This window comes from uncultured Pluralibacter sp. (genome assembly GCF_913775985.1).
In the GTDB taxonomy this organism is placed as follows: domain Bacteria; phylum Pseudomonadota; class Gammaproteobacteria; order Enterobacterales; family Enterobacteriaceae; genus Pluralibacter.
This window is the reverse complement of record NZ_CAJYMB010000087.1, coordinates 1-82,258: the sequence shown is the minus strand read 5'-3', so window position 1 is coordinate 82,258 and position 82,258 is coordinate 1. Positions and strand designations below refer to the sequence as shown.

General features: G+C 58.0%; 75 protein-coding genes and 6 tRNA genes. 21 read left to right on the top strand and 60 right to left on the bottom strand.

Annotation, left to right across the window (positions count from 1 at the left end; genetic code table 11):
- Positions 1-268: 268 nt before the first annotated feature.
- The 4 genes from hemG to pepQ are packed head-to-tail and all read right to left on the bottom strand — an operon-like array spanning position 269 to position 4,268.
- Entirely contained in the window at positions 269-820 is a 552-nt protein-coding gene (gene hemG, locus QZ766_RS09500; protein ID WP_297200708.1) for a menaquinone-dependent protoporphyrinogen IX dehydrogenase, read from the bottom strand.
- A gap of 11 nt (positions 821-831) precedes the next feature.
- Positions 832-2,283, bottom strand: coding sequence for a Trk system potassium transporter TrkH (trkH, locus tag QZ766_RS09495; protein ID WP_297200705.1), 1,452 nt, complete (start codon positions 2,281-2,283; stop codon positions 832-834).
- Between the two features lie 39 nt (positions 2,284-2,322).
- Positions 2,323-2,937, bottom strand: a complete 615-nt coding sequence (locus tag QZ766_RS09490) for an IMPACT family protein (RefSeq protein WP_297200700.1) — start codon at positions 2,935-2,937, stop codon at positions 2,323-2,325.
- Positions 2,937-4,268, bottom strand: a complete 1,332-nt coding sequence (gene pepQ, locus QZ766_RS09485) for a Xaa-Pro dipeptidase (RefSeq protein ID WP_297200697.1) — start codon at positions 4,266-4,268, stop codon at positions 2,937-2,939. Before pepQ ends, QZ766_RS09490 begins: the two co-directional genes overlap by 1 nt.
- A 189-nt stretch (positions 4,269-4,457) precedes the next feature.
- Here pepQ and fadB point away from each other — a divergent pair, with 189 nt between their 5' ends.
- Positions 4,458-6,647, top strand: a complete 2,190-nt coding sequence (fadB, locus tag QZ766_RS09480; protein ID WP_297200694.1) for a fatty acid oxidation complex subunit alpha FadB — start codon at positions 4,458-4,460, stop codon at positions 6,645-6,647.
- 9 nt (positions 6,648-6,656) lie between these two features.
- Positions 6,657-7,820 carry an acetyl-CoA C-acyltransferase FadA gene (gene fadA, locus QZ766_RS09475; RefSeq protein ID WP_297200691.1) on the top strand — a complete coding sequence of 388 codons (1,164 nt, stop codon included), beginning with the start codon at positions 6,657-6,659 and terminating at the stop codon, positions 7,818-7,820.
- A gap of 158 nt (positions 7,821-7,978) precedes the next feature.
- Here the strand turns inward: fadA and fre are convergent, their stop codons facing one another.
- Together fre and ubiD are read right to left on the bottom strand one after the other, a co-directional pair.
- The gene (gene fre / locus QZ766_RS09470) at positions 7,979-8,680 is read right to left on the bottom strand and encodes an NAD(P)H-flavin reductase (protein WP_297200689.1); all 702 of its coding nucleotides are present in this window, start codon (positions 8,678-8,680) and stop codon (positions 7,979-7,981) included.
- 42 nt (positions 8,681-8,722) lie between these two features.
- On the bottom strand, positions 8,723-10,207 hold the full coding sequence (gene ubiD / locus QZ766_RS09465) for a 4-hydroxy-3-polyprenylbenzoate decarboxylase (RefSeq protein ID WP_297200687.1): 1,485 nt from the start codon (positions 10,205-10,207) through the stop codon (positions 8,723-8,725).
- Between the two features lie 168 nt (positions 10,208-10,375).
- Between ubiD and rfaH the strand changes: the two genes are divergently transcribed.
- Complete coding sequence (rfaH, locus tag QZ766_RS09460; protein ID WP_297200683.1) at positions 10,376-10,864, top strand: transcription/translation regulatory transformer protein RfaH; 489 nt, start codon at positions 10,376-10,378, stop codon at positions 10,862-10,864.
- A 2-nt stretch (positions 10,865-10,866) separates the two neighbouring features.
- Here the strand turns inward: rfaH and tatD are convergent, their stop codons facing one another.
- From tatD to udp, 9 genes are all read right to left on the bottom strand, one after another.
- Entirely contained in the window at positions 10,867-11,649 is a 783-nt protein-coding gene (gene tatD, locus QZ766_RS09455; protein WP_297200681.1) for a 3'-5' ssDNA/RNA exonuclease TatD, read from the bottom strand.
- 51 nt (positions 11,650-11,700) lie between these two features.
- Entirely contained in the window at positions 11,701-12,468 is a 768-nt protein-coding gene (gene tatC, locus QZ766_RS09450; protein WP_297200678.1) for a Sec-independent protein translocase subunit TatC, read from the bottom strand.
- Positions 12,465-13,013, bottom strand: a complete 549-nt coding sequence (gene tatB / locus QZ766_RS09445) for a Sec-independent protein translocase protein TatB (RefSeq protein WP_297200675.1) — start codon at positions 13,011-13,013, stop codon at positions 12,465-12,467. Before tatB ends, tatC begins: the two co-directional genes overlap by 4 nt.
- A 3-nt stretch (positions 13,014-13,016) precedes the next feature.
- Positions 13,017-13,277 carry a Sec-independent protein translocase subunit TatA gene (gene tatA, locus QZ766_RS09440; protein WP_297200672.1) on the bottom strand — a complete coding sequence of 87 codons (261 nt, stop codon included), beginning with the start codon at positions 13,275-13,277 and terminating at the stop codon, positions 13,017-13,019.
- A gap of 76 nt (positions 13,278-13,353) precedes the next feature.
- Positions 13,354-14,994 (bottom strand): ubiquinone biosynthesis regulatory protein kinase UbiB, encoded by a 1,641-nt coding sequence (gene ubiB, locus QZ766_RS09435; protein WP_297200670.1) that lies wholly within the window; start codon positions 14,992-14,994, stop codon positions 13,354-13,356.
- Positions 14,991-15,596, bottom strand: coding sequence for an SCP2 domain-containing protein (locus QZ766_RS09430; RefSeq protein ID WP_297200667.1), 606 nt, complete (start codon positions 15,594-15,596; stop codon positions 14,991-14,993). Before QZ766_RS09430 ends, ubiB begins: the two co-directional genes overlap by 4 nt.
- A gap of 12 nt (positions 15,597-15,608) precedes the next feature.
- Positions 15,609-16,364 (bottom strand): bifunctional demethylmenaquinone methyltransferase/2-methoxy-6-polyprenyl-1,4-benzoquinol methylase UbiE, encoded by a 756-nt coding sequence (ubiE, locus tag QZ766_RS09425; protein WP_297200665.1) that lies wholly within the window; start codon positions 16,362-16,364, stop codon positions 15,609-15,611.
- Between the two features lie 74 nt (positions 16,365-16,438).
- The gene (gene rmuC / locus QZ766_RS09420) at positions 16,439-17,869 is read right to left on the bottom strand and encodes a DNA recombination protein RmuC (RefSeq protein ID WP_297200662.1); all 1,431 of its coding nucleotides are present in this window, start codon (positions 17,867-17,869) and stop codon (positions 16,439-16,441) included.
- A gap of 136 nt (positions 17,870-18,005) precedes the next feature.
- Positions 18,006-18,767, bottom strand: a complete 762-nt coding sequence (gene udp, locus QZ766_RS09415) for a uridine phosphorylase (protein ID WP_297200660.1) — start codon at positions 18,765-18,767, stop codon at positions 18,006-18,008.
- Positions 18,768-19,020: 253 nt separating this feature from the next.
- On the opposite strand from udp, the gene QZ766_RS09410 reads away from it, so the two are divergent.
- Positions 19,021-19,845 carry a dienelactone hydrolase family protein gene (locus QZ766_RS09410; RefSeq protein WP_297200657.1) on the top strand — a complete coding sequence of 275 codons (825 nt, stop codon included), beginning with the start codon at positions 19,021-19,023 and terminating at the stop codon, positions 19,843-19,845.
- Positions 19,846-19,913: 68 nt separating this feature from the next.
- Here QZ766_RS09410 and metE read toward each other — a convergent pair whose 3' ends face one another.
- On the bottom strand, positions 19,914-22,175 hold the full coding sequence (gene metE, locus QZ766_RS09405; RefSeq protein ID WP_297200654.1) for a 5-methyltetrahydropteroyltriglutamate--homocysteine S-methyltransferase: 2,262 nt from the start codon (positions 22,173-22,175) through the stop codon (positions 19,914-19,916).
- Positions 22,176-22,375: 200 nt separating this feature from the next.
- On the opposite strand from metE, the gene metR reads away from it, so the two are divergent.
- Complete coding sequence (gene metR / locus QZ766_RS09400) at positions 22,376-23,314, top strand: HTH-type transcriptional regulator MetR (RefSeq protein ID WP_297200651.1); 939 nt, start codon at positions 22,376-22,378, stop codon at positions 23,312-23,314.
- On the opposite strand, the gene QZ766_RS09395 is transcribed toward metR, so the two are convergent.
- The 3 genes from QZ766_RS09395 to pldB form a co-directional block, all read right to left on the bottom strand.
- Entirely contained in the window at positions 23,217-24,116 is a 900-nt protein-coding gene (locus QZ766_RS09395) for a carboxylate/amino acid/amine transporter (protein ID WP_297200648.1), read from the bottom strand. The two genes, metR and QZ766_RS09395, sit on opposite strands and share 98 nt — an antisense overlap.
- Positions 24,117-24,335: 219 nt before the next feature.
- Positions 24,336-25,142, bottom strand: a complete 807-nt coding sequence (gene yigL / locus QZ766_RS09390) for a sugar/pyridoxal phosphate phosphatase YigL (protein ID WP_297200646.1) — start codon at positions 25,140-25,142, stop codon at positions 24,336-24,338.
- A 36-nt stretch (positions 25,143-25,178) separates the two neighbouring features.
- Positions 25,179-26,171, bottom strand: coding sequence for a lysophospholipase L2 (gene pldB, locus QZ766_RS09385; RefSeq protein WP_297200643.1), 993 nt, complete (start codon positions 26,169-26,171; stop codon positions 25,179-25,181).
- Positions 26,172-26,281: 110 nt separating this feature from the next.
- Here pldB and rhtB point away from each other — a divergent pair, with 110 nt between their 5' ends.
- Positions 26,282-26,902, top strand: coding sequence for a homoserine/homoserine lactone efflux protein (gene rhtB, locus QZ766_RS09380; RefSeq protein WP_297200640.1), 621 nt, complete (start codon positions 26,282-26,284; stop codon positions 26,900-26,902).
- Here the strand turns inward: rhtB and rhtC are convergent, their stop codons facing one another.
- The 3 genes from rhtC to pldA all read right to left on the bottom strand — a co-directional run bounded on the left by rhtC (position 26,903) and on the right by pldA (position 30,397).
- Positions 26,903-27,523 (bottom strand): threonine export protein RhtC, encoded by a 621-nt coding sequence (rhtC, locus tag QZ766_RS09375; RefSeq protein ID WP_297200637.1) that lies wholly within the window; start codon positions 27,521-27,523, stop codon positions 26,903-26,905. It abuts the gene before it with no gap.
- Positions 27,524-27,584: 61 nt separating this feature from the next.
- On the bottom strand, positions 27,585-29,414 hold the full coding sequence (gene recQ / locus QZ766_RS09370) for an ATP-dependent DNA helicase RecQ (RefSeq protein ID WP_297200634.1): 1,830 nt from the start codon (positions 29,412-29,414) through the stop codon (positions 27,585-27,587).
- Positions 29,415-29,527: 113 nt separating this feature from the next.
- Entirely contained in the window at positions 29,528-30,397 is an 870-nt protein-coding gene (gene pldA / locus QZ766_RS09365) for a phospholipase A (protein ID WP_297200631.1), read from the bottom strand.
- Between the two features lie 160 nt (positions 30,398-30,557).
- Between pldA and yigI the strand changes: the two genes are divergently transcribed.
- The 4 genes from yigI to QZ766_RS09345 all read left to right on the top strand — a co-directional run bounded on the left by yigI (position 30,558) and on the right by QZ766_RS09345 (position 33,783).
- On the top strand, positions 30,558-31,025 hold the full coding sequence (gene yigI, locus QZ766_RS09360) for an acyl-CoA thioesterase YigI (protein WP_297200628.1): 468 nt from the start codon (positions 30,558-30,560) through the stop codon (positions 31,023-31,025).
- Between the two features lie 52 nt (positions 31,026-31,077).
- A complete protein-coding gene (rarD, locus tag QZ766_RS09355) occupies positions 31,078-31,971 on the top strand; it encodes an EamA family transporter RarD (RefSeq protein ID WP_297200625.1) in 894 nt (297 codons plus the stop codon).
- A gap of 107 nt (positions 31,972-32,078) precedes the next feature.
- Positions 32,079-33,065, top strand: a complete 987-nt coding sequence (locus QZ766_RS09350; RefSeq protein WP_297200622.1) for a fatty acid desaturase — start codon at positions 32,079-32,081, stop codon at positions 33,063-33,065.
- Positions 33,052-33,783, top strand: a complete 732-nt coding sequence (locus QZ766_RS09345; RefSeq protein ID WP_297200618.1) for a PhnD/SsuA/transferrin family substrate-binding protein — start codon at positions 33,052-33,054, stop codon at positions 33,781-33,783. Before QZ766_RS09350 ends, QZ766_RS09345 begins: the two co-directional genes overlap by 14 nt.
- 35 nt (positions 33,784-33,818) lie before the next feature.
- Here QZ766_RS09345 and QZ766_RS09340 read toward each other — a convergent pair whose 3' ends face one another.
- The 9 genes from QZ766_RS09340 to QZ766_RS09305 all read right to left on the bottom strand — a co-directional run bounded on the left by QZ766_RS09340 (position 33,819) and on the right by QZ766_RS09305 (position 41,225).
- Positions 33,819-34,118: a hypothetical protein gene (locus QZ766_RS09340; RefSeq protein WP_297200616.1), complete on the bottom strand. Its 300-nt coding sequence runs from the start codon at positions 34,116-34,118 to the stop codon at positions 33,819-33,821.
- Between the two features lie 155 nt (positions 34,119-34,273).
- Positions 34,274-35,224 carry a magnesium/cobalt transporter CorA gene (gene corA, locus QZ766_RS09335; protein WP_297200613.1) on the bottom strand — a complete coding sequence of 317 codons (951 nt, stop codon included), beginning with the start codon at positions 35,222-35,224 and terminating at the stop codon, positions 34,274-34,276.
- A gap of 149 nt (positions 35,225-35,373) precedes the next feature.
- On the bottom strand, positions 35,374-35,430 hold the full coding sequence (ysgD, locus tag QZ766_RS23070) for a YsgD/CorL family protein (protein ID WP_366509402.1): 57 nt from the start codon (positions 35,428-35,430) through the stop codon (positions 35,374-35,376).
- A gap of 148 nt (positions 35,431-35,578) precedes the next feature.
- Entirely contained in the window at positions 35,579-37,741 is a 2,163-nt protein-coding gene (gene uvrD, locus QZ766_RS09330) for a DNA helicase II (protein ID WP_297200610.1), read from the bottom strand.
- A gap of 100 nt (positions 37,742-37,841) precedes the next feature.
- A complete protein-coding gene (yigB, locus tag QZ766_RS09325; protein ID WP_297200607.1) occupies positions 37,842-38,558 on the bottom strand; it encodes a 5-amino-6-(5-phospho-D-ribitylamino)uracil phosphatase YigB in 717 nt (238 codons plus the stop codon).
- Complete coding sequence (gene xerC / locus QZ766_RS09320) at positions 38,558-39,460, bottom strand: tyrosine recombinase XerC (RefSeq protein ID WP_297200604.1); 903 nt, start codon at positions 39,458-39,460, stop codon at positions 38,558-38,560. The genes yigB and xerC overlap by 1 nt, the downstream gene beginning before the upstream one ends.
- Complete coding sequence (locus tag QZ766_RS09315) at positions 39,457-40,164, bottom strand: DUF484 domain-containing protein (RefSeq protein WP_297200601.1); 708 nt, start codon at positions 40,162-40,164, stop codon at positions 39,457-39,459. The genes xerC and QZ766_RS09315 overlap by 4 nt, the downstream gene beginning before the upstream one ends.
- Complete coding sequence (gene dapF / locus QZ766_RS09310) at positions 40,161-40,985, bottom strand: diaminopimelate epimerase (RefSeq protein ID WP_297200599.1); 825 nt, start codon at positions 40,983-40,985, stop codon at positions 40,161-40,163. Before dapF ends, QZ766_RS09315 begins: the two co-directional genes overlap by 4 nt.
- Positions 40,986-41,021: 36 nt before the next feature.
- Positions 41,022-41,225, bottom strand: coding sequence for a lipoprotein (locus QZ766_RS09305; protein WP_297200596.1), 204 nt, complete (start codon positions 41,223-41,225; stop codon positions 41,022-41,024).
- A gap of 110 nt (positions 41,226-41,335) precedes the next feature.
- Between QZ766_RS09305 and cyaY the strand changes: the two genes are divergently transcribed.
- Positions 41,336-41,656, top strand: coding sequence for an iron donor protein CyaY (gene cyaY / locus QZ766_RS09300; protein WP_297200594.1), 321 nt, complete (start codon positions 41,336-41,338; stop codon positions 41,654-41,656).
- On the opposite strand, the gene cyaA is transcribed toward cyaY, so the two are convergent.
- Entirely contained in the window at positions 41,657-44,203 is a 2,547-nt protein-coding gene (cyaA, locus tag QZ766_RS09295) for a class I adenylate cyclase (RefSeq protein ID WP_297200592.1), read from the bottom strand.
- 340 nt (positions 44,204-44,543) lie between these two features.
- On the opposite strand from cyaA, the gene hemC reads away from it, so the two are divergent.
- From hemC to hemY, 4 genes are read left to right on the top strand one after another with little or no spacing between them, the layout of a single operon-like run.
- Complete coding sequence (hemC, locus tag QZ766_RS09290; RefSeq protein ID WP_297200588.1) at positions 44,544-45,485, top strand: hydroxymethylbilane synthase; 942 nt, start codon at positions 44,544-44,546, stop codon at positions 45,483-45,485.
- Positions 45,482-46,222: a uroporphyrinogen-III synthase gene (gene hemD / locus QZ766_RS09285; RefSeq protein WP_297200585.1), complete on the top strand. Its 741-nt coding sequence runs from the start codon at positions 45,482-45,484 to the stop codon at positions 46,220-46,222. The genes hemC and hemD overlap by 4 nt, the downstream gene beginning before the upstream one ends.
- A 21-nt stretch (positions 46,223-46,243) precedes the next feature.
- On the top strand, positions 46,244-47,410 hold the full coding sequence (gene hemX, locus QZ766_RS09280) for a uroporphyrinogen-III C-methyltransferase (RefSeq protein WP_297200582.1): 1,167 nt from the start codon (positions 46,244-46,246) through the stop codon (positions 47,408-47,410).
- Positions 47,411-47,413: 3 nt separating this feature from the next.
- Complete coding sequence (gene hemY / locus QZ766_RS09275) at positions 47,414-48,610, top strand: protoheme IX biogenesis protein HemY (RefSeq protein ID WP_297200580.1); 1,197 nt, start codon at positions 47,414-47,416, stop codon at positions 48,608-48,610.
- 414 nt (positions 48,611-49,024) lie between these two features.
- On the opposite strand, the gene QZ766_RS09270 is transcribed toward hemY, so the two are convergent.
- From QZ766_RS09270 to trxA, 17 genes are all read right to left on the bottom strand, one after another.
- Positions 49,025-49,101 (bottom strand) — tRNA-Pro (locus QZ766_RS09270).
- 43 nt (positions 49,102-49,144) lie between these two features.
- A tRNA-Leu gene (locus QZ766_RS09265) sits at positions 49,145-49,231 on the bottom strand.
- A gap of 21 nt (positions 49,232-49,252) precedes the next feature.
- Positions 49,253-49,328: transfer RNA gene (locus QZ766_RS09260), tRNA-His, on the bottom strand.
- A 65-nt stretch (positions 49,329-49,393) separates the two neighbouring features.
- A tRNA-Arg gene (locus QZ766_RS09255) sits at positions 49,394-49,470 on the bottom strand.
- Positions 49,471-49,572: 102 nt separating this feature from the next.
- Positions 49,573-50,958, bottom strand: a complete 1,386-nt coding sequence (locus QZ766_RS09250) for an amino acid permease (protein WP_297200575.1) — start codon at positions 50,956-50,958, stop codon at positions 49,573-49,575.
- Between the two features lie 203 nt (positions 50,959-51,161).
- Positions 51,162-51,902 (bottom strand): lipopolysaccharide N-acetylmannosaminouronosyltransferase, encoded by a 741-nt coding sequence (wecG, locus tag QZ766_RS09245; RefSeq protein WP_297200573.1) that lies wholly within the window; start codon positions 51,900-51,902, stop codon positions 51,162-51,164.
- A gap of 11 nt (positions 51,903-51,913) precedes the next feature.
- Positions 51,914-53,260 carry an ECA oligosaccharide polymerase gene (wzyE, locus tag QZ766_RS09240; RefSeq protein WP_297200570.1) on the bottom strand — a complete coding sequence of 449 codons (1,347 nt, stop codon included), beginning with the start codon at positions 53,258-53,260 and terminating at the stop codon, positions 51,914-51,916.
- Positions 53,257-54,336, bottom strand: a complete 1,080-nt coding sequence (locus tag QZ766_RS09235) for a TDP-N-acetylfucosamine:lipid II N-acetylfucosaminyltransferase (protein WP_297200567.1) — start codon at positions 54,334-54,336, stop codon at positions 53,257-53,259. Before QZ766_RS09235 ends, wzyE begins: the two co-directional genes overlap by 4 nt.
- Entirely contained in the window at positions 54,333-55,583 is a 1,251-nt protein-coding gene (wzxE, locus tag QZ766_RS09230; RefSeq protein ID WP_297200564.1) for a lipid III flippase WzxE, read from the bottom strand. The genes QZ766_RS09235 and wzxE overlap by 4 nt, the downstream gene beginning before the upstream one ends.
- Before the next feature lies 1 nt (position 55,584).
- Positions 55,585-56,715, bottom strand: coding sequence for a dTDP-4-amino-4,6-dideoxygalactose transaminase (gene rffA, locus QZ766_RS09225; RefSeq protein ID WP_297200561.1), 1,131 nt, complete (start codon positions 56,713-56,715; stop codon positions 55,585-55,587).
- A 4-nt stretch (positions 56,716-56,719) separates the two neighbouring features.
- Positions 56,720-57,397 (bottom strand): dTDP-4-amino-4,6-dideoxy-D-galactose acyltransferase, encoded by a 678-nt coding sequence (rffC, locus tag QZ766_RS09220; protein WP_297200558.1) that lies wholly within the window; start codon positions 57,395-57,397, stop codon positions 56,720-56,722.
- 33 nt (positions 57,398-57,430) lie between these two features.
- A complete protein-coding gene (gene wecC, locus QZ766_RS09215; RefSeq protein ID WP_297200555.1) occupies positions 57,431-58,693 on the bottom strand; it encodes a UDP-N-acetyl-D-mannosamine dehydrogenase in 1,263 nt (420 codons plus the stop codon).
- Positions 58,690-59,820, bottom strand: a complete 1,131-nt coding sequence (gene wecB / locus QZ766_RS09210) for a UDP-N-acetylglucosamine 2-epimerase (non-hydrolyzing) (protein ID WP_297200552.1) — start codon at positions 59,818-59,820, stop codon at positions 58,690-58,692. Before wecB ends, wecC begins: the two co-directional genes overlap by 4 nt.
- Positions 59,821-59,875: 55 nt before the next feature.
- Entirely contained in the window at positions 59,876-60,922 is a 1,047-nt protein-coding gene (wzzE, locus tag QZ766_RS09205) for an ECA polysaccharide chain length modulation protein (RefSeq protein WP_297200549.1), read from the bottom strand.
- Between the two features lie 21 nt (positions 60,923-60,943).
- A complete protein-coding gene (gene wecA, locus QZ766_RS09200) occupies positions 60,944-62,038 on the bottom strand; it encodes a UDP-N-acetylglucosamine--undecaprenyl-phosphate N-acetylglucosaminephosphotransferase (protein ID WP_297200547.1) in 1,095 nt (364 codons plus the stop codon).
- 225 nt (positions 62,039-62,263) lie between these two features.
- Entirely contained in the window at positions 62,264-63,523 is a 1,260-nt protein-coding gene (rho, locus tag QZ766_RS09195; RefSeq protein WP_297200544.1) for a transcription termination factor Rho, read from the bottom strand.
- Between the two features lie 324 nt (positions 63,524-63,847).
- Positions 63,848-64,177, bottom strand: a complete 330-nt coding sequence (gene trxA / locus QZ766_RS09190; RefSeq protein WP_297200541.1) for a thioredoxin TrxA — start codon at positions 64,175-64,177, stop codon at positions 63,848-63,850.
- A 334-nt stretch (positions 64,178-64,511) separates the two neighbouring features.
- Here trxA and rhlB point away from each other — a divergent pair, with 334 nt between their 5' ends.
- Entirely contained in the window at positions 64,512-65,780 is a 1,269-nt protein-coding gene (gene rhlB / locus QZ766_RS09185; protein WP_297200539.1) for an ATP-dependent RNA helicase RhlB, read from the top strand.
- Positions 65,781-65,787: 7 nt separating this feature from the next.
- Positions 65,788-67,275 (top strand): guanosine-5'-triphosphate,3'-diphosphate diphosphatase, encoded by a 1,488-nt coding sequence (gppA, locus tag QZ766_RS09180; protein WP_297200536.1) that lies wholly within the window; start codon positions 65,788-65,790, stop codon positions 67,273-67,275.
- A 25-nt stretch (positions 67,276-67,300) separates the two neighbouring features.
- Here the strand turns inward: gppA and rep are convergent, their stop codons facing one another.
- The gene (gene rep, locus QZ766_RS09175; protein ID WP_297200534.1) at positions 67,301-69,325 is read right to left on the bottom strand and encodes a DNA helicase Rep; all 2,025 of its coding nucleotides are present in this window, start codon (positions 69,323-69,325) and stop codon (positions 67,301-67,303) included.
- An 83-nt stretch (positions 69,326-69,408) separates the two neighbouring features.
- Here rep and ppiC point away from each other — a divergent pair, with 83 nt between their 5' ends.
- Complete coding sequence (ppiC, locus tag QZ766_RS09170; protein ID WP_297200531.1) at positions 69,409-69,690, top strand: peptidylprolyl isomerase PpiC; 282 nt, start codon at positions 69,409-69,411, stop codon at positions 69,688-69,690.
- A gap of 51 nt (positions 69,691-69,741) precedes the next feature.
- Here the strand turns inward: ppiC and ilvC are convergent, their stop codons facing one another.
- Positions 69,742-71,217 carry a ketol-acid reductoisomerase gene (gene ilvC, locus QZ766_RS09165; protein WP_297200529.1) on the bottom strand — a complete coding sequence of 492 codons (1,476 nt, stop codon included), beginning with the start codon at positions 71,215-71,217 and terminating at the stop codon, positions 69,742-69,744.
- Between the two features lie 151 nt (positions 71,218-71,368).
- Here ilvC and ilvY point away from each other — a divergent pair, with 151 nt between their 5' ends.
- Positions 71,369-72,259 (top strand): HTH-type transcriptional activator IlvY, encoded by an 891-nt coding sequence (gene ilvY, locus QZ766_RS09160; protein WP_297200526.1) that lies wholly within the window; start codon positions 71,369-71,371, stop codon positions 72,257-72,259.
- 14 nt (positions 72,260-72,273) lie between these two features.
- Here the strand turns inward: ilvY and ilvA are convergent, their stop codons facing one another.
- The 6 genes from ilvA to ilvL all read right to left on the bottom strand — a co-directional run bounded on the left by ilvA (position 72,274) and on the right by ilvL (position 78,821).
- Complete coding sequence (gene ilvA / locus QZ766_RS09155) at positions 72,274-73,818, bottom strand: threonine ammonia-lyase, biosynthetic (protein ID WP_297200523.1); 1,545 nt, start codon at positions 73,816-73,818, stop codon at positions 72,274-72,276.
- A 2-nt stretch (positions 73,819-73,820) separates the two neighbouring features.
- The gene (gene ilvD, locus QZ766_RS09150; RefSeq protein ID WP_297200520.1) at positions 73,821-75,671 is read right to left on the bottom strand and encodes a dihydroxy-acid dehydratase; all 1,851 of its coding nucleotides are present in this window, start codon (positions 75,669-75,671) and stop codon (positions 73,821-73,823) included.
- A gap of 61 nt (positions 75,672-75,732) precedes the next feature.
- Entirely contained in the window at positions 75,733-76,659 is a 927-nt protein-coding gene (locus tag QZ766_RS09145) for a branched-chain amino acid transaminase (protein WP_297200516.1), read from the bottom strand.
- Positions 76,660-76,676: 17 nt separating this feature from the next.
- Entirely contained in the window at positions 76,677-76,940 is a 264-nt protein-coding gene (ilvM, locus tag QZ766_RS09140) for an acetolactate synthase 2 small subunit (RefSeq protein ID WP_297200513.1), read from the bottom strand.
- Entirely contained in the window at positions 76,937-78,583 is a 1,647-nt protein-coding gene (gene ilvG / locus QZ766_RS09135) for an acetolactate synthase 2 catalytic subunit (RefSeq protein WP_297200510.1), read from the bottom strand. Before ilvG ends, ilvM begins: the two co-directional genes overlap by 4 nt.
- Positions 78,584-78,722: 139 nt before the next feature.
- On the bottom strand, positions 78,723-78,821 hold the full coding sequence (gene ilvL / locus QZ766_RS09130; RefSeq protein WP_015966468.1) for an ilv operon leader peptide: 99 nt from the start codon (positions 78,819-78,821) through the stop codon (positions 78,723-78,725).
- Positions 78,822-79,135: 314 nt separating this feature from the next.
- On the opposite strand from ilvL, the gene QZ766_RS09125 reads away from it, so the two are divergent.
- Complete coding sequence (locus QZ766_RS09125) at positions 79,136-80,659, top strand: YifB family Mg chelatase-like AAA ATPase (RefSeq protein WP_297200503.1); 1,524 nt, start codon at positions 79,136-79,138, stop codon at positions 80,657-80,659.
- A 24-nt stretch (positions 80,660-80,683) separates the two neighbouring features.
- Here QZ766_RS09125 and QZ766_RS09120 read toward each other — a convergent pair whose 3' ends face one another.
- Complete coding sequence (locus QZ766_RS09120) at positions 80,684-81,022, bottom strand: DUF413 domain-containing protein (RefSeq protein WP_297200499.1); 339 nt, start codon at positions 81,020-81,022, stop codon at positions 80,684-80,686.
- Between the two features lie 106 nt (positions 81,023-81,128).
- Here QZ766_RS09120 and hdfR point away from each other — a divergent pair, with 106 nt between their 5' ends.
- The gene (gene hdfR, locus QZ766_RS09115) at positions 81,129-81,962 is read left to right on the top strand and encodes an HTH-type transcriptional regulator HdfR (RefSeq protein ID WP_297200496.1); all 834 of its coding nucleotides are present in this window, start codon (positions 81,129-81,131) and stop codon (positions 81,960-81,962) included.
- Between the two features lie 86 nt (positions 81,963-82,048).
- On the opposite strand, the gene QZ766_RS09110 is transcribed toward hdfR, so the two are convergent.
- Positions 82,049-82,124 (bottom strand) — tRNA-Trp (locus tag QZ766_RS09110).
- Positions 82,125-82,132: 8 nt separating this feature from the next.
- Positions 82,133-82,209 (bottom strand) — tRNA-Asp (locus QZ766_RS09105).
- Positions 82,210-82,258 lie beyond the last annotated feature (49 nt).

Sequence of the window (82,258 nt, the reverse complement as noted above, 5' to 3'; positions counted from 1 at the left end):
AGTGCCCACACAGATTGTCTGATAAATTGTTAAAGAGCAGTGCGACGCGCTTTAGCGCTCTGTCGCGAGGTGGCGTATATTACGCTTTCCTCTTTCAGAGTCAAGCGTTTATTTTCGCTTTTCTCTGTCGGCGTTTCCGGAGAAACCCCCGCTAACCCGGCGGCCTGTAAGCCGTTGTTCCGTGTCAGTGGTGGCGCATTATAGGGAGTTCTCCGGAAGTGACAAGCATAAATTTGAATTATTTTACTGTTCGATTAAATTACCGGCATCACGCCTGTTTTTCCGGCTTTTTGCGCACAAGTTGCGCGATTTCATGGGCAAATTGAGTGACCTGCTTCCAGTCGGTATACACCACTTCTTTACTGATATCCGTTTCACCCCCCGTCATCTTCATTATCAGGCGGATCATCATCCGATCGTACCAGCGATAATGAGGGTAACGCAGAGCACCGGCAAAGACGCCGCTGAGATCCGGCTGCCACGGCGAGCTCAGCAGGAACTTACGGGTGTAATTATTAGTCTGCGGGGTGCATTTCTCTGGCTTGCGCGCAACCAGATTCACTGAATAGAACGCTCCCGGCAGCTGCTTTAAAGCCTGCAGGTGTTTTTTAATAAAGCGGTCCACTGCCGGATGAAAGTGCCCGTAACGAATGGATGCGCCAATAACAACGCCGTCATAGTTCTGCCAGCGGATCTCCTCCGCCCGGTGCAGGTTAACCGCATCGGCATCGAGCCCCAGTTCTTTAAGCTCGCTCGCCATTGCGGCCGCAATTTCTCGCGTCTGCCCATCCCTGGTAGAGAAAAGAATTAATACTTTCACACAGACTCCCGTTATTCGCGCCAGAAGGTGGGGGTAAACAGCACCAGCAGCGTAAAGACCTCAAGACGACCAAACAGCATATTAACAATCAGGATCCATTTTGCGACCGGATTCATGCTGGCAAAGTTATCCGCGACAACCCCCAGTCCCGGACCGAGGTTATTCAGCGTAGCCACAACTGAGGCAAAAGCAGAGAAATCATCGACGCCGGTAGCAATAATCGCCAGCATGCTAATGATGAACACCAGTGCATAGGCGGAGAAGAATCCCCATACCGCTTCCAGAATTCGCTCCGGCAGCGCGCGATTACCCAGTTTAATGCTGTACACCGCATTCGGATGAACCAGACGCTTTAGCTCGCGGTTACCCTGCTTAAACAGCAGCAGGATACGGATAACCTTTAAGCCACCGCCGGTTGAACCCGCGCAGCCGCCGATAAAGGCGGAGAAAAGCAGCAGCACCGGCAGAAACAGCGGCCAGCGTGCAATACTGTCCGTGGTGAAACCCGCTGTCGTTGCCATTGAAACGACCTGGAAGAACGCCTGGTTAAGGGTGGTTAACGCCGAGCTGTAAACATCGTGGAACCACAGCACCAGCGTGCAAATGATAACCAGCGTCAGCTGTACCCCGATGAACATGCGGAATTCCGGATCGCGCCAGTACACCTTCAAACTACGCCCGCTCAGCAGCGAGAAATGCAGACCGTAGTTACAGCCGGAAATCAGCAAGAAAATGGCGATAATCGAATTAATGGTCGGGCTGTTGAAGTAGCCGACGCTGGCATCGTGGGTTGAAAATCCGCCGACAGAGATAGTCGCAAAGCTGTGTCCGATGGCATCAAACGCCGGCATTCCGGCAAACCACAGCGCCAGCGCGCACGCCACCGTCAGCAAAACGTAGATAAGCCACAGCGTTTTCGCCGTTTCGGCAATGCGCGGCCGCATTTTGTTATCTTTAAGCGGGCCCGGCATTTCGGCGCGGTAAAGCTGCATCCCGCCGACGCCGAGTATGGGCAGAATGGCCACCGCCAGCACGATGATCCCCATCCCGCCGAACCACTGCAGCATCTGCCGGTAAAAGAGAATCGCGTGCGGCAGCGAGTCCAGGCCCACCAGCGTGGTTGCCCCGGTGGTTGTCAGGCCAGAAAAGGATTCAAAGAAAGCATCGGTAATAGTGAGATGCGGCTGCTCGGAGAAGATAAACGGCAGCGCCGCCACGCTCCCCAGCACGGTCCAGAACAGGACCACAATCAGGAAGCCCTCCCGGGCCTTCAGCTCGCCTTTCTCCTTACGGTTAGGCCACCACAGCAGGGAACCAATCGCCAGCGCGACAAAAAACGTTTGGGTGAAAGCGCGCCCGGCGCCGTCGCGATAAATAAGGGCCACCAGTCCGGGCACAATCATGGTTCCGGAAAACAGGATCACCAGCAGTCCGACAATGCGGGTTATGGCACGAAAATGCATCTCTGCCGCTTCCTTTGATAAGCAAAAACAAACCGGGGATTATTCGTCAATCCTGCGTAATTGCAATGAACCACGGCTAAAATCGGCCAGCTTTGTGGAAAAATCCGCCAGTGCGGCGCGGGGCAGCGCCACTTTAAGGTCAACCGCGGCCTGATAATCACTGCTAATAATTTTCCCGCCAAACTGGGTGAGAAGACTTTCAAGGCCCGCCAGCTGGCCGTATTCACACTGCACAGTATATTCGGTCAGCGGCGTCTTGCGCTGGGTGGTCAGCGCCGCCAGCGCCTGGTGCACGCCGCCGCCGTAGGCTTTCACCAGCCCGCCGGTGCCCAGCAGCACGCCGCCGTAGTAGCGTACAACGACGGCGGTTATTTCACCGACGCCGCTGCCCATCAGCTGGGCCAGCATCGGTTTACCGGCAGTACCTGCCGGTTCGCCGTCGTCGGAAAAGCCCAGCTGCTGAGAATCGTCAGGGCTGCCGGCAACCCAGGCCACGCAGTGATGGCGTGCATCGGGATGTGCCGCCCTGACGGATGCCACAAACGCTTTCGCCGCCTCGACCCCGTCAGTATGCGCCAACAGGGTAATAAAGCGGCTTTTCTTTATTTCTTCCTCCGCGCTTGCCGGCGCGGCGGGTATGAGCCAGCTCTCCATCAGGCCAGCTTGAGATCCCGGGTCATGTTTTCGATGCCGCTTTCATGAATCACCACGTTATCTTCAATGCGGATACCGCCAAACGGTTTCAGGGCTTCAATTTTCTGCCAGTTGAAGTGCTTGCTGAATTCGCCTTCGCGCCACGGCGCCAGCAGTGACTCAATGAAATAGATCCCCGGCTCGATGGTCAGCACCATGCCCGGCTGCAGCACGCGGGTGCAGCGCAGATAAGGATACTTCGCTGGCGCGGCGAGATGGGTGCCGGTGTCGTCCTGCATAAAACCGGCGACATCGTGCACCTGCAATCCCAGAGGATGTCCCAGCCCGTGCGGCATAAACGGCCCGGTGAGGTTGTTCTCTACCAGCGCCTCTTCGCTCATGTCGGTCAGGATCTCATGCTTGCGCAGCAGCCTGGCAATACGCTGATGGAACTGAATATGGTAATCAACGTAGCTTACGCCTGCTTTCAGCGTATCAATCAGCGCCAGCTGCTCGGTATTGACCGCTTTGACCAGCTGACCGTATTCGCTATCGGCGTTTGCCGCCCATGTCCGGGTCAGGTCTGCAGCGTAACCATTGTATTCGGCACCAGCGTCCAGCAGGAAGCTGCGCATTTCTGCCGGCGCGCTGTGATCCAGCTTAGTGTAGTGCAGCACGGCCGCGTGCTCGTTGAGGGCCACGATGTTGCTGTAAGGCACATCGGTATCGCGGTGTCCCGTAGCCGTCAGGTAAGCAAGATTGATGTCAAACTCGCTCATGCCGGACATAAACGCTTCTTCTGCTGCCCGGTGGCCATTGACTGCCATCTTCTGCGCTTCGCGCATGCAGGCCAGCTCATAGTCTGTTTTATAAGAGCGGTAATAGTGCAGGTAATCGATCACCCCTTTCGGGTTGATGTTGCCGGCGGCAATCTCCAGGCTTCGCGCCCTTTCCGCTACCGGGCCAATGTAGGCGATGTTGCCGCGCCCGGCAGGCAGCTGGCTGCCGATATCATCCGCTTTAGGCAGGGCAATAAGCTCAATCTCTTCGGTCCAGAAGGAGGTCGGCAGCGGCTCGACATTGTGCCAGTAGTCTACCGGCAGATAGAACCACAGCTTCGGCTTGCTGACGCCGTCCACCAGCAGCCAGCAGTTTGGCACCTGCGTGACCGGCACCCAGGCTTTGAACTGCGGGTTAACTTTGAACGGATAGGGATGATCGTCGAGAAAAACGTTAATCAGCTCGCCGGAGTGGATCAGCAGCGCATCCAGCTTAAAGCGTTCAAGGACGCCTTTAGCGCGTTCCTGCAGCGTAGCAACATGATTTTTATAGAGTGCGGCCAGAGATTCCATCTTTTACCCTTCTGTATTTTTTGACCATGAACCCCGCATCTTAGCACATCGTTAAATCGCCGACTTCTTTCCCCGGACGTGATCCAGGCGGCATTTCTTTAAAGAGTAATTTGCATTCCATTAACATAAAATACACACTTCGCTTCATCTGGTACGACCAGATCACTTTGCTGGATTCAGGAGACTGACATGCTCTACAAAGGCGATACCCTGTACCTCGACTGGCTGGAAGACGGCATTGCCGAACTGGTTTTCGATGCCCCCGGTTCAGTTAACAAGCTTGATACCGCAACCGTCGCCAGCCTCGGCGAGGCGCTGGACGTTATTGAAAAAGAAGACGCGCTTAAAGGCCTGCTGCTGCGCTCCGAAAAAGCCGCCTTTATTGTGGGCGCCGATATCACCGAATTTCTCGGGCTGTTCCAGGTTCCCCAGGAGCAGCTGAGCCAGTGGCTCGCATTTGCCAACAGCGTTTTTAATCGCCTCGAAGATCTGCCGGTTCCCACCATCGCCGCCGTGAATGGCTACGCGCTGGGCGGCGGCTGCGAATGCGTGCTGGCCGTAGATTATCGTCTGGCAACGCCGGATCTGCGGATCGGCCTGCCGGAAACTAAATTGGGCATTATGCCGGGATTTGGCGGCTCGGTGCGGATGCCGCGCCTGCTGGGTGCCGACAGCGCGCTGGAGATCATTGCCGCCGGCAAAGACGTTGGCGCCGAGCAGGCGCTGAAAGTCGGCCTGGTTGACGGCGTGGTGAAGCCTGAGAAGCTGCGCGACGGCGCCATCGCCGTGCTGCGCCAGGCCATCGCCGGCGATCTGGACTGGAAAGCAAAACGCCAGCCGAAGCTGGAGCCGCTGAAGCTCAGCAAGATTGAAGCTGCCATGAGCTTTACGATCGCCAAAGGCATGGTGATGCAGACCGCAGGTAAACACTATCCGGCGCCCATCACCGCAGTGAAAACTATTGAGGCGGCAGCTGGCCTGGGCCGGGATGCGGCGCTCGAGCTGGAAAATAAGAGCTTTGTGCCGCTGGCCCGCTCAAAAGAGGCCCGCGCACTGGTCGGCATCTTTCTCAACGATCAGTTTGTGAAGGGCCAGGCGAAGAAGCTCACCAAAAATGTTGAGACGCCGAAGCAGGCTGCGGTACTGGGCGCCGGGATCATGGGCGGCGGCATCGCCTACCAGTCCGCCTGGAAAGGCGTGCCGGTCATCATGAAAGACATCAACGATAAATCCCTGACGCTGGGCATGAACGAAGCCGCCAAGCTGCTTAATAAGCAGCTGGAGCGCGGAAAAATCGACGGACTGAAACTTGCAGGCGTTATCGCTACCATTCAGCCAACCCTGGAGTACAGCGGTTTTGACCGTGTCGATGTGGTTGTCGAAGCGGTCGTTGAAAACCCGAAGGTGAAAAAAGCCGTGCTGGCAGAGACGGAAGATAAAGTGCGTCCAGATACCGTGCTGGCGTCGAATACCTCGACCATTCCCATTGGTGAACTGGCCAGCGTGCTGAAGCGCCCGGAAAACTTCTGCGGTATGCACTTCTTCAACCCGGTGCACAGGATGCCGCTGGTCGAGGTTATTCGCGGGGAGAAAACCAGCGAGCAGACCATCGCCAAAGTGGTCGCCTGGGCCAGCAAAATGGGCAAAACGCCGATCGTGGTTAACGACTGCCCCGGCTTCTTCGTTAACCGCGTACTGTTCCCCTATTTTGCCGGCTTTAGCCAGCTGCTGCGCGACGGCGCAGACTTCCGCAAAGTCGATAAAGTGATGGAAAAAGTCTTCGGCTGGCCGATGGGCCCGGCCTATTTACTGGATGTGGTCGGCATTGATACCGCCCACCACGCCCAGGCGGTGATGGCCGCCGGCTTCCCGCAGCGGATGCAGAAAGATTATCGCGACGCGATTGATGCCCTGTTCGACGCAGGACGTTTCGGACAGAAGAACGGCCTCGGCTTCTGGCGCTATAAAGAAGACAGTAAAGGGAAACCAAAGAAAGAAGAAGATCCGGCAATTGATGCGCTGCTGGCCGAGGTCAGTCAGGCAAAACGCGACTTCAGCGAAGAAGAGATTATCGCCCGCATGATGATCCCGATGGTCAACGAAGTCGCACGCTGCCTGGAAGAGGGCATTATCGCAAGCCCCGCCGAGGCGGATATGGCGCTGGTTTACGGCCTCGGCTTCCCGCCGTTCCACGGCGGTGCCTTCCGCTGGCTGGATACTCTCGGCAGTGCCAGATACCTCGACATGGCGCAGCAGTATCAGCAGCTCGGCCCGCTGTATGAAGTGCCGGCAGGCCTGAGCAGCAAAGCGCGCGCTAACGAAGCATATTATCCCCCGGTTGAACCTGCCCGTCCGGTGGGCGAGCTGAAAACGGCTTAAGGAGTCACAATGGAACAGGTTGTCATTGTCGATGCAGTTCGTACCCCAATGGGCCGTTCAAAAGGCGGCGCCTTTCGCAACGTGCGCGCGGAAGATCTTTCCGCCCACCTGATGCGCAGCCTGCTGTCGCGCAATCCGGCGCTGGAAGCCTCTGCGATTGACGATATTTACTGGGGCTGCGTGCAGCAAACGCTGGAGCAGGGCTTCAACATCGCCCGCAACGCCGCGCTGCTGGCAGAAATCCCGCACTCCGTTCCCGCCAATACAGTCAATCGCCTGTGCGGTTCGTCGATGCAGGCCCTGCACGATGCGGCCCGCATGATCATGACCGGCGATGCGCAGGTTTGCCTGGTCGGCGGCGTAGAGCATATGGGCCACGTGCCGATGAGCCACGGCGTCGATTTTCATCCCGGCCTGAGCCGTAACGTGGCGAAAGCCGCCGGCATGATGGGCCTGACGGCAGAAATGCTCTCCCGCATGCACGGTATCAGCCGCGAGATGCAGGATACATTTGCTGCCCGCTCCCACGCCCGCGCCTGGGCCGCGACCCAGTCTGGCGCGTTTAAGCAGGAAATTATTCCTACCGGCGGTCACGACGCCGACGGCGTGCTGAAGCAGTTTAACTATGACGAAGTGATCCGCCCGGAAACTACCGTTGAAGCGCTCTCCTCTCTGCGCCCGGCCTTCGATCCGGTCAGCGGCACGGTCACAGCAGGTACTTCTTCTGCCCTGTCCGACGGCGCCTCGGCCATGCTGGTGATGAGCGAAAGCCGCGCCCGCGAGCTGGGCCTTACGCCGCGGGCGCGCATTCGCTCGATGGCGGTTGTCGGCTGCGATCCGTCGATTATGGGCTACGGCCCGGTTCCGGCATCAAAGCTGGCATTGAAGAAAGCCGGCCTTGCCGTCAGCGACATCGATCTGTTTGAGATGAACGAAGCCTTCGCCGCGCAGATCCTGCCGTGCATCAAAGATCTGGGCCTGATGGAGCAGATCGACGAGAAGATCAATCTCAACGGCGGCGCCATCGCGCTGGGCCATCCGCTCGGCTGCTCCGGGACGCGCATCAGCACCACGCTGCTGAAACTGATGGAACGTAAGGACGCACAGTTTGGCCTGGCGACCATGTGTATCGGTCTTGGTCAGGGGATTGCGACAGTATTTGAGAGGGTTTGAGGCGTGAAGGCGGGTAATCTGCCGTGTAGAAAAGTATGACCTCAATGCCGCCGTTGCCACACTCCGCGTAGTTAACGCAGTAATGGCCGCGGCGGCAAAGAGAGAGTTTAGTTGCCGTGCTTCCCGCCTGTCAGGGGCGGGTTTTTTATGTCTGTCGTTTAGATAAACGCGAACGCATCGCCAAACAGGCGATCTTCACGAGCCTGACGCTCGTTGCAGAACAGGTCCCGCGCGATTTTTGCCATCTCAAAGCGGCCGGCGATATAGATGTCGTGCTCCGCCAGTGTGCCGTAATCCTGCAGTACTGCGGTCAGCACGGTACCGTTACGGCCCCGCCAGCCCTCTTCCGGCTGCTCAACCACCGGTTCAATACGCAGATTCGGATGGGTTACAGAGAGCGCTTCAAGCTCGGACAGATCGTACAGATGCTTCTCTTCGCGGCCGCCCCAGTAGATAGTAATGTCGCGATTCGGATCCTGCGCCAGCGCGGTCAGCAGAATGGAGCGCACGTAGGAGAAGCCGGTTCCGCCAGCGATAAGCACTATCGGGCGGGAAGAATCTTCACGCAGCCACGCTTCACCGTGTGGCATATCCACTTCGATCTCCTGCTCCTTCAGAATGCGGTCCATGACAGCCATCGCATACAGGTTCAGCTCAGAGGCACCGATATGCAGCTCAATAAACTTCTGCTCATCCGGCGTAGACGCCATAGAAAACGGGCGCTTGTCCCGCTCATCCATTACCACCATCAGGTACTGGCCCGCGCGGAAGGAAAACGGCGCTTTAGGCTCTAAACGAACGCGATATACCGTATCGGTGATAGCATCTACCGAGGTGACTTTACAGCTTAAGGTTGTCATGCGCTCCCTCTATTGGGTCTAAAAGGCAAACACGGCAGCGCGTCAGGCGCTTTTACCGTCGCTAAAGATGGCCAGCTCATCCCAGATAGCGTCGATTCTCGCCGTTACCTCAGGATCTTTTTTAATGGGTCGACCCCACTCGCGCTGAGTTTCGCCCGGCCATTTATTGGTAGCATCAAGCCCCATTTTCGAACCCAGGCCGGAAACCGGCGAAGCGAAATCCAGATAATCAATTGGCGTATTCTCCACCAGTACCGTATCACGAGCCGGGTCCATCCTGGTAGTGATCGCCCAGATAACGTCATTCCAGTCGCGGGCGTTGACGTCATCGTCGCAGACGATAACGAACTTGGTATACATAAACTGGCGCAGGAAAGACCATACGCCCATCATCACGCGCTTGGCGTGCCCGGCGTACTGTTTCTTCATCGTCACCACCGCCAGCCGGTACGAGCAGCCTTCCGGCGGCAGGTAGAAATCGACAATTTCCGGGAACTGCTTTTGCAGAATCGGTACAAACACTTCGTTGAGCGCAACGCCCAGCACCGCCGGCTCGTCCGGTGGACGACCGGTGTAGGTTGAGTGATAGATTGCATCTTCGCGGCGGGTAATGTGGGTGACGGTGAACACCGGGAAGTTATCCACTTCATTATAGTAGCCGGTATGGTCGCCGTAAGGGCCTTCCGGCGCCATTTCGCCGGGCTCAATATAGCCTTCGAGCACGATTTCTGCGCTGGCGGGCACTTCGAGATCGTTAGAAATGCATTTGACCACCTCGGTTTTAGTGCCGCGCAGCAGTCCGGCAAACGCGTATTCCGACAGCGTATCCGGCACCGGCGTAACGGCGCCCAGGATAGTCGCCGGATCGGCCCCCAGCGCAACCGAAACCGGAAAACGCTCGCCGGGATGCGCGGCGCACCACTCCTGAAAATCAAGCGCGCCGCCGCGGTGCGACAGCCAGCGCATAATCAGCTTGTTCTTGCCGATCAGCTGCTGGCGATAGATCCCGAGGTTCTGCCGCTCTTTGTGCGGCCCGCGGGTTACCGTTAAGCCCCAGGTGATCAGCGGCGCGGCATCTTCCGGCCAGCAGGTCATAATTGGGATGCGAGTCAGATCGACGCTGTCGCCAGAGGTAACCACCTGCTGGCAGGGCGCGCTGCGCTGCCGCTTAGTGGGCATATTCAGCACCTGCTTAAACTGCGGCAGCTTGTCGAACAGATCGCGAAAACCTTTCGGCGGCTCCGGCTCTTTCAGAAACGCCAGCAGTTTTCCCACTTCACGCAGGGCGCTGACGTCCTCCTGGCCCATACCCAGCGCCACGCGTTTGGGCGTTCCAAACAAGTTGCACAGCACCGGCATATCGTAGCCTTTGGGATTCTCAAAAAGCAGGGCCGGACCGCCCGCCCGCAGGGTACGGTCGGCAATCTCGGTAATTTCAAGATGGGGATCGATGGGAAGGGTAATGCGTTTAAGCTCGCCCCGCTGCTCCAGCTGCGTCAGGAAATCGCGTAGATCTTGGTATTTCATTGGGTCAGTCATGGCCTCTGTGTAAGCGTTTCATTATACGGTTTTCAACAGGCAGATGCTGTAATTTTGTTAAATTCGCGTAAACCAAAAGCAGTAGTTCGCATAATCCTTTTCGCTATCGTTCCGCGTTTTGCTATGATCCTCCGGGATTCACAGAAAAGAGCGACTATGCAAGCCTGGTACTTACTTTACTGCAAACGCGGGCAACTCCAGCGGGCCCAGGAACATCTTGAACGCCAGGAGGTTAATTGCCTGGCGCCCACGATCGCCCTGGAAAAAATTGTGCGCGGAAAGCGTACTACCGTCAGCGAGCCGCTTTTCCCTAACTATATGTTCGTCGAATTCGACCCGGAAGTGATACACACTACCACCATTAGCGCCACCCGCGGCGTCAGCAGCTTTGTGCGCTTTGGCGGACTGCCGGCTACGGTGCCCTCAAAGGTGATTCACCAGCTCTCAATTTACAAGCCCGACGACGTAACCGACCCGGAAACGCCCTACTCTGGCGATAGCGTAGTGATAACCGATGGCGCCTTTGAAGGCCTCAAAGCCATCTTCAGCGAGCCGGACGGCGAAGCCCGCTCTATGCTGCTGCTTAACCTGCTCAACAAGCAGGTCCTGCAGAGCGTTAAAAATACCGACTTCCGCAAAGTTTGACGCTAGAAATCGATGCCAAACAGCCGTTTGGCATTCTCATCCGTTATCTGTTCCAGTTCATCGCTCACTTCCCCCCGCCAGTAGGCAATCCGCTCAAGGATATGCGGCAGATGCGCCGGCACGTTACGGCGCGACGCTGGCTTAGGTGAAAGATCTCGCGGCAGAAGATAAGGCGCATCGGTTTCAATCAGCAGCCGTTCTGCCGGGATCAGCGGCAGCAGCTCGCGCAGCCCCAGCCCGCGGCGTTCGTCGCACACCCAGCCGGTGATGCCAATATACAGCCCGCGCGCCAGGCAGGCTTCAAGCTCAGCGCGCGTGCCGGTAAAACAGTGCACCACCGCGCCGGGCAGCTTATCGAGCCACGGTGAGAGCAGCGCCATAAAGCGTTCGTGAGCGTCCCGGCAGTGCAAAAAAACAGGTTTGTTAAGCGAGGCAGCCAGCGCCAGCTGAGCGCTGAAGGCTGACTCCTGCTCGGCAGGCGTGGAGAAATTACGATTAAAGTCGAGACCGCACTCGCCGACGGCGACCACCTGCGGCCGCGCGGCCATCTCGCGAATAGCCTGCTCAACTTCCGGCGTCCAGCTGCTGCTGTCGTGGGGATGCACGCCCGCGGTTGACCAGCAGTTCTTATAGCGCAGCGCCAGCCCGCAGGCCTCCTCGCTTTCATGGCGATTGGTGCCGGTGATAAGCATCCCGCTCAGCCCGGCGGCGAAAGCCTCAGAAACAACCTCATCGCGGTCGCGGGCAAACTGCGCGCTGGTCAGGTTAACGCCAATATCAAACATGCTTTCTCCCATACAACAACCGCCCTTTCGGGCGGTTGTTAACTTAGCTAATCAGTGCTCTTCGGTCTCTTCCGCCGCGGCGTCTTCGTCGCGGGATAAGCGCTTACCGCTGTAAAAGCGGGCGAAGAAGATCCCCACCTCAAACAGGCAGTACATCGGGATTGCCAGCAGCGTCTGCGAGAACACATCCGGCGGGGTCAGCAGCATACCGACCACAAAAGCCCCGACCAGCACGTAGGGACGCTTCTTGCGCAGATCTTCCGGCGTGGTTACACCAACCCAGCACAGCAGCACAATAGCCACCGGCACCTCGAAGCAGACGCCAAACGCCATAAACAGGCCCATGACGAAATCGAGGTAGCTGCGGATATCGGTTGATACCTGCACCCCAATCGGTGCGGTGTGGGTCAGGAAACCAAACGCCAGCGGGAAAACCACAAAGTAGGCGAAGGCCATGCCGATGTAAAATAGCAGCGTGCTGGAAAACAGTAGCGGCACCACCAGCCGGCGTTCGTGCTTGTACAGCGCGGGCGCAACAAAGGCCCAGACCTGATACAGAATCACCGGGGCGGACAGAATCACCGACACCATAAAGGTCAGTTTGATCGGGGTGAAAAACGGCGACGCAACATCGGTCGCAATCATCGTGGCCCCGGTCGGCATCTTGTTGATCAGCGGTGCAGCCACCAGCTGATAAATATCATTGGCGAAGTAGACCAGCGCCAAAAAAATGAGAAAGACCGCGATAATGCAGTTGATGAGGCGCTTGCGCAGCTCTATCAGGTGCGAGATCAGCGGTTGAGTATCTTCTACGCTCATGACCGTGGAGTATCGCTGGTTGCAGGTGATGATTCAGAAACCGGCGCCGCAGCGGCTGGCTTCACGTTTTCCGGCGCTTTAACCGGTGACTCGGGCGCATCGTGTTCCGCCGCAGAGGCTGGTGCCTGGGGTTCGGCGCTGGCCTGGTTCTCTGCAGAAACGGGCGTCACGCCTTCCCGGGCGGCTTCACTGCCTTTCACCACCGGATTATGAATGGTGTTCGCCTCGTCGCTCGCATGCTCGGTATCTGACTGTACATATGAACGCTTCATCGACTCTGCGGCTTCCCGCAGTTCATCCATCGACTCTTTCAGCTCCGGCGTCAGATTGTTCAGGCTCGCCTTCTCAACTTTTTTCAGGCTGTCCTGAAACTCCTGCAGCTTCAGTTCCTGAGCCAGCTCGTTCTGCACCGTGGTCGCCATCGAGCGGATCGCGCGGATCCACCCCACAACGGTTTTGACAGCTACTGGCAGGCGTTTGGGACCGAGGACCACCAGCCCAATGATGAATACCAGCAGCAGTTCACTGAAACCAATATCAAACACAAGTTATACCTGCTCTTTGTCGTGGCGCTTCGCCTCATCTTTGCCGGCCTCGGCCTGCTTTTCAGAGAGCGATTTCTGTGTAAAGTCTGCATCCTCTACCGAGGATTCTTTTTTACTCTTGTCGTCGTCGTCGCCCATCGCTTTTTTGAAGCCTTTAATTGAGGCGCCAAGATCGGAACCCAGCGAGCCCAGTTTTTTAGTACCGAAAACCAGTACAACGAGGAGCACAACAATCAACAACTGCCAAATACTGATACCACCCATACATATTCCTCTGTGTTAGATGATAGTTAAATTCAGGAGTGCGCAACGACGCGCACCAGTAATAACGCATTTAAAATCAGCGACCTTTCCGCCATCCTGGCAGCCAGACGATGACACCTGCAACCATAAGCCACGCCGGGTCATATCCCCAGTCTGGCCTGTTAATCAGCAGCAGCGTCCCGCTCAGCATCAGCACCGCGCCTACGCCAAATAAGTAGCGAGATTGCGCCTGCCGGACATGGTGAGTTTCTAATTCGCGGGCGATTTTATCAATACTGCTCTGCAGGCTTTTGCCCTGGCGCAAACTGTTGTAAATCAGCTCCGGGATCTCGGGCATTTTTTCAACCCAGAACGGCCCTTTCTCTTTTACCGCTCGCACCAGCGCCGGAAACCCAACCTGATCTTTGATCCACGACTCCAGAAAAGGCTTTGCCGTTTTCCACAGATCTAATTGAGGATAGAGCTGACGGCCGACACCTTCCACGTAAAGCAGCGTTTTCTGCAGCAGCACCAGCTGCGGCTGCACTTCCATATTAAAGCGCCGGGCGGTATTAAACAGGTTTAACAGCACGTGGCCAAAAGAGATCTCCGCCAGCGGCTTTTCAAAAATGGGCTCGCATACCGTGCGGATCGCAAACTCAAACTCTTCCACATTGGTGTCAGACGGCACCCAGCCGGAATCCACGTGCAGCTCGGCCACTTTGCGGTAATCGCGATTAAAGAAGGCGATAAAGTTCTCGGCCAGATAGCGCTTATCTTCTTTGTTCAGCGAACCGACGATACCGCAGTCGATGCCAATATACTTAGGATTTTCAGGATGTTCACGGCTGACAAAGATATTACCGGGGTGCATATCGGCGTGAAAGAAACTGTCGCGAAACACCTGAGTGAAGAACACCTGCACGCCGCGCTCGGCCAGCAGCTTCATGTTGGTGTTTTGCGCCTCCAGCGCCGGCACGTCAGAGACCGGGATACCGTAAATGCGCTCCATTACCAGCATATTCTGGCTGCAGTAGTCCGAGTACACCTCCGGGACATACAGCATCGGGCTGTCTTCAAAGTTGCGCCGCAGCTGGATACCGTTGGCGGCTTCACGCAGCAGGTTCAGCTCATCCAGCAGGGTTTTCTCATACTCGCGGACAACCTCGCGCGGGCGCAGGCGGCGGCCGTCCGGCAGCAGCCTTGGCACCCAGCGCGCGAGGCGGTAGATAAGTTTCATATCCGCTTTGATGATCGGAAGAATGTCCGGACGGATAACTTTAATGACGATCTCTTTACCGTTCTCTTTAAGCCTGGCGGTATGCACCTGCGCAATGGAGGCAGAGGCCAGCGGGTTGATATCGAAATCATCAAACCAGGTCTCTACCGGGATGTTACCCATCGCCTGCTCGATCTGCTTTTTCGCCAGCCTGCCATCAAAGGGGGCCACCCGGTCCTGCAGCATCGCCAGCTGATCGGCAATGAGCGGAGGGAACAGGTCGCGCCGGGTAGAGAGCATTTGCCCAAACTTGATCCATACCGGGCCCAGCTCCTGCAGCGCCAGCCGCAGGCGTTCGCCTAAGGGCTGGTCTTTATGCCGGTTAGGCATCCAGAAGAGCATGCGCCGCCAGATGCGCAGCGGCAGCGTAATGCGCATTTTGGGGATCAGCTCATCCAGCCCGTAGCTTAAAAAGGTGTGGACGATAAAGTAGAGGCGCCGAATTTCTCCTGGCGTCATTTGCCCTCCAGTTTTTCCAGACGTCGGGCTAATGCATCGACATCGCGGGCGGTGGCCGCAGCCTCTTCGGCAAACCAGGCCACTTCGAGGGAACCCGGCGCCACGCGCCACTCTTCGGTGAGCGCATCGGCAACGTAGCGCTGCTGGCGCTGAAAACCGCGAATCAGCAGGCTTGCACCACCGCGCAGAGTTTTACTGATCCCTTCGGCGACGATATCGCCTGTGTAGGGCGCGAGCAGCTCGGCGGGATCCAGTTCGGCAATATCAACCAGCGCCACCAGATTCTGAACCACCTGCAGATCGCCCTGCACTTCGAGATCGCCACTGCGGATCAGCGCGGTAAGCTGCTGGCGGTTGCGCAGCTGGGGAAGTACACCCGCGCGGGTAATCACCGTGCAGTCGGCGTCGCCTTCCCACGCGCCCAGCACGTCAATCTGCTGTTCGCTAAAGGAGAGCACCAGCGGTGAGGAAAACTCTTTTAGCTCAACGCGCAGCACTTTACCCAACAGGCGCTGGCGGGCGGACTTCAGCGCGTCGTTGCGCCACAGGAAGGTATTAAGCACCCGCTCAATGCCGGCTGACAGAAGAGGTTGAAAAGGCATGACGTACTCCTGTCAGAACTTGTAGCCGCGGTGCAGGGCCACAATGCCGGCCGTCAGATTGTAGTAATCGACATTGTCGAAGCCCGCTTCCTGCATCATGCCCTTCAGCACGTCCTGGGTCGGATGCATGCGAATGGACTCTGCCAGATAGCGATAGCTTTCTGCATCCTGCGCCACCAGCTCGCCGATGCGCGGCAGTACATGGAACGAATAAGCATCGTAGGCTTTGCTCAGCGGCTCGATAATCGGTTTGGAAAACTCCAGCACCAGCAGGCGTCCGCCGGGCTTCAGTACGCGATACATAGAGCGCAGGGCTTTATCTTTGTCGGTCACGTTACGCAGGCCGAACGAGATGGTGATGCAGTCAAAGGTATTGTCCGGGAACGGCAGCGCTTCGGCATTCGCCTGCACGTACTCAACGTTACCCACTATGCCGATATTGCGCAGCTTTTCGCGGCCCATCTTCAGCATTGAGTCGTTGATATCCGCCAGCACAACCTGCCCGGTTTCGCCAACAAGGCGCGAAAACTTCGCCGTCAGGTCGCCGGTGCCTCCCGCCAAATCCAGCACCTTCTGACCGCGACGTACGCCGCTACAGTCGATGGTGAAACGCTTCCATAAACGATGGATGCCGAACGACATCAGGTCGTTCATCACGTCATATTTTGCGGCGACAGAATGGAATACATGCGCCACCATGTCGGCCTTCTGCGACTTGGCTACCGTCTGAAAACCAAAATCCGTTGTTTCCTGTGAATCTGCAGTCATCTCATGCCCGCCTGTGAAAAATTGTTCCCCGAATGTTCCCCGAGTGTAACAGACCGCTGGCGTTTCCCCTATGCTCAAGCATGCTGTGAATCGCGCCGCGCGTCCGTTACGTCATGTCCGCCGCCATCAGCGTCAGACGCTTTATTGCCGATAACATCCACCTCGTCTGAGGTGGCCTGCTCAACGAGATCCGGATTAATCTCGCGCTTAACCTCAACGCCGAGCTCGCGAAACGATTCGGCCTGGGCCAGCAGATTTCCCCGCCCGGAGGCCAGCTTTTTCATCGCCTGGCGATAGTTATCCTGTGCTTTATCCAGACCGCTGCCAACGGCGCTCATATCATCAACGAAGAGACGCATTTTGTCATACAGGCGGCTCGCTCGATCGGCTATCTGCTGGGCATTGCGGCTTTGATGTTCGTAGCGCCAGAGATTGGAAATGGTGCGCAGGGCCACCAGCAACGTGGTGGGACTCACCAGCATAATATTGTTTTTCAGCGCTTCGGTAATCAGCTCGGGCTGCCGGTCGATAGCCAGCAAAAATGCCGGTTCGACGGGAATAAACATCAGTACGTAGTCCAGCGAGCGCAGGCCGGGAAGCTGCTGATAATCCTTGCGCCCCAGCAGGCGAATATGGTTACGCACTGAAGCAATGTGCTCCTGCAGGGCACTTTCACGCACGTACTCTTCGTCGGCGTTAAAGTATCGCTCGTAGGCCACCAGCGTCATTTTGGCGTCAATCACCACGTCTTTACCCTGCGGCAACCGCACAATAACGTCCGGCTGCATGCGCGAGCGCGCGTCGGTTTCAATGCTAACCTGGGTTTGGTATTCATAGCCTTCCCGCAGGCCAGAGGCTTCCAGCACGCGGGTCAGCACAACTTCGCCCCAGTTACCCTGGGTTTTGTTATCGCCTTTCAGAGCTTTCGTCAGGTTAACGGCTTCCTGCGCCATCTGGGCATTAAGCTGCTGCAGGTTGCGGATTTCGTGGGCCAGGGTATGCCGCTCCCGCGCCTCCTGGCCGAAGCTGTCCTGCACCTGGCGGCGAAAGCCGTCCAGCTGCTCGCGCAGCGGCGTCAGCAGGCCGTGCAGGCTCTGACGATTCTGCTCGTCAACCCGGCGGTTACTGTGTTCAAAGATGCGGTTAGCGAGGTTTTCGAACTGTTCGGTGAGGCGCTGCTCGCTGTTGACCATCTGGCGGATTTTGTCTTCCGCGTGCAGCTGGGTGGATTCAAGCCGCGTGGTGACTTCGCGCAGATCGGCTTCCAGAGAGGTGTTGATATCCCGCAGGCTGCGCAGCTCGTTGTTGAGCAGCTCGCACTCGTCGCGCCAGTGCCCGTTCTGCGCCAGCTGCTGCTCGGCGGTGTTAAGGGCTATCTCAAGCTCGTGACGCTCTTCGGTAAAGTCAGCCCGCAGCTTATCCGCGTGGGATTTTGTTGCCAGCCAGCCAAACGCCGCGCCGATAACCAGCGCAGCCGCCGCGTATACGATCGCTGAAATATCCATCCCACCTCCTGCGTCAACGTCCTACCGGCACAGGATAGAGTTTGCTGTATAAATGTCCAGCCTGAAAGCAATTATTCCGAAGCGCAGCGCAAAAAAAGAGGCCGGATGCACCGGCCCCACTCTCTTTTTGCGGCCACTACAGCAGGCGGCGCGCCGCCTCGACCACAATGCTCACCGCGTGGCCTTCCGTCTGCTTCATGGTTTCAGCGTTCGGGATCTCCTGCTGGGTGCGGTTGACGATAACGCCCGCCACCATACCGGCACGCAGCCCCTGGCTGGCGCACATGGTCAGCAGCGTCGCCGACTCCATTTCGTAGTTCATCACGCCCATCGCCTGCCACTCCGCCATTGAGCCTTTAAACTGGCGCACTACGCGCCCGGAGAACGTGTCGTAGCGCTCCTGTCCCGGATAGAAGGTGTCAGAAGAGGCGGTCACGCCGATATGGGTGGTGGCGCCCGCGGCTTTCGCGGCTTCCACCAGCGCGGTGGTGCAGGCAAAATCCGCAACCGCCGGAAACTCCATCGGGGCAAAGTGCAGGCTGGCGCCGTCAAGACGCACGGACGCCGTGGTCACCAACACGTCGCCAACATTAATATTCGGCTGAATCGCTCCGGTGGTGCCAACCCGCAGGAAGGTGCGAATACCCAGCTGCGCCAGCTCTTCGACGGCGATGGAGGTTGACGGGCCGCCGATGCCTGTAGAGCAGACGATCACGGCCTTACCATCCAGTTCGGCGCGCCATGAAGTAAATTCCCGGTGGGAGGCGAGCTTAACGGGGTTATCCATTAGCGCCGCAATTTTCTCCACGCGCTGCGGATCGCCGGGGACGATTGCCAGGGTTGCGCCATGTAAATCGTTTTTGGTCAGGCCGAGATGAAAAACGTCAGACGTAGGCATACACATTCCTTTCTGGGTCAAATTATCAGCAGAGGTAAAAGGCCACTTTACCGGACATGGATGCGCCGTTTAGTGACAAGCATCACTTCGATGGAAAATGATTGCATTCATTATCAGTAATAAGGTGATACACATCACATCAGAAGGCAACGCTTGCCCCATTGCTTATAAAATAGCCTTTTTCTGCCTCTCCGCAGGCCCGGCCTGGGGTCTATATTTACCTTTGCGCTAAATAACGGGTACGGAGAACACCATGACTGAGAAGAAAGACGGATTTGCCCCTGCAGCCGCACCCCACGCGTCTACCGCAGTTCACACCGCGGAAGCCGACATTGTTGCAGGCGAGACATCAATTCCCACGCGGGGTGAAAGCATGCCCGCCTGGCAGGCCCGCCCGAAAAATGCCGAAGGTCCACTTCCGGTGGTCATCGTGATCCAGGAGATCTTCGGCGTACACGAACACATCCGCGATCTCTGCCGCCGGCTGGCAAATGAGGGCTATCTGGCGGTAGCGCCTGAACTGTACTTCCGCCAGGGCGATCCTAACGACTACGCTGACATTCCTTCGCTGATTGAGGGGCTGGTGGCTAAGGTGCCCGATTCCCAGGTGCTGGCCGATCTGGATCACGTGGCCAGCTGGGCCGCACGCAACGGCGGCGACGCAAGCCGCCTGCTGGTAACTGGATTCTGCTGGGGAGGCCGCATCGCCTGGCTGTACGCGGCACATAATCCGCAGCTTAAGGCGGCAGTGGCGTGGTACGGCAGGCTGACGGGCGATAAAACCCTGAACTCGCCGCGCCATCCGGTGGATATCGCGGTTGACCTTACTGCGCCGGTGCTGGGGCTGTATGGCGCAAAGGATGACGGGATACCGCTGGAGAGCGTAGAGACGATGCGCCACGCGCTGCGGGCGGCAAACGCCGCGGCGGAAATCGTGGTCTATCCGGAGGCCGGACACGCATTCAATGCCGACTACCGGGCCAGCTATCACGAAGCTTCAGCTCAGGACGGCTGGCAGCGGATGCTGGCGTGGTTCCAGCAGTACGCAGGTAAAAAGAGCGATAAAAAAGCGCCGTAACGGCGCTTGTCTGAACCGTGCGCCCGGCCATCTGCCGGGCGTTTTTGCCACCACCGCCCGCGGGTATATCAGGCGTTACGCAGATTCTGCGCGGCCTGCACCATATTCGCCAGCGCGGCGCGGGTTTCTGGCCAGCCGCGGGTTTTAAGCCCGCAGTCCGGATTGACCCACAGCCGCTCTGCCGGGATCCGGCTGGCCGCTTTACGTAGCAGGTCCTCAATCCACGCCACCGTCGGCACGTTCGGTGAGTGAATGTCGTACACGCCGGGCCCGATTTCATTCGGATAGTCAAAGGATTCAAAGGACGCCAGCAGTTCCATGTCAGAACGCGACGTCTCAATGGTAATCACGTCGGCATCCAGCGCGGCGATGGAGTCCATAATGTCGTTGAATTCGCAGTAGCACATGTGGGTGTGAATTTGGGTATCGTCCCGCGCCACCCCGGCGGTGATGCGAAATACCTCCACGCCCCAGGCCAGATAAGCGTCCCGATCGCGCTCCCTCAGCGGCAGCCCTTCGCGCAGCGCCGGCTCGTCAATCTGAATAATACCGATACCGGCAGCCTCCAGGTCGGCCACCTCGTCCCGCAGGGCCAGCGCAATCTGTCTGGCAATGGTTTCGCGCGACACGTCCTCGCGAGGGAACGACCAGCAAAGAATAGTGACCGGGCCGGTCAGCATCCCTTTTACCGGCTTATCAGTGAGGGACTGGGCGTATTTTGCCCACTCGACGGTAATCGGATGCGGGCGGCTGATATCGCCAATCACCACCGGCGGCTTCACGCAGCGGGAGCCGTAGCTCTGCACCCAGCCGTTCTGGGTAAACGCAAAGCCGTCCAGCCGCTCGCCGAAATACTCCACCATGTCGTTACGCTCCGCTTCACCGTGCACCAGCACGTCGAGCCCCAGCCGCTCCTGCTCCTGAATGGCCTGCCGGATATGCTCGGCAATCCCGGTGCGGTAGCTGCCGGCATCGAGCTGGCCCTTTTTAAACTCCAGGCGCAGGCCGCGAATTTCGCTGGTCTGCGGGAAGGAGCCGATAGTGGTGGTCGGCCACGCGGGGAGATGAAAGCGCGCGCGCTGGCGTTCGGCCCGCGCCTGATAGCCGCTCTGGCGCTGGCTGTCCGCGGGCGTAATGCCCGCCAGTCGTTTTTCCACCGCCGGATTGTGTACCCGCGCGGAGTGTTGGCGCGCTTTTATTGGGGCGCTCCATGCCTCAATTGCCGCGGTTTCGCCGCTGTTCAGCGCGTCGCGCAGCAGTGCCAGCTCTTCGCATTTTTGCAGGGCGAAAGCGAACCAGCTCTTTACCTCCGGGTCGAGACGGGTTTCAACACTCAGGTCGATGGGGCTGTGCAGCAGGGAGCAGGATGACGCTATCCACAGCGGACGCCTGCCGACAATCTCTTTGACTGCGGCATATTTTCCCGTCAGATCGGCGCGCCAGACGTTGCGGCCGTTAATCAGTCCCGCCGACAGCAGCCAGTCCGCGGGCAGTCGGCGGTGCAGCTCGGCAACGTCATCACCGCCGTGCACCAGATCCACGTGCAGTCCCTGCACCGGAAGCGCGATAATACTCTCCAGATTCGGCGTCACCCCTTCGAAGTAGGTGGTCAGCAGCAGCTTAACCGGCCCCTGCAGCGCCTCGTAAGCCGGTTTAAAAGCGGCCAGCCACTCCGGCGGCAGGTCCAGCACCAGCGCGGGTTCATCAATTTGCACCCATTCAATGCCGCGCTTCGCCAGCGCGTCCAGCACCTGCCTGTAAACGGGCAGAATAGCGTCGAGCAGACTCAGTCTGTCGAATGCGTCGCCCTTCACCTTGCCCAGCCACAGGTAGGTCAGCGGGCCGAGCAGCACCGGCTTCACCGCGTGCCCCAGCGCCAGCGCCTCATCCACCTCGTCGAGCAACTGAGTCCAGCTCAGGGTAAATGTCTGGCCCCGGATAAATTCCGGCACCATGTAGTGATAGTTAGTATTAAACCACTTGGTCATTTCCGCCGCCGCCGCGGGCTCGCCGCTGGGGGCCCGGCCGCGCCCGATGCGGAACAGCGTATCAATATCTATCGTCCCGTCGCCGTTTTGATGGCGCGCGGGCACGTTGCCGAGCATCAGGCTGGTGGTCAGCACGTGATCGTACCAGGCAAAATCCCCCACCGGCAGCAGATCGATCCCCGCCTGCTTTTGCGCCGCCCAGTGGCGCGCGCGCAGCGCCTGGCCAACAGCCAGCAGCTCTTCACGCGAAGCCTTTCCGGCCCAGTAGCTTTCCTGCGCTTTTTTCAGCTCGCGGCGCAGGCCGACCCGGGGGAATCCGAGAGTGTGATTGATGATTGTCATGATTAACCCTTCCTGTTGATTTGCATTTTGCAGGTTTCGGGCAGCAGCAGGGCAGCGCGGGGAAAACAGTGCGTTGTCGGCTGGCCTGAGCGTGCGGCACGAAAAACACTTTTAGACGTCCAGATGTTTACACATCCATAATTGGCGGTTAGTGTATATTCCTCAAGCGCAATTTATTCATGCCGGAATGAAGGACTTTCATGATCGAGATTAAACACCTGAAAACGCTGCAGGCGCTGCACAGCAGCGGCTCTCTGGCAGCGGCGGCGGCCGTTCTGCACCAGACGCAGTCCGCCCTGTCGCACCAGTTCAGCGATCTGGAACAGCGTCTTGGCTTTCGGCTGTTTGTGCGCAAGAGCCAGCCGCTGCGCTTTACGCCGCAGGGCGAGATCCTGCTGCAGCTGGCAAACCAGGTTTTACCGCAGATCAGCAGCGCGCTGCAGGCCTGCAACGAACCGCAGCAGGCCACGCTGCGTATCGCCATTGAGTGCCACAGCTGTATTCAGTGGCTGACCCCGGCGCTGGAGAATTTCCGCAGTCAGTGGCCGCAGGTTGAAATGGATTTTAAATCCGGCGTGACCTTCGATCCGCAGCCGGCCCTGCAGCAGGGCGAACTGGATATCGTACTGACTTCCGATATTCTGCCGCGCAGCGGCCTGCACTATTCACCAATGTTTGATTATGAAGTGCGCCTGGTGCTGGCCCCAGATCATCCGCTGGCAATAAAAACGCGCATTTTGCCGGAAGATCTGGCCGGTGAAACCCAGCTTATCTATCCGGTTCAACGCCAGCGGCTCGATATCTGGCGCCATTTCCTGCAGCCTGCGGGGGTAAGTCCGGCGTTTAAAAGCGTCGATAACACCTTGCTGCTGATCCAGATGGTGGCCGCGCGGATGGGCATTGCGGCGCTGCCGCACTGGGTAGTCGAAAACGTGGAGCGCCAGGGTCTGGTGGTCACCAAAACCCTGGGAGAAGGTCTGTGGAGCCGGCTGTACGCCGCCGTGCGCGACGGCGATCAGCGCCAGCCGGTCATTGAAGCCTTTACTCGCTCAGCGCGGAATCACGCCTGCGATCATTTGCCTTTTGTACGGAATGCGGAGCAACCCAGCGGCGGTGCACCCACAGCGAGGCCAGAATAATCAGCGCGCCAAGGATAAAGCTCGGCCAGTGCGGCGGCTGGTGCCAGATGGCGAAATTCACCAGCAAACCTGCCGGCACGTGCATATTGTTCATGATCCCCAGCGTACCGGCATCCACCTGGGTGGCGCCGTAGTTCCACATGAAGTAGCCCAGCCCCGAGGCCGCCACGCCGAGGAAGACCAGAATGCTCCACTGCAGCGTCGTTTCCGGCAGTTTGTGGGCATTACCCAGCGCGGCGTAACCGACAATCGCCACCAGCAACGCGCCAATATAAAACCACGCAAACGCATTGTGCTGGGGCATCGGCCTCGTCTCCATCAGCCGCTTGTAGCCGACCATGCCAATGGCGAAGCTGATATTCGAGAGTTGCACCAGTATTAGCCCGGTCCAGAAATGATCGGTAACCTGGTCATAGCGAATAATGCCCGCACCAACCACCGCCAGCAGCGCGCTGAAAGCGTAGCCCCAGCGCAGGCGACGCCGGCTCATCAGGTCATAAATCAGGGTGATATATAGCGGCGTTAGCACAGTAAACAACAGCAGTTCGGACACCGTCAGGTAGAGATAGGCGCGGAAGCTGAGCATGTACATCACCCCGAGCTGCATCGCCCCCACCAGCATATACAGACAGACGGTTTTAAAACTGTGCCCGCGAGTGCGCAAAAACGGCAGAAACACCAGCGCGGCAAGGCCCACCCGCGCCAGCACGGCGAAGTAGCTGTCGACGTGGCCGGCAAGGTATTCGCCAAACAGGCTAAAAGAGAAGGCCCATAAAACGGTGGTGACGATCAGCAGCGGCATAGGAAGCGTTCCAGGAGTTAGCAGGTCGCCATTGTAGCGGAGACAGCGGTTGACAACTGAGCATATTCCAGGCAAATGAGTACGGCAGTTTAAGCGAAGGATGCCCTGCGGCGGGTGGGCTCCCGGCGAGACATCGCTGCCGCCGATTATTGCGCCAGCGTGTAAGTCTCTTCAAAAAAGAGTATGGCGAGGCCCTGGCGGGCAGGGCCTTTGTTTGCGCTATGCCTGATTCAAATAGAGGCGGCGCAGGTAGTGCGGCACGGCGTCATCGGCATTAGAACCAATCACTTCCAGCTCGGGATGCTGGTCCTTCAGCCGCTGGTGGGCGCCCTGCATGATGCAGCCTTTCCCGGCCATGGAGAGCATTTCTGCGTCATTCATGCCGTCGCCGAACGCGATGCAGTCTTTCAGTTCATAGCCCATCATTTTGGCAACCGCCTCAAGCGCGTGGCCTTTCGATACGCCGCCGGCCATAACTTCGAGGCAGGTCAGCGTCGAAAAGCTGACGTTAACCCGATCGCCCCAGCGGGCGTTGATCGCCTGCTCCAGCGGCAGCAGCGCGTCGTGCGTCTCGGCGATAAAAAATACCTTACTGATCCCTTCCGGTTCCAGCAGGCCCGGCTCGTACAGCGCGTAGTTAAATACTGCCTCTTTGAAAAAGCACATCTCTTCCGGGCGGTGGCGGTTCATAAACCAGTCGTCGTTGCGGTAAACGTTGGTCACAATCGCCGGATTATCGTGCACCACGCCGAACAGGTCGGCGGCAATATCGCTGTCGATATTATGGGTAAACACCAGGTTACCGTCGAGATCGTGCACCCGCGCACCGTTGGAGGTGATCATATACGCCTGGATGCCCAGGCCGTCGCGGATCTGCCCGACGTCAATGTGATGCCGGCCGGTGGCGAAAACAAAATTAACGCCTTTGCCGGTCAGCAGCTTTAACGTCTCTTTGGCGTAGGGGGAAAGCGTGTGGTCGGGACTGAGGAGCGTGCCGTCGAGATCGGACGCAACAACCTGGTACATAGTTCAACCTTTCAGTAAAAGCGGCGTAGAGCCGGATTAATCGTGCCGATTGAAAAAATCGACGATGGCGTGCAGCGCGACTGAGCGCAGGGTGTCCTTTTCAAAAAGGATCTCATGGTAGGCGCCTTCAATCACCAGCGGGTGGCCCGTTTCACAGGGATGCCCGGCGGCGGCGCGCAGTTCACAATAGCGGTCGTGGCTAAGATTATCCACAACCCGTTCATCTTCGGCCTGAACCAGCAGCGTTGGCGTTTTTTCATCTGCGGCACCGGCCAGCACCTGCTCGCCGGCCAGCACGCTTTCGCGCACCCAGTGCCAGGTGGGGCCGCCGAGGCGCAGCTGTGGGTTATCGGCATAAAAACCGAGATTGCGCCGGTAGCGCGTGCGGCTGTGGGTCAACACATTGAGGCCAAAGGGCAGCGGATGCCAGCGCCCGGTGCCCATCGCGTAACTTTCGCGAATGCGGTTGTGGCCTTCTGACCAGTCGAGCAGCTGGCGCACCATCCAGTCCGGCAGGCGGATGATAATGCCGAACATCGGCGCGCAGAGCGCGGTGGCGTCGCAGGCGCCCGGATGGCGCTGTAAAAACAGGGTTGAGATAGCGCCGCCCATCGAGTGCGCCAGGATGTAGCGCTTGCGCCACGGGCCCGGAGCCACTTCCTGCTGCCAGAAGGTGCTGAAGTCGTCAACGTAGTCGCTAAAGCGCTCGACGTGGCCGCGGTGGGTATCCTCCAGCATGCGCCCGGAAAGCCCCTGCCCGCGGTGATCGATCATCAGCACGTCAAACCCGCTGTTGAACAGATCGTAGGCCAGCTCGGCATATTTCACGTAGGTTTCGATGCGCCCGGTGGAGACAACAATGACGCGATCGTGCTGCGGGGAGCGAAAGCGGACGAAGCGCACCGGCACATTATCCACGCCCGTAAACTGACCCTCTTCGCGCCGGCGCCAGAAGTCGTTCAGCGGGCCCGTGGTAAAAGCAGCGAACGCTTTTTCTCTTGTATTCCAGTCCATTTGCTGCCGAAACATCGGGTACAGACCCCAGTTAACCGCTGAAAATCGTCATTTTTAACGGGCGACTTACATCATCCGCACAATAGCGTATTGTGGCATAAAAACAGACATTCAGGGAGTTTCTCATGACCGTAGAGTGGTGGTTCGCCTATCTGCTGACGTCGCTTATTCTCAGCCTTTCCCCGGGTTCCGGCGCGATCAATACCATGACCACGTCCATCGGCTACGGCTATCGCGGTGCGGCGGCGTCGATTGCCGGGCTGCAAACCGGGCTGGCGATTCACATCGTGCTGGTGGGCGTCGGTTTAGGCACTCTCTTTTCCCGGTCGCTGCTGGCCTTTGAGATCCTCAAGTGGGCCGGCGCCGCCTATTTAATCTGGCTCGGCATTCAGCAGTGGCGCACCGCCGGGGCTATCGATCTGAATACCGCGGCGGCAACTCAGCACCGCGGGCATCTGTTTAAGCGGGCGGTATTTGTTAACCTCACGAATCCGAAAAGCATTGTGTTTTTGGCGGCGCTGTTTCCGCAGTTTATCGTCCCGCACGCGCCGCAGGTGATGCAGTACGCGGTGCTCGGTACCACCACCATCGTGGTCGATATTATTGTGATGATAGGTTACGCCACGCTGGCGCAGCGGATTGCGCGCTGGATTAAGGGGCCGCGCCAGATGAAGGCGCTGAACAAAACGTTCGGATCGCTGTTTATGCTGGTGGGCGCGCTGCTGGCCTCAGCGCGCCACGCGTAATTAGCGGGAGATGATCAGGTGAATGCCGAATCCGGCAAATAGCGTCCCCGCCACGCCGTCGATCCACTTCGCCATGCGCTGGTAGCCGCTGCGCATGGCGGGCATGGCAAACAGGCTTGCCACCACGGTAAACCAAGCCAGGGTTTCAACAATAATCAGCAGGAAAATCCCCCAGCGCTCGCCGCTGCCGACGTTGTCGCCTACGAACAGCGAAAACACCGAGCCGAAGTAAATAATCGCTTTCGGGTTGGCCAGGTTAGTCAGCAGCCCTTTGAAAAAGCTTTTTCCGCCGCGGGCCAGCTCCACCTCCGGCGGCTTCTGCGCCGGATCGCGTTTTTTCAGCGCCCCGCGCAGCATCTGATATCCCATCCAGCACAGGTACAGGCCGCCGCCGACGGTAATAATGTTGTGCAGCCAGGCCATCTTCTCGATGATCAGATGCAGGCCCAGCAGGGCAATGCCCGCCCAGAACATAACACCGCCGGTGATCCCCAGCACGCCCATCATCGCTTCTTTGCGGGAGCGACTAACGGCGGTTTGTGAAACGAAGAAGAAATCCGGCCCCGGGCTTATCAGGGCAATCAGGTGCACGGCGGCAACGGTGAGAAAAAGCGTCAGCATAGATGACTCGCAGGGAAATAGTTCAGGAAGCAATCATCCTGACACTTTTTTACCCTGCTGGCTACTCATCGTCGTCGCCGTCAACGTGGGAGCGGATCAGGCCGAGAAACTCCATGCCGAAGCGCTCAAGTTTACGGGTGCCGACGCCGTTAACGCTGAGCATTTCGCCGGGGCTGGTGGGCATCTGCTCCGCCATCTCAATCAGCGTCGCGTCGTTGAATACCACGTACGGCGGCACGTTCGCCTCGTCGGCAATGGCTTTACGCAGCTTGCGCAATTTGGAAAACAGTTTGCGGTCATAGTTGCCAGCGTAGGATTTCTGCGCCACCCGCGGCTTGAGCACCTGCACGCGCGGTACGGCCAGCTGAAGCGGAACCTCCCCGCGCAGCACCGGGCGCGCGGCTTCGGTAAGCTGCAGCGCGGAGTGGCGGGCAATATTTTGGGTGGCGAAGCCCAGGTGGATCAGCTGGCGGATGACGCTGACCCAGTGTTCATTCGTCTGGTCGCGACCAATACCGTAGACCGGCAGCTTGTCGTGGCCGAGCTCGCGAATACGCTGGCTGTTGGCACCGCGCAGCACTTCCACCACATAGCCCATACCGAAGCGCTGGTCGACGCGATAAATCGTGGAGAGCGCCTTGCGCGCCTCTTCAAGCCCGTCGTACTGGCGGGGCGGATCGAGGCAGATATCGCAGTTGCCGCAGGGCTCGTGCCGCCCTTCGCCGAAGTAGTTAAGCAGCACCAGCCGCCGGCAGGTTTGCGCTTCGGCAAAGGCCCCCATCGCGTTGAGCTTGTGGCGTTCAATATCCTGCAGCTGTCCCGGCGGCTTCTCCTCAAGGCAGCGGCGCAGCCACGCCATGTCCGCCGGATCGTAAAACAGCATCGCTTCCGCAGGCAGGCCGTCGCGGCCCGCGCGGCCGGTTTCCTGATAGTAGGATTCGATAGTACGCGGGATGTCGAAGTGGACCACGAAGCGCACGTTGGGCTTGTTGATCCCCATGCCGAAGGCCACCGTTGCTACCACGATTTGCAGATCGTCGCGCTGAAATTTCTCCTGTACCTCGGCGCGCAACGCATTATCGAGCCCGGCATGGTACGCTCCGGCACTGATGCCGCGGCTTTGCAGGCGGGCGGCGGTGTCTTCGACCTTGGCGCGGCTGTTGCAGTAAATAATGCCGGATTTACCGCGCTGGTCCTGAACGTAGCGCATCAGCTGATCGAGTGGCTTAAACTTCTCCATCAGCATGTAGCGAATGTTGGGGCGGTCAAAGCTGCTGATTTGAATCAGCGGATCGTGAAGCCCGAGCAGGCGCACGATGTCGCTGCGGGTGGCGTCATCCGCGGTGGCGGTCAGAGCCATAAAAGGCACCGCCGGGAAGCGCTGGCGCAGCTGGCCGAGCGCGGCATATTCCGGGCGGAAGTCGTGGCCCCACTGCGAAATACAGTGTGCTTCATCGACGGCGACCATCGCCGGATTCCAGTGGCCGAGGTTGTCGAGGAAGTTGTCGAGCATCAGCCGCTCGGGAGCGATATAGAGCAGGCGCACTTTGCCGGTGCGGCAGCCCGCCATGACTTCCTGCTGCTGCTCCCGACTCTGGCTGGAGTTGAGGCAGGCCGCCGACACGCCGTTGGCAAGCAGCTGGTCGACCTGGTCTTTCATCAGCGAGATAAGCGGCGACACGACGATTGTCAGGCCGTCCAGCACCAGCGCGGGAATTTGATAGCAGAGCGATTTACCGCCGCCGGTGGGCATTACCACCAGGCAGTCCCGGCCTTCCAGCACGGTCTCGATAATGGTTTGCTGTCCGGGGCGGAACTGCTGGTAGCCGAAGGTCTCCTGCAAAACCTGTTTTGCCAGCGATATCTGATTCATTACTTCCGCCTGCGCCACAATCACCCCTGCTGTAAATAAAAACAGGCGCTATTTTCAGCGCCTGAGAGCAAGAGTGCAATGTTTTAGACAAATTCATTTGTCAGCGGTCGAGCGTAATTCCAGAACAGCTGTCAGAACAGGTCGTTAAGCATCACGCCGACACCAACGCGGGTCTGTCTGTAATTGTAGTCAATCAGCGATTCGCCGTAGCCGCTGTACACCTGGGTGTAGAAACGGACGTGGCGGGTTATCGGATAGCTCACGCCCATCTCCGCGCCGCCGTAGCCGGTATTCCAGTTGTACTGCCCTTTCGCGCTCAGCACCGCTTCACCCAGCTGATAGCCAATTTTTAACTGGTAGTAGCCCATGTACTTGGTGATGTTCGGGTTATCGCTGGTGCCACCAATGACGTACCACGGTTTGACTTCTACCAGCCAGTTGCCATTCTGCGCCATCAGGCGCGTATAGAGGCGGTTCCAGCTGCGGGAGGTCGGATCGGAGCGGCCGTTAGACTGGTGGTTGTAGCCAAACTCGGCGTCGCGCAGCGTCCAGTCGCCGAGCCGGTAGTCGGTAGCAAAGCCGAGAAACAGCTGCGGTTCGTAGTTGGTTTCGCGAAACGGCGCTGATTCACCGGTGTTCGACAGCTGCCACCAGGATTTCTGGGTATAGGAAGCGCCCAGCAGCGAGTTGTCGCCGAGAATGCCGCGCCACAGCGGGAAAGCGAGGCTCAGCTGAAACTTAACTTCGTCTTTATTCGCGTTATCAGACCAGTTATAGCTCTCAATGGCCTTGGTGTTCATGTTACTGGTGTAGGTATAAAGCAGATAGTTGCTTTCATACGGATAAAGCGTAAAGGGATTGTCGTGCTCCTGCAGCATATTCGCGATAATGCTGCCGCGAACGGCCGGTGTATCGTGCACATCCTTAATCGTTGCTTCCTGCGCGCAGGCAAAAAAAGGCAGCGCGGCAGCCGCCAGTAACCAACCCGAACCGGTTCGCATCAATGGTGTTCTCCTGGACAAAAAAGTTTCAAATGGTGAATTTTCTCGACATGCATTTTACATAATCGACGAAGTATTACCCGGTTATCCTTTCTGAAAAGTAGAAATGAACACTTCGGAAGCATAAAATCAACATTTTATTAACCAATGGATGTCCGCAATGTCTAAAGAACTGACCGCCGAAGCCACGCTGAAGCTGGTGGGCGAGATTTTTGTTTACCACATGCCTTTTAACCGCGCGCTGGGGCTGGAGCTGGAGCGCTACGAAAAAGACTTCGCGCAGCTCAGCTTTAATAACCAGCCAATGATGGTCGGCAACTGGGCCCAGAGCATTCTACACGGTGGGGTGATCGCCTCGGCGCTGGACGTGGCCGCCGGGCTGGTGTGCGTCGGCAGTACGCTAACCCGCCACGACACCATTAATGAAGATGAGATGCGCCAGCGGCTCTCGCGGATGGGCACCATCGACCTGCGGGTGGATTACCTGCGTCCGGGACGCGGCAACCGCTTTACCTGCACCAGCAGCCTGCTGCGGGCGGGAAACAAGGTCGCCGTCGCGCGGGTCGAGCTGCATAACGAAGAGCAGGTCTATATTGCCAGCGCAACCGCCACTTACATGGTGGGATGAGCCCGTTAAATCGGTTAACATTGGCCCACTTTTTATACGATGGATTTTAGCGATGGAAGCAAAACAGACGCGGCAGGGCGTGTTACTCGCCCTTGCCGCTTATTTTATTTGGGGGATTGCTCCCGCCTATTTCAAATTTATCGACTACGTGCCGGCTGACGAAATTATTACTCACCGTATTATCTGGTCATTCTTTTTTATGATTGTGCTGATTTCAGCCAGCCGCCAGTGGAGCGGGCTGAAGCGTCTGTGGCAAACCCCGAAAAAAATCCTGCTGCTGGCGCTTTCGGCGGTGCTGATCGGCGGCAACTGGCTGCTGTTTATCTGGGCAGTCAATAATCACCACATGCTGGAAGCGAGTCTCGGCTACTTTATCAATCCGCTGGTGAATATCGTGCTGGGCATGATTTTTCTCGGGGAGCGCTTTCGCCGCATGCAGTGGCTGGCGGTGGCGCTTGCGGCCTGCGGGGTGCTGGTGCAGCTCTGGACCTTCGGCTCGCTGCCGATCATCGGCCTCGGGCTGGCCTTCAGTTTTGCTTTTTACGGGCTGATCCGTAAGAAAATCGCCGTTGACGCCCAGACCGGCATGCTGATTGAAACCCTCTGGCTGCTGCCGGTGGCGGCGATTTATCTGTTCGGCATCGCCGACAGCGCCACCAGCCATATGGGATACAATCCGTGGTCGCTCAATCTGCTGCTGATTGCCGCAGGCGTGGTCACTACGGTGCCGCTGCTGTGCTTTACCGGCGCGGCCACCAAGCTGCGCCTGTCAACGCTCGGCTTTTTCCAGTACATCGGCCCGACGCTGATGTTTCTGCTGGCGGTGCTGTTTTACGGCGAAACCCCGGGCGCGGATAAAATGGTGACCTTCGCCTTTATCTGGGTTGCGCTGGCGGTTTTTGTGATGGATGCGGTGTATACCCTGCGCCGCACGCCGAGGCTTTAAAGCACCGCATTCGCGGATTTCGGCAAAGCACATGCAGTTAAATTCGTTGTGATTTCAACGGGCCTCTCTCATCGTCTGTGGATAAAAAGAGACGACAGAGAGGCCAAATGTCCCCGCCAACCCCCGCCAGGCGCAGCGCCTGGTTATCAGAACAGCAGCGTGAAAATGTGCAGCGCCTCGCCCGCGGCTGGCTGTGGCGCAGCGAGTTGCCCACCTGGCTGCTGATGGCCGTCATTTACGGCGGCTGGTTCACGACGCTCCATTTCTGGCCGCTACTCGGCCTGCTGCCCGCAACGCTGCTGCTGATCCTGTTTACCGCCTGGTATATGTCGCTGCAGCACGAGCTGATTCACGGCCATCCAACCCGCTGGCCGCGCGTCAACCAGCTCTTCGGGATGCTGCCGCTGGCCGTGTGGTATCCCTATGGCCTGTACCGCGACTCGCATCTGGCGCACCACCGCAGCCACGCCCTGACCCTGCCGGACGACGATCCCGAGACTTACTACTTTTCCGACCAGCGCTGGCAGCAGTTTCCCCGATGGCAAAAGCGCCTGATCCGCCTGCGCAATACCTTCCCGGGCCGATTGCTGCTGGCGCCGCTGCTGGATATCGCCGCCGTGCTGGCGGGGATCGTTAACGCCGTACGCCGCGGTGAAGCAAACACTCTCGCCATGTGGTTTATCCATGCCGTATTGCTGGTGCTGCTGTTCCTCTGGCTGCGGCACAACCAGTTTTCCATCGCGTGGTATCTTGCGGCAGTGAGCTACCCGGCGCTCGCCCTGACCAAAGTACGATCCTTTCTGGAGCATCGCGCGGCGGACGATCCACTGGATCGCTCGGCAATTACCGAAACGTCCCTGCCCTGGCGGCTGCTGTTCCTCAATCTGAACTATCATTCAGTACATCACGACTTGCCCGGTATTCCCTGGTACGGACTGCGAAAAATCTATTTGCAGGATCGCGATCTGTACCAGCAGCGCAACCACGGCTTCGTGGTAAAAGGCTACCGCGAGTGGTGGCGCAAATACCGGTTTCGCCCGGTAGACGTCACCGCACATCCCGGCGTAAAGCAGGAACATCATGATCCCCAATGAAATCGCACTGCCGATGTACGACCTCGTACCGCACGCCACCGACGCGCTGGCGGCGGCGCTGCTGCGCTATTTCCCGCACGCGCACTTCAGCCGACCCGCCGACCTGCTCGCCCACTGGCAGCACGACAGCGTGCTGCTGAGTCAGGCCTGCGGCTACCCGCTGGCGACAAAGCTGCACGACGTGCAGGTGGTGGGATGCTTCCACTACGCCGCGCCGGGCTGCGAGGGGCCAAACTACCGCAGCCTGCTGGTCACCCGGGCGGAAAACAGCAGCCGGACGCTGGCGGATTTTCGCGGTCTGACCGCAGCGTGCAACGCACAGGATTCTCAGTCGGGCTACCGGGCCCTGCTCGTCGCAACAGGCGGCGATGCGGCCTTTTTTAGCCATATTGTCTGGAGCGGCAGCCACCGGCAGTCGCTGGCGGCACTCCAGCAGAAAGAAGCCGACATTGCCGCCATTGACTGCGTCACCTTCGCCCTGCTGGCCCGCTACCAGCCGCAGGTCCTGGCCGGATTATCCGTTATTGGCGAAACGGCCTCTACGCCGGGATTGCCACTTATCACCTCGCAGAAAACCTCCGCGCGTGGGCTGAATGCCTTGCGAGCGGCACTGGGGGAAATTGCGCGGGAAGAGGCTATCGCCGGGCCGCTACTGATTAAGAGTTTCAGCGCGATTGAGCGGGACAGCTATGCGGACTTTGCGCAGGAGTTATTTTAAAGATTCCAGGCGGCGTGAAACGGACACTACTCTGTTTATTTCTGCTTAATAAACAGCAGTACGATAAAGAAGATAATATTGGTAATGGGGAAAAAGCCCAGCACGCACCATAATTTACGCCAGCCCAGCGTGGGCATATAGCGATAAATAAGCTGGCAGAAGCCAAAGGCAACGATAATGGGTATAAACCAGAGCCGTCCTTCCGGTAAAAAAGCCAGGCCGAGAGCCATAATAACACTCAACAGTATCCAGTATGTGAACCAGGAAATTATATAACCGCGTTTATCAAGGGGTCCTTTACCAAAAATCGTTTCCACCCATTGAGGAGACTTCATAGATATTATCCCTGTTAATAGTGATTATTCTTGGCGCCGTAGTTGGAAAAGCGGATATCTGCAGTGCTGGAAACTGCTGATAAAGTGTAGAGTATAAAAAACATTCAGCCAGATAATATCGGACAATAAAAAAGGGAGCCGAAGCTCCCTCTCGTTTATAACCAGTTTTTACGTTTGAAGTACAAATACGGCGCCAGTCCGGCGAGGATCATAAAGACAATCGCGCCGGGGTAGCCGAAGCTCCAGTGCAGTTCCGGCATAAACTCAAAGTTCATTCCGTAGCTGGAGGCCACCAGCGTCGGCGGCAGGAAGACCACGGAAACTACTGAGAAGATCTTGATGATTCGGTTCTGCTCGATGTTGATAAAGCCCATCGCCGCCTGCATCAGAAAGTTAACTTTCTGGAACAGGGATTCGTTGTGCGGCAGCAGGGATTCGATATCGCGCAGGATCTCGCGAGCCTGCTCAAGCTGATTCGCCGGCAGGCGCGCCTTGCGTACCAGGAAGTTCAGCGCGCGCTGGGTATCCATCAGGCACAGGCGCACCTTCCAGCCGATATCTTCCAGCTCCGCCAGCTTCGACAGCGCTTCGTCGTACTCGTCGCCCTGGTGCCCTTCCATAATGACGCGGCTCAGCTTTTCCAGTGCGCTGTAGATATTCTCAATTTCGTCCGCCAGCTGCTCGATTTTGGTCTCAAACAGATCCAGCAGCAGCTCGTAGGCGTTGCCGTCAACCATCTCCTGGCTGCGGGTGCGCATGCGGTACAGACGGAACGCGGGCAGTTCGCGCTCGCGTAAAGTGAACAGCCGCCCTTCGCGAATGGTAAACGCCACGGTAGAGTTGCCGGCGTGATCTTCGGCATCCTCAAAGAAAAAGAAGGAGTGGATGTGCAGGCCGTCTTCGTCTTCGAAGAATCGGGCCGAGGCCTCGATGTCTTCCAGTTCGGGCCGGGTTGCCAGATTCTGGCCCAGCTCTGTCTGTACGCGGTTACGCTCTTCGTCATCCGGCTCCACCAGATCTACCCAGACGGAGCTGGCAAGATGCTTGATGTCGTCAGACTCAAGGCGCGTTAAACGTTTGTTTTCCAGTTGAAATGCGCTCAGCATGACCGGGACTCCCAATGCAGTAATTTATTGGACAGTACGGTGGGCACACAGAAACATTGGGCGTTTCAGACCATTCAGCCTGACTCAGTGCGACGGGGATAAAGCGGGTCGCTGACAACCTCTAAGGCCATCAGCAGGAGGTGATAGCCTTAGGAGTTGTTCCTGGATTGCAGGAAGTTGAGCCAGCATCTACTGGGTGTGTCCAAGGTATCAGTCCTCTTAGCGTAATCGTGCGCGCATGTTACGCCAGCCTAAATCCAGCGTCAACACGCAGCGAAACGCCAGAGAATATTTCCTCTTCTCCGGCCAATAAGACTAGCAGAATATTACAAAAATATGATGTTTATCTTAATGTTAGGAATTTTCGAGCCGCGCGTAGGCGGCCACCAGCCATTTAATACCTTGTCCCTGGAAAGCCACCTGCAGACGGCTGTGCTCGCCGCTGCCCTCCAGGTTCACAATCGTGCCTTCGCCGAATTTAGGGTGACGCACGCGCTGGCCAAGCTTGTAGCCGGTATCGTTTTCCGCAACCGGCGTACCCATGCGCTGATGGTTCACCGGGCGGCTGACAGTCGCGCGCAGACGCACCTCTTCCACGCAGGCTTCCGGCAGCTCGCCGATAAAGCGTGAAGGGCGGTGATAGACCTCTTTGCCGTAAAGGCGACGAGTTTCGGCGTAGGTCAGCGTCAGCTTTTGCATCGCGCGGGTTACGCCAACGTACGCCAGCCGGCGCTCCTCTTCGAGGCGTCCGCCTTCGTCCAGCGACATCTGGCTCGGGAACATCCCCTCTTCCACGCCGACGATAAACACCTGCGGAAACTCCAGCCCTTTTGCCGAGTGCAGCGTCATCAGCTGCACCGCGTCCTGCCAGGTGTCGGCCTGGCCCTCGCCTGCTTCCAGCGCGGCGTGGGACAGAAACGCCTGCAGCGGCACCAGATCTTCGTCTTCGTCGTTATAGCTGAACTGCCGCGTGGCGGTCACCAGCTCCTCTAAGTTTTCGATGCGCGTCTGGCCCTTTTCGCCCTTCTCCTGCTCGTACATCATCCACAGGCCGGAGTCTTTGATAACCCGGTCGGTCTGAACGTGCAGCGGCATCTCCGCCGTTTCCTGCGCCAGAGCCTCGATCAGCTCCATAAAGCGCTGCAGCGCGCCCGCGGCGCGACCGGCCAGCACTTTGTCTTTGAGCAGCGCGCGGCACGCCTGCCACAACGTCAGCTGCCTGTCGCGGGAGGTTTGCCGCACCACGTCCAGCGTGCGGTCGCCGATGCCGCGCGTCGGCGTGTTTACCACACGCTCAAAAGCGGCATCGTCATTACGGTTGGCGATCAGGCGCAGATAGGAGAGCGCGTCCTTGATTTCCTGGCGCTCGAAGAAGCGCATACCGCCGTAAATTCGGTACGGCATGCTCACCTGCAGCAGCGCCTCTTCCAGCACGCGGGACTGGGCGTTGCTGCGGTAGAGAATTGCGCACTGCTCCAGCGCGCCGCCGTTGTCTTGCCAGGTTTTGATGCGGTTAACCACGAACCGCGCTTCGTCCAGCTCGTTGAACGCGCAGTAGAGGGAGATAGGTTCGCCTTCCGCGCCCTCGGTCCACAACTTTTTGCCGAGGCGGCCGTTATTGTTTTCAATCAGGGCGTTGGCCGCGCTGAGGATATTGCTGGTGGAGCGGTAGTTCTGCTCCAGGCGAATGGTGTGCGCACCGGGAAAATCCTTCAGGAAGCGCTGGATGTTCTCAACCTGCGCCCCGCGCCAGCCGTAGATTGACTGGTCGTCATCACCGACGATCATCACTTTACCGGTATCGCCCGCCAGCAGGCGGATCCAGGCGTACTGGATGTTGTTGGTATCCTGGAACTCGTCCACCAGAATATTGGTGAAGCGCTCGCGGTAGTGCTGAAGAATGTGCGGCTTGTTGAGCCACAGCTCGTGCGCGCGCAGTAGCAGCTCGGCAAAATCCACCAGCCCGGCGCGATCGCAGGCTTCCTGATAGGCCTGATAAACCTTCTGCCAGGTCTGCTCCACCGGGTTGCCGTAGCTCTGAATATGGTGCGGGCGGATGCCTTCGTCTTTCTGGCCGTTGATGTACCACATCGCCTGACGCGGCGGCCACTGCTTCTCGTCGAGATTCATGGCTTTTATCAGCCGCTTGAGCAGCCGAAGCTGGTCTTCGCTGTCGAGGATCTGGAAGTCCTGCGGCAGCCCGGCGTCCAGATGGTGGGCGCGCAGCAGCCGGTGCGCCAGGCCGTGGAAGGTGCCCACCCACATGCCGCCCTGGGAGGTACCCATCAGCTGGCCAATGCGGTGGCGCATTTCCGCCGCCGCCTTGTTGGTAAAGGTCACCGCCATAATTGAGTATGGCGAGCAGTTCTCCACGCTCAGCAGCCACGCAATGCGGTGTACCAGCACCCGCGTCTTGCCACTCCCTGCTCCCGCCAGCACCAGCATGTTGGTGCGATCTGCCGCCACGGCTTCGCGCTGTTTGTCATTAAGGCTGTCGAGCAGGTATGAAACGTCCATTGGCACCGCCGGGTAAGTTGTGACAGATGTATTGCCCGGCGGCGCATCGCCGGCCGGGCCTACAGAGTGATACTGGTAATTTATACAGATTTACTGACGATTATATCAGCGCAGTGAGGGATGCCAACCGCGAAATTTCGATATGCGGCAGCAGGCGGCTGTCGCAGGCCTGCATTAAGTCGGCGTCGTAGGGGTTTATCCAGCACGCCTGCACCCCGCAGCGGATCGCCCCGGCGACGTCGGTGGTCAGATCGTCGCCGACGTGCAGGATCTCACCGAGCGGCAGGTTAAGGCGTTCTGCGGCCAGATGATACATGTCGCTAAACGGCTTGGCGCGGCCGTCGGGGCCGGCGCGCAGCACGAAGCTGAAATAGCCGTCGAGGCCAAACAGCGACGGATCGGCGTTGCCGTTGGTAATTGCCACCAGCGGCCACTTCGCCGCCAGCGCTTTCAGCGTATCGTGTGTCTCCTGCGGGACGTCAATGGCGCTGCGCCAGCGGGCAAAGTTCGCCATTGCCGCATCGGCGCCCGCGCGGGCATCCTGCGCGGAAAGACCGGCGTTGAGCATCGCCTGCTCGACCGCGCGGCGGCGCCACTCGGTGACATCATGATAAATGTCCGGCTCCGCCTCGCGCAGCGCCTGGCGCAGCTGCTTAAAGTCGCTGTTTTCAATCTGGCTCAGGGCCGGATGGTAGCCACGCACAAACGCCAGCGACTCCTGCTCCGTGCGCAGGATCACCGGGCGATTATCGTAAAGAGTGTCATCAAGATCGAAAGTCAGGGCAGAGATCTGGCCCAGTGGACGATAAAAACGCATTATTTCCCCCGTTTGGCCCGCGGATGCGCTGCGTCGTATACCGAGGCGAGATGTTGAAAGTCGAGATGTGTATAGATTTGCGTGGTGGAAAGATTAGCGTGGCCCAGCAGCTCCTGCACGCCGCGCAGGTCGCCGCTCGATTCGAGCATGTGCGTGGCGAAGGAGTGGCGCAGCTTGTGCGGGTGCACGTGGCTGTTCAGGCCCTGTCTGATTCCCCACTCGGCGAAGCGCTTCTGCACGTTACGCGCCGAGATCCGTTTGCCGAGCTTTGACAAAAACAGCGCGTCTTCGTCGGCGCCGAATAAACCGCGCAGATCCAGCCAGTGCTCAAGCCACTGCACCGCGCTGCGGCCAATGGGCAGGCGGCGCTCTTTGCTACCTTTTCCCATCACCCACACTTCGCCGGTATCGAGATCCAGATGCTTGATATCCAGATTAACCAGCTCGGACAGGCGCAGGCCCGCGCCGTACATTATCTCCAGCATCGCCCGATCGCGCACCGCCAGCGGATCGTTAAGATCGATATCCAGCAGCCGATTCACGTCGTCAACGTCGATATTTTTGGGCAGGTGGCGCGGCGTTTTCGGGGCAGATACGGCTTTCGCCGGGTTGACCTGCAGCTCGCCCTTGCTGACCAGCCAGTCGAAAAAGCTGCGTAGCGCGGAGAGGCGCAGCGCCAGGCTGGCGGGGCCGAGCCCCTTGCGGCGGCTGCGCACGGCAAAACCGCGCACCGTTGCGGCGTCGCACTGCTGCCAGCGCGTAATGCCTGCTTCTTCGGCAAGGGCGATAATGGTATCGAGCTGGCGGCGGTAATTAAGCAGCGTAATCGGGCTGAGCTGGCGCTCAACGCTCAGGTAGCGCAGAAAGCGTTCGACCGCCCCGGAGAGAACCGCGTCACTCATATGCGCTCGACCCAGCGTTCCAGCAGGCCGGGCAGCAGCAGAGCAATCTCATCGAGCAGGTGTGTGCCCTGTCCCGCCTGATAGTGTTGCACGTCGCGGCTGCTGAACAGCACAACCCCCAGATCTTCGTCGCTGCCGAGCATCGACATCGCCACCGAGCCGATAGCTTTCGCCTCTGGCATCACCACCAGCAGTTCGGGGCCGTTCAGCGAGCCGAGGTAGTGGCGCTGCTGGCCGAGGCGCTGAATACGTATCGGTTCAAAAGCCTGTCGCGACAGAGCCAGCTGGGTGAACTTCGACGGTGCGCCGATGCGCCAGCGGTCGGCAAACAGGCGTACCGTCGCCCCCGCCAGGCCTAAATCACGCGCCCAGCGATGGAAGCGCTTGAGCATGTCGTCCAGGCTGTCCGCTGCCGCCAGCCGAGTTTGCAGCTGCAGCAGGCGGTAGAACAGGCTCTCGTTAGCGCTGGCCTGCTCCACCAGCAGGGAGATGTTCTCTTCCAGTACGTTAATCTGCTTTCGCGCCCTGGCCATGTGCCACTCGACCAGCGATACGCTGCCGCGTACCGGATGGGGAATGCGCATCTGTTCGACAATGGCGGCATTGCGGATGAAGAATTCAGGATGTTGCTGCAGGTACTCCACCACCGTGCGATCGTCAAGCACGGCGGCCTCGCTCTGCAGCTCTTCCCCTGTCTGTTTCATAAGTGAATAAATCCGTCGTAGACGTGTGCCGCCGGGCCGGTCATAAACAGCGGCTGGCCCGGACCTTTCCAGGCGATATCAAGGCGACCGCCCGGTAACTCCACGCGCACCTCTTCGGTCAGCAGGCCCTGCTGAATGCCAACGGCAACCGCCGCGCAAGCGCCGCTGCCGCAGGCCTGGGTTTCACCCGCGCCGCGCTCGTAAACGCGCAGGCGAATGTGATCCTGTTTGACCACCTGCATAAAGCCAATATTGGCGCGCTCGGGGAAACGCTCGTGGCTTTCCAGAACGGGGCCTAATGTTTCAACCGCGGCGGTTTCAACATCATCAACCTGCACCACGCAGTGAGGGTTGCCCATCGAGACAACGCCGCACAAGACTGTCTGCTCCGAGGCACGCATGATATAGGTCTTTTCCGCTTTGTTGGCGCGAAAAGGCACCTGGGACGGCTCAAAATTGGGCTCACCCATGTTGACGCGAACCAGATCGTTATCGGTCACGCTGAGAGACATCCGGCCGTTAGCGGTGCTGACGCGGATGTCGCGCTTATTGGTCAGGCCCTTCAGGCGCACAAAGCGCGCGAAGCAGCGCGCGCCGTTGCCGCACTGGTTCACTTCACTGCCGTCGGCATTGAAGATACGGTAGTGGAAATCGAGATCCGGATCGTAGGGCGGCTCGACCACCAGCAGCTGATCGAATCCCACGCCGTGATGCCTGTCGGCCAGGCGGCGAATTAGCTCCGGAGAAAAGAACACATTCTGCGTTACCGCATCGACGACCATGAAATCGTTGCCAAGGCCGTGCATTTTAGAGAACTGCATTTTTTGCTCCAGTCGTGCGGATTCAGAATGGGTCCGTTAATAGTTAACCTGTGAAGGACCATCGCCATCGCCTCGGTCGTTGCGGATTGGGGAATCGCTTTCAATATCATTTTTAACCGGCTTGGTTGGCGGCGGCGCATTTTTGTCCGCAGGCGGGAAATAGAGAGGGCCTTTCAGGCCGCAGCCTGCCAGCGTCAGTAGAGCGGTTAACAGTACCAGCGGTCGAAAAATGTTCTTCATTCTAAAGTGCCTGTAGTGGATGCTTTCTGCCTTCTATCATCGCAGGAGAAGACGTAAAAGCAAGCGTTTAGCGATATACTGTCGCCATCACGCAATAATGGGAAACAAAAATGAACGACAGTGAATTTCATCGCCTCGCCGACGCCCTGTGGCTCACCATTGAAGAGCGTATCGACAGCTGGGACGGGGAAGGCGATATCGACTGCGAGATTAACGGCAGCGTGCTGACCCTGAGTTTTGACAACGGCAGCAAGATCATTATTAACCGTCAGGAGCCGCTGCATCAGGTGTGGCTCGCCACCCGCCAGGGCGGCTACCATTTTGATCTCGTCGAGGGCGAGTGGGTGTGCGATCGCAGCGGCCAGGCTTTCTGGGACTTGCTGGGAGAGGCCGCCTCGCAGCAGGCCGGCGAGGCTATCGCGTTTCGCTGATCACGAGAAGTATTGCTTGAGCAGCGGTGTCGGAGAATCCTGGTTAGCCGGCGCCGCGGCAGCAATATTCTGCGTACGGAACGGGATCACCTGCTCGCGGTTATCCACCTGCACTATCTGATAGAACTGCGGCAGGTTGAAGTTTATAAAGCTTGAGCCGTAGGTAAAGCGGTCATGCGACGAGGAGTAGAAGCGGCTTACGTCGCGCACCAGCTCCTCTTTACTGCCCTCGCAGTGATGATAAACCTCGGCGCGGTTGCTCTCATCGAGGATATAGATGTTAAAGCCGTTATCATTGCTGGTATCTTCGAAGAAGAACTGAATAATCCCTTCGCTGGCAAAACCATCCACCACCGCCGGCAGCTTCACATGATTGCTCCCCACCTGTACCGACAGGCCGTGCAGCTTGTTGTGGGAAATAGCGCCGTAAAACTCAATGGCGTTTTCCAGCTTCTGCACGGACACGTTCAGGCGTTCAAAGAACAGGCCCCAGGTCTGCCCGGCGACGCGCAGCGCCTTGAAGCGTCCGGTTTCGTGGCGGGTAGTTGAAAGACGCAGCTCGATGCACTCGGAAACCAGCTGCTGAACCCGGGTGCGGATCAGGCCGCGCAGGTGCTGGCTGTAGCAGAACACCTCGACGCTGTCCGGCGGCGCGGCGTCCTGATGCATTTTGCCCAGAATGGTTTTCAACGCCTCAATCATTGCCTGCTCGCCGTTAAAGTGCAGAGTACGCACTTCATTCCACGAGTTGCGGTACAGCAGATCGACGCTGCCGATAAGGCAGCTTTGCTCTTCGCCGAAGCTGAAAACGTCCAGCTTGCGAAAATCGAAATGCACCACCTGGTTGCGGAACGCCGCGGTGGGATCGTATTCAAGGTTAACAATGATCGCCAGGTGGCGGATTTCGCACGGGCTGTACAGCGCTTTCGGCGTTGGGGCCGGAAGCCGCAGCGGGAAGTGATGCGATACGTCAGCCACCATCTCCTGCAGCTTGGCCAGATCGACAATCCCGTTGCCCTTGATAAACAGCCGGGTGCGGGACGTCAGCAGGCCGTTAAACCACGCCCAGGCCACCAGCTTGTTCAGGTAGCGGTTATATTCCAGCGGCTGGTGGCTGACGATCGACTCCATGTTCGGCGCGCGATTGTACAGATACCAGCCGGAGCGGTTAGCGCGGCCGGGCGGCACGTAGATAAAGGTCAGATTCGGCTCGGAGAGATCCGGCGATATCTGCGGGTTAACCAGCGTCACCTTGCCGGGAAGTGCTTCAAAGGCGGCATACAGCTTGCGGGTCAGCACGCCGATGTCCTGCGGACTGGCGGAAACGCTGAGGTTGTTGCGGCGGGCGAAACGAATGAGATTGCGGTAAGTCTGCATCATCGCATCGAGCAGCTCGTTGTGCGCTTCGCGCACCTGATCGATTTTCCAGTTAGCCCGATTATCGAGCATCGTCAGGCGTTCTTCACTCCAGCCCCAGGCTTTCACCAGCTGGCTCAATACCTCGCGACGCCAGCCGACGCAGGCGCGCTCGCGGCTGAGCTTCTCGCACACTTTGAGATAGAAACATCGGCGCACCAGATCCAGCCGGGTCTGGTCGTCAATGGCCTGCAGATATTCGGTGACGCGCTCCAGCATCATGCAGTACGGATCGAGACCGAACGAAACGATTTCGCCATCGTGCAGGCGCTGCTTAATATCTTTCGCCAGCAGGCGGGTATTGGGATATTCCCAGGAATAGGCTTCCAGCAGCAGGGTTTTCAGCACCGCCTTGTAGGGCGAGTCGATGCTCTTGTACAGCTGCCACAGGCTGGCGCCAAAATACTCTTCGGCAGAGAGCGAACTCAATCCGCCGAGATCCAGCCACTCGTTCGGCGTCAGCACGCCCTGGGCGTACAGCGTCATCACGTAATCGTCGTAGTGCTCTTCTTCGTCAGAGGGCACCATGTTCCACAGAATGCGCTTGCCCGCCAGCCTGACGGCGGTGCGGTAAAACTCATCCAGCAGTAAAATATGTTGCGTCGAGCCGCAGTCCTCGCCGCCCAGGCTGCCGCTGGCGTTCAGGCGAAAACGGTTTTCATCGATCAGGAAAAAGCTGACTTCCACGCCCAGCGACGCGGCCCAGCTCTCAAGCAGGCTACACTTACGCTGCAGCAGCTGGCGCTCTTCATTATCGAGCCACGCCTGGTGGCAGACCCAGATGTCCAGATCGGAAGAGCAGCTCTGCCCCACGGACGAGGTGCTGCCCATTGAATAGATGCCGGTGATTGGCAGTTCACCCACCGCCGATTCCTGCGGCGGCATACCGCGATGCAGCTCCAGCTCGTCTAAGTAGTGGCGTTGGGTTTCATCAGGCGTGTAGAGGCAGATGCCTTTGGGAACGTTACCTTCAAGGTAACCCGGCATCAGCGGGTGATGATAATGTAATAATGTCGGCAGAAGACTGTAGACCTGCTGAAAAGCGGGCCCCATGGCTGCTAGCGCACGATCCACGCGCAGTTGATTAATGGCATCCAGTCTCTGTTTTAGTGTCTCAATATAGAGGTACAAGACATATCGCCTGATGTTCGAACCCTGCGATTCCGGAGAGATGAGTTATACGCTTTCGGAGGCAAGATTTTTTGGATTTTAACGAGAACCGCTTCCGGATGTTACCGATAGCTTCGCTGACGAGGAGCAACAAACGGTTTAAAACGTGATCAATTTAACACCTTACAATTTGACCGTAAAGAAAGATGCACTACATACCAGTCTAGCACTGATTAAAGGGCCTACATTTTGTAGCACATTTTTCGCTACGGTAAATGCCGATTTCGGAAAAATGCGAAAACTAACATCCTTATAGCAACAATGTTAGGATGAAGGGTAGATGACAAATACGGTAACAAGCATGTTAGACAAAGTTTTAAGGATTGCCACGCGCCAAAGTCCCCTTGCACTCTGGCAGGCACATTACGTTAAAGAGCGCCTGGAAGCGCACCATCCCCAGCTACGCGTCGAGCTGGTGCCGATGGTTACGCGTGGCGACGTTATTCTTGATACGCCGCTGGCAAAAGTCGGCGGTAAAGGCCTGTTCGTTAAAGAGCTTGAGCTGGCGCTGCTTGAAGATCGCGCCGACATTGCCGTGCATTCCATGAAGGATGTTCCGGTTGAATTTCCCGACGGGCTCGGCCTTTCCGTTATCTGCGAGCGGGGCGATCCTCGCGATGCCTTTGTCTCAAACCGCTATGAAAATATCGCTGCGCTGCCGCACGGCAGCGTGGTGGGCACCTCCAGCCTGCGCCGCCAGTGCCAGCTCGCGGCCAGCAGGCCCGATCTGATTATCCGCTCCCTGCGCGGCAACGTCGGCACCCGGTTGAGCAAGCTGGACGCCGGTGAGTACGACGCCATTATCCTCGCGGTGGCGGGCCTACAGCGTCTGGGCCTCGAATCGCGCATCCGCCAGCCGCTCTCCGCAGAGCAGTCTCTGCCCGCGGTGGGTCAGGGTGCGGTGGGCATCGAGTGCCGTCTTGACGATGAGCGCACTCTGGCGCTGCTGGCGCCGCTCAATCATCCACAAACCGCCATTCGCGTCACCGCGGAGCGGGCGATGAATACCCGGCTGGAAGGCGGCTGCCAGGTGCCTATCGGCAGCTATGCCGAGCTGGTTGACGGCGATATCTGGCTGCGCGCGCTGGTCGGCTCGCCCGACGGTAAAACGATGGTGCGCGGCGAACGCCGCGGCCCGGCTGAAGATGCCGCCGCGCTGGGCGTCTCGCTGGCAGAAGAGCTACTGAACAGCGGCGCGCGCGAAATTCTGGCGGACGTTTATCAGGGAGAGGGTCCGGCATGAGCATCCTGGTCACTCGCCCTTCTCCGCAGGGGGAGGAATTAGTCAGCCGCCTGCGCGCGCTGGGGCGAGAGGCCTGGAGCTTTCCGTTAATTGAATTCGCACCCGGACGCGATCTGGCGCAGCTTGGCGCCGGACTGGCATCTCTTGGCAGCGGCGATATGCTGTTCGCCCTCTCTCGCCACGCGGTAGACTTCGCGCAGGGCCAGCTAATACAGCAGAAGCTGGGCTGGCCTGCGTCGCCCGGTTATTTCTCCATTGGCAGAGCCACGGCGCTGGCACTGCATACCGCCAGCGGAATGGCGGTTCGCTACCCTCTCGACAGGGAGATTAGCGAAGTGTTGCTACAATTACCTGAATTACAAAATGTTGCCGGTAAGAAAGCGCTCATCCTGCGCGGTAACGGCGGGCGGGAGCTGCTGGGAGAAACACTCCGACAGCGCGGCGCCTCGGTGGCGTTTTGTGAATGTTATCAACGCTGCGACCGTCATTACGACGGCGCTGAAGAGGCGATGCGCTGGCAGCGCCGCGGCGTGACGATGCTGGTTGTTACCAGCGGTGAAATGTTGCACCGGCTTTGGTCGCTGACGCCCGAATGGTATCGCGAAAGCTGGTTGTTAACCTGTGAGCTGCTGGTGGTAAGCGAGCGTCTTGCAATACTGGCCCGGGAGCTGGGCTGGCGGAATATCAGGGTAGCCGATGGCGCTGACAATGACGCGCTGCTGCGTGCTTTACAATAACTCTCACAACTGGAAGCCATAATGACGGAACAAAAAGAGAACTCCGCCGTGGTTGAAGAGACCAGGGAGGCCGCGGACAACGCGCCAGTGTCTCACACAGCCGAAAAGAAGAATGGCGGCAATAAAACCAGCCTGACGCTGAGCGTGGTAGCTATCGCCATTGCGCTGGCGGCGGGTGCCGGCATGTACGGTTTAATGAAGAAGCAGAACATCTCGCAAACCGCCTCCCGCGACGAGCTGGTCAGCCAGGTTGCGGCGCTGCAAAAAGCGCAGGATACGCAAAAAAGCGAGCTGGAGTCGGTGATCAAGCAGCAGTCCACGCAGCTGGATGAGGCAAAAAGCCGCGAAGATACGATGGCGAAAAAGCTGGATGAGCTGCAGCAAAAAGTCGCCACCATTTCCGGCAGCGATGCGAAAACCTGGCTGCTCGCGCAGGCAGATTTCCTGGTCAAGCTGGCCGGCCGCAAGCTGTGGAGCGATCAGGATGTCACCACTGCCGCCGCGCTGCTGAAAAGCGCCGACGCCAGCCTGGCGGATATGAACGATCCGAGCCTGATTGGCGCCCGCCGCGCGATCACCAACGATATTTCTACCCTTTCAGGCATTGCGCAGGTGGATTACGACGGCATTATCCTGAAGGTGAATCAGCTCTCCAACCAGATAGATAATCTGCGCCTGGCAGACAATAACGACGACGATATGCCGATGGACAGCGACGGCAGCGAACTCTCCAGCTCGCTGAACGAATGGCGCATCAATCTGCAAAAGAGCTGGCAGAATTTCATGGACAACTTTATTACCGTTCGCCGCCGGGATGAAACCGCCGTGCCGCTGCTGGCGCCGAATCAGGATGTCTACCTGCGTGAGAACATCCGATCCCGCCTGCTGGTTGCCGCCCAGGCCGTGCCGCGCCACCAGGAAGAGACTTACAAGCAGGCGCTGGACAACGTCTCTACGTGGGTACGCGCCTACTATGATACGGACGATGCGACTACCAAAGCTTTCCTCGACGAGCTGGATAAGCTCGGCCAGCAGAGCATTAATATGGACGTGCCGGATTCATTACAGAGCCAGCCGATTCTGGAAAAGCTGATGCAAACCCGGGTGCGTAATCTTATGGCCCAGCCAGCATCGGCTCCGCAGGCGGCGGCCGAGCCTGCTCCCGCTGCCGCAGCGCAGGGAGAATAAGTCATGTTAAAAGTTCTTTTGCTTTTTGCACTGCTGATTGCCGGCATCGTCGTCGGCCCGATGGTGGCAGGACATCAGGGCTACGTCCTGATCCAGACCGATAACTACAATATCGAAACCAGCGTAACCGGCCTGGTCATTATCCTGATCCTGACTTTCGTGGTGCTGTTTGCTATTGAGTGGCTGCTGCGCCGCATTTTCCGCACCGGGGCGCACACCCGGGGCTGGTTTACCGGCCGCAAGCGCCGCCGCGCCCGCAAGCAGACTGAACAGGCGCTGCTCAAGCTGGCAGAAGGGGATCATCAGCAGGTAGAAAAGCTGCTGTCGAAAAATGCCGATCACGCCGAGCAGCCGGTGGTTAACTATCTGCTGGCCGCCGAGGCCGCGCAGCAGCGCGGGGATGAAATACGGGCGAACCAGCACCTGGAGCGCGCCGCCGAAATGGCGGGCAACGATCTTATCCCGGTTGAAATCACCCGCGTGCGCCTGCAGCTGGCCCGCAATGAAGATCATGCCGCGCGCCACGGCGTCGACCGGCTGCTGGAGATCGCTCCGCGCCATCCGGAAGTGCTGCGTCTGGCAGAGCAGGCCTATATCCGCACCGGCGCCTGGTCGTCGCTGCTCGATATTCTGCCTTCAATGGCGAAAGCTAACGTCGCCGATGAAGAGCACCGCGCCGCGCTTGAGCAGCAGGCGTGGATTGGCTTAATGGATCAGGCGCGGGCAGAGCACGGCAGCGACGGGCTCGGCGCGTGGTGGAAGAATCAGAGCCGCAAAACGCGCCATCAGGTGGCGCTACAGGTGGCAATGGCCGATCACCTGATTGAATGTGACGACCACGAGACCGCGCAGCAGATCATTATTGACGGCCTGAAGCGCCAGTATGACGATCGCCTGCTGCTGCCTATTCCGCGGCTGAAAACCAGCAATCCGGAACAGCTTGAGAAAGTGCTGCGCCAGCAGCTGAAAAGCGTGGGGGATCGTCCTCTGCTGTGGAGCACGCTGGGCCAGTCTCTAATGAAGCACGGCGAATGGCACGAAGCGACAGTAGCCTTCCGCGCCGCGCTGAAGCAGCGCCCTGATGCGTTTGACTACGCGTGGCTGGCCGATGCGCTGGACAAGCTGCGCCAGCCTGCCGAGGCCGCAGCGATGCGCCGGGACGGTTTACTGCTCACCTTGCAAAACAATCCGCCTTCCTGAACATAAGGGCCGCAAGGCCCTTTTCTTTTACCGGTCAATCCCGCCCATAAAAAAACGCCCGCGCTGAAACCAGCGCAGGCGTTAACAGGTCTGTATGACAACAAAAGGTGCTTCACTCAACGTTGTGTCCAGGGGGTTTGATGAGGCCGAAGCGACATCTTTCAGTGGACGATAAGCACCGCAAATGGCTCTGCATCATTCCGGAGTTTATGAGGCTTTCGCGAACATAAGAGATGGAATGAGCATCTACGCCACTATTATTGCATAGCCGGAGCAACTCTGACACCGCAGAATCAGCGGCAAAAGTGATTTAGGATTAAATGAGATGTCGTCGAATGGCGACAAGGCAGTATATTTGCGTGCAGACAGCTGATTTCAGAATAGAAAAAACCCCGCCGAAGCGGGGTTCAAATTTGGTCGGCGAGAGAGGATTCGAACCTCCGACCCACTGGTCCCAAACCAGTTGCGCTACCAAGCTGCGCTACTCGCCGAAATACTGCTTTTTGAATTTTTAGTTCAATTCGTTCAGAGCTGTGGTGCGAGGGGGGGGACTTGAACCCCCACGTCCGTAAGGACACTAACACCTGAAGCTAGCGCGTCTACCAATTCCGCCACCTTCGCATATCACAAAACTCTAAATAATGGGGTGGCTAATGGGACTCGAACCCACGACAACTGGAATCACAATCCAGGGCTCTACCAACTGAGCTATAGCCACCACTGTATTCTTTTACGCGGTCCTGTCACTTCACAGGCCACCGCAGCTCCAGCACCGGAAGAAAATGGTGCGCCCGACAGGATTCGAACCTGAGACCTCTGCCTCCGGAGGGCAGCGCTCTATCCAGCTGAGCTACGGGCGCTTAGCGCCGTTGCGGGGGTGGATAATACGGACGTCACGCCCCGCTGTCTAGTGCTTTTTTAAAGAATACGCGCGTTTGGTTATGCTTTACGCATTTTGCCGCTTATTGCTGCGAATCCGCCTGCTCAGTGCCCCGGCTAAAGCCTAACAGCTTATAAAGCAGGGTGACGACGGCGAGGAAGATAATGCCGACAAACAGCGACATACGCGTATCTTCGTTAATGCCCATTCCGACCAGCACACAAACCAAAAACGCCATCGTCAGCCAGTTCGCGTACGGGAAAAGCACCGAGCGAAACGGATGGCTCATCAGCGCCTGCTTGTGCTTTTCGCGAAAGCGCAGCTGGCTAATCAGGATCACGAACCACGGCACCATGCCGGGCAGCACGCTGGCACTGTAGACATAAACAAATACCCGCTGCGGATTCGGGATAATGTAGTTCAGGCAGGAGCCAATCAGCAGAATTGCGATAGAGACCGCCACGCCCATCACCGGCACACCGTGGCGTGAGACTTTCGCCATTGCCTGCGGCAGCTGGCGGTTTTTCGCCAGCGCGTACAGCATGCGCCCGCAGCTGTACATGCCGCTGTTGCAGCCGGAGAGCGCTGCGGTCAGCACCACGAAGTTAATAATACCGGCCGCAGCGGTAATACCTATTTTCGCGAAGGTCAGCACAAACGGGCTGCCGTTTGTACCTATTTCATTCCACGGGAAAATGGTGACGATGACGAAAATGGCGCCCACGTAAAAAATCAGGATCCGCCACAGCACCTTGCCTACCGCGCTGCGCAGTGTCACCTGCGGATTTTTAGCCTCACCGGCAGTGATGCCGATAAGCTCGACGCCCTGATAGGAGGCGACAACAATACACAGCGCCGTCAGGAAGCCCTTCCAGCCGCCGGCAAAGAAACCGCCGTTCTGCGTCAGGTTATCAAAACCAATGGAGTGGCCGCCGTTGCCGAAACCGAAGAAGATAACTCCGAGGCCGATAACGATCATCACGATAATGGTGGTGACTTTGATCATCGCAAACCAGAACTCCAGCTCGCCGTACAGGCGCACCGCCGCCAGATTCGCCAGCGCCACCAGCCCGACGGCGATTAGCGCCGGTATCCACTGCGCCATCTCCGGGAACCAAAACTGCACGTACACGCCAATAGCGGTTATCTCCGAAATCCCCACCGCCATCCACATAAACCAGTAGGACCACGCCGTCAGGTAGCCGAAGAAGGGGCTCATGTAGCGATGTGCATAAACCGCAAAGGAGCCGGTCACCGGCTCCAGGAACAGCATCTCGCCCATTGATCGCATGATGAAGAAGACGAACAGGCCAGCGATAATATAGGCCAGCAGCACCGAAGGACCGGCCCATTTTAAGGTACTCGCCGATCCCATAAACAGCCCGACACCAATGGTGCCGCCCAGAGCAATAAGCTCAATGTGCCGCGCTTCCAGCCCTCGCTGCAGAGTTGGTTGTTTTTCAGACATAGATCCTCTGTATTTGCAATGTTCCGGTCAACGCCGGTTATTGTTATGTAACGAATAAATTGCCGATAGCAGTCTGTTTTAATGGCAAACAGCCTCTTAAGGATGCGAATGGTTTAACAATTCGCGATAAATGGCAAATAAACTCTCAAATATGCGATCGCGTTGCGCATTTGCTGCACAACGCAGTTGAAAAAGCTAAAAGATTAGAGGCGGCCAGTATAATGCCAGCGGAGGTAGCGCAGCAGGCGCAGCTGTCGCGTGATGCGGCTCGGCTGAGACAGCAGGCGGTACAGCCACTCCAGGCCGAGCTTCTGCCAGACGCGCGGCGCGCGCTTCACGCGCCCGGTGAACACGTCGTAGGTACCGCCAACGCCCATATACAGCGCCCGGGGATGCACGCGCCGGCAGTCGCGCATCAGCAGCTCCTGTTTCGGAGAGCCCATCGCCACGGTCACAATTTTTGCCCCGCTCTGGCGGACGCGTTCAAACAGCGCATCCCGCGTCTCGGCAGTGAAGTAACCGTCCTGGCTGCCGACGATGTTAACGTTCCACTGCTTGCGCAGCCGCGCGGTAGTTTCTGCCAGCACCTCGGCTTTGCCGCCAATCAGAAACACCGGCGTACCCTCTTTGCCTGCGCGGGCCATTATTGCTTCCCAAAGATCGGCACCCGCCACCCGCGAGACGTTCGCCTGCGGATATTTTTTGCGAATGGAGCGCACCACGCTGATGCCGTCGGCGTACTTAAACTCGGCGTCATCCATCAGCGCCCTCACCTCGGCATTATCTTCCGTAGTGAGCACTTTTTCCGCGTTGATCGCCACCAGCGTGCCCTGCTTAATATTATTGTCGGCGAAGAGGTAGTTCAGCGCGTGCTGCATATCCCGCCAGCCGATCAGCTGCAGCCCGCGAATGCTGTACAGCGGGGCAGCATTGAGTTCCGTCATCTATTTTCCCGTCAGACCAGAGGTTGCCGCGTCGCGCCCGGGCGCTGGTGAATCAGCCCCGCGCTATCCAGCAGCCAGTAAAGCAATTTGGCAATCAGCAGGCACAGCCCGAAAATCACCATAAAAAAGACTACCCGTGAAACAAAGGAATCAAGCCCCTCTCTTGCCAGCACGATCATGTTAAAGATCGCCCCAAAGCAGAAACTGTGCAGGATCGCCGCTTTATAGCGATTCGTCTCCTGCAGGCCCTGCTGATACAGCCAGTCGAACCATTTGATAATCAGCCCGACGACAATCGCGCCGAGGGGAATAAACCACATTCCGCCCATCACCACCAGCGATCCAATCAGCGTGGGGGAGATAGCCAGGCCCGAATGGTTATTCAGCACTTCCCAGGTAAAGTAGTTTGCCGTATTCAGCACCATCGTCGGGCGGTCCGGCCACAAAGAGCCCGGGATGAACACGTAAAAATCGCGCACGATAGGCGCCAGCCCCTGAAACTCAATTTTATCGTAGTTTTGCAGCAGCAGGGCCAGGTTCTCCCACGGTGAGAAAGTATCGCGCGTCAGGTAGAGGAATGTGTAAAAAGCTTCGTCACCGCTGACGTTAAGACCATAGCGCTTAAGCGCCAGCCAGAACATGCCCACAATCCCCAGCACGCCCGCCGCCGCCAGCATCCACAGCGAGATCCAGCCGCGAATAATGCCAATAAACAGAAAAATGGCGAAAGCGATGATGATGTTCGCCCGCGTACCGCCGACGATAACGTAAGTCAGCAGCCCAAAGGCCACGGTGCTGATAAGAAAGAAGATCCACGCCCTGCTGTCCTGGCGCAGAAAGTAGATCACCAGCATCGCGGGAATGAAGAAGTAGAAAAAGCGCTTCAGGGCTACGCCGGAAACCTGGCTTGAAAATATCTGGCTGTAGGAATGCAGCTTAAACAGCAGGAAGCCGTTATGCATAAAGAAAATGCCGACGCACAGCAGCGCCATCGCCGCCAGCAGAAACCACATCAGATGCGTTTCCACGCGGTTCATCGTAAATAGCGGCCGCCGCTCGCCCTGCGCGGACGCGCTGCGCAGGCGGGTTTTGTAGGTCACGTAGTAGACGGCGTAAAAACAGGCGGCAAACAGCTGAGCCTGCAGCAGCACCTCCGGTGGGGCGATACCTACGTCAAAGCGGAACACCAGCGTCATCGACAAAGGAAAGCCGAAGAAGAAGGTCAGTAAAAAGAGAAGCGAAAAGAAGACGTTAAAATTGAAGCGCACCCGGCGAAACTCGCGGTATGTCAGGGTCGCGATAAACAGAGAGGCAAACAGCCAGACCGTAAACAGGCCGGTAAACTGCATCAGACTCATGACTCTTCACCTGCGGCAATGCGCAACGCCCGATGCCAGGGCTGCATATAGTTGGGACGGAAAAAGGCAATTTGGGTTTTGTCCACGCTCGCCAGCTGGCGGCGCGCCTCGCGGACCGTTGCCTCGTCCAGCGGATCGCCGCTGAACAGTACCGGGATGTTCTGTTCGGCCATGTCCTGCCAGAAGGGATTCTCGCGATTCAGCACGCAGGGAATGCCCGCCTGAATAAGCAGGCACAGAGTACCGATACCCTGCTGGCGCGGAAACAGGAAATAACCTAAATCGCAGCGTCGCAGGAGCGTCAGATAATCATCAAACGCCAGCCTGTCGCGCAGCACCTGCAGACGTTCACCGCTGAACAGCGATGCGCCGGCGGCGCGCACTTCCTCGATATAGGCGTCATTGTTGTCCGGATAGCCCATCGGCACCACCACGTTAACGGTATCGCCAAACTGCTGGTGGATCGCGCGCAGGGCCGCAACATGCTCATTGCTGCGATCCCCGGAGTTGCCCACCAGAATCGTCAGCGGCCCGGCCTCGCGCGGTGCGGGCGCGAGGTTATTCAAGGCCGGATCCATGCGGGTTGGGAAATAGAGTAGCGCCGTGCGCACGTTGGGATGACGGGCAGAAAAATAGTGAAGATCGCCGCGGGTCGCGAATACGCAGCCCGCGCGCCCCTGCGCCATCCGGCGCAGCGGATAAAAAAGGCGAAACTTGAGGCCCCGGGAGACTTCATACAGATCCGCGCCCCAGATATGCCAGCGAAACTGCGCGGGCCGGATGCCGCCCGACAGCAGCGCCAGCCACAGGCTGGTATTGAACTGGCCATGGAAAAAGAAGCGCTGCTGGCGATCCGCTTTCGCCAGTGCAACTACCGCCTGCGCCAGCGCCTTCTTGCTGGCAAAGCAGCGCAGCCGCAGGGCCGAATTACCTTCTGCCAGCGCCCGCTCGTCGCCCACCACCATAAACTCGCGGGCGTGCTCGCTGCCCGCCGCCAGCTCGTCGTTAAAAAACCGCAGGACGGTCAGGTTGTGGTGTGGGATATCCGATCCCAGTACGTGTATCAGTGCTGTCATGCCCGTTTACGCCAGATAAGGAATACGCCGCTGCACAGCGCAAAATAGACGATATAGGTCGCCATGTAAGCCTGCGCGGCACCTGCCGCACCGTGAACCGGGATCAGCCAGTGCGAGAACGCGGTCAGTAGCGCAAACTGGCTAATTTCAGCCAGGATGTACAGTCGCAGCGAAGCCCTGGCGATCACCAGATAACCGTAGACGTAGGCGCCCACCTTCAGGACATCGCCAACCAGCTGCCAGGCAAACAGATCGCGCATGGCGGTAAACTGAGACGAAAAAAGCAGCCAGATAGCTACATCGCGCAGCAGCCAGACCGTCAGGCTGGCGGCGGCAACCGCAGGCAGGACAAATTTTAGCGCCTTGCCAATCTCGCGCGTAATCTCTTTTTTTTCACTGAGCCGCGACAGCGTGGGCAGCAGGTAGACGCTGAATGATGCGGTAATGAACTGAAGATAGGCATCGGAGATGCTGCTGACGCCCTGCCAGATCCCCACCTCGTCCCAGCTGTAGCGGGACGCCAGCAGATTTCGCATCATGACGTAGGCCACCGGCAGCGTAACAGAAGTGATAAGCGCCATCAGCGTAAACTTGCCGAGCTGGCCTGCCAGCAGATTATCCCAGCGCGGCCGCAGCCAGGCAAAAGGTATCGCCCCCCGGCGGGCCAGCATCACGGCCGCCGGAACCACCACCAGCGCCGGCACCAGCGCCAGCCCCAGCAGCGCGCCCTGGTAGCCGCCGATCCTCCAGCAGAGCAAATAGGCCGCTACGCCGATAGCGCTGCCGATCATCAGCGCCAGCGCATTGCCGGCGGCATCGCGAAAGCCTTTTAGCAGCGCCAGTAGCAGGTTTGCCCACGCAATGCCCAGCTGCACCAGCGCCACCAGGCGTACCAGGCCCTGATAGCGATCGTGGCCAAACAGCGCCTGGCTGACCGGAGCAGCCGCTAATACGAACGCAATCGCCAGCAGCGTTGAGAAGCCGAGCACCATGGCCGACGAGGTGCCGACCACGCTGCGCAGCTGCTGCGGATCGTCGCGGTACTGGGCCACGTATTTCGTCACGCCGTTAAAAATGCCCGCGCCCGCCAGCACGCCGAGCACCGTCACCAGCTGGCGAAAGTTGCCCGCCTGGCCGATACCGGAAGGTCCGTACGAGACCGCCAGCAGCTTAACCACCAGCAGCCCGGCGCCGATTTTGACCAGCGTGCTGGCCGCCGTCCAGATGGACGCTTTTGCCAGCGACATATCAGGCGAAATAGCTCAGCAGAGAGTTGATCACCGTCCGCTGATTTACCGGGGAGAGGTTGTAGAACAGCGGCAGGCGCAGGAGGCGCTCGCTCTCGCGCGTGGTGACGCGGTCCTCACCGCGAAACTCGCCAAATGCCTCACCCGCAGGAGAAGAGTGCAGAGGGATGTAGTGGAACACGGCCAGGATCTCGGCCTCTTTCAGCCAGGCGATCAGGCGGCTGCGATCGGCTTCGTCGCGCAGCTTGATATAAAACATGTGGGCGTTGTGGACGCACTCCGCTGGAATGGTAGGCAGCGCGATGCGTCCGGCATCGGCCAGCGGCTTCAGGGCGTCATAGTAGGTCTGCCACAGGCTCAGGCGCTGCTGGTTAATGCGGTCTGCCGCCTCCAGCTGCGCCCACAGGTATGCGGCCTGCAGATCCGCCATCAGGTAGCTGGAGCCGATATCGCGCCAGGTGTATTTGTCCACCTGGCCGCGGAAAAACTGGCTGCGGTTAGTGCCCTTCTCACGGATAATCTCCGCCCGCTCCACCAGCGCGCGATCGTTGATAAGCGTAGCGCCACCTTCTCCGCCCGCGGTGTAGTTTTTGGTTTCGTGAAAGCTGAAGCAGCCGATATGGCCGATGGTGCCGAGCGCTTTTCCTTTATAGGTGGACATCACGCCCTGCGCAGCATCCTCGACCACAAACAGATTATGGCGGTCGGCGATGGCTATGATCGCGTCCATTTCGCAGGCGACCCCCGCGTAGTGGACCGGCACGATAGCGCGGGTTTTATCCGTGATCGCCGCTTCGATCAGCGTTTCGTCGATATTCAGCGTATCGGGCCGCACGTCGACAAAGATAATTTTCGCCCCGCGCAGAACGAAGGCGTTAGCGGTAGAGACGAAGGTGTAGCTCGGCATGATGACTTCATCACCCGGCTGAATGTCCAGTAGCAGCGCCGCCATCTCCAGCGAGGCGGTGCAGGAGGGCGTCAGCAGCACCTTCGCGCTGCCAAAGCGCTGCTCCATCCACTGCTGGCAGCGACGGGTAAAGCCGCCATCGCCGCAGAGTTTGCCGCTGTTCATGGCGGCCTGCATATAGTCCAGCTCGCTGCCGACAACCGGCGGGGCGTTAAAAGGGATCATCGTTTCACCTGTATAGCCAGTAAGCGGTGCCCGCAATGGCCGCGCCGCTTTTTATGTAAAGGTTCTGTGCGGCGGTGTTGCCGGCCTGAGTTGCAACGCGCAGCGCGGTCAACCCGCGCTGCTGCGCCCAGTGGACAGCCGCCTGCATAAGCATTTCGCCCGCGCCCCAGCCGGCCAGCAGGCCGATGCGCGCTTCGGACGCGTTAAGCTGGCGCAGGGAAACAAAGGCGCGAACGTCACCGCCGGCACCGCGAAAAACCAGGCACTGGTGATCGAAGGTGCCGCGCACGGCGTTTTCAATCCACTGCGCGTAAAAGCGGCCGCTGTCCTGCGGATCGTACCAGGGTGCGCGAAAGCGGCTTTGAGAAAATATTCCTGCGGCCAGCGATCTCAGTGCGGGAATATCGTCTTGCGTAGCAACAGCGGCCTGCGGATCGACCGCGGCACTGCCAATAGCAAGGCAAAAATCCACTTCCCCTTCCACCAGCCGGAATCCGAGCTGCTGCAGCGCGTCCAGCTGCGCGCTATCCCGGGCGGCAATTTTGGCCTGTACCCGCGCCCAGGGCGCCAGCGATTCCGCCATTACGTCCGGCGCGGCGTCGTCAGGGCGCAGGATAGCGCTGTTAATGCCGAAGAAAGCGCTCTCCCAGCTCAGCGGCTCAATGCGGGCGCGCAGGGTCACGGCGATGCTCCGGGCGAATATTCAGGAAGCGGCTCACCGCCACACGCCTTTGGTATCAACAATATAGCGTTGAGAAACGGCATCGCCGCTGACTGTTTTAAACGCTTTATGATCCACCAGCATCACCAGCACGTCGGCACTTTGCAGCGCGGACTCAAGGCTTGCGAGGGTGCATTTCCCTTCCAGTTTTTTCGGCAGATGATGGACGTTGGGTTCAACCACCAGCGTTTCGCCCCGGTGCCAGTCGGCGATCAGCTGCGCAATCTCCATTGCCGGACTCTCGCGCAGATCGTCAATATCGGGCTTAAAAGCCAGGCCGAAGCAGGCGATGCGGACATCGTCAGCGCGCCTGCCGCTTTCGGCCAGACAGTCCGCAACGGTGGCTTTAACCTGATTCATCACCCAGTGCGGCTTGTGGTCGTTAACCTCGCGGGCGGTGCGGATCAGGCGCGCCTGCTCGGGGTTCTGGGCTACGATAAACCACGGGTCGACCGCAATGCAGTGCCCGCCGACGCCGGGGCCCGGCTTGAGGATATTGACCCGGGGGTGGCGGTTCGCCAGGCGAATCAGCTCCCAGACGTCAATGCCCTGATCGGCGCAGATCAGCGACAGTTCATTGGCAAAGGCGATGTTCACATCGCGAAAGCTGTTTTCGGTGAGTTTGCACATTTCGGCGGTGCGGGCGTTGGTTTCGATGCACTCGCCCTTGAGGAAAATTTTATACAGCTCGCTGGCGCGGGCGGAACATACCGGCGTCATGCCGCCAATCACCCGATCGTTATTAATCAGTTCCACCATCACCTGCCCCGGCAGCACGCGCTCCGGGCAGTAGGCAATATTCACCTGCGCCTGCTCCCCCGCCTGCTGGGGGAACGTGAGGTCCGGGCGCATATCCGCAAGCCACTCGGCCATCTGCTCGGTGGTGCCCACCGGTGAGGTGGACTCCAGGATCACCAGCGCGCCCGGCGTCAGTACGGGCGCAATGGATCTGGCCGCGGCCTCAACATAAGCCATGTCAGGTTCGTGCTGTTCTTTAAACGGCGTCGGGACGGCAATCAGGTAGGCATCAGCCTCAACCGGCACCGTGCAGGCCTGCAGATAGCCGTCAGAGACCGCCGCTTTCACTACCTTATCCAGATCCGGTTCAACGATATGAATCTCCCCGCGGTTAATGGTATCCACGGTGTTTTGATTGATATCGACGCCGATAACCCGCTTTCGATGTGAAGCAAAAGCGGCCACCGTCGGCAGTCCGATGTAGCCAAGGCCGATCACTGAAATGGTAGAGAAGCTCATCGTTGTCCCTGATTGTGCTTAAGTGCGGCGAGGATGCGGCTGCAGGCCTTACCGTCGCCGTATGGATTGTGCGCGCGGCTCATTGCGTGATACGCCTCTTCGTCGGTGAGGAGGCGCGTCACTTCATCAATGATGCGCTGGCGATCGGTGCCTACCAGCTTCACGGTGCCGGCATCTACCGCTTCCGGCCGCTCGGTGGTATCGCGCATCACCAGCACCGGCTTCCCGAGAGAAGGGGCTTCTTCCTGGATGCCGCCGGAGTCGGTCAAAATGATCCACGCGTGGTTCATCAGCCAGACAAAGGGCAGATACTCCTGAGGCTCGATGAGAATCACGTTATCAATGTGGTCGAGAGTGCGCGTCACCGGCTCCCTGACGTGGGGATTCATGTGCACCGGATAAACAATCTGCACCTCGGGATGGGCGGCAGCAATATCGGCCAGCGCGTGACAAATGTGCTCAAAGCCTTCACCAAAGCTTTCGCGGCGGTGGCCGGTGACCAGGATCATTTTTTTATCGCCGGTGAAAAACGGGTAGCGCGCGGCCATTTCCGCCTGCTGCGCGTCGTCACTCAGCACCCGATCGCGTACCCACAGCAGTGCGTCGATCACGGTATTGCCGGTGACGGTGATGTCGCCGTCGCGCAGGTTTTCCGTCAGCAGGTTACGCCGCGAGTTTTCCGTAGGCGCAAAGTGGTATTTTGCCAGGTGTCCCGTCAGGGTGCGGTTAGCCTCTTCCGGCCAGGGGGAAAGCATATCGCCCGTCCTCAGCCCCGCTTCGACGTGCCCGACCGGAATACGCTGGTAAAAGGCCGCCAGGCTCGCCGCCAGCGTCGTGGTGGTATCGCCATGTACCAGCACTACGTCGGGTTTAAACGATTCCAGAACCGGCTTCAAACCTTCAAGTATCCGGCAGGTGATTTCAGTAAGCCCCTGACCTGCTTTCATAATATTGAGGTCGTAATCTGGCGTAATAGAAAACAGCTGGAGAACCTGATCGAGCATTTCGCGATGCTGCGCGGTAACACAGACTTTCGCCTCAAAATAGGGGTCTTCTGCCAGCGCGTGAACCAGCGGCGCCATTTTGATGGCTTCGGGCCGGGTGCCAAATACAGTCAATACTTTCACATCTTTTCTCTTAAATTGTGGGCGAGGGCCGTATTGTCCTCATCCCGGAAGCCATTTACGCTGCGCGACGGCGTACCAGCGCAACACCCGCGCCGATCAGGGCGCCAACAATTCCCCACATCACCATCAGAAAGAGCCGGCGGGGGCTGTCGCGTTTTACCGGTTCTTCCGGAGTTCGCAAATATCGGTAGGTCTGAAAACGCGGATCGAGGGTCGGCCCCACGTTCAGGGTAGTCAGCATCGCGCGATTCTGGTCGTAGTCGAGATTAAAATCCGGGCCAACGGCCTGCAGATTTTCCAGCCGGGCCTGCAGCATCGGGCGCCCCAGCAGGAAAAGTTCGGAGTCCGGCAGCTCTTCGGCAGGTACGTCGGTAGCGCTGCGCGAAATGTTGTTCTGCTGTGCGACCTTTAGTCCCTGCTCAATATTGTGGATCCGTCGTTCATAGATAGTGCGGGCAACCTCTTCCTGACGCTTAACTTGCGCCTTGGTCTGGATAGTGCGCGCCGCCCAGGCACCTTTCAGTTCATCGTTCAGATGGCGCGCCGCGCGCTCGCTGGCAAATGCCACATACTGGCGCAGCAGGTTGTTCGCATCCGGGGCGGTCTCGGCCACCAGCTTGACGCTGTCATTGAGATTTTTAAGGGCGTCACCTGGGGTAAACTGGATATCGCTAATCAGCTCATCCAGCAGCGCCGCATCGTTGCGCGCGTTGCCCGACTGGCGCTGCTTGTAATAATCCGTCTGGGCCCAAAACTCGCGGCGGGTATCCCAGGAAGCGAGCTGCATAATGAACTCTTTGTACGACTCATCCATTACCGAAGGCTGATCCGCCGCGGTAGGATTAGCACGAATATCAAGGTTGCGCAGGAACTGCTGCTGGGAGTAGAACCCGCCCAGCATGTTTACCGTCGGACGATCGGTAATGGCCGTTGCGCTCCACTCCTGGCGGGCAAAAAAAGTGTAGACGAGCGCCGCCAGCGCGAACAGAAAGGCGATGCCCAGGATCCAGCGCTTTCCGGACCACAGCGTACAGAACAGGCCGCGGATATCGAGTTCGCTCTCAGCGTTTACGGCGGGTGTTCCCGGCAATTGTTGCATCATCTTTCGTCCGTATTGATTAAGTTATGTCGGTGACTTGTCGCTATTGCGGCGCATCCGTCTTTTAATGCGTTTGATAAAGCGGGCAACCTTCCAGGCACGCTTGATGCAATAACCATAGAGGAAGAAGGCCATACCGAACAGAATCAACATTCCCCACTCGGGAAGAATGTGCGTGTACTCGCCCAGCACGCCAATACCGGCCAGCAGGGCTGCGGCAACCGTAATCAGCACAAAGGCCTGACGGGAAGTAAACCCGGCGCGCATGATAAGGTGATGAATGTGCTGTCTGTCCGGTGAGAACGGGCTCATCCCTTTGCGCAGTCGGCGGTACATAATCGCCACCATATCCATCAGCGGAATAGCGATAAGCCACAGTGCGGTAACGGGACTGATAGGGTGCGTTTTACCCTGAGTGGTTTCCATCAGGATCCAGATAACGGTAAAACCGATCAGCGTACTGCCCGCGTCGCCCATAAAGACTTTGTAGCGGCGCCCTAGCACGCCCAGATTCAGCATGATGTAGGGGAGAATTGCGGCAATCATGGCAAAACACCACATTGCAAGGCTGGTCTGGCCGTCAAACAGCAGGATGATACCGATAGCGGCAAAGGAGACGCAGGAGAGCCCGCCGAGCAGGCCGTCGATGCCGTCCACCATGTTGAAGGCATTGATGGCGGCCCACACCGCGAAAAGCGTCAGGAAATAGCCAAAAGGCCCCAGAACCAGCTCCCAGGATCCAAAGATATATCCCAGACTGCGAAGATAAAGTCCTCCGAGGACCATCATGACAACGCCGATTAGCGCCTGAACGGTAGCGCGAAATTTCACACTGATGTCGAATCGGTCATCCAGTGCACCGACCAGCACCAGAACGCCTGCGCAGGAAAGATAGAGCGCGGCATGCGGAATATAGTATCGGGCGATTAAGAAGGTGAAACAAAGACCTGCAAAGACTGATATGCCACCAACAAGTGGAATGAGGCCCTGATGGCGCTTGCGGTAGTTCGGTTTATCTACCAGCCCAATTCGTTTTGCTACTTTTCGCGCAAAGAAAAGGAACAGGGTTGTGAATAAAAAAATACTGATCAGATCAGTACTTGCGGTCAGTAAATTCACAGTAGGTGCTCTCTGAAAAATTGTTAGCGAAAGTATACTCACGATAGTCAGCATTCAGAAGAGGTAGAAAACTGAGATTTCGGTAAGTCGCCTGTAATTGCTCAAAATATTGTTGTATTAGCGAGCTACAATAACGGACGCAATAGCTTTATGCAGACCACATCGCCCTGGCACATCCCAAAACAAAAACGCCACGCAGCGCGTGGCGTTCAGACAGATTAACGCTTACGAACGCTTCATCATATCGAAGAAGTCATCATTCGTTTTCGTCATCGCTAACTTGTTGATGAGGAACTCCATCGCGTCAATTTCACCCATTGGATGGATGATTTTACGCAGGATCCACATCTTCTGCAGCTCTTCCTGAGTGGTAAGCAGCTCTTCTTTACGCGTACCGGAACGGTTGTAGTCGATGGCCGGGAAGACGCGTTTTTCAGCGATTTTACGTGCGAGATGGAGCTCCATGTTACCGGTGCCTTTAAACTCTTCGTAAATCACTTCGTCCATTTTGGAGCCGGTATCCACAAGCGCCGTGGCGATGATAGTCAGGCTGCCGCCCTCTTCAACGTTACGGGCCGCGCCGAAGAAGCGCTTCGGACGATGCAGGGCGTTAGCATCCACGCCGCCGGTCAGTACTTTACCGGAAGCAGGAACCACGGTGTTGTAGGCGCGCGCCAGACGGGTAATGGAGTCGAGCAGAATGATAACGTCTTTCTTGTGCTCGACCAGGCGTTTAGCCTTTTCGATAACCATTTCGGCGACCTGCACGTGGCGGGATGCCGGCTCGTCAAAGGTAGAAGCAACCACTTCACCTTTAACCAGACGCTGCATCTCGGTCACTTCTTCAGGACGTTCGTCAATCAGCAGCACCATCAGTACGCAGTCCGGATGGTTATAAGCAATGCTCTGGGCGATGTTCTGCAGCAGCATCGTTTTACCGGCTTTCGGCGGTGCCACGATCAGACCACGCTGGCCGCGACCAATCGGCGAGGCCAGATCCAGTACGCGAGCGGTTAAGTCTTCCGTTGAGCCGTTACCGCGCTCCATGCGCAAACGTGAATTTGCGTGCAGCGGCGTTAAGTTCTCAAACAGGATCTTGTTACGCGCATTTTCAGGCTTGTCGTAGTTAACTTCGTTAACTTTCAACAGTGCAAAGTAACGCTCACCCTCTTTAGGAGGACGAATCTTACCTGAAATGGTGTCACCGGTGCGGAGGTTGAAACGGCGGATTTGGCTGGGAGATACGTAGATGTCGTCGGGGCCTGCGAGGTAGGAGCTGTCTGCGGAGCGGAGGAATCCAAATCCATCCTGCAGAATCTCCAACACGCCGTCGCCAAAGATATCTTCGCCACTCTTTGCATGCTGCTTCAGGATGGCAAAAATGATGTCCTGCTTGCGCATACGGGCGAGGTTCTCTAGCCCCATATTTTCGCCGAGAGTAATCAGCTCAGAAACCGGCGTATTCTTTAATTCGGTAAGATTCATAATGGTGTGAGGGGTAAATCTCGAACGTAATTGTGAATGGTATGGCAGGAACATCCATGCCTGTTTGCGGCTTATCACTTGTGTCTGTACGTGGTCTGGTCAAGATAAGAGCGCAGAACCGGGACGTTGAGACGGAAAAGTAGAAAGCCTGGAATCTTTCGGCTTCACGCGTAGGTATAGAAAGTACGGGAAGCGCTGGCTAAATCAGAGTCAAACTACATAAGGTATGTTTAAAACGAAGTCAACTTAACTTAGCACGACTTCAAGCAAGCGTCCAGCGGTCCATTCACTTTAGGAACGCCGGACGCCGCTCGCGGGCGCGAATCAGGCGAGATTAGCGTCCAGGAACTCTTTCAGCTGGCCTTTGGACAGCGCGCCGACCTTGGTAGCAACCACTTCGCCGTTTTTGAACAGCAGCAGAGTCGGGATGCCGCGGATGCCGTATTTCGGCGCCGTGCCCGGGTTCTGGTCAATGTTCAGTTTAGCAATGGTCAGCTTACCGTCGTACTCAGTAGCGACTTCATCCAGAATCGGGGCGATCATTTTGCACGGACCACACCACTCTGCCCAGAAATCGACGAGGGTAAGCCCGTCAGCCTTGAGTACGTCCGTGTCAAAACTATCGTCAGTCAGGTGAATAATTTTATCGCTCATATATAACTCCGCAGGAATAAGCCTGATGCGTTGGTGTAGCATTAACCAGCAAACAAAGCCATATTAATGTATACAGTTAATCGTTCAGATTGCGCTCGTATGGCGCGAACCGGCTTATCCATGTGCCAGAACAGCGCTTCGCAAGATTCAAATCTGTGATTCACGGATTATCGCTCCCAGTCACCATACCGGAGTAGGCGCCTGTGGGACTTGCTTCGTCAACCGATGGATGCAACCTGAGTGATTTGCGTATCGCGTTAGCCAACTTTAGGTTGACGTTATTTCACCGGATACGCTTTCTTAATGCAATAGTAAGCTGATATTCTACCACACTATGAGCAAAACACATTTAACTGAACAGAAGTTTTCCGACTTCGCCCTGCACCCAAAAGTCATAGAAGCCCTTGAAACTAAAGGGTTTCAGCACTGCACGCCCATTCAGGCATTAGCGCTTCCGCTAACGCTTGCGGGCCGCGATGTGGCGGGACAGGCGCAAACCGGTACCGGCAAAACGATGGCATTCCTGACGTCAGCGTTTCATTATCTTCTCTCTCATCCGGCGGCTGAAGGCCGTCAGGTAAATCAGCCCCGGGCGCTGATTATGGCCCCGACCCGCGAGCTGGCCGTTCAGATCCACGCTGATGCAGAGCCGCTGGCGAAAACTACTGGCCTCAAGCTGGGTCTCGCCTACGGTGGCGACGGCTACGACAAACAGCTTAAAGTGCTGGAAAGCGGCGTCGATATTCTTATCGGCACTACCGGTCGCCTTATTGACTACGCCAAACAGAATTACATTAACCTCGGCGCGATCCAGGTTGTCGTGCTGGACGAAGCCGATCGCATGTACGATCTGGGCTTCATTAAAGATATTCGCTGGCTGTTCCGCCGCATGCCGCCGGTTACCCAGCGCCTGAATATGCTGTTCTCCGCAACGCTCTCCTACCGCGTGCGCGAGCTGGCGTTCGAGCAGATGAACAACGCCGAATACGTTGAAGTGGAGCCGGATCAGAAAACCGGGCACCGCATTAAAGAAGAGCTGTTCTATCCTTCCAACGAAGAGAAAATGCGCCTGCTGCAGACGCTGCTGGAAGAAGAGTGGCCGGATCGCGCGATTATCTTCGCTAACACTAAGCACCGCTGTGAAGACATCTGGGGCCACCTGGCCGCCGACGGGCACCGCGTTGGTCTGCTGACCGGCGACGTTCCGCAGAAAAAGCGCCTGCGTATTCTTGAAGATTTCACCCGCGGCGATCTGGATATTCTGGTCGCAACCGACGTTGCCGCCCGTGGGCTGCACATTCCGGCCGTTACGCACGTCTTTAACTACGATCTGCCTGACGACTGCGAGGACTACGTTCACCGCATCGGGCGTACCGGCCGCGCTGGCGCCAGTGGTCACTCCATCAGCCTGGCCTGCGAAGAGTACGCGCTGAATGTACCGGCCATTGAAGCCTACATCGGCCACTCAATTCCGGTCAGCAAGTACAATCCGGATGCGCTGATGAAAGATCTGCCAAGAGCGCTGCGCCTGGCGCGCACTCGCCCGGCCAACGGTCCGCGACGCTCCGGCGGCGCACCGCGCAATCGTCGTCGCACAGGTTAATTACGCTATGCTCAGCCCCGCCTCTTCGCTGTATGCCGCTATCGATCTTGGTTCCAATAGTTTTCATATGCTGGTAGTGCGCGAAGTCGCGGGAAGTATTCAAACGCTGGCCCGCATCAAGCGTAAAGTCAGGCTCGCCGCCGGTCTTAATGCAGACAACACGCTATCTGAAGAGGCTATGGAACGCGGCTGGCAGTGCCTGCGCCTGTTCGCCGAGCGTCTGCAGGACATTCCCCATGTCCAGACGCGCGCCACCGCCACCGCCACCCTGCGGATAGCCACCAACGCCGGTGAGTTTATCTCCCGCGCCGAAGAGATCCTCGGCTGTCCGGTGCAGGTCATCAGCGGCGAAGAGGAAGCGCGCCTGATTTATCAGGGCGTGGCGCATACCACCGGTGGAGACGATCGCCGTCTTGTTGTTGATATCGGCGGCGCCAGCACCGAACTGGTAACCGGCACCGGCGCGCAGACCACATCGCTTAACAGCCTCTCGATGGGCTGCGTCACCTGGCTTGAACGCTACTTTTCCGATCGCAATCTCGATCAGGCCCATTTCGATGCCGCCGAGCAGGCCGCGCGCGACGTGCTGCGTCCTGTGGCAGATACGCTGCGGCATCACGGCTGGCGAGTCTGCGTCGGTGCCTCCGGCACCGTGCAGGCGCTGCAGGAAATCATGATGGCGCAGGGCATGGATGAGCGCATCACCCTCGACAAACTGCTGCAGCTCAAGCAACGTGCTATTCAGTGCGGCCGCCTTGAAGAGCTGGAAATTGAAGGTCTGACTCTGGAGCGGGCGCTGGTTTTCCCCAGCGGGTTGGCCATTCTGCTGGCTATTTTCAGCGAGCTAAAAATTGACTATATGACCCTTGCCGGCGGCGCGCTGCGCGAGGGACTGATTTACGGCATGCTGCATCTCACGGTAGATGAAGACATCCGCAGCCGCACGCTGCGTAATATCCAGCGCCGGTTTATGGTTGATACCGAGCAGGCACAGCGCGTCACGCAGCTGGCCTCCTGGTTTGTCGATAGTCTGGCCCATAGCTGGGTGCTGGATCCGCTGAGCCGAGAGCTGCTGCTCGCCGCCTGCCAGCTGCACGAAATTGGCCTGGGCGTCGATTTTAAGTATGCACCGCAGCACGCGGCCTACCTGGTAAAAAATCTGGCGATGCCGGGATTCACGCCGGCGCAGAAAAAGCTGCTGGCGGCGCTGGTAATGAATCAGACCAACCCGCTGGATTTATCCACTCTGCATCAACAAAATGCCGTCCCGCCGCAGACCGCAGACCGGCTCTGCCGCCTGCTGCGGCTGGCAATCCTGTTTGCCACCCGGCGCCGGGACGATATTGTGCCCAATATCACGCTCGCCGCCGAAGGCGAGACGCTCACACTGACGCTGCCCGCAGGCTGGCTACCCGCCCATCCACTCGGTGCGGAGCTGATGCAGCAGGAAAGCCAGTGGCAAAGTTACGCCCACTGGCCGCTGATAATTCAGTAAGCCCTTTTTGCCCGGCCCCGCCAGGCTACGACTTGCCTTTTGCCCGGGCCAGCATCTCTTTAATGCTGGCCACGTTGGCCTGCCCCTTGTGCATTCGCTCTTCCGCAGAGATTACCTTGCGCGCCTGCTCCCAAACTAAATCGTCCTGCGGCAGCTCAAGCAGAAAACGGCTGGGCTCCGGACGCACCAGTTCGCCGTATTGCCGCCGCTCTTTGCATAAGGTAAAGGTCAGCTCTTTCTGGGCGCGGGTGATGCCTACGTAGGCCAGCCGACGCTCCTCGTCCACATTATCTTCATCAATGCTGCTCTGGTGCGGCAGCAGTCCCTCCTCCATCCCCACCAGATAAACATACGGAAACTCCAGCCCTTTCGAGGCATGCAGCGTCATCAGCTGGACCTGATCGACCTCTTCGTCACTTTCGCCGCGCTCCATCATGTCGCGCAGGGTAAAGCGGGTTACCACCTGGGTCAGGGTCATCGGCTCTTCAAGCTCCGATCCCTCCAGCATCTCCGTCATCCAGCCGAACAGCGTATTAACGTTTTTCATCCGCATTTCGGCCGCTTTCGGGCTCGGCGAGGTCTCAAACAGCCACGACTCGTAGTCGATACCGTGGATCAGATCGCGAACGGCGGCAATCGGCTCCCGCTCCGCCAGGCGCTGCACTTCTGCCAGCCAGTGGGTGAAGCGCGTCAGGGATTCATAGCCGCGGCCGGTGAGGGTTTGCGTGAGCCCCATATCAAAACTGGCGGCAAACAGCCCTTTGTTGCGGCTGCCCGACCATTCACCCAGCTTCTGCAGCGTCGCCGGGCCGATCTCGCGCTTTGGTGTGTTGACGATGCGCAGGAACGCGCTGTCGTCATCCGGATTGGTCAGCACCCGCAGATAGGCCAGCAGATCTTTAATTTCCGGCCGCGAGAAGAAAGAGGTGCCGCCGGAAATGCGGTAGGGAATGCGGTTTTGCATCAGCAGCTTTTCAAATACCCGGGACTGGTGGTTGCCGCGATACAGGATGGCGTAATCTTTATACTGCGTTTTGTTGATGAAGTGGTGCGCGATAAGTTCCCCGGCCACGCGCTCCGCCTCGTGCTCTTCGTGGTTTGCGCTCAGCACCTTCAGCTCAACGCCGTAGCCCAGTTCGGAAAAAAGCTTCTTCTCAAACACGTGGGGATTATTAGCAATCAGGATATTGGCCGCCTTCAGGATCCGCCCGGATGAGCGATAGTTCTGCTCGAGCTTAATCACCTGCAGCGCCGGAAAGTCCTGGCTCAGCAGTACCAGGTTCTGCGGCCGCGCGCCGCGCCAGGAGTAGATGGACTGGTCGTCGTCGCCGACCACGGTAAAGCGCGCCCGCGCGCCCACCAGCAGCTTAACCAGCTCGTACTGGCTGGTGTTGGTATCCTGATACTCATCCACCAGCAGGTAGCGAATTTTATTCTGCCAGCGCTCGCGCACCTCTTCGTTACGCTGCAGCAACAGCGTCGGGAGCAGGATCAGGTCGTCAAAATCCAGCACGTTGCAGGCTTTCATGTGCGCATCGTACAAGCTGTAGCAGTGGGCGAAGATCCGGTCCCGCTCGCCTTTGGCCTGAGCGGCGGCCTGCGCCGGCGTCAGCAGATCGTTTTTCCAGTTTGAGATCGTGGAGATCAGCTGCTGCAGCAGCACTTTGTCATCTTCGATCAGGTTCTCGGTCAGCTCTTTCAGCAGCGCGGTCTGATCGGTATCGTCAAACAGGGAGAAGTTAGATTTCATCCCCAGCGCGGCAAATTCGCGCTTGATGATCTCCAGGCCCAGCGTGTGGAAGGTGGAAATCATCAGCCCGCGGGCCTCTTTGCGCCCCAGGGTTTGCGCCACGCGCTCTTTCATCTCCCGCGCCGCTTTATTGGTGAAGGTCACCGCCGCAATGTGGCGGGCCTGATAGCCGCAGTGGTGGATCAGATGCGCGATTTTATTGGTGATAACGCGCGTTTTACCGGATCCCGCGCCCGCCAGCACCAGGCAGGGTCCGGTGACGAATTCGACGGCTTGCTGTTGTCCGGGATTTAAACGCATAGGATCACTCGATGAAAGAAGGGAGGGGAAAAACAGAGCGTGGTAGTATAGCCAGCCTTAAGCAACTCACTCAAGGCACTATCATGGCAAAAACAGCAGCAGCACTGCATATCCTTGTAAAAGAAGAACAACAGGCTTTAGATCTTCTTGAGCAAATTAAGAACGGCGCAGATTTCGGCAAGCTGGCAAAGAAACACTCTATCTGCCCGTCGGGCAAGCGCGGCGGTGATTTAGGCGAGTTCCGCCAGGGCCAGATGGTTCCGGCTTTTGATAAAGTGGTCTTCTCCTGCCCGGTGCTGGAGCCTGTCGGTCCGCTGCATACCCAGTTTGGCTACCACATCATCAAAGTGCTGTACCGCAACTAATAAAAAGCCCGGCGGATGCGAACACCTGCCGGGCTTTACCTTCACTGTATATTATCCCGCGACGGCGATACGCTTCATATCGGTCATGTAGCCGCGCAGTTTTTTACCCACCTGCTCAATGGCATGGCCGCGAACGGCTTCGTTCACATCGCGCAGCTGGGCGTTGTCTACCGCGCCTTCGGCGATGGCTTTACCCAGATCGCCCGCCTGCAGCGTGGTCATAAACTCTTTCAGCAGCGGCACGCAGGCGTAGGAGAACAGGTAGTTACCGTACTCGGCGGTATCAGAGATAACCACGTTCATTTCATACAGGCGCTTGCGGGCAATGGTGTTTGCAATCAGCGGCAGCTCGTGCAGCGATTCGTAGTAGGCAGACTCTTCGATGATGCCGGCATCTACCATGGTTTCAAAGGCCAGTTCAACACCGGCTTTCACCATTGCAATCATCAGCACGCCTTTGTCGAAGTACTCCTGCTCGCCAATTTTACCTTCGTACTGCGCCGCGGTTTCAAAAGCAGTTTTGCCGGTCTCTTCGCGCCAGGTCAGCAGTTTCTTATCATCTTCGGCCCAGTCCGCCATCATGCCGGAGGAGAATTCACCGGAAATGATATCGTCCATGTGCTTCTGGAACAGCGGCGCCATGATCTCTTTCAACTGTTCAGACAGCGCGTAGGCGCGCAGTTTCGCCGGGTTGGAGAGGCGGTCCATCATCAGGGTGATGCCGCCCTGCTTCAGCGCTTCGGTGATGGTTTCCCAGCCGTACTGAATCAGTTTTTCGGCATAGGCCGGATCGGTACCATCCTGCACCAGCTTGTCGAAGCACAGCAGAGAACCCGCCTGCAGCATACCGCACAGAATAGTCTGCTCGCCCATCAGGTCAGATTTCACTTCGGCAACGAAGGAAGATTCCAGCACGCCCGCGCGGTGACCGCCGGTGGCCGCAGCCCAGGCTTTGGCAATCGCCATGCCTTCGCCTTTCGGATCGTTTTCCGGGTGAACGGCGATGAGCGTCGGCACGCCGAAGCCGCGCTTGTACTCTTCGCGCACTTCGGTGCCCGGGCACTTCGGCGCTACCATCACGACGGTGATGTCTTTACGGATCTGCTCGCCCACTTCCACGATGTTGAAACCGTGAGAGTAGCCCAGCGCCGCACCGTCTTTCATCAGCGGCTGTACCGAGCGCACAACATCAGAGTGCTGCTTGTCCGGCGTCAGGTTAACCACCAGATCCGCCTGCGGGATCAGCTCCTCATAGGTGCCGACTTTAAAACCGTTTTCAGTGGCTTTACGCCAGGAAGCGCGCTTCTCAGCAATCGCTTCTTTGCGCAAAGCGTAAGAGATATCCAGACCGGAATCACGCATATTGAGGCCCTGGTTCAGGCCCTGCGCGCCGCAGCCGACGATGACCACTTTTTTACCCTGAAGGTAGCTCGCGCCATCGGCGAATTCGTCGCGCGCCATAAAGCGACATTTGCCCAGCTGCGCCAGCTGCTGGCGCAGGTTCAGTGTATTGAAGTAGTTAGCCATGGTGATTCCTCGTTGTGTTGTGCTGCTTATTATTTGTTTCGCCTTCTGGCGACGATGTACCCACATTACAGCAGGAAATTCATTGCGCAAATTGATATATTCACAACATCACATTGCAGCTTATGCAACATTAAAACAGGTGAGATAAGCGATGGATTTACGCGAACTGAAGATGTTTCTTCACCTGGCGGAAAGCCGCCATTTTGGCCGCAGCGCCCGGGCAATGCACGTCAGCCCGTCAACGCTCTCCCGGCAGATCCAGCGCCTCGAAGAGGATCTCGGCCAGCCGCTGTTCGTACGCGATAACCGCGCGGTGACCCTCACTGAAGCGGGTGAAGAACTGCGCACGTTTGCCCAGCAAACTCTGCTGCAGTATCAGCAGCTGCGCCACGCTATCGATCAGAAAGGGCCTTCCCTCTCCGGCGAGCTGCACCTCTTCTGCTCCGTTACCGCAGCCTACAGCCATCTGCCGCCTATTCTTGATCGCTTCCGGGCCGAGCATCCCTCGGTTGAAATTAAGCTCTCCACTGGTGACGCCGCCGACGCAATGGAAAAAGTGGTGACCGGCGAAGCCGATCTGGCGATTGCCGGAAAGCCGGAAACCCTACCCGGCGCAGTGGCCTTTTCAATCCTCGAAAATCTGGCGGTGGTGCTGATTGCCCCGGCGCTGCCTTGTCCGGTACGTACTCAGGTCACCCAGGAGAAGCCGGACTGGGCGACGGTACCGTTTATCATGCCCGATCAGGGGCCGGTGCGGCGGCGCATCGAGCTGTGGTTCCGACGGCACAAAATCAGCAACCCGTCGATTTACGCTACGGTAGGCGGACACGAGGCGATGGTCTCAATGGTGGCGCTGGGCTGCGGCGTGGCGCTGATCCCGGAAATCGTGCTGGAAAACAGCCCGGAGCCGGTGCGCAACAGGGTAATGATTCTGGAGCGCAGCGACGAGAAAACACCGTTCGAGCTGGGCGTGTGCGTACAAAAAAAGCGGCTGCACGAGCCGCTGATTGATGCGTTCTGGCACCTGCTGCCGGGCAATTAACCGGCAGGCGGGCCTTAACCGGCGAGGAAAAAGCGAAATGCCGGGTTGTTTGTTTCGTCGTGGCAGTCGTAGCCCAGCTCGTTGAGCCGGGTTTCAAAGTCCGGTTCGTGCTCGCCGAGTTCGAATGCCGCCAGCACGCGCCCGTAGTCGGTGCCGTGGCTGCGGTAGTGAAACAGGGAGATGTTCCAGTGGGTGCCCAGCGTATAGAGAAACTTCAGCAGCGCGCCGGGCGATTCCGGAAACTCGAAGCTGTAAAGCCGCTCCTGCAGCGGCATTGACGGGCGGCCACCCACCATGTAGCGCACGTGCAACTTCGCCATTTCATCATCAGAAAGATCCACCACGCTGTAGCCGCCGTCGTGGAGCAGATTCAGGATCTCTTTACGCTCTTCTACGCCGCGGCTGAGCCGCACGCCGACAAAAATGCAGGCGTTTTTCGCGTCGGCAAAACGGTAGTTGAACTCGGTCACCGAGCGCCCGCCCAGCAGCTGGCAAAACTTGAGGAAGCTGCCCTGCTCTTCCGGGATGGTGACTGCCAGCAGGGCTTCGCGCTGCTCGCCCAACTCGCAGCGCTCGGAAACATAGCGCAGGCCGTGGAAGTTGACGTTGGCTCCCGACAGCACGTGCGCCAGCCGCTCGCCGCGAATATTGTGCTGAGCGATATATTTCTTCATGCCCGCCAGCGCCAGCGCGCCGGACGGTTCGCCGATGGCGCGAACGTCCTCAAACAGATCCTTCATCGCCGCGCAGATAGCATCGCTGTCGACGGTGATAATATCGTCCAGATACGCCTGGCACAGGCGGAACGTTTCGTCTCCGATGCGCTTAACCGCGACGCCTTCCGCGAACAGCCCGACGCGGGGCAAGTCAACCGGCTCGCCCGCGTCCAGCGCCGCCTTCAGGCACGCGGAGTCCTCTGCCTCGACGCCGATGACTTTGATCTGCGGCATCAGCTGCTTGATAAGCACCGCAACCCCTGCCGCCAGACCGCCACCGCCCACCGGCACGAATACGCGGTCAAGATGGGCATCCTGCTGGATAAGCTCCAGCGCCAGCGTGCCCTGCCCCGCAATTACCATCGGATGATCGAACGGCGGCACCCAGGTAAATCCCTGCTGCTGCGCCAGCTCGATGGCTTTTGCTTTCGCTTCGTCAAAATTCGCGCCGTGCAGCAGCACCTCGCCGCCGAAGCCGCGCACCGCGTCCACTTTGATATCCGCAGTAGCGACAGGCATGACGATCAGCGCTTTGATGCCGAGTCGGGCAGAGGAAAATGCCACGCCCTGGGCGTGGTTGCCCGCCGAGGCGGTGATCACGCCGTGCGACTTTTGCTCTTCCGTCAGTCCGGCCATCATCGCGTAGGCCCCGCGCAGCTTGAAGCTGTGCACCGGCTGGCGATCTTCGCGCTTGACCAACACCACGTTGCCGAGGCGCGAAGAGAGCTTTTCCATTTTTTGCAGCGGCGTTACCTGCGCGGCTTCATACACCGGCGCGCGCAGCACGGCCCGAAGGTACTCCGCCCCCTCCGGGGCGGCAGATAGCGGCTGGGACTCGGCCATTGTTAGCCTCCCAGCTTCGATTTATCGCGCACCGCGCCCTTATCTGCGCTGGTGGCAAGGCTGGAGTAGGCGCGCAGGGCGAAGGAAACCTGACGCTGGCGATCGCGCGGCGTCCAGGCGCTGTCGCCCCGGGCCTCCTGCGCTTCGCGGCGGGCCGCAATCTCGCGATCGCTGAGCTGCAGCTGAATACCGCGGTTCGGGATGTCGATTTCAATCAGGTCGCCATCTTCAATCAGCGCGATGTTGCCGCCGCTGGCCGCTTCCGGAGAGACGTGACCGATGGATAACCCGGAGGTGCCGCCGGAGAAGCGCCCGTCGGTGATCAGGGCGCAGGCTTTGCCGAGGCCCATGGATTTGAGGTACGTGGTCGGATAGAGCATCTCCTGCATACCCGGGCCGCCTTTTGGCCCTTCGTAGCGGATAACCACCACGTCGCCGGCAACTACTTTGCCGCCAAGGATCGCGTCGACCGCGTCGTCCTGGCTCTCATAGACTTTCGCCGGGCCGGTAAATTTCAGAATGCTGTCGTCCACGCCCGCAGTTTTCACGATGCAGCCGTTTTCCGCGAAGTTGCCGTACAGCACCGCCAGCCCGCCATCTTTACTGTAGGCGTGCTCCAGCGAGCGGATGCAGCCCTCGGCGCGATCGTCGTCGAGCGTATCCCAGCGGCAGTTCTGCGAAAATGCCTGGGTGGTGCGGATGCCCGCCGGACCAGCGCGGAACATCTCTTTTACCGCCGGATCGTCGGTCAGCATGACGTCGTAGCGCTGCAGCGTTTCCGGCAGCGTCAGGCCAAGAACGTTTTTCACGTCGCGGTTCAGCAGACCGGCGCGATCCAGCTCGCCGAGAATGCCGAGCACGCCGCCGGCGCGGTGAACGTCTTCCATATGGTATTTCTGGGTGCTGGGCGCCACTTTACACAGCTGCGGCACCTTGCGGGACAGTTTGTCGATATCACTCATGGTGAAGTCGATTTCCGCTTCCTGCGCCGCCGCCAGCAGGTGCAGAACGGTGTTGGTCGAACCGCCCATCGCAATGTCCAGCGTCATGGCATTCTCGAAAGCAGACTTGCAGGCGATGTTGCGCGGCAGAGCAGAGTCGTCATCCTGCTCGTAGTAGCGCTTAGTCAGCGCGACAATCCGCTTGCCGGCGTTGATAAACAGCTCTTTGCGGTCGGCGTGAGTGGCGAGCAGCGAGCCGTTACCCGGCTGCGACAGACCCAGCGCTTCCGTCAGGCAGTTCATGGAGTTAGCCGTGAACATACCCGAACAGGAGCCGCAGGTCGGGCAGGCAGATCGCTCAATCTGGTCGCTTTGCTCGTCGGACACGTTCGGGTTAGCACCCTGAATCATCGCATCCACCAGGTCGAGCTTGATCAGCTGATCGGAAAGCTTGGTTTTACCGGCTTCCATCGGGCCGCCGGAGACGAAAATCACCGGAATGTTGAGGCGCAGGGAGGCCATCAACATCCCCGGGGTGATCTTGTCGCAGTTGGAGATGCACACCATTGCATCGGCGCAGTGTGCGTTAACCATGTATTCCACGGAGTCGGCGATAAGCTCGCGCGACGGCAGTGAATACAGCATGCCCCCGTGCCCCATTGCGATACCGTCATCCACCGCGATGGTATTGAACTCTTTCGCCACGCCGCCGGCGGCTTCAATCTGCTCGGCAACCAGCTTACCGAGATCGCGCAGATGCACGTGGCCCGGCACGAACTGGGTAAAGGAGTTAACCACGGCGATAATCGGCTTACCGAAATCGGCGTCGGTCATCCCGGTTGCGCGCCACAGCGCGCGGGCACCCGCCATATTGCGGCCGTGTGTGGTGGTGGCGGAACGATACTTAGGCATGCTCTTTTTACTCCCGTCTGTCTCATTAGGGGGACGATGCGTGCCGTCCCCATTTTTAATCTTAATTAACCTGATCCAACCAGCCCCATTTATCTTCCGTTTCACCGGTGAAGAGGCCAAAGAATGCTTCCTGAATGCGTTTGGTCACCGGACCGCGGCGGCCTTCGCCCACCTGAATACCGTCAACGCTGCGCACCGGGGTTATTTCCGCGGCGGTACCGGACATAAAGACTTCGTCAGCCAGGTACAGCGACTCGCGCGACAGCACCTGCTCGCGAACCTCAATACCCAGATCTTTTGCCAGCTTGATGATGGCATCGCGGGTAATGCCCGGCAGCGCGGAAGAGGTGAACGGCGGGGTGAACACGATGCCATCTTTCACTTCAAACAGGTTTTCACCCGCGCCTTCGGAAATGTAGCCGTTCACATCCAGCGCGATACCTTCCTGATAGCCGTGGCGGCGCGCCTCGCTGCCGACCAGCAGGGACGAAAGATAGTTACCACCGGCTTTTGCCGCCGTCGGAATGGTGTTTGGCGCGGCGCGGTTCCAGGAAGAGACCATTGCGTCAATGCCCTGCTCCAGCGCTTCTGCACCGAGATAGGCGCCCCACGGGAAGGCGGCAATAATCACATCGGTGCTGTAGCCGTCCGGCGGGTTAACGCCCATGCCCACGTCGCCGACAAAAACCAGCGGGCGGATGTAGGCGCTGGTGAGATTATTTTTACGGATGACTTCACGGCAGGCTTCCATTAATTCATCGACGCTCTGAGACACCGGGAAACGGTAAATTTTGGCTGAATCGCGCAGGCGCTGCATGTGCTCGCGGTGGCGGAAAACCACCGGGCCTTTGTGCGAGTCGTAGCAGCGAATACCTTCAAACACAGATGTACCGTAGTGCAGCGCGTGTGACATCACGTGTACTTTGGCCTCGCCCCACGGAACCATCTCACCGTTGAACCAGATGTAATCAGCTTTTTTCGTCGTCATTTTTCTTCCTTTTGCGCTCAGGCGCGGATTTGTTGTGATGTTGTTGCGTGTTGCAAAATCTCGACGCAGGCCACGTCGACCAGCTTACTTAGCTGGCTAAACAGTAATTCGACCGGGCGGAGGCTGGCAACGGTCAATTCAATATTTATATTTTGCGCGTCGGCAGCCGTTTCCATATTCATGGCGCGGATCTGAAATCCGCGGTGGCGCACCACGCGCAGCACGCGTTCTAACGTTTCAGGGTTAAAGCGGGCCTGCACAGCGACCTGATGTTGCATCATGATAATTTCTCCAGCATTTCTGCATTGCTGGCGCCGGGCGGCACCAGAGGCCAGACGTTCTCAAGCTCGTCGATTGAGACGTGAAGCAAATAGGGCCCTTTGCTGTTCAGCATGGTGTCGAGCGCGGCTTCAACCTGGTCTTTACGGGTGATATGCTGGCCCGGAATGCCGAAGGCGCTGGCCAGCGTGAGGAAGTCGGGATTGTCGGTGAGCGTAGTTTCGCTGTAACGCTCCTGGAAGAAGAGTTGCTGCCACTGGCGAACCATTCCCAGACGCTGGTTATCCAGCAACACAATCTTCAGCGGCAGCTGTTTGCGCTTAACGGTGCCGAGCTCCTGCACGTTCATCATGAAAGAGCCGTCACCGGAGATACAAATAACCGTATCGTCCGGGCGTGCAACCTGTGCGCCGACGGCGGCCGGTAAACCAAAGCCCATCGTGCCGAGGCCGCTGGAGGTAATAAAATTTTCCGGCCGCGTATAGGTCATGTGCTGCGCGGACCACATCTGATGCTGGCCAACGTCGGTGGTGACAACGGCATCTTTCGCTTTACGCGCGGAGAGCTGCTTTAACAACAGGGGCGCGTAGATAGCCTCGCCCGGGTGATCGTAGCGCCATTCGAACTCGCGACGCATATCCGCCGCGTGCTGTCGCCAGCCATCAATCGCCAACGGCTGCTGAAGCGCGGGCAGAATAGCGTTTAAATCGCCCTGTAAGCCAACATGCGCCTGGCGCAGCTTGTTGAGTTCCGCAGGATCGATATCGATGTGGATAACTTTTGCGTCGGGCGCGAAGGTATTCAGCTTGCCGGTCACCCGGTCATCGAAGCGTGCGCCGACGGCAATCAGTAAATCACACTGCTGGACGGCGAGGTTCGCGGCTTTGGTGCCGTGCATGCCCAGCATGCCCAGATACCCGGGATAGTCAGCGTCAACTACGCCCAGCCCTTTTAACGTGCAGGTTGCCGGCATCCGGGTGACTTCAAGGAACTCGCGCAGCGCGGGCACCGCCTGCGCCATGCCAACACCGCCGCCCACATACAGAACGGGTTTGCCGGCAGCGGCAATCATCTGTTTTGCCTGAGCGACATCGGCGTGCGGGAATGAAAACGGCTCATCAACGGTGGACAGCCAGGGCTCGAAACTGGTGCTGCCCTGCTGAATGTCTTTCGGGATATCAACCAGAACCGGGCCCGGACGACCCGAGTTCGCAAGCTCAAAAGCCTCAGCCATGATGCGCGGCAGTTCTTCCATGGACTGCACCAGAAAGCTGTGCTTGGTGCAGGCGAGAGACAGGCCGAGCACATCAACTTCCTGAAAAGCATCGGTGCCGATAAAGGGCGAAGAGACCTGTCCGGTGATAGCAACCACCGGCACAGAGTCGAGCAGCGCATCCGCCAGCCCGGTAATTAAATTGGTTGCCCCCGGGCCGGAGGTGGCCATGCATACACCGGTTTTACCGGTGGCCCGCGCATAGCCGATCGCGGCCATCGCGGCCCCCTGTTCGTGCCGGCACAGCAGGTGTTCGACGCCGCCGTCATACAATGCATCGTAAATTGGCATGATTGCGCCACCCGGATAGCCGAAAACCGTATCGACACCCCGCTCTCGCAACGCATGTACCACCCACTGAGCCCCGTTCATAGTCATTTTCCCGTCACATTTTTGGAGAAACAGAATTTTATGCTGATACCGCTTCTCTGCCGCTCGCTGATATTTTTAGGTCATAAAAAAACCCCCGAACCTTTCGGTGCGGGGGTCTTAGTTCGTTAAGGCCTGATCTTTAAGCCTTTCCTCGTCCAAGTGCAGCCCCGCACGGTGGGATAATAATCACCACCACGCTAATCACGACTAGGCTAATCACTCGTAGAAGGGCTTTCATCTTGGCTTTTCTTGTATCTTGTTCGAAGGAATACCTAAAGAGTTACCACAGACATTACAAAGATCACAAGATTTTTTTATAACCTTGCGCGTTGAGTTATTAACACTATTTATCTAATCAATTGTTAAATATAACAAAAAGGCATGATGAAAGATTTTAAAGATTTAAACATCTATTCTTTGTGCGATCGTGCGCGCAAATATCACGTACGTCAGGGAAATAACGAAAAAAGTGCGGAATCATCGCCGTAATCGGCAATGTCGCTTGTGGTACTTATCTACTACCCGCTCTACAGTGCCTGCCTGGAGGATGTTATGGCACTGGCGATTGTTTATACACGTGCAGCACTCGGCGTCAATGCGCCGCTCATTACCGTTGAAGTGCATATCAGCAATGGTCTCCCCGGATTAACGCTCGTCGGCCTCCCGGAGACGGCGGTTAAAGAATCACGGGACAGAGTACGTAGCGCGGTTATCAACAGTGGCTACGAATTTCCGGCAAAGAAAATTACGATTAACCTTGCACCGGCGGATCTGCCGAAAGAGGGAGGTCGATACGACCTGCCTATCGCCATTGCGCTTCTGACAGCCTCTGAGCAGCTCAAAGCGCCAGGGCTCAATCTGTATGAGTTGATGGGCGAACTGGCTCTTACGGGGGCATTACGCGGCGTCAGCGGCACCATCTCCGGCGCGATGGAGGCTATCTCTGCCGGCAGACAGATGATTTTGCCGGCAGAGAATGGATCCGAAGCCGGACTCATTGAGGGATCAAACTGCTTTGTCGCCAGCCATCTGCTGGAGGTATGCGCGTTCCTGGAGGGAAAGGCCTCGCTCGAACACCCGCAGCCGCAGTTGATAGACTGCCTTGTGGACGACGAGGCGGACATCAGCGATGTTATCGGCCAGCAGCAGGGGAAGCGCGCGCTGGAGATAGCGGCCGCGGGCGGCCACAATCTGCTTTTCATCGGGCCGCCGGGTACCGGAAAAACCATGCTGGCCAGCCGCCTACCGGGCCTGCTCCCCGACCTGAGCAATCACGAGGCACTGGAGAGTGCGGCTATTTTAAGCCTCGTCAATGCGGGGCGTGTTCAGCATCAGTGGCAGAAGCGCCCTTTTCGCGCGCCGCACCACAGCGCGTCGCTCACGGCGATGGTTGGCGGTGGCGCAATCCCTCTGCCCGGTGAGATCTCATTAGCCCATAACGGCATTCTTTTTCTCGACGAGCTGCCTGAGTTTGAGCGTCGGGTACTGGATGCATTAAGAGAGCCGATAGAGTCAGGCAAAGTGCACATCTCCCGCACCCGGGCAAAAATCAGCTATCCGGCACGCTTTCAGCTTATTGCCGCTATGAACCCAAGCCCGACCGGACATTATCAGGGTACGCACAATCGCTGTACTCCGGAGCAAACCATGCGTTATCTGGGGAGGCTGTCGGGCCCCTTTCTTGACCGCTTCGATCTTTCACTAGAGATACCGCTCCCGCCCGCAGGATTACTAAGTCAGCCACAGGCCGCGGGTGAAAGCAGTAAGGAGGTAAAAGCACGCGTTCTGATCGCCAGAGAGAGACAACTCGCAAGGCAAGGGACTCTGAATGCGTTACTGGGTAATCCGCAAATCAAGACCTTCTGCGCATTGAGTGATGCGGATGCCGTCTGGCTTGAACAGACGCTGGTTCGGCTTGGGCTGTCTATTCGCGCCTGGCAAAGGCTGCTAAAAGTCTCCAGAACCATTGCCGATTTGGAGGATGCTGGGCAAATCTCACGAATGCACCTGCAGGAGGCATTAAGTTATCGGGCAGTTGAGCGGCTGCTGCTTCATTTGCAGAAAATGATGGCGTAAAAAAGGGGCCAACGCCCCTTATTATCAATCTTCGCTTTCCGTGTACTCTTCAGCACCGTCGGCCTGCGGCTTGCCGCCTGACAGCGTATGAAAACGCTTCGGCCGCTTGATGCGCGACATGTATTTGGTCCACACGCGCTCAATTTCAGTTACCGGCTCGCGTTCGCCGCGGCATACGGCAACGAACTGTTTTTCATCTTCGGTTACCGGCTCACGCTTGCCGAGATCCAGCTCGTTAAATGCGTAACCGTGGCGCTCCAGTAATTGCGCTTCCTTGATGGTGAAATCACCGTGACGCGAGAACCCGCGGGGATAATGTTTATTGTCGAAAAAACGATTAGTTGTCGTAAAGCTATCCGCCATCCTGCACGCTCCTAATTCTTTGGCTGAGCTATTTATGGCGCGGAGTATTAGTTACGCTTGACAGAGTGTAAAACAAAAGATTTAAATCATTACGACAAATAAAATTGTGGAGACGGCTGTGGATACGGAATTGCTAAAAACTTTCCTCGAAGTGAGTAAGACTCGCCATTTTGGCCGGGCGGCAGAAGCTCTTTATCTTACTCAGTCAGCCGTTAGCTTTCGCATCCGTCAGCTGGAGAATCAGTTGGGCGTGAACCTCTTCACCCGCCACCGGAATAATATTCGCCTGACGCCTGCCGGAGAGAAGCTGCTGCCTTATGCCGAGACGCTGATGAGTACCTGGCAGGCTGCACGTAAAGAGGTGGCGAATACCTCACGGCACAATGAATTTTCTATAGGTGCCAGCGCTTCTCTGTGGGAGTGCATGCTTAATACGTGGCTCGGCCGGCTATACCGGGCGCAGAGCGCACTTCAGTTCGAAGCCCGCATTGCGCAGCGCCAGTCGCTGGTTAAGCAGCTGCACGAGCGGCAGCTGGATCTGCTGATCACTACCGAAGCACCAAAGATGGATGAGTTTGGCAGCCAGCTGCTGGGGAATTTCACACTAGGCCTGTACTGCGATGGGCCAGCAAAGACGAAATCGGATATGAACTATCTGCGCCTCGAGTGGGGTCCCGATTTTCAGCAGCATGAGTCTGGCCTTATTGCACCTGACGATATTCCTCTTTTGACAACCAGCTCAGCACAGCTCGTACGGCAGCAGCTGGCCGCGCTAAACGGCTATTCCTGGCTTCCGTCAAAATGGGCTGACGCGCAGTGCGATTTGCATATGGTGGCGGACGGCTCGATCCTGTCGCGTCCGCTATATGCCATTTGGCTGCAGAACAGCGACAAACAGCCGCAAATTAAAGAGCTTCTTAAAGTGAGTATTTTCGACTGAGGGTTGCAAACCCGGATGGTAGGGGTAGGAGAGCGCAGATTACGGGCAAAAAAAAACCTTAGCGTTTGCTAAGGTTTTTTCTTATCTGGCAGGGGCGGAGAGACTCGAACTCCCAACACCCGGTTTTGGAGACCGGTGCTCTACCAATTGAACTACGCCCCTAAATAGGGTGGCGGAACGGACGGGACTCGAACCCGCGACCCCCTGCGTGACAGGCAGGTATTCTAACCGACTGAACTACCGCTCCACCGAATACTTCTGTAACCACCGGTTTAGTACCCCGGCTTACTGCTTAA

Bases quoted from the DNA above. Each gene is read 5' to 3' on its own strand.
- ilvM (WP_297200513.1), bottom strand. From the start codon at position 76,940: ATGATGCAACATCAGGTCGCTGTGCAGGCCCGCTTTAACCCTGAAACG.
- trkH (WP_297200705.1), bottom strand. From the start codon at position 2,283: ATGCATTTTCGTGCCATAACCCGCATTGTCGGACTGCTGGTGATCCTG.
- QZ766_RS09250 (WP_297200575.1), bottom strand. From the start codon at position 50,958: ATGTCTGAAAAACAACCAACTCTGCAGCGAGGGCTGGAAGCGCGGCAC.
- wzxE (WP_297200564.1), bottom strand. From the start codon at position 55,583: ATGTCGCTGGCAAAAGCGTCCATCTGGACGGCGGCCAGCACGCTGGTC.
- udp (WP_297200660.1), bottom strand. From the start codon at position 18,767: ATGCCTACGTCTGACGTTTTTCATCTCGGCCTGACCAAAAACGATTTA.
- metR (WP_297200651.1), top strand. From the start codon at position 22,376: ATGATCGAGATTAAACACCTGAAAACGCTGCAGGCGCTGCACAGCAGC.
- QZ766_RS09305 (WP_297200596.1), bottom strand. From the start codon at position 41,225: ATGAAGAACATTTTTCGACCGCTGGTACTGTTAACCGCTCTACTGACG.
- ilvG (WP_297200510.1), bottom strand. From the start codon at position 78,583: ATGAACGGGGCTCAGTGGGTGGTACATGCGTTGCGAGAGCGGGGTGTC.
- QZ766_RS09340 (WP_297200616.1), bottom strand. From the start codon at position 34,118: ATGAAGTCTCCTCAATGGGTGGAAACGATTTTTGGTAAAGGACCCCTT.
- uvrD (WP_297200610.1), bottom strand. From the start codon at position 37,741: ATGGACGTTTCATACCTGCTCGACAGCCTTAATGACAAACAGCGCGAA.
- QZ766_RS09350 (WP_297200622.1), top strand. From the start codon at position 32,079: ATGTCCCCGCCAACCCCCGCCAGGCGCAGCGCCTGGTTATCAGAACAG.
- rhtC (WP_297200637.1), bottom strand. From the start codon at position 27,523: ATGCTGACGCTTTTTCTCACCGTTGCCGCCGTGCACCTGATTGCCCTG.
- wzzE (WP_297200549.1), bottom strand. From the start codon at position 60,922: ATGATGCAACAATTGCCGGGAACACCCGCCGTAAACGCTGAGAGCGAA.
- rmuC (WP_297200662.1), bottom strand. From the start codon at position 17,869: ATGGATATTTCAGCGATCGTATACGCGGCGGCTGCGCTGGTTATCGGC.
- hemC (WP_297200588.1), top strand. From the start codon at position 44,544: ATGTTAGACAAAGTTTTAAGGATTGCCACGCGCCAAAGTCCCCTTGCA.
- rho (WP_297200544.1), bottom strand. From the start codon at position 63,523: ATGAATCTTACCGAATTAAAGAATACGCCGGTTTCTGAGCTGATTACT.
- QZ766_RS09345 (WP_297200618.1), top strand. From the start codon at position 33,052: ATGATCCCCAATGAAATCGCACTGCCGATGTACGACCTCGTACCGCAC.
- gppA (WP_297200536.1), top strand. From the start codon at position 65,788: ATGCTCAGCCCCGCCTCTTCGCTGTATGCCGCTATCGATCTTGGTTCC.
- fadB (WP_297200694.1), top strand. From the start codon at position 4,458: ATGCTCTACAAAGGCGATACCCTGTACCTCGACTGGCTGGAAGACGGC.
- QZ766_RS09120 (WP_297200499.1), bottom strand. From the start codon at position 81,022: ATGGCGGATAGCTTTACGACAACTAATCGTTTTTTCGACAATAAACAT.
- QZ766_RS09315 (WP_297200601.1), bottom strand. From the start codon at position 40,164: ATGAAACAGACAGGGGAAGAGCTGCAGAGCGAGGCCGCCGTGCTTGAC.
- pldA (WP_297200631.1), bottom strand. From the start codon at position 30,397: ATGCGAACCGGTTCGGGTTGGTTACTGGCGGCTGCCGCGCTGCCTTTT.
- corA (WP_297200613.1), bottom strand. From the start codon at position 35,224: ATGCTGAGCGCATTTCAACTGGAAAACAAACGTTTAACGCGCCTTGAG.
- QZ766_RS09395 (WP_297200648.1), bottom strand. From the start codon at position 24,116: ATGCCGCTGCTGATCGTCACCACCGTTTTATGGGCCTTCTCTTTTAGC.
- hemY (WP_297200580.1), top strand. From the start codon at position 47,414: ATGTTAAAAGTTCTTTTGCTTTTTGCACTGCTGATTGCCGGCATCGTC.
- ilvC (WP_297200529.1), bottom strand. From the start codon at position 71,217: ATGGCTAACTACTTCAATACACTGAACCTGCGCCAGCAGCTGGCGCAG.
- hemX (WP_297200582.1), top strand. From the start codon at position 46,244: ATGACGGAACAAAAAGAGAACTCCGCCGTGGTTGAAGAGACCAGGGAG.
- QZ766_RS09430 (WP_297200667.1), bottom strand. From the start codon at position 15,596: ATGCCTTTTCAACCTCTTCTGTCAGCCGGCATTGAGCGGGTGCTTAAT.
- rep (WP_297200534.1), bottom strand. From the start codon at position 69,325: ATGCGTTTAAATCCCGGACAACAGCAAGCCGTCGAATTCGTCACCGGA.
- trxA (WP_297200541.1), bottom strand. From the start codon at position 64,177: ATGAGCGATAAAATTATTCACCTGACTGACGATAGTTTTGACACGGAC.
- QZ766_RS09125 (WP_297200503.1), top strand. From the start codon at position 79,136: ATGGCACTGGCGATTGTTTATACACGTGCAGCACTCGGCGTCAATGCG.
- dapF (WP_297200599.1), bottom strand. From the start codon at position 40,985: ATGCAGTTCTCTAAAATGCACGGCCTTGGCAACGATTTCATGGTCGTC.
- yigB (WP_297200607.1), bottom strand. From the start codon at position 38,558: ATGCGTTTTTATCGTCCACTGGGCCAGATCTCTGCCCTGACTTTCGAT.
- QZ766_RS09490 (WP_297200700.1), bottom strand. From the start codon at position 2,937: ATGGAGAGCTGGCTCATACCCGCCGCGCCGGCAAGCGCGGAGGAAGAA.
- wecG (WP_297200573.1), bottom strand. From the start codon at position 51,902: ATGACGGAACTCAATGCTGCCCCGCTGTACAGCATTCGCGGGCTGCAG.
- rhtB (WP_297200640.1), top strand. From the start codon at position 26,282: ATGACCGTAGAGTGGTGGTTCGCCTATCTGCTGACGTCGCTTATTCTC.
- ilvD (WP_297200520.1), bottom strand. From the start codon at position 75,671: ATGCCTAAGTATCGTTCCGCCACCACCACACACGGCCGCAATATGGCG.
- tatA (WP_297200672.1), bottom strand. From the start codon at position 13,277: ATGGGTGGTATCAGTATTTGGCAGTTGTTGATTGTTGTGCTCCTCGTT.
- fre (WP_297200689.1), bottom strand. From the start codon at position 8,680: ATGACAACCTTAAGCTGTAAAGTCACCTCGGTAGATGCTATCACCGAT.
- ilvA (WP_297200523.1), bottom strand. From the start codon at position 73,818: ATGGCCGAGTCCCAGCCGCTATCTGCCGCCCCGGAGGGGGCGGAGTAC.
- wecC (WP_297200555.1), bottom strand. From the start codon at position 58,693: ATGAGCTTCTCTACCATTTCAGTGATCGGCCTTGGCTACATCGGACTG.
- yigI (WP_297200628.1), top strand. From the start codon at position 30,558: ATGTCTAAAGAACTGACCGCCGAAGCCACGCTGAAGCTGGTGGGCGAG.
- QZ766_RS09235 (WP_297200567.1), bottom strand. From the start codon at position 54,336: ATGACAGCACTGATACACGTACTGGGATCGGATATCCCACACCACAAC.
- ppiC (WP_297200531.1), top strand. From the start codon at position 69,409: ATGGCAAAAACAGCAGCAGCACTGCATATCCTTGTAAAAGAAGAACAA.
- QZ766_RS09410 (WP_297200657.1), top strand. From the start codon at position 19,021: ATGACTGAGAAGAAAGACGGATTTGCCCCTGCAGCCGCACCCCACGCG.
- fadA (WP_297200691.1), top strand. From the start codon at position 6,657: ATGGAACAGGTTGTCATTGTCGATGCAGTTCGTACCCCAATGGGCCGT.
- yigL (WP_297200646.1), bottom strand. From the start codon at position 25,142: ATGTACCAGGTTGTTGCGTCCGATCTCGACGGCACGCTCCTCAGTCCC.
- ubiB (WP_297200670.1), bottom strand. From the start codon at position 14,994: ATGACGCCAGGAGAAATTCGGCGCCTCTACTTTATCGTCCACACCTTT.
- tatC (WP_297200678.1), bottom strand. From the start codon at position 12,468: ATGAGCGTAGAAGATACTCAACCGCTGATCTCGCACCTGATAGAGCTG.
- rffA (WP_297200561.1), bottom strand. From the start codon at position 56,715: ATGATCCCTTTTAACGCCCCGCCGGTTGTCGGCAGCGAGCTGGACTAT.
- rfaH (WP_297200683.1), top strand. From the start codon at position 10,376: ATGCAAGCCTGGTACTTACTTTACTGCAAACGCGGGCAACTCCAGCGG.
- xerC (WP_297200604.1), bottom strand. From the start codon at position 39,460: ATGAGTGACGCGGTTCTCTCCGGGGCGGTCGAACGCTTTCTGCGCTAC.
- QZ766_RS09145 (WP_297200516.1), bottom strand. From the start codon at position 76,659: ATGACGACGAAAAAAGCTGATTACATCTGGTTCAACGGTGAGATGGTT.
- tatD (WP_297200681.1), bottom strand. From the start codon at position 11,649: ATGTTTGATATTGGCGTTAACCTGACCAGCGCGCAGTTTGCCCGCGAC.
- ilvL (WP_015966468.1), bottom strand. From the start codon at position 78,821: ATGAAAGCCCTTCTACGAGTGATTAGCCTAGTCGTGATTAGCGTGGTG.
- pepQ (WP_297200697.1), bottom strand. From the start codon at position 4,268: ATGGAATCTCTGGCCGCACTCTATAAAAATCATGTTGCTACGCTGCAG.
- pldB (WP_297200643.1), bottom strand. From the start codon at position 26,171: ATGTTTCGGCAGCAAATGGACTGGAATACAAGAGAAAAAGCGTTCGCT.
- rarD (WP_297200625.1), top strand. From the start codon at position 31,078: ATGGAAGCAAAACAGACGCGGCAGGGCGTGTTACTCGCCCTTGCCGCT.
- hemD (WP_297200585.1), top strand. From the start codon at position 45,482: ATGAGCATCCTGGTCACTCGCCCTTCTCCGCAGGGGGAGGAATTAGTC.
- ilvY (WP_297200526.1), top strand. From the start codon at position 71,369: ATGGATTTACGCGAACTGAAGATGTTTCTTCACCTGGCGGAAAGCCGC.
- metE (WP_297200654.1), bottom strand. From the start codon at position 22,175: ATGACAATCATCAATCACACTCTCGGATTCCCCCGGGTCGGCCTGCGC.
- ubiD (WP_297200687.1), bottom strand. From the start codon at position 10,207: ATGAAATACCAAGATCTACGCGATTTCCTGACGCAGCTGGAGCAGCGG.
- ubiE (WP_297200665.1), bottom strand. From the start codon at position 16,364: ATGACTGCAGATTCACAGGAAACAACGGATTTTGGTTTTCAGACGGTA.
- cyaY (WP_297200594.1), top strand. From the start codon at position 41,336: ATGAACGACAGTGAATTTCATCGCCTCGCCGACGCCCTGTGGCTCACC.
- wzyE (WP_297200570.1), bottom strand. From the start codon at position 53,260: ATGAGTCTGATGCAGTTTACCGGCCTGTTTACGGTCTGGCTGTTTGCC.
- rhlB (WP_297200539.1), top strand. From the start codon at position 64,512: ATGAGCAAAACACATTTAACTGAACAGAAGTTTTCCGACTTCGCCCTG.